Annotated in this window: 105 protein-coding genes (1 of these 105 cut by a window edge); 41 read left to right on the top strand and 64 right to left on the bottom strand. The window is 61.1% G+C overall.

Annotation, left to right across the window (positions count from 1 at the left end; genetic code table 11):
- Nucleotides 1-53: 53 nt before the first annotated feature.
- On the bottom strand, nt 54-314 hold the full coding sequence (locus RHSP_RS05045) for a DUF1344 domain-containing protein (protein ID WP_004110020.1): 261 nt from the start codon (nt 312-314) through the stop codon (nt 54-56).
- A 417-nt stretch (nt 315-731) separates the two neighbouring features.
- On the opposite strand from RHSP_RS05045, the gene aroC reads away from it, so the two are divergent.
- Nucleotides 732-1,829, top strand: a complete 1,098-nt coding sequence (gene aroC, locus RHSP_RS05040; protein ID WP_037149786.1) for a chorismate synthase — start codon at nt 732-734, stop codon at nt 1,827-1,829.
- Between the two features lie 10 nt (nt 1,830-1,839).
- On the top strand, nt 1,840-2,943 hold the full coding sequence (gene ribB, locus RHSP_RS05035) for a 3,4-dihydroxy-2-butanone-4-phosphate synthase (RefSeq protein ID WP_004110015.1): 1,104 nt from the start codon (nt 1,840-1,842) through the stop codon (nt 2,941-2,943).
- Between the two features lie 131 nt (nt 2,944-3,074).
- On the opposite strand, the gene RHSP_RS05030 is transcribed toward ribB, so the two are convergent.
- The gene (locus tag RHSP_RS05030) at nt 3,075-4,265 is read right to left on the bottom strand and encodes a winged helix-turn-helix domain-containing protein (RefSeq protein ID WP_037149784.1); all 1,191 of its coding nucleotides are present in this window, start codon (nt 4,263-4,265) and stop codon (nt 3,075-3,077) included.
- A gap of 210 nt (nt 4,266-4,475) precedes the next feature.
- On the opposite strand from RHSP_RS05030, the gene RHSP_RS05025 reads away from it, so the two are divergent.
- Genes RHSP_RS05025 through RHSP_RS05015 form a run of 3 tightly spaced genes read left to right on the top strand, consistent with a single transcriptional unit; the run spans nt 4,476 to nt 6,341 of the window.
- On the top strand, nt 4,476-5,153 hold the full coding sequence (locus RHSP_RS05025) for an energy-coupling factor ABC transporter ATP-binding protein (protein ID WP_004110011.1): 678 nt from the start codon (nt 4,476-4,478) through the stop codon (nt 5,151-5,153).
- The gene (locus RHSP_RS05020) at nt 5,153-5,755 is read left to right on the top strand and encodes an energy-coupling factor transporter transmembrane component T family protein (protein ID WP_004110009.1); all 603 of its coding nucleotides are present in this window, start codon (nt 5,153-5,155) and stop codon (nt 5,753-5,755) included. The genes RHSP_RS05025 and RHSP_RS05020 overlap by 1 nt, the downstream gene beginning before the upstream one ends.
- 28 nt (nt 5,756-5,783) lie before the next feature.
- Nucleotides 5,784-6,341 carry a biotin transporter BioY gene (locus tag RHSP_RS05015; RefSeq protein WP_004110008.1) on the top strand — a complete coding sequence of 186 codons (558 nt, stop codon included), beginning with the start codon at nt 5,784-5,786 and terminating at the stop codon, nt 6,339-6,341.
- Between the two features lie 6 nt (nt 6,342-6,347).
- On the opposite strand, the gene RHSP_RS05010 is transcribed toward RHSP_RS05015, so the two are convergent.
- On the bottom strand, nt 6,348-6,749 hold the full coding sequence (locus RHSP_RS05010) for an acyl-CoA thioesterase (protein ID WP_037149674.1): 402 nt from the start codon (nt 6,747-6,749) through the stop codon (nt 6,348-6,350).
- Nucleotides 6,750-6,917: 168 nt separating this feature from the next.
- On the opposite strand from RHSP_RS05010, the gene RHSP_RS05005 reads away from it, so the two are divergent.
- From RHSP_RS05005 to dxs, 4 genes are all read left to right on the top strand, one after another.
- A complete protein-coding gene (locus RHSP_RS05005) occupies nt 6,918-7,859 on the top strand; it encodes a histone deacetylase family protein (RefSeq protein WP_004110006.1) in 942 nt (313 codons plus the stop codon).
- Nucleotides 7,860-7,861: 2 nt separating this feature from the next.
- The gene (locus RHSP_RS05000) at nt 7,862-8,113 is read left to right on the top strand and encodes an exodeoxyribonuclease VII small subunit (protein WP_004110005.1); all 252 of its coding nucleotides are present in this window, start codon (nt 7,862-7,864) and stop codon (nt 8,111-8,113) included.
- A gap of 70 nt (nt 8,114-8,183) precedes the next feature.
- Nucleotides 8,184-9,107 carry a pirin family protein gene (locus RHSP_RS04995; protein WP_037149672.1) on the top strand — a complete coding sequence of 308 codons (924 nt, stop codon included), beginning with the start codon at nt 8,184-8,186 and terminating at the stop codon, nt 9,105-9,107.
- A gap of 125 nt (nt 9,108-9,232) precedes the next feature.
- Nucleotides 9,233-11,149, top strand: a complete 1,917-nt coding sequence (gene dxs, locus RHSP_RS04990) for a 1-deoxy-D-xylulose-5-phosphate synthase (protein WP_037149670.1) — start codon at nt 9,233-9,235, stop codon at nt 11,147-11,149.
- Between the two features lie 147 nt (nt 11,150-11,296).
- Here the strand turns inward: dxs and RHSP_RS04985 are convergent, their stop codons facing one another.
- The 4 genes from RHSP_RS04985 to RHSP_RS04970 all read right to left on the bottom strand — a co-directional run bounded on the left by RHSP_RS04985 (nt 11,297) and on the right by RHSP_RS04970 (nt 15,856).
- Entirely contained in the window at nt 11,297-12,325 is a 1,029-nt protein-coding gene (locus RHSP_RS04985) for a sensor domain-containing diguanylate cyclase (RefSeq protein ID WP_004109997.1), read from the bottom strand.
- A gap of 82 nt (nt 12,326-12,407) precedes the next feature.
- Nucleotides 12,408-12,611, bottom strand: coding sequence for a hypothetical protein (locus RHSP_RS04980; protein WP_037149668.1), 204 nt, complete (start codon nt 12,609-12,611; stop codon nt 12,408-12,410).
- Nucleotides 12,612-12,674: 63 nt separating this feature from the next.
- Entirely contained in the window at nt 12,675-14,621 is a 1,947-nt protein-coding gene (locus RHSP_RS04975; RefSeq protein WP_037149666.1) for a methyl-accepting chemotaxis protein, read from the bottom strand.
- A 227-nt stretch (nt 14,622-14,848) separates the two neighbouring features.
- Nucleotides 14,849-15,856, bottom strand: coding sequence for a DUF4424 domain-containing protein (locus RHSP_RS04970; protein ID WP_004109988.1), 1,008 nt, complete (start codon nt 15,854-15,856; stop codon nt 14,849-14,851).
- A 112-nt stretch (nt 15,857-15,968) separates the two neighbouring features.
- Here RHSP_RS04970 and RHSP_RS04965 point away from each other — a divergent pair, with 112 nt between their 5' ends.
- On the top strand, nt 15,969-16,709 hold the full coding sequence (locus tag RHSP_RS04965; protein WP_037149664.1) for a TlyA family RNA methyltransferase: 741 nt from the start codon (nt 15,969-15,971) through the stop codon (nt 16,707-16,709).
- On the top strand, nt 16,706-17,956 hold the full coding sequence (locus RHSP_RS04960; RefSeq protein WP_037149661.1) for a class I SAM-dependent RNA methyltransferase: 1,251 nt from the start codon (nt 16,706-16,708) through the stop codon (nt 17,954-17,956). Before RHSP_RS04965 ends, RHSP_RS04960 begins: the two co-directional genes overlap by 4 nt.
- A 4-nt stretch (nt 17,957-17,960) precedes the next feature.
- On the opposite strand, the gene RHSP_RS04955 is transcribed toward RHSP_RS04960, so the two are convergent.
- Both RHSP_RS04955 and RHSP_RS04950 read right to left on the bottom strand, forming a co-directional pair.
- Nucleotides 17,961-18,713, bottom strand: coding sequence for a crotonase/enoyl-CoA hydratase family protein (locus RHSP_RS04955; RefSeq protein WP_004109979.1), 753 nt, complete (start codon nt 18,711-18,713; stop codon nt 17,961-17,963).
- A gap of 9 nt (nt 18,714-18,722) precedes the next feature.
- Nucleotides 18,723-20,501: an acyl-CoA dehydrogenase family protein gene (locus tag RHSP_RS04950; RefSeq protein WP_004109975.1), complete on the bottom strand. Its 1,779-nt coding sequence runs from the start codon at nt 20,499-20,501 to the stop codon at nt 18,723-18,725.
- A gap of 285 nt (nt 20,502-20,786) precedes the next feature.
- On the opposite strand from RHSP_RS04950, the gene RHSP_RS04945 reads away from it, so the two are divergent.
- Nucleotides 20,787-21,788, top strand: a complete 1,002-nt coding sequence (locus RHSP_RS04945) for a transporter (RefSeq protein ID WP_004109973.1) — start codon at nt 20,787-20,789, stop codon at nt 21,786-21,788.
- 69 nt (nt 21,789-21,857) lie between these two features.
- Here the strand turns inward: RHSP_RS04945 and RHSP_RS04940 are convergent, their stop codons facing one another.
- Nucleotides 21,858-22,322 (bottom strand): BA14K family protein, encoded by a 465-nt coding sequence (locus RHSP_RS04940; protein WP_004109971.1) that lies wholly within the window; start codon nt 22,320-22,322, stop codon nt 21,858-21,860.
- Nucleotides 22,323-22,565: 243 nt separating this feature from the next.
- On the opposite strand from RHSP_RS04940, the gene RHSP_RS04935 reads away from it, so the two are divergent.
- Nucleotides 22,566-23,570 carry a glycoside hydrolase family 25 protein gene (locus RHSP_RS04935; protein ID WP_004109969.1) on the top strand — a complete coding sequence of 335 codons (1,005 nt, stop codon included), beginning with the start codon at nt 22,566-22,568 and terminating at the stop codon, nt 23,568-23,570.
- A gap of 26 nt (nt 23,571-23,596) precedes the next feature.
- Here RHSP_RS04935 and RHSP_RS04930 read toward each other — a convergent pair whose 3' ends face one another.
- The 3 genes from RHSP_RS04930 to RHSP_RS04920 all read right to left on the bottom strand — a co-directional run bounded on the left by RHSP_RS04930 (nt 23,597) and on the right by RHSP_RS04920 (nt 26,756).
- Nucleotides 23,597-24,685, bottom strand: coding sequence for an FAD-binding oxidoreductase (locus RHSP_RS04930; RefSeq protein WP_004109967.1), 1,089 nt, complete (start codon nt 24,683-24,685; stop codon nt 23,597-23,599).
- Nucleotides 24,686-24,687: 2 nt separating this feature from the next.
- Nucleotides 24,688-25,932, bottom strand: a complete 1,245-nt coding sequence (locus RHSP_RS04925; RefSeq protein WP_037149655.1) for an aromatic ring-hydroxylating oxygenase subunit alpha — start codon at nt 25,930-25,932, stop codon at nt 24,688-24,690.
- Nucleotides 25,933-26,342: 410 nt separating this feature from the next.
- A complete protein-coding gene (locus tag RHSP_RS04920; RefSeq protein WP_004109961.1) occupies nt 26,343-26,756 on the bottom strand; it encodes an ACT domain-containing protein in 414 nt (137 codons plus the stop codon).
- 100 nt (nt 26,757-26,856) lie between these two features.
- Between RHSP_RS04920 and RHSP_RS04915 the strand changes: the two genes are divergently transcribed.
- Genes RHSP_RS04915 through RHSP_RS04905 form a run of 3 tightly spaced genes read left to right on the top strand, consistent with a single transcriptional unit; the run spans nt 26,857 to nt 29,970 of the window.
- Nucleotides 26,857-27,474: a DUF6656 family protein gene (locus RHSP_RS04915; RefSeq protein WP_037149652.1), complete on the top strand. Its 618-nt coding sequence runs from the start codon at nt 26,857-26,859 to the stop codon at nt 27,472-27,474.
- A 58-nt stretch (nt 27,475-27,532) separates the two neighbouring features.
- Nucleotides 27,533-28,507 (top strand): L-threonylcarbamoyladenylate synthase, encoded by a 975-nt coding sequence (locus tag RHSP_RS04910; protein WP_004109957.1) that lies wholly within the window; start codon nt 27,533-27,535, stop codon nt 28,505-28,507.
- Between the two features lie 32 nt (nt 28,508-28,539).
- Nucleotides 28,540-29,970: an FAD-binding oxidoreductase gene (locus RHSP_RS04905; protein WP_004109955.1), complete on the top strand. Its 1,431-nt coding sequence runs from the start codon at nt 28,540-28,542 to the stop codon at nt 29,968-29,970.
- A gap of 4 nt (nt 29,971-29,974) precedes the next feature.
- Here RHSP_RS04905 and phnF read toward each other — a convergent pair whose 3' ends face one another.
- The gene (gene phnF, locus RHSP_RS04900) at nt 29,975-30,709 is read right to left on the bottom strand and encodes a phosphonate metabolism transcriptional regulator PhnF (RefSeq protein WP_004109953.1); all 735 of its coding nucleotides are present in this window, start codon (nt 30,707-30,709) and stop codon (nt 29,975-29,977) included.
- A gap of 72 nt (nt 30,710-30,781) precedes the next feature.
- Here phnF and RHSP_RS04895 point away from each other — a divergent pair, with 72 nt between their 5' ends.
- Complete coding sequence (locus RHSP_RS04895) at nt 30,782-31,333, top strand: MOSC domain-containing protein (protein ID WP_004109951.1); 552 nt, start codon at nt 30,782-30,784, stop codon at nt 31,331-31,333.
- Nucleotides 31,334-31,411: 78 nt separating this feature from the next.
- Here the strand turns inward: RHSP_RS04895 and RHSP_RS04890 are convergent, their stop codons facing one another.
- Nucleotides 31,412-34,378 carry a DNA translocase FtsK gene (locus RHSP_RS04890; protein WP_004109949.1) on the bottom strand — a complete coding sequence of 989 codons (2,967 nt, stop codon included), beginning with the start codon at nt 34,376-34,378 and terminating at the stop codon, nt 31,412-31,414.
- A gap of 219 nt (nt 34,379-34,597) precedes the next feature.
- Nucleotides 34,598-37,105, bottom strand: coding sequence for a DUF1217 domain-containing protein (locus RHSP_RS04885; RefSeq protein WP_004109945.1), 2,508 nt, complete (start codon nt 37,103-37,105; stop codon nt 34,598-34,600).
- Between the two features lie 317 nt (nt 37,106-37,422).
- Here RHSP_RS04885 and RHSP_RS04880 point away from each other — a divergent pair, with 317 nt between their 5' ends.
- Complete coding sequence (locus tag RHSP_RS04880; RefSeq protein ID WP_004109942.1) at nt 37,423-37,989, top strand: DUF6101 family protein; 567 nt, start codon at nt 37,423-37,425, stop codon at nt 37,987-37,989.
- A gap of 227 nt (nt 37,990-38,216) precedes the next feature.
- Here RHSP_RS04880 and ubiA read toward each other — a convergent pair whose 3' ends face one another.
- Together ubiA and RHSP_RS04870 are read right to left on the bottom strand one after the other, a co-directional pair.
- Nucleotides 38,217-39,179 carry a 4-hydroxybenzoate octaprenyltransferase gene (ubiA, locus tag RHSP_RS04875; protein WP_004109938.1) on the bottom strand — a complete coding sequence of 321 codons (963 nt, stop codon included), beginning with the start codon at nt 39,177-39,179 and terminating at the stop codon, nt 38,217-38,219.
- A gap of 64 nt (nt 39,180-39,243) precedes the next feature.
- Nucleotides 39,244-40,017, bottom strand: a complete 774-nt coding sequence (locus tag RHSP_RS04870; RefSeq protein ID WP_240535364.1) for a MipA/OmpV family protein — start codon at nt 40,015-40,017, stop codon at nt 39,244-39,246.
- Between the two features lie 304 nt (nt 40,018-40,321).
- On the opposite strand from RHSP_RS04870, the gene RHSP_RS04865 reads away from it, so the two are divergent.
- Nucleotides 40,322-40,753: a hypothetical protein gene (locus RHSP_RS04865; RefSeq protein ID WP_051074041.1), complete on the top strand. Its 432-nt coding sequence runs from the start codon at nt 40,322-40,324 to the stop codon at nt 40,751-40,753.
- 94 nt (nt 40,754-40,847) lie between these two features.
- On the opposite strand, the gene RHSP_RS04860 is transcribed toward RHSP_RS04865, so the two are convergent.
- Entirely contained in the window at nt 40,848-42,107 is a 1,260-nt protein-coding gene (locus RHSP_RS04860; RefSeq protein ID WP_004109930.1) for an SAM-dependent methyltransferase, read from the bottom strand.
- A gap of 144 nt (nt 42,108-42,251) precedes the next feature.
- Entirely contained in the window at nt 42,252-44,561 is a 2,310-nt protein-coding gene (locus tag RHSP_RS04855) for a Tex family protein (RefSeq protein WP_037149646.1), read from the bottom strand.
- A gap of 248 nt (nt 44,562-44,809) precedes the next feature.
- Between RHSP_RS04855 and purD the strand changes: the two genes are divergently transcribed.
- From purD to RHSP_RS04840, 3 genes are all read left to right on the top strand, one after another.
- Nucleotides 44,810-46,078: a phosphoribosylamine--glycine ligase gene (gene purD / locus RHSP_RS04850; protein ID WP_004109923.1), complete on the top strand. Its 1,269-nt coding sequence runs from the start codon at nt 44,810-44,812 to the stop codon at nt 46,076-46,078.
- 113 nt (nt 46,079-46,191) lie between these two features.
- Nucleotides 46,192-46,620, top strand: a complete 429-nt coding sequence (locus RHSP_RS04845) for a plant virulence effector HPE1-like domain-containing protein (protein ID WP_004109920.1) — start codon at nt 46,192-46,194, stop codon at nt 46,618-46,620.
- A gap of 339 nt (nt 46,621-46,959) precedes the next feature.
- A complete protein-coding gene (locus RHSP_RS04840) occupies nt 46,960-48,777 on the top strand; it encodes a methyl-accepting chemotaxis protein (RefSeq protein ID WP_004109917.1) in 1,818 nt (605 codons plus the stop codon).
- A gap of 75 nt (nt 48,778-48,852) precedes the next feature.
- On the opposite strand, the gene RHSP_RS04835 is transcribed toward RHSP_RS04840, so the two are convergent.
- The 7 genes from RHSP_RS04835 to RHSP_RS04805 all read right to left on the bottom strand — a co-directional run bounded on the left by RHSP_RS04835 (nt 48,853) and on the right by RHSP_RS04805 (nt 57,287).
- Nucleotides 48,853-49,347 (bottom strand): 2-thiouracil desulfurase family protein, encoded by a 495-nt coding sequence (locus RHSP_RS04835; protein ID WP_004109914.1) that lies wholly within the window; start codon nt 49,345-49,347, stop codon nt 48,853-48,855.
- A 14-nt stretch (nt 49,348-49,361) separates the two neighbouring features.
- Nucleotides 49,362-51,590, bottom strand: coding sequence for a glycine--tRNA ligase subunit beta (gene glyS, locus RHSP_RS04830; RefSeq protein WP_037149643.1), 2,229 nt, complete (start codon nt 51,588-51,590; stop codon nt 49,362-49,364).
- 1 nt (nt 51,591) lies between these two features.
- On the bottom strand, nt 51,592-52,047 hold the full coding sequence (locus RHSP_RS04825) for an endonuclease domain-containing protein (RefSeq protein WP_240535360.1): 456 nt from the start codon (nt 52,045-52,047) through the stop codon (nt 51,592-51,594).
- A gap of 172 nt (nt 52,048-52,219) precedes the next feature.
- Entirely contained in the window at nt 52,220-54,163 is a 1,944-nt protein-coding gene (locus tag RHSP_RS04820) for a DUF2207 domain-containing protein (RefSeq protein ID WP_037149640.1), read from the bottom strand.
- 93 nt (nt 54,164-54,256) lie between these two features.
- Nucleotides 54,257-55,513, bottom strand: coding sequence for a 3-phosphoshikimate 1-carboxyvinyltransferase (locus RHSP_RS04815; protein ID WP_200863240.1), 1,257 nt, complete (start codon nt 55,511-55,513; stop codon nt 54,257-54,259).
- 87 nt (nt 55,514-55,600) lie between these two features.
- Nucleotides 55,601-56,152, bottom strand: coding sequence for a LemA family protein (locus RHSP_RS04810; protein WP_037149633.1), 552 nt, complete (start codon nt 56,150-56,152; stop codon nt 55,601-55,603).
- A 175-nt stretch (nt 56,153-56,327) separates the two neighbouring features.
- Nucleotides 56,328-57,287, bottom strand: a complete 960-nt coding sequence (locus RHSP_RS04805) for a glycine--tRNA ligase subunit alpha (protein ID WP_004109899.1) — start codon at nt 57,285-57,287, stop codon at nt 56,328-56,330.
- Nucleotides 57,288-57,405: 118 nt separating this feature from the next.
- On the opposite strand from RHSP_RS04805, the gene RHSP_RS04800 reads away from it, so the two are divergent.
- On the top strand, nt 57,406-57,705 hold the full coding sequence (locus RHSP_RS04800) for a hypothetical protein (RefSeq protein WP_004109897.1): 300 nt from the start codon (nt 57,406-57,408) through the stop codon (nt 57,703-57,705).
- Entirely contained in the window at nt 57,695-57,994 is a 300-nt protein-coding gene (locus tag RHSP_RS04795; protein ID WP_004109896.1) for a hypothetical protein, read from the top strand. Before RHSP_RS04800 ends, RHSP_RS04795 begins: the two co-directional genes overlap by 11 nt.
- Before the next feature lie 128 nt (nt 57,995-58,122).
- On the opposite strand, the gene RHSP_RS04790 is transcribed toward RHSP_RS04795, so the two are convergent.
- The 4 genes from RHSP_RS04790 to RHSP_RS04775 form a co-directional block, all read right to left on the bottom strand.
- The gene (locus RHSP_RS04790; RefSeq protein ID WP_037149631.1) at nt 58,123-58,314 is read right to left on the bottom strand and encodes a membrane protein; all 192 of its coding nucleotides are present in this window, start codon (nt 58,312-58,314) and stop codon (nt 58,123-58,125) included.
- Nucleotides 58,315-58,330: 16 nt separating this feature from the next.
- Nucleotides 58,331-59,191, bottom strand: coding sequence for a S49 family peptidase (locus RHSP_RS04785; protein ID WP_004109894.1), 861 nt, complete (start codon nt 59,189-59,191; stop codon nt 58,331-58,333).
- Between the two features lie 107 nt (nt 59,192-59,298).
- Entirely contained in the window at nt 59,299-60,075 is a 777-nt protein-coding gene (locus RHSP_RS04780) for a tRNA1(Val) (adenine(37)-N6)-methyltransferase (protein WP_004109876.1), read from the bottom strand.
- 8 nt (nt 60,076-60,083) lie between these two features.
- Nucleotides 60,084-60,314 carry a putative signal transducing protein gene (locus tag RHSP_RS04775; protein WP_004109874.1) on the bottom strand — a complete coding sequence of 77 codons (231 nt, stop codon included), beginning with the start codon at nt 60,312-60,314 and terminating at the stop codon, nt 60,084-60,086.
- Nucleotides 60,315-60,422: 108 nt separating this feature from the next.
- Here RHSP_RS04775 and RHSP_RS04770 point away from each other — a divergent pair, with 108 nt between their 5' ends.
- The 4 genes from RHSP_RS04770 (at nt 60,423) to moaB (ending at nt 64,893) form a co-directional block, all read left to right on the top strand.
- Complete coding sequence (locus RHSP_RS04770) at nt 60,423-61,439, top strand: polyprenyl synthetase family protein (RefSeq protein WP_004109870.1); 1,017 nt, start codon at nt 60,423-60,425, stop codon at nt 61,437-61,439.
- 123 nt (nt 61,440-61,562) lie between these two features.
- Nucleotides 61,563-63,416 carry a tetratricopeptide repeat protein gene (locus RHSP_RS04765; protein WP_037149773.1) on the top strand — a complete coding sequence of 618 codons (1,854 nt, stop codon included), beginning with the start codon at nt 61,563-61,565 and terminating at the stop codon, nt 63,414-63,416.
- Between the two features lie 8 nt (nt 63,417-63,424).
- Entirely contained in the window at nt 63,425-64,339 is a 915-nt protein-coding gene (locus tag RHSP_RS04760; protein ID WP_004109864.1) for a 4-(cytidine 5'-diphospho)-2-C-methyl-D-erythritol kinase, read from the top strand.
- Nucleotides 64,339-64,893 (top strand): molybdenum cofactor biosynthesis protein B, encoded by a 555-nt coding sequence (moaB, locus tag RHSP_RS04755; protein ID WP_004109860.1) that lies wholly within the window; start codon nt 64,339-64,341, stop codon nt 64,891-64,893. Before RHSP_RS04760 ends, moaB begins: the two co-directional genes overlap by 1 nt.
- A 32-nt stretch (nt 64,894-64,925) precedes the next feature.
- On the opposite strand, the gene RHSP_RS04750 is transcribed toward moaB, so the two are convergent.
- Both RHSP_RS04750 and RHSP_RS04745 read right to left on the bottom strand, forming a co-directional pair.
- Complete coding sequence (locus tag RHSP_RS04750; protein ID WP_004109858.1) at nt 64,926-65,240, bottom strand: hypothetical protein; 315 nt, start codon at nt 65,238-65,240, stop codon at nt 64,926-64,928.
- A 178-nt stretch (nt 65,241-65,418) separates the two neighbouring features.
- Nucleotides 65,419-65,937 (bottom strand): glycosyltransferase family protein, encoded by a 519-nt coding sequence (locus RHSP_RS04745; RefSeq protein ID WP_004109856.1) that lies wholly within the window; start codon nt 65,935-65,937, stop codon nt 65,419-65,421.
- A gap of 234 nt (nt 65,938-66,171) precedes the next feature.
- Between RHSP_RS04745 and RHSP_RS04740 the strand changes: the two genes are divergently transcribed.
- Entirely contained in the window at nt 66,172-67,329 is a 1,158-nt protein-coding gene (locus tag RHSP_RS04740) for a PA0069 family radical SAM protein (RefSeq protein WP_004109854.1), read from the top strand.
- A gap of 119 nt (nt 67,330-67,448) precedes the next feature.
- Nucleotides 67,449-68,108 (top strand): ribonuclease HII, encoded by a 660-nt coding sequence (locus RHSP_RS04735; protein ID WP_037149769.1) that lies wholly within the window; start codon nt 67,449-67,451, stop codon nt 68,106-68,108.
- 9 nt (nt 68,109-68,117) lie between these two features.
- Here the strand turns inward: RHSP_RS04735 and RHSP_RS04730 are convergent, their stop codons facing one another.
- The 12 genes from RHSP_RS04730 to RHSP_RS04675 form a co-directional block, all read right to left on the bottom strand.
- The gene (locus RHSP_RS04730; protein ID WP_004109851.1) at nt 68,118-68,885 is read right to left on the bottom strand and encodes a phosphotransferase enzyme family protein; all 768 of its coding nucleotides are present in this window, start codon (nt 68,883-68,885) and stop codon (nt 68,118-68,120) included.
- 127 nt (nt 68,886-69,012) lie between these two features.
- Nucleotides 69,013-69,504 (bottom strand): F0F1 ATP synthase subunit B, encoded by a 492-nt coding sequence (locus tag RHSP_RS04725; RefSeq protein ID WP_004109849.1) that lies wholly within the window; start codon nt 69,502-69,504, stop codon nt 69,013-69,015.
- A gap of 3 nt (nt 69,505-69,507) precedes the next feature.
- The gene (locus tag RHSP_RS04720) at nt 69,508-70,101 is read right to left on the bottom strand and encodes a F0F1 ATP synthase subunit B (protein ID WP_004109847.1); all 594 of its coding nucleotides are present in this window, start codon (nt 70,099-70,101) and stop codon (nt 69,508-69,510) included.
- Between the two features lie 78 nt (nt 70,102-70,179).
- Complete coding sequence (locus tag RHSP_RS04715; RefSeq protein WP_004109844.1) at nt 70,180-70,407, bottom strand: F0F1 ATP synthase subunit C; 228 nt, start codon at nt 70,405-70,407, stop codon at nt 70,180-70,182.
- 66 nt (nt 70,408-70,473) lie between these two features.
- Nucleotides 70,474-71,226, bottom strand: a complete 753-nt coding sequence (locus RHSP_RS04710) for a F0F1 ATP synthase subunit A (RefSeq protein WP_004109840.1) — start codon at nt 71,224-71,226, stop codon at nt 70,474-70,476.
- A 78-nt stretch (nt 71,227-71,304) separates the two neighbouring features.
- Complete coding sequence (locus RHSP_RS04705; protein WP_004109837.1) at nt 71,305-71,649, bottom strand: AtpZ/AtpI family protein; 345 nt, start codon at nt 71,647-71,649, stop codon at nt 71,305-71,307.
- Nucleotides 71,650-71,957: 308 nt separating this feature from the next.
- Nucleotides 71,958-73,136, bottom strand: coding sequence for a cell wall hydrolase (locus tag RHSP_RS04700; RefSeq protein WP_037149626.1), 1,179 nt, complete (start codon nt 73,134-73,136; stop codon nt 71,958-71,960).
- 168 nt (nt 73,137-73,304) lie between these two features.
- The gene (locus tag RHSP_RS04695) at nt 73,305-75,170 is read right to left on the bottom strand and encodes a potassium transporter Kup (RefSeq protein WP_086005340.1); all 1,866 of its coding nucleotides are present in this window, start codon (nt 75,168-75,170) and stop codon (nt 73,305-73,307) included.
- A gap of 53 nt (nt 75,171-75,223) precedes the next feature.
- Nucleotides 75,224-76,201, bottom strand: a complete 978-nt coding sequence (locus RHSP_RS04690) for a magnesium transporter CorA family protein (RefSeq protein ID WP_004109829.1) — start codon at nt 76,199-76,201, stop codon at nt 75,224-75,226.
- Nucleotides 76,202-76,612: 411 nt separating this feature from the next.
- Nucleotides 76,613-77,764, bottom strand: coding sequence for an iron-sulfur cluster carrier protein ApbC (apbC, locus tag RHSP_RS04685; RefSeq protein WP_037149623.1), 1,152 nt, complete (start codon nt 77,762-77,764; stop codon nt 76,613-76,615).
- A 665-nt stretch (nt 77,765-78,429) separates the two neighbouring features.
- Nucleotides 78,430-79,167: a LuxR family transcriptional regulator gene (locus RHSP_RS04680; protein WP_004109824.1), complete on the bottom strand. Its 738-nt coding sequence runs from the start codon at nt 79,165-79,167 to the stop codon at nt 78,430-78,432.
- A gap of 326 nt (nt 79,168-79,493) precedes the next feature.
- Nucleotides 79,494-80,297: an IclR family transcriptional regulator gene (locus RHSP_RS04675; protein ID WP_037149619.1), complete on the bottom strand. Its 804-nt coding sequence runs from the start codon at nt 80,295-80,297 to the stop codon at nt 79,494-79,496.
- A 131-nt stretch (nt 80,298-80,428) separates the two neighbouring features.
- Here RHSP_RS04675 and RHSP_RS04670 point away from each other — a divergent pair, with 131 nt between their 5' ends.
- The 5 genes from RHSP_RS04670 (at nt 80,429) to RHSP_RS04650 (ending at nt 84,675) form a co-directional block, all read left to right on the top strand.
- Nucleotides 80,429-81,199, top strand: a complete 771-nt coding sequence (locus RHSP_RS04670) for an SDR family NAD(P)-dependent oxidoreductase (protein WP_004109819.1) — start codon at nt 80,429-80,431, stop codon at nt 81,197-81,199.
- Between the two features lie 22 nt (nt 81,200-81,221).
- Nucleotides 81,222-82,154 carry a 2-dehydro-3-deoxygalactonokinase gene (locus RHSP_RS04665; protein WP_004109816.1) on the top strand — a complete coding sequence of 311 codons (933 nt, stop codon included), beginning with the start codon at nt 81,222-81,224 and terminating at the stop codon, nt 82,152-82,154.
- On the top strand, nt 82,154-82,789 hold the full coding sequence (locus RHSP_RS04660; protein WP_004109813.1) for a 2-dehydro-3-deoxy-6-phosphogalactonate aldolase: 636 nt from the start codon (nt 82,154-82,156) through the stop codon (nt 82,787-82,789). Before RHSP_RS04665 ends, RHSP_RS04660 begins: the two co-directional genes overlap by 1 nt.
- Nucleotides 82,790-82,792: 3 nt before the next feature.
- The gene (locus RHSP_RS04655; protein WP_004109811.1) at nt 82,793-83,683 is read left to right on the top strand and encodes an SMP-30/gluconolactonase/LRE family protein; all 891 of its coding nucleotides are present in this window, start codon (nt 82,793-82,795) and stop codon (nt 83,681-83,683) included.
- 347 nt (nt 83,684-84,030) lie between these two features.
- Nucleotides 84,031-84,675, top strand: a complete 645-nt coding sequence (locus RHSP_RS04650; protein ID WP_004109809.1) for a PRC-barrel domain-containing protein — start codon at nt 84,031-84,033, stop codon at nt 84,673-84,675.
- 72 nt (nt 84,676-84,747) lie between these two features.
- Here RHSP_RS04650 and RHSP_RS04645 read toward each other — a convergent pair whose 3' ends face one another.
- Both RHSP_RS04645 and RHSP_RS04640 read right to left on the bottom strand, forming a co-directional pair.
- Nucleotides 84,748-86,103: a putative bifunctional diguanylate cyclase/phosphodiesterase gene (locus tag RHSP_RS04645; protein ID WP_004109806.1), complete on the bottom strand. Its 1,356-nt coding sequence runs from the start codon at nt 86,101-86,103 to the stop codon at nt 84,748-84,750.
- A gap of 126 nt (nt 86,104-86,229) precedes the next feature.
- Nucleotides 86,230-87,963 (bottom strand): response regulator, encoded by a 1,734-nt coding sequence (locus tag RHSP_RS04640; protein WP_037149615.1) that lies wholly within the window; start codon nt 87,961-87,963, stop codon nt 86,230-86,232.
- Between the two features lie 345 nt (nt 87,964-88,308).
- Here RHSP_RS04640 and mutL point away from each other — a divergent pair, with 345 nt between their 5' ends.
- Nucleotides 88,309-90,141 carry a DNA mismatch repair endonuclease MutL gene (gene mutL, locus RHSP_RS04635; protein ID WP_004109800.1) on the top strand — a complete coding sequence of 611 codons (1,833 nt, stop codon included), beginning with the start codon at nt 88,309-88,311 and terminating at the stop codon, nt 90,139-90,141.
- A gap of 140 nt (nt 90,142-90,281) precedes the next feature.
- Nucleotides 90,282-90,512 carry a DUF2093 domain-containing protein gene (locus tag RHSP_RS04630; RefSeq protein ID WP_004109797.1) on the top strand — a complete coding sequence of 77 codons (231 nt, stop codon included), beginning with the start codon at nt 90,282-90,284 and terminating at the stop codon, nt 90,510-90,512.
- 96 nt (nt 90,513-90,608) lie between these two features.
- Here RHSP_RS04630 and lpxK read toward each other — a convergent pair whose 3' ends face one another.
- The 6 genes from lpxK to RHSP_RS04600 form a co-directional block, all read right to left on the bottom strand.
- On the bottom strand, nt 90,609-91,658 hold the full coding sequence (gene lpxK, locus RHSP_RS04625) for a tetraacyldisaccharide 4'-kinase (protein WP_004109795.1): 1,050 nt from the start codon (nt 91,656-91,658) through the stop codon (nt 90,609-90,611).
- Nucleotides 91,659-91,800: 142 nt separating this feature from the next.
- On the bottom strand, nt 91,801-92,523 hold the full coding sequence (locus RHSP_RS04620) for an HAD family hydrolase (RefSeq protein WP_004109793.1): 723 nt from the start codon (nt 92,521-92,523) through the stop codon (nt 91,801-91,803).
- A gap of 12 nt (nt 92,524-92,535) precedes the next feature.
- Nucleotides 92,536-93,855, bottom strand: coding sequence for a lipid IV(A) 3-deoxy-D-manno-octulosonic acid transferase (waaA, locus tag RHSP_RS04615; protein WP_004109792.1), 1,320 nt, complete (start codon nt 93,853-93,855; stop codon nt 92,536-92,538).
- A 179-nt stretch (nt 93,856-94,034) separates the two neighbouring features.
- Complete coding sequence (locus RHSP_RS04610) at nt 94,035-94,280, bottom strand: DUF4170 domain-containing protein (RefSeq protein WP_004109790.1); 246 nt, start codon at nt 94,278-94,280, stop codon at nt 94,035-94,037.
- Between the two features lie 61 nt (nt 94,281-94,341).
- On the bottom strand, nt 94,342-95,151 hold the full coding sequence (locus RHSP_RS04605; protein WP_004109788.1) for a 3'(2'),5'-bisphosphate nucleotidase CysQ: 810 nt from the start codon (nt 95,149-95,151) through the stop codon (nt 94,342-94,344).
- Nucleotides 95,152-95,178: 27 nt separating this feature from the next.
- Nucleotides 95,179-96,531: a TldD/PmbA family protein gene (locus RHSP_RS04600; RefSeq protein WP_004109785.1), complete on the bottom strand. Its 1,353-nt coding sequence runs from the start codon at nt 96,529-96,531 to the stop codon at nt 95,179-95,181.
- 149 nt (nt 96,532-96,680) lie between these two features.
- Between RHSP_RS04600 and RHSP_RS04595 the strand changes: the two genes are divergently transcribed.
- Nucleotides 96,681-98,501: a monovalent cation:proton antiporter-2 (CPA2) family protein gene (locus RHSP_RS04595; RefSeq protein ID WP_004109783.1), complete on the top strand. Its 1,821-nt coding sequence runs from the start codon at nt 96,681-96,683 to the stop codon at nt 98,499-98,501.
- A 122-nt stretch (nt 98,502-98,623) separates the two neighbouring features.
- Here the strand turns inward: RHSP_RS04595 and RHSP_RS04590 are convergent, their stop codons facing one another.
- Genes RHSP_RS04590 through RHSP_RS04580 form a run of 3 tightly spaced genes read right to left on the bottom strand, consistent with a single transcriptional unit; the run spans nt 98,624 to nt 102,100 of the window.
- Entirely contained in the window at nt 98,624-99,490 is an 867-nt protein-coding gene (locus RHSP_RS04590) for a patatin-like phospholipase family protein (RefSeq protein WP_004109781.1), read from the bottom strand.
- Nucleotides 99,491-99,508: 18 nt separating this feature from the next.
- A complete protein-coding gene (rsmD, locus tag RHSP_RS04585) occupies nt 99,509-100,075 on the bottom strand; it encodes a 16S rRNA (guanine(966)-N(2))-methyltransferase RsmD (RefSeq protein ID WP_004109779.1) in 567 nt (188 codons plus the stop codon).
- Between the two features lie 6 nt (nt 100,076-100,081).
- Nucleotides 100,082-102,100 (bottom strand): pseudouridine synthase, encoded by a 2,019-nt coding sequence (locus RHSP_RS04580; protein WP_004109777.1) that lies wholly within the window; start codon nt 102,098-102,100, stop codon nt 100,082-100,084.
- A gap of 72 nt (nt 102,101-102,172) precedes the next feature.
- Here RHSP_RS04580 and RHSP_RS04575 point away from each other — a divergent pair, with 72 nt between their 5' ends.
- Nucleotides 102,173-102,631, top strand: coding sequence for a nucleoside deaminase (locus tag RHSP_RS04575; protein ID WP_004109773.1), 459 nt, complete (start codon nt 102,173-102,175; stop codon nt 102,629-102,631).
- A gap of 75 nt (nt 102,632-102,706) precedes the next feature.
- Here RHSP_RS04575 and RHSP_RS04570 read toward each other — a convergent pair whose 3' ends face one another.
- From RHSP_RS04570 to RHSP_RS04535, 8 genes are all read right to left on the bottom strand, one after another.
- Nucleotides 102,707-103,336, bottom strand: a complete 630-nt coding sequence (locus tag RHSP_RS04570) for a hypothetical protein (protein WP_004109770.1) — start codon at nt 103,334-103,336, stop codon at nt 102,707-102,709.
- Nucleotides 103,337-103,470: 134 nt separating this feature from the next.
- Nucleotides 103,471-106,353, bottom strand: a complete 2,883-nt coding sequence (ileS, locus tag RHSP_RS04565; RefSeq protein WP_037149765.1) for an isoleucine--tRNA ligase — start codon at nt 106,351-106,353, stop codon at nt 103,471-103,473.
- 296 nt (nt 106,354-106,649) lie between these two features.
- Nucleotides 106,650-108,125, bottom strand: a complete 1,476-nt coding sequence (gene mctP / locus RHSP_RS04560) for a monocarboxylate uptake permease MctP (RefSeq protein WP_004109765.1) — start codon at nt 108,123-108,125, stop codon at nt 106,650-106,652.
- Nucleotides 108,115-108,312 (bottom strand): DUF3311 domain-containing protein, encoded by a 198-nt coding sequence (locus RHSP_RS04555; protein WP_037149611.1) that lies wholly within the window; start codon nt 108,310-108,312, stop codon nt 108,115-108,117. The genes mctP and RHSP_RS04555 overlap by 11 nt, the downstream gene beginning before the upstream one ends.
- Nucleotides 108,313-108,579: 267 nt before the next feature.
- Nucleotides 108,580-109,221 carry a two-component system response regulator MctR gene (mctR, locus tag RHSP_RS04550; RefSeq protein WP_004109755.1) on the bottom strand — a complete coding sequence of 214 codons (642 nt, stop codon included), beginning with the start codon at nt 109,219-109,221 and terminating at the stop codon, nt 108,580-108,582.
- Nucleotides 109,218-110,594 (bottom strand): two-component system sensor histidine kinase MctS, encoded by a 1,377-nt coding sequence (gene mctS, locus RHSP_RS04545; protein ID WP_004109753.1) that lies wholly within the window; start codon nt 110,592-110,594, stop codon nt 109,218-109,220. The genes mctR and mctS overlap by 4 nt, the downstream gene beginning before the upstream one ends.
- A gap of 152 nt (nt 110,595-110,746) precedes the next feature.
- Nucleotides 110,747-111,730, bottom strand: a complete 984-nt coding sequence (locus RHSP_RS04540) for a bifunctional riboflavin kinase/FAD synthetase (protein ID WP_037149608.1) — start codon at nt 111,728-111,730, stop codon at nt 110,747-110,749.
- A 16-nt stretch (nt 111,731-111,746) separates the two neighbouring features.
- Nucleotides 111,747-112,595, bottom strand: a complete 849-nt coding sequence (locus RHSP_RS04535; RefSeq protein ID WP_037149605.1) for a TIGR01459 family HAD-type hydrolase — start codon at nt 112,593-112,595, stop codon at nt 111,747-111,749.
- A gap of 425 nt (nt 112,596-113,020) precedes the next feature.
- On the opposite strand from RHSP_RS04535, the gene groES reads away from it, so the two are divergent.
- The gene (groES, locus tag RHSP_RS04530) at nt 113,021-113,317 is read left to right on the top strand and encodes a co-chaperone GroES (RefSeq protein ID WP_004109735.1); all 297 of its coding nucleotides are present in this window, start codon (nt 113,021-113,023) and stop codon (nt 113,315-113,317) included.
- A 73-nt stretch (nt 113,318-113,390) separates the two neighbouring features.
- Nucleotides 113,391-114,239, top strand: partial view of a chaperonin GroEL gene (gene groL / locus RHSP_RS04525; protein ID WP_004109730.1) — the 5' portion only. It continues 789 nt past the right edge of the window; the window shows 849 of its 1,638 coding nt (coding positions 1-849); it begins with the start codon at nt 113,391-113,393; its stop codon lies beyond the right edge, outside the window.

Raw genomic sequence — 114,239 nt, 5'->3', positions numbered from 1 at the left:
TCACTCATCGGCACTGCACCCAAGAGCCGCCACGGCCCGGCGGCAGCAGTATTTTACTGGACGATATCGAGATCGTTGACGACGCGCTTGCCGTCGACTTCCGTGTAGAAGACCACGACCTTGACGCCGGCCTGCAGGCCGTTGAAATCGAAATCCTCGGGGACCTGATAGTTCTTGCCGTCATCCAGCGTGATGCTGAAATTCTTCGTATCGACCTTCTTGATCGTTGCCTCGACATCCGCGCTCTCGGCAAAACCAGCGACGGGAGCAAGCAGGCTTGCCGTTGCCAAAAGCGTCGCTACGAAAAAGCGCATGGTCGTTACCCTTCAGGTCAATTTGCTCTTGATTTCTTATGAGCCGTAGAAAACACGTCGAATATGGCGGAAGTTGCCCCCAATAGTGGCTTCGCCCGCCCAATTGATGAATGTCTCGTCACAATCCACAATTCGGATTAATCTTTGTTTACCATGCCGATGGCCGCTGCAAGATGGGAGCCAAACGCCGGTTCCGCGGCAATGGAAAGAAAGATTTTGTCTTGCCGGCTTTTTGGCCCCGCCGGATGATCGAGGCCAAACGGGCCTCGATCATCCGGCACTGGAATCAAATAAGTAGAGCATGATGTCGCCCGAAAACCGCTTACACTTTTCGGCATCATGCTCTATGAGTGGGCCGCAATCGCAAGAGACAAGACGCGGTCTGTTCGTCGGGCCGCACCAATCCGGTCGTTTTTCATGTCGCACAATACTTTCGGTCACCTCTTCCGCGTCACCACCTGGGGCGAAAGCCACGGCCCGGCACTCGGCTGCGTCGTCGACGGCTGCCCTCCGGGCCTTCGTTTCAAGCTCGAGGACCTTCAGGTCTGGCTCGACAAGCGCAAGCCGGGGCAATCACGCTTCGTCACGCAGCGGCGCGAGGACGATCTCGTCAAGGTACTGTCCGGCGTGATGATGGACGAGGACGGCGAGACGATGATCTCGACGGGCACGCCGATCTCGATGCTGATCGAGAACACCGACCAGCGCTCGAAGGATTATGGCGAGATCGCAAAGCGTTATCGCCCCGGCCATGCCGATTATACCTATGACGTCAAATACGGCATCCGCGACTATCGCGGCGGCGGCCGCTCATCGGCACGCGAAACGGCGGCGCGCGTCGCAGCCGGCGGCATCGCCCGGCTCGTCGTGCCCGGTGTCACGATCCGCGGCGCGCTGGTACAGATCGGCAAGCACAAGATCAACCGCGCCAACTGGGATTGGGCGCAGGTGGACCAGAACCCCTTCTTCGCCCCCGATCCGGAAATCGTGCCGGTGTGGGAAGAATATCTCGACGGCGTCCGCAAGGCCGGTTCCTCGATCGGCGCCGTCGTCGAAATCGTGGCCGAAGGCGTGCCGGCCGGTCTCGGCGCACCGATCTACGGCAAGCTCGACCAGGATATCGCCTCCCTGCTGATGTCGATCAACGCCGTCAAGGGCGTCGAAATCGGCGAAGGCTTTGCCTCTGCCGAGCTGACAGGCGAAGAGAATGCCGACGAGATGCGCATGGGCAATGACGGCAAGCGCATCTTCCTGTCCAATCATGCCGGCGGCATCCTCGGCGGCATTTCCACCGGCGAGCCGGTGATCGCCCGCTTCGCCATCAAGCCGACCTCCTCGATCCTGACCGAACGCCAGTCGATCGATGCCGATGGCCACAATGTCGATGTGCGCACCAAGGGCCGCCACGACCCGTGCGTCGGCATTCGTGCCGTGCCGATCGGCGAAGCGATGGTTGCTTGCGCCGTTGCCGACCATTATCTGAGGGATCGCGGCCAGACGGGCCGGCAGAGATAGGAATTTCGAGATGCCTTACGACCAGAAGCGTGTTGTTGATGCCATCCGGGCTTTCGAGGCTGGCGAAATCGTCGTCGTCATGGACGACAATGACCGCGAGAACGAAGGCGACCTGATCGTCGCCGCCGTTCATTGCACGCCGGAAAAGATGGCCTTCATCGTTCGGCACACCTCGGGCATCGTCTGCACGCCGATGCCGCGCGAGGAAGCCAAGCGGCTGAACCTCAACGCCATGGTGGCGGAAAATGATTCCGCGCACACGACGGCCTTCACCGTCTCCGTCGATTTCAAGCATGGCACCACCACGGGCATTTCCGCCGACGACCGGACGCTGACCGTGCGCAACCTCGCCAATCCGAATGTTGGCCCTACAGATTTCGTCCGCCCCGGCCATATTTTCCCGCTTGTCGCTCGCGAAGGCGGCGTGCTCATGCGCTCGGGCCATACGGAAGCCGCAGTCGACCTCTGCAAGCTTGCCGGCCTGCCGCCGATCGGCGTCATCAGCGAGCTCGTCAATGACGACGGCACGGTGACACGCGGCCAGCAAGTGGTGGAATTCGCCGAACAGAACGGCTTGAAGCTTGTCTCCGTCGCCGACCTCATCGCCTATCGCCAGCGCAAGGAAACGCTGATCGAACTCGGTGCGAGCTTCGACGTCGAGACGCCGTTCGGCAAGGCGCGCGCGCATACCTACTCCCTGCCCTGGGATCCGATGCAGCACCTTGCCGTCGTCTTCGGCGATATCCGCGATGGCATCGACATACCCGTGCGCCTGCATCCGGAAAACGTTGCCGAGGACATTTTCGGCAAGAGCAGCCCGGTCGATTTCTACATGCAGAAGATCGCCGAGGAAGGCCGCGGCATCATCGTGTACCTGCGTGAAGGCTCCGTCGGCGTCGGCCATTTCGACAACGGCCGCAAATCGCGCCAGACCGGCCGCGAAGCCCATGCCGAAGCCCAGACCCGCGAGAGCGAATGGCTGGAAATCGGCCTCGGTGCGCAAATCCTGAAGGATCTCGGCGTCAGCTCGATCAAACTGCTCACCAGTCGCGAGCGGCACTATGTCGGCCTGGAAGGCTTCGGCATCAAAATCGCCAAGACGGAAATCTGCTGATTTTTCACCCTCCCCTGGAGGGGGAGGGTCGGAGCGAAGCTCCGAGGTGGGGTGATTCCGGCCCCCCAGGCAAACTATTGTCACCCCCACCCGCCGCTGCGCGGCGACCTCCCCCCTCAAGGGGGAGGTGATCAGCCGCGCCAGCCTTCTAGAAACACGACTTTCTCGACGCCGGCGAAGCGGGCGACGCGCTCCAGTTCGGCCTCCAGCTTCTCCAGCCGGCCGGCCGAAGCCTTGACGCCGGGCTCCAGCCATAGGCGTTTGACGTCCAGAGTGCCCGACTTGCGATCGGCCTTCATGTCGATCCGTCCGATCAGACGGTCTCCCTCCAGCAGCGGGAAGACATAATAGCCGTATTCGCGCTTCGGTTCCGGCACGAAAATCTCGATGCGATAGAAGAAGCCGAAGAGGCGTTCTGTGCGGTTGCGATCCCGCAATGTCGGGTCGAAAGGGCTGAGAACGCGGATGCGCGCCGGCGCTTCGACATGAGTGTCGAGCGTTTCATGGAAGTCGAGGAAGGCGAAGGAAGGGCGCGGCCTGCCGCCACCGGCGGGCTCGATCAGCACATCGGTCAGTTCGTCGCGATGCGTCTCGACCCAGCTCTTGGCCTCCTGCGGCGTCACAAGATCCCAGAAGGCAGCGATTTCACCCGAGGTGGCGAAGCCAAGCCGCTGCAGTGCGCTGCGGCAAGCCCAATCGACGAATTCGTCGTGTTCCACTTCCGGCTCATGGAAATGCCTCGGCAGCACGCGTTCGACAAGGTCGTAGACCTTCTGGAAATTGGTGCGGCCGGCAATCGCGAATTTGCCGGTGCGCCAGAAATATTCGAGCGCCGTCTTGTTCGGGTGCCAGTTCCACCAGCCGCCGGAGACGTGATCCTCCGCCTTGATCTCGCGGGCGGTGATCGCACCATCCTTCAGTACGCGCTCGTAGGTTTCCTCGAAAGCTGCTTCGAACCCCTCCCCGCGCCATTTGCGCCAGCGTGCGATAATGGCCTCGTCCTCGCGGCGAAAGCGATGCTTCCAATAGACGAAGAAGGCGCTCGGCAGGATGGAAGCATCATGCGTCCAGTTCTCGAAGAGTGCGCCGTCCTTTTCCAGAAGCTCCGTCAGATGTTCGCGCCGATAGGTCTGATTGCGCGAAAACAGGATCTGGTGATGGGCGCGCTCGACGGTGGCGATGCTGTCCACCTGCACGAAGCCGATGTCGTGGATAAGCTGCAGCAACCCCGCCTTGGTCAAGGCGCGATTCGGCGGATTGGCGAGCCCCTGCTTGGCAAGGAACACGCGGCGGGCGTCGCGATTCGAAAGTAGATTCGTCATGGGCGGATCATAGGCATAAATTCCCATGCATTCAAAGAGGCCGCTGATTTGATAAATCGGTGCGATGCGCTATAGCTCCGCGACAGAGCAATTCCAGGAAAAGTGCGCAGCGGTTTTCCGTCCGGAATTGCATCGATAAGAGGAGATAGAGCGGCTCCGAGGTTCCGTGAAGCGCTGAACCGCTCTATCTCATGGGGACAGGGAAGCCGCTTGGATATTCGCTTCGACAATGCCGGCGTCGACTACGGTACGCGCACAGCGCTGTTTCCGCTCAGCCTGACGCTTCAGGAGCGCCGCATCGGGGTGATCGGCCTCAACGGCTCCGGCAAGACGACCTTCGCAAGGCTGATCAACGGGCTCGTCAAACCGACGACCGGACGCATCGTGGTCGATGGATTCGACACGGTCGATGACGCCGGCGAGGTGCTCGGAAAAGTCGGCTATATCTTCCAGTCGCCGCAGAACCAGATCATCCTGCCCATCGTGCGCGACGACATCGCCTTCGGGCTGAAGGCGCGCGGATATACCAAGACGCAGATCGAGGCGGCGGTCGAGAGCATTCTCGACCGGTTCGGCGTCAGCCACCTCGGGGCGCGGCGGGCACACGAGCTTTCCGGCGGGGAACTGCAAATGGCTGCACTCTGCTCGGTACTGGTCACCGGCCCCGACATCCTGATCCTGGACGAACCGACCAACCAGCTCGATCTCAAAAACCGGGCATTGGTGCAGAAGACCATTGCCGAGCTGCCCGAAGCCGTCATCGTCATCAGCCACGACCTGCCGCTGGTCGAGGATTTCGATCGGGTGCTGCTGTTCGATGAAGGCAGGCTGGTGGCCGATGCTCCCGCCGCCGAAGCGATCACTCGCTACAGGGAGCTGGCCGACTGATGCAAACACTTCATGTGGACGCGGATACCTGGATGCACCGGCTTTCGCCGCGCGTGAAACTGCTGGCACTCGCGGCACTTGGTATTGTGCTGTTCCTGACCCAATCCGCCGCCGTGCTTTCCTGCGCGAATCTCATCGGCGCGAGCCTCTATTTTCGCACCGGCCTGGCGTTCGCAGAGGCGCTGAAGCGGTTGCGTCCTATCCTGATCTCGATTGCCGTGCTCGCCGTCTTTGCGGCGCTTTTCGGCCCGCTTCACATCGCAATCGTCACCGCGCTGCGCTTGACGGCGCTCGCGCTGTTTGCGGCTACGATGACCGCGACGACATCGATGGCCGCATTCATCGACGAGATCACTGCCCTTGCCATGCCGCTCGAGAAACTGGGCCTGCTCAAGGCAGCCGATATCGGGCTTGCCATCGGCCTCGTCATCCGTTTCGTGCCAGAAATTCTCGATCGCTACCGCGCAATCCGCGAGGCGCATCAGGCCCGTGGGATCGAGATACGGCTGGCAACCACGCTCGTACCGCTGATCATCCTGACGCTGCGCGATGCGGACAATATTGCCGCGGCAATTGACGCGCGCGGCATTCGGCGGCAATGAACATAGATCTCTTTCGGAAGGAGCCGCCATGAACACCCGCGATCTCGTCCTCTCGGCACTTTTTGCCGCCATCATCGTGGCGCTCGGCCTGCTGCCGCCGATCCCGATCGGCATCATTCCCGTACCGATAACTGCGCAGTCGCTCGGCGTCATGCTGGCGGGCGTGGTGCTCGGAGCGAAGCGCGGCACGATCGCGGTGTTGCTGGTCGTCGTGCTCGTAACGATCGGCCTGCCGGTCTTGTCGGGCGGCCGCGGCGGGCTTGCGGTGTTCGCCGGTCCTACCGCCGGTTTTTTTGTCGGCTGGATATTCGCAGCCTTCGTCACAGGCTATCTTTCCGAGCGATTGGTAAAGCCGGAGCAGAGCAGCCTCGTCCAGGGCGTCGGCTTCTTCATTGCCGCCGTCATCGGCGGCGTGGTGGTGCTTTATGCATTCGGCATCGCATGGCTGGCCGTCAATATCGGCTTCGGCAAGGCATTCATAGGCTCGCTGAGCTTTGTGCCGGGTGACGTCGTCAAGGCGGCCGTGGCAGCCCTTGTCGGCCGTGCCGTCATGGCTGGTTATCCGCTGCTGCCGCAGCGGAGCTAGACCGGCTTAGGCCAGATATTTGTAGAGCCAATCCCGCGTATCTTCGGGCAGCGGTGCGGGGTCATGCTCGTCGCCGCGAACCGCGAGCCAGAGAATTTCCACCTCCGCCGCCAGCTCGTTGCCGGTCTCGACAGCGACGACGAAGCCGATCGACTTTCCGCCGATCTTGTTGACGCTAACCGAAAAGCGAGCAAGATCATCGTAACGAAGGGGCCTGTGCAGCGAACAGGACGCCTTCCTGGCGATATAGATGGGCTCGTCATCGACCAGCGGCCGGGTGCGCCAGAAATTCGAAAGCGCCGTCTCCGCCTGCGAGATGTAGGAGGCGATGAACATGTGGCCGTGCCTGTCTACATCGCGCGGAGGGACCCTGACTTCGATGACATCGGATCGCTCTATACTCATCATCACGCAACAACCCTGGCCGACGCCATACTGACCTTAATGAAAGCTTAACACCGCGCCTCGATATGTAAACGGGCGCTCTTCCAAAGTGGTTAAGATGGATTGTTGACATCGTGGTGACATTGTCCATGTCCTGTAATAGGCGTCACACCTCTTCTATAGATTGGCCCCATGAGCACACGTCTTTACGAACACCCGATCTTTCTTGAACATATTGTTCCACCCGGTCACCCGGAGCGGCCGGATCGGCTGCGGTCGCTGAACATCGCGCTGGAGCATCCGAATTTCGAGCGGTTAGACCGGCGCAAGGCCCCGCCCGCTCCCGAGGATGCGATCCTGCTCGCACATCCCGAAGAGCATCTGGAGTTCGTCCTGCGCTCGATGCCGGACAAGGGCGACGACGGCGAAATCAGCCAGCTCGAGGCGGACACCTACGCCAGCCCGAAGACGCTGCAGGCGATCCTGCACGGCGTCGGCGGCGCCATGGCGGCGGTCGACGATGTTTTCACGGGTGCCGCAGACAATGTCTTCGTCGCCGCCCGCCCGCCGGGCCACCATGCCGAGAAGTCCAAAGCCATGGGCTTCTGCTTCTTCAACAATGCGGCGATCGCAGCCCGCCACGCCCAGAAGGCCCATGGCGCCGAGCGTGTCGCCATCGTCGACTGGGACGTGCACCACGGCAACGGCACCCAGGATATCTTCTGGGACGATCCGTCCGTGCTCTTCTGCTCCACCCATCAGATGCCGCTCTATCCGGGCACGGGCAAGAAGGACGAGCGCGGCGCCCACAACACCATCGTCAATGCGCCGCTTTCACCGAACACCGGCGGCGAACATTTTCGCGAGGCCTTCAAGTCCCGCGTGCTGCCGGCGCTGCATGACTTCCGCCCCGACCTAATCATCATCTCCGCCGGTTTCGACGCGCATCACCGTGATCCGCTGGCGCAATTGAACCTGACGGGCGAGGATTTCGACTGGGCGACGGGACGCCTGCTCGAGGTCGCCGACCGCAGCGCCAAGAACCGGGTCGTCAGCCTGCTCGAAGGCGGCTATGATCTGGAAGGCCTCGCCGAGTCGGCGGGGATGCATATTCTACGCATGATGAAGGGTTGACGATGAGCGAGAGCGCCAAGGTAGATGTTTCGGGCTATTCCTTCGAGAAGGCCGTGGCGGAGCTCGAGAGCATCGTTGCAAGGCTGGAACGCGGCGACGTGGCGCTGGACGAATCCATTTCCATCTATGAGCGCGGCGAAGCGCTGAAGAAACACTGCGAGGCGCTGCTGTCGGCTGCCGAAAACCGCATCGAAAAGATCAGGCTCGACCGTGCCGGAAAGTCGCAGGGCACGGAACCGCTGGACGGCGCGTGAGAGCAGCGAGAAAATTTGAGTTTGCCTGACATTCCCGGTAGGTTGAGCGTCAACCGAAAGGAGAGCCGATATGTCCTTCTTCCCAGGCAACGATCCTCAGGCCGGTGATGCCTTCGCCTGCGACGCGATCGAGAACCTCATCATTCCGCGCACCAGCGACCTTGGCGGTTTTTCGGTGCGGCGCGCGCTTCCGAGCAGCCGGCGGCGGCTGGTGGGGCCGTTCATCTTCTTCGACCGCATGGGGCCTGCGATCCTGCGGCCGGGCGAAGCGCTCGACGTGCGCCCGCATCCGCACATCGGGCTTTCCACCGTCACCTATCTGTTCGACGGCGAAATCCGTCATCTCGACAGCCTCGGCACGGCCAAAGTCATCCGCCCCGGCGACGTCAACCTGATGACGGCCGGGCGCGGCATCGTGCATTCCGAGCGCACCCCGGAAAATCTGCGCGACCATCCGTTTGCCATGTCGGGCCTGCAGACATGGCTGGCACTCCCTGATGACAGGGAAGAAATCGATCCCTCCTTTGCCCACACGGAAAAAGACGACCTGCCCGTCATCGACGATGGCGGTGTGACGGGACGGGTGGTGATCGGCAGCTTCGAAGGCCTCACCTCGCCGGTAAAATCCTTCTCCGATACGCTCTATGTCGATCTTCAGCTGCAGCCAGGCGGGAAGTTTCCTTTTGGAGCAGCGCATGAGGAGCGCGCCGTCTATATCCTTTCCGGCTCGCTCGTCGTCGCCGGCGACCGCTTCGAGCAGGACCAGCTTCTCGTTTTCCGCCCCGGCGACGCCATCACCCTGGAAGCCGCAGAAAAAGGCTGTCATCTCATGCTTTTTGGAGGTGCGGCGCTCAATTCGAAGCGCTATATCTGGTGGAATTTCGTGTCCTCTTCCAAGGAGCGCATCGAAAAGGCCAAGGAAGAATGGCGCACAGGCCGCTTCGACATCGTGCCGGGCGACGAGGAAGAATTCATCCCCCTGCCGGAAGGCTGACGGGTTCATGACAATCCCACATGTTTCGTGTTCGGGATTACCTTGAATTCGGCGCCTTTTGCCGCAATTTGTTTTGACGTAAAGGCGGACAGCCGCCCAAGAATTGCAAGAAAGAGGCTTCCGCCTTGACACAAATGCCACAGACGCCCCTGCTCGATCGAGTCCGGTATCCTTCCGACCTGCGGAAGCTGGAAGATCGGGACCTGCCGCAGCTCGCCCGCGAAGTCCGTGATGAGATGATCGATGCGGTATCGCGCACGGGCGGGCATCTCGGCGCCGGCCTCGGCGTCGTCGAACTCACCATCGCCATCCACAGCGTTTTCGATACGCCGAACGATCGCCTGATCTTCGATGTCGGGCATCAGTGTTATCCGCACAAGATCCTGACCGGGCGGCGCGATCGCATTCGCACGCTGCGTCAGGAAGGCGGGCTTTCCGGCTTCACGCGCCGGGCCGAAAGCGAATACGACCCCTTTGGCGCTGCGCATTCGTCGACATCGATTTCCGCCGGTCTCGGCATGGCTGTTGCCGCCGAACTCGATAAGACCGACCGCCGCGTCATCGCCGTCATCGGTGACGGTGCGATGTCGGCCGGCATGGCCTACGAGGCTCTGAACAATGCCGGCGCGCTCGATGCGCGGCTGATCGTCATCCTCAACGACAACGACATGTCGATCGCCCCGCCGACGGGGGCGATGAGCGCCTATCTCGCCCGCCTCGCCTCCGGCCGCACCTATATGGGCTTCCGGGATTTCGGCAAGAAGCTGACCGCCTATCTCGGCAAGAAGGTCGACCGCGCCATCACGCGGGCGGTCGAGCACGCACGGGGCTATGTCACCGGCGGGACAATGTTCGAGGAGATGGGCTTCTACCATATCGGCCCGATCGACGGTCATTCTTTCGAGCATCTGTTGCCGGTGCTGCGCAATGTGCGCGACAACGCGCAAGGGCCCGTACTGATCCATGTCGTGACGCAGAAAGGCAAAGGCTATCCGCCGGCCGAAGCAGCCGCCGACAAATATCATGGCGTCAACAAGTTCGACGTCATCACCGGCACGCAGACCAAGGTAAAGCCGAACGCGCCGAGCTATACCAGTGTCTTCGCCGATGCCCTGGTGCAGGAAGCGACGCTTGACGAGAAGATCGTCGGCATTACCGCTGCCATGCCGAACGGCACGGGCCTCGACAAGCTGCAGGAATTCTTCCCCAAGCGCTGTTTCGACGTCGGCATCGCCGAGCAGCATGCCGTGACTTTCGCAGCCGGCCTCGCCGCCGAAGGCTACAAGCCCTTTGCCGCTCTCTATTCCACCTTCCTGCAGCGCGCCTACGACCAGGTGGTGCATGACGTGGCGATCCAGGGCCTGCCGGTCCGCTTCCCGATCGACCGCGCCGGTTTCGTCGGCGCCGACGGCCCGACGCATGCGGGCTCCTTCGATACCGCTTTCCTTGCCACTCTGCCCGGTTTCGTCGTCATGGCCGCGGCCGACGAGGCGGAGCTCAAGCACATGGTGCGCACCGCCGCCGCCTACGATCTCGGCCCGATCTCCTTCCGCTATCCGCGCGGCGAAGGCGTCGGCATCGAGCTGCCGGAGCGCGGCCAGATCCTCGAAATCGGCAAGGGCCGCGTGGTGAAGCAGGGTTCGAAAGTGGCATTGCTATCCTTCGGAACGCGCCTGGCAGATAGCCTCGCTGCCGCCGAGGATCTTGATGCTGCCGGCCTGTCGACGACGGTTGCCGATGCGCGTTTCGCCAAGCCGCTCGACCACGACCTCATCCGCCAGTTGGCCGCTCACCACGAAATGCTGATCACCATCGAGGAAGGCTCGGTCGGCGGCTTCGGCAGCCAGGTCATGCAGTTCCTCGCCCGCGAAGGCCTGCTCGACAACGGCCTGAAGATCCGCTCGCTCGTCATGCCCGATATCTGGATGGAACAGGCGAAACCCGAGGCTATGAACGCCATGGCCGGCCTCGACCGCGCCGGCATCGTCCAGACCGTGTTCAGGGCGCTCGGCCACGGCCGGATCGTCGAAGTGGCCGGCTAGTTTGGCCCCGTCGGCTATTCCGCTCCGACTGGCCTCGCTTTAGGAATTAGAGTATTTCCAGGAAAAGTGCGAAGCGGTTTTCCGTCCGGAATGCGAAAAAACAAGAACATAGGGCACTTTCGCGATTCGAAGAAAAGCGGAAGCGCCCTAGGAGCCGAAGACCGCGACGCGATCGCGGCCGGCAGCCTTTGCCTTATAAAGCGCGGCATCGACATTCCTCAGCAGCGATATACGCGTTGCCCCATCCTGCGGCGCAGCAGCGGCGCCGATGCTCAGCCGCGCGAAAATGGATCCGCCATCAACGATGAATGGCGCCCGAAAGGCTGCGAGCAAGCGCTCGGACAGGGAAACAAGCGTGTCCCCTTCGGGCAGGTCGGGAACAAATATCGCAAACTCGTCACCCCCCATGCGCACGACGATGTCATCGATGCGAATGACGGAGCGGATGCGGGCGGCGGCTTCGCATAGCACCTCGTCACCGACATTGTGGCCGAAGCGGTCGTTGATCGCCTTGAAGCCATCCATGTCCAGATAGAGCGCGCCGAAACCCCGGTCGCCGGCGATGGCGGCACTCAGGGCTCCATCGACGATGCCTTCCAGCGCCGATCGGTTGAAGAAACGGGTCAGGGGATCGGTCATGGCGGCGGTACGCAAGCCGCTCTCGGCGATCCCCATCAACAGATTGGTCTTCTGAAGACGCAGAAGCGCGCTCGCGATCTGAGCAAACCGCATGAGGCTCTGCTGCTCGCTCTCCTTAAAGCGTCTCGGCGCCTGATCGAGAATGCAGAAGGCGCCGACGGGCAAGCCATTCTCCAACCTGACCGGTGCGCCTGCATAGAAGCGGAAATACGGGTCTTCGAGAACGAAGGGGGCAGCCTTCAATTCCGAATCCTCGACAAGATCGGGAATAACAAGCAGCTCGTCGTCGAAAACCACTCGCGTGCAGATCGACATATCACGCGAGCATTCGGCGATCTTCAGCCCCGCCTGCCCGGCGATACGCTGCCAATCCTCATCGATGATGTTGATCGCCGCATATGGTGTTTCAAACACGCCTCTTGCCAGCTCCGCAAGGGTCGCAAGCTCAGGCGTCGGGCTGCTGTGTACCGCATTCAGGGAGCGTACGGCCAAAAGCCTCTGTGTTTCGTTGGCCGGAACTCGGACGAGCTGTCCCATTCGAACCTCCCTCGGCGATCATCCTACGATTTATAAAAATGGCGGTTCGCCGCTCAGAGCAACCCTGCCACCGATCAAATATTTAATAAATCTTGACCAAAGGATGATCCGCTAAATTGCCGAACACGAGCATGTAGGCCCGAACAGCCTGCTTCCCAAGGGAAAGAGCGCAGACGACAAAGACAAGGCTGCTCCAAAATAACGCAGGTGTCGGCGAATGATATTTTCGCAAAGCCTGTGAAAAATGGATCGGCCGGCCGCAAAGCGACGGGCCGATGACGTTCATGGAGGTGATTCGTCGCGAGCCGCCCTGCCAGACATCCTCTACAGGGCAGCTGTCACAGGGCGATCAGAACTCTTCCCAATCGTCCTGAGCGGCAACGGCTGCGGCGGCCGTTGCTTTGCCGGCGAAGGCCCTGGCAACGGTGCGTCCCAAGGCCCGTGCCGGAGATGCGGCGGGTTTTGCACGCGCGGTCGCGGCAACCGGCCGGGCGGGTGCAGCCTGCGCGGCGTTGCTCAAGCGGAATTGCCGAAGCAGCTCGTTGAGGGCTGCAGCTTCGCGGGCAAGCGCATGGCTTGCGGCCGTCTGCTCCTCGACCATGGCGGCATTCTTCTGCGTGCCCTGGTCCATGTTGTTGACGGCAGTATTGATCTCCTGCAGGCCGGTCGACTGCTCGCGGGTGGCGGTGACGATCGCGCCGACGTGCCGGTTAATCTCCTGCACTTCCGAAACGATCATTTCCAGAGCCTTGCCGGTTTCGCCGACCAGAGAGACACCGGTATTGACCTGATCGCTCGACGTATTGATCAGCGATTTGATTTCCTTGGCCGCATTGGCCGAGCGCTGGGCAAGCTCGCGCACCTCCTGGGCGACGACGGCAAAGCCCTTGCCGGCATCTCCGGCGCGGGCGGCCTCGACACCGGCATTGAGCGCCAGAAGATTGGTCTGGAAAGCGATATCGTCGATGACGCTGATGATGTTGCTGATCTCGCCCGAGGACTTTTCGATCTGCTGCATGGCCGAGACAGCCCTGCGCACGACCTCGCCGGACTTTTCGGCGCCGACGCGTGCACGCTCGACGAGATGGCCGACATCCTCGGCGCGCTTGGCGGAGTCGCGAACCGTGGTCGTCACCTGCTCCAGCGCCGCAGCGGTCTCTTCGACGGCTGCAGCCTGCTGCTCGGTGCGGTGTGCCAGATCGTCGGCTGCCGAGCGGATCTCGTCGGCGCCGGCATTGATGGCGGCGGCGTTATGACCGACCGACTGCAGGGCCGCTTCCAGCTTTTCGACGGCATTGTTGAAGTCAGCACGAACGCTGTCGAACTGCGGCGCAAAGGCCCGTTCCAGGCGCGCCGCGACATTGCCGGCGGCGAGCGTGGAGAGCCCGCCCGCGAGCGTTTCCATGGCGAAGCGGATTTCACCATCTTCGCGCGCCTTCTGCTCATCGCTCATCTGACGCTGACGTTCTGCATCGTCGCGCATGCGATTGGTTTCGCCGGCAAGGCGCAGCTTCTCGATACCGGCCTGCTTGAAGACGAGGACGGCATCGGCCATGCGGCCGACTTCATCGCCGCGACCGACGGCCGGAACTTCGACGTCATGATCGCCATTCGCCAGACGACCCATTGCCGCCGTCATGCCGACGATGGGGCGCACGATCGCGCGCGACAGAAGCCAGGCGAGCACTGCGGCGGCAAGCGACGCGAAGATGCTGCCCAGAATGAGGGTCAGGCGCAGATCGCCATTGGCATCGTCCTGCGTGGCGGCCAGATCATCGGCCTTGGTACGAGCGGCCTGCTTGATCTTGGCGGCAGCCTCACGGAAGCCATCGAGCTGGCCCTTGGTTTCGTTCTGACCGATCTTGACGATCTGGTCGAGAGGCATCTCGGTTTCCTTGCGGGCCTTGGCCTGCGGCTCGGCGAGCTGGTGGAAATAGAGATCGGCAGCCTTCTGCATGTTGTCGATGGCCTGCAGCAGATCCGGAGAGCCAGCTGCGACCTGCTTGGCCGCAGCGATGCTCTTCAGCATCCGCTCGCGATTGGCGAAAATATCGCCATAGGTGCTGTCGCTGCGCAGCAGCAGGAAGCCGCGCAGATTGACGGCCTGCTCCAGCATGGCCTGCAGGGAGTCATCGATCAGGTTGACGAGCTGGTGCGAACCGGCCTGCTCGGAGGCCGCTTTGGCCGAGACTTCTTCCTTGGAATACACGAATGCGGAAACGCAGGCAAAAATGGCGATCAATACCGTAAACGTGATGGCAAGCTTGCCATTCAAGGAAAATTTTTGTGCAAACATGAATGAGCGCCTCCTGAGCGCCGGTCCTGGCGAGCATCGACGGGCCGCGATTGGGAGGAAACACAGCCAGACGCCCGAAGAATTCAGGGAGAGGCATGATTGGGGCGCAGAAGCGCAAAGCCATCATGGCAGGCGACGAACTCGGAACGGATCATCGCAATCCACCGCATCAGTAGAGGCTACCGCTTTAAAATTATTTAATTTTGCGCAACCGGTTTAAAACGGGCCTAATTCACAGGCGTTGCGGTGAGAATGAGGATATCGAGATCGCGCTCGGGATAGAAATCCTGCGCGGTCATCTGGAAGCTGCTCGGACCGATCTTCTTCACGTCTTTGCCGCAGAAGCTGATGTAGTTATCCGGGCTGCCCTTGTCGACGGTCAGTTCGAAATGCTTGATGGGGCCGGACCAATTGGCACCCGTCGTCAGCACGTAGGAGATCCAGCTTTCCGTATAGGTGCGCCCGCCCTTGTCGGCTGCAGCGGCAAGCTTGGTCGCGGTCTTCAGGAAAGCCTCGTCGAGACAATACCTGCCGCGATAGGCCTGCAGCTGCTGCGTCTGATACTCTTCCTCACCCGCAAAGGTGATGGCCACGGTGCCGCCGACGCTTGGCTTGTAGCGATGCTGGACTGCGATCTTGGCCTTGGCCGGAAACTTGGTGCGCCACCAATAGGTCGTGTGCAGCGTCCACATCGGCGTCGGATGATGCTTCATCCCCTGGCCGTCATTATCGTATTCGTCGTCGGTAATCAGGCCGCGAGCCGTCCAGTCTTCCAGCACGTCGGCGGGCAGCCTGGCGGCAGCATCCATTGCCGCGCTGCTCAGCGGCAATAATGGCACGCCATGCGCCTTCAGCTCATCCGTCATGTCGACCCCGGCGACGGTAACGCTTTGCTGCAGGGTCGGAGTTATCGCCTTCCCGTCCTGCGTCACGGTGAAGCCGAGGAAGTTGTCGGCCTCGACATCGCCGGCATCGACCGTACTATCGACATCGCCCTTGATATCCGGCATCGGGAAAGCGACGATGCTCTCGACCTCCTTGTCGGAGGTATTTTCGAACACATAGTCGACCCGCACTTCGGCGGGCGAAATGAACAGTTTTTCCTGGGCCATGCTGATATCGCCGGAGCGGACATAGGCGAGACCACCCGTCCGCAGTTCTGCCATGGTGTCGTTCGCCAAGGCGGGCGCGGCGAGCATCGCCAATAGCGCCGTATAGCCACCGATTTTTCGCATGATGTTCCCCGGCCGCAGATTTGTTCGATTATGGCCAGCTGCAATCCGCCGTCAACGCCGACATCAGCACAAAAGGCTTGCAACGCATTGCATTGCCCGGCATGGACAGCCTATGTCCGAACCGCAACGCCTCGACCAGCTTCTTGTCACCCTTTCGCTCTTCGCCAGCCGATCCCGGGCGCGCGATGCCATTCAACGCGGCACCGTGACCGTGGATGGCAAGGTCGTGACCAAACCGGGCGCATTGTTTACCGAAGAGGCACAGATCGGTATCGACGATCCCGCCCAGGATTATGTCTCACGCGCGGCGTTGAAACTGGTAGCCGCGCTCGACCATTTCGGCCTTGATCCGCAAGGGCAGCAATGCCTCGATGTCGGTGCATCGACCGGGGGCTTCACCGAAGTGCTGCTGCAACGCGGCGCAGCCCATGTCACCTCCATCGATGTCGGCCATGGCCAGATGCATCCTCGCATCTCGGCCGATCCGCGGGTGACCAATATCGAGGGGCTGAACGCCCGCAACCTGACCCCCGAGGATATCGGCCGACCCATTTCGTTCGTCGTTTCCGACGTCTCCTTCATCTCGCTGAAACTGGCCCTTGCACCGGCGCTCGCGCTTGCCGAACCGGGTGCGCGCGCGGCGCTGCTGGTGAAGCCGCAATTCGAGGCTGGTCGCGATGCGATCGGCAAGAACGGCCTGCTGAAAGACCCCTCCTCCGCTCCATCAGTCGCCGCCGAACTCGAGCGCTGGTTTGCCGAGGATATGGGCTGGCGGAGCCTCGGCCTCATCGACTCGCCGATAGCAGGCGGCGACGGCAACCACGAATTTCTTCTCGCAGGGATCAAGCCATGAGCACTGAAAACGTCACCATCCAGAAGCTCGGCGCTCAGGGCGACGGCATCGCCCAAAGCGCTGATGGCCCGATCTACGTGCCCTTCACGCTGCCGGGCGAAACCGTCGCTATTGCGCGGGTGAAGAGCCAGGGCACGCTGATGTCGATCACGACGGTGTCGCCGGATCGGCAGGAGCCGCACTGTCGCCACTTCGGCCCGCATGGCGTCAATGGCGCCTGCGGCGGCTGCACGCTGCAGCAATATGCCGATGCGCCCTATCGCGCCTTCAAGCGCCAGCTCGTCGTCGATGCGCTGCGCTCGAAAGGCCTGACGCCCGAGGTGGACGATATCGTCGCTGCGCATCCGGGCGAACGACGCAAGGTGGTCTTCGCCGCACGGAAAACCGAAAAGGAAATGCTCATCGGCTTCAACCAAGCCGAAAGCCACCACATCGTCGCCATCGAGGAATGTCCCATTGCGGCCGCCGGCATCATGGCCCGTTTGCCGGCAATCAGGACGATCGCCGCGGCGATAGCCATCAATGCGGAGGCGTTCCGCATCTCGGTTCTGGAAACGCAGACCGGTCTCGATCTCGCCGTCGACGGCATCAAGTCGCTCTCGGACAAGCAGCGCCGCAGCACGATCGAAACCGTGCTGTCGCTTCGCGGCATCGCGCGCCTTTCACTGAACGGTGAAATCCTGGTGGAGCCGGCAAAGCCGATCATCGATTTCGGCGGCGTGCTGGTTGCCCCGCCACCGGGCGCCTTCACGCAGGCGACCAAGCAGGCCGAGGATGCCATGGCAGAATTAGTCACGGCTCATGTCGGCAAGGCAAAGCGCATCGCCGATCTCTTCGCCGGCAGCGGCACCTTCTCGCTTCGCCTGGCGCGGATCGGGCGTGTACACGCGGTTGAAAGCGAGGACAAGCCGCTTGCCGCACTCGATCATGCCGCCCGCAATACACAAGGGTTGAAGCCTGTCACTATCGAACGGCGCGATCTCTTCCGCCGCCCCTTGATGGCACAGGAACTAAAGGTATACGACGCCGTCGTCTTCGACCCGCCGCGCGCTGGCGCGGAGTTCCAGTGCAAGGAGCTCGCCCGATCCCAGGTCAAGAAGATCGTCGCCGTTTCCTGCAATCCGCTGACGCTTGCCCGCGATCTGGCTATTCTGGTCGACGGCGGCTACCGCATTACCCGGGTGACGCCGATCGACCAGTTCCTGTGGACCTCGCATGCCGAGGTGGTCGCGGTGCTGGAGAAGTAAGCCTTCACCGCTTCATGAAGGCCTCGAAGGCCGCGCGGGCTTCGGCGCTTTTCAGCTGCGCGGCGAAATGCTCGGCTTCCCGCTGGATCCGGTCGAGGACCTCTTCCGGTGAGCCGCGCATGAGATTGCGTGCGATGCGCAGCGCTTCCGGCGGCTTGGCGGCGAGTTTTGCAGCCAGCGAGAGCGTCTCGGCTTCCAGCGCGTCCGGTGCGGTCACCTTCCAGATCAGGCCAGCTTCTTTCGCTTCGGCAGCAGTGAAGCCTTCACCAAGCGCAAGCAGGGCAAAGGCGCGCTGATGCCCCATCACGCGCGGGGCAAGCAGGCTCGAAGCGGCTTCCGGAACGAGAGCGAGGTCGACGAAAGGCGTCTTGAACAGGCTGCGGTCGGAGGCAATCGTCAGGTCGCAATGCAGATGGATCGTGGTGCCGATGCCGATCGCCAGGCCATCGACGCCGGAGACAACGGGCTTTCTGGCACTTGCGAGCGCAATGAGGAAGTCAATGACTTCGCGGCCCATGCTGCCGCCCATGGCGAAGGCAAGGAAATCGGCGAGATCATTGCCGGCCGAGAAGCAGCCTTCCGTGCCGAGGAAGACGTGGACGCGGATATCCGGCGCGTCCTCCGCCGCCTTCAGCGCATCGGTCATAGTCAGATACATGCCGCGCGTGATGGCATTCTTCTTTTCCGGCCGATTGAACCGGATAATCTGGATGTGCGGGGCGTTCTCGGAGCGTTCAATGAGGATATGGTCGGTCATGCTGGTTCCCTATGCAAGCGCGATGCGGGCGGCTTCAAGGCTGCCGGCTCCGGCAACGACACGATCGGAAAGAGCTGCAGTCTCAGCCAGAAGATTCTCGGCGGCAAACCGGCAGAGCGCGACACGTTTCGCCCCTTCGCCATCCTCCGCATCCGCAAGGCCACCCTTGGCCAGATAGCTTCCGGTCAGCACGACGCCGAAGAGCCGCTGGTAGGGTGTAGCGCCGGCCAGGGCTTCGGTGACTGCGCCCTCCGCCTGCTTCGACAGGAGCCATTCGCTCGTCTTTTCCAGATCGGCGATGGCTGCCAGCAGCCGCGGCGCCGTCTCGCCGAAACCTACGATATTGGATTTGGCGACGGCATCGGCGATCCCGCGCAATTCGGCAATGAAACCGCGCACGTGATCGCCGTTGGCGATCGTCAGCTTGCGAGTCACGAGGTCGATGGCCTGAATGCCGTTGGTGCCTTCGTAGATCGGTGCGATGCGCGCGTCACGCAGCAGTCGCGCCGCACCGGTCTCTTCAATGAAGCCCATGCCGCCATGGACCTGAATGCCAAGCGAGGCGACATCGACGCCGGCATCGGTGGAGAAAGACTTGGCGATCGGCGTCAGCAGCGCTGCGCGCTCCTGCCAGAAGCCAGCCCTTTGCGGATCGCGATGCGACATGTCGATCGCCTCGGCGCAGGCATAGCAGATGGCGCGCGAGCCCTGCGTTAGCGCTTTCATCGTCAAGAGCATGCGGGCGACGTCGGGATGCTCGATGATGGGGCTCATGCCCGACGCTGTCGTTCCCGGTGCGCGGCCCTGGGTGCGCTCCTTGGCATAAGCTATAGCCTTCTGTGTGGCTGCTTCCGCAATCGCCACGCCCTGGATGCCGACGGCCAGCCGGGCATTGTTCATCATTGTGAACATGCAGGCGAGGCCCTTATTCTCCTCACCCACGAGCCAGCCGACAGCTCCCTTTTCCGCACCGTATTTGCCATCGCCAAAGATGAGTGTACAGGTCGGCGAGCCGTGAATGCCGAGTTTGTGCTCCAGCGAATGCACGAAAAGGTCATTGCGCGCGCCAAGCGAGCCATCCTCATTCACAAGGAATTTCGGCACCAGAAAGAGCGAAATGCCGCGTGTACCGACGGGCGCACCCGGCAGGCGGGCAAGAACGAGATGGATGATGTTTTCCGCCGCCTCATGATCGCCCCACGTGATGAAGATCTTCTGGCCGAAGATGCGATAAGTACCATCATCGCGGCGTTCGGCCCGCGAGCGCAGCGCCCCGACATCGGAGCCGGCATGGGGTTCGGTGAGATTCATGGTGCCGGACCACTCGCCGGAGACGAGCTTCGCCAGATATGTCTTCTTGAGATCCTCGCTGCCATGAGCCCGCAGCGCTTCGGACGCTCCCATGGTCAGCGTCGGCGCAAGGCCAAACGCCATCGAGGCGGAATTCCACATTTCCAGCGTCGCGATATTCAGCATGTGCGGCAGGCCCTGCCCGCCGAATTCTTCCGGCGCGGTCAGCCCGTTCCAGCCGCCGGCGGTCCAATCGCGGTAGAGCTTCTCCCAGCCATCGGGAAGCACGACCTTGCCGTCGACCAGCCTTGCGCCCTGCCTGTCGCCATTCCCGGCAAGCGGCTCCACCTCCTCGCTGGCAAATCGCCCCGCTTCCGATAGGATGGCATCGACGACATCGGCGCTAAGATCGCCGAGAATGCCCTCCTCCATCGCGCGCTCCATGCCCGCGACCCGCTTCAGCGTGAATGCAATTTCTTCGACGGGCGCCTTGTACATGCTGCTTCCTCCGCACTGGTGCTGCCGGCGACCCGCCTCACCCGGGTCGTCGCCGATGTGCAGTATAGCTAGTTTATTTTTACGTAAACGTCAATTTTGTCGAGATACCATTCGTGATGATTTCCATCCCGTCACGAACAGGGTGGTGCATACGCCTTGCACGCGCTTTACGCCTGCGGGATTGATACCGGCACATGAATTATTCCATGAAGGGGCGGGCTTGCATAAACAACCGTCATGAACGAAGACTAAGGCAACTGTTCAGACAATACGAACGATAACGCCATGAACACGCTCACGTCAGCCACCACAATACCCGGTTTCGTTTGGGCCTATCGTCTCCGTCCCGGCTCGAGCAAGCCGGAACGACTGCCTGATGATACCGATCGCTCGACGCTCTTCGGCGAAGAAGGGTTTCTCTGGCTGCATCTCAATCTCGTCGACGCGCGCGTACCGGCCTTCCTCGAGGACGCGCCCGGACTAAACGAAGCCGCTCGCATCGCCCTGACGACGCACGAGAGCCATGCGACGCTCACCGTCGACGATCAGATGCTCTTCGGCACGCTCGTCGACTTCCAGCGGGATTTCGCCCAGGATACGCGCGATATCGGCTGGCTGCACTTCGTCGTGACCGACCGCATGCTCATCACCAGCCGCCTGCAGCCGCTTCGCAGCCTGGACCGGGCGCGCGTGCTGATCGAGAAGAACGCCAGCAGATTTTCCCGGCCACTCGATATTTTCGAGCTACTGGTCGTCGAGTTCCAGCGCACCCTGATTTCCGTCGTCATCGAGATCAGCGAAGAGCTGAACCTGATCGAAGACTTCGTCCATGGGAACACGTCTCGCGACGAACGCACGCGGCTTCCGTCCGTTCGACGGACGATCGTGCGGCTGCACCGCCACTTGCGCACGGTCCTGTCGCTGATGCGCCATGCCGCCGCCTCGGACGATGAGGAGATGCCGCTCGGATTCGAGGATGTGGCCGGGCGCTTGACTGGACGGCTGGAAGCGGTCGATCACGATGTCTTCGCGCTGCAGGAGCGCGCCAGGCTGCTGCACGAAGAAATCGGCGCGAAGCTCTCCTCCGAGATCAATCGTCACCTTTATATCCTGTCGATCATGACCGCGTTTCTGCTGCCGCCGACGCTGGTGACCGGCTTCTTCGGCATGAACACGTCGGGCCTGCCGCTTGCGGGCGGGGCAAGCGGCACCGGCTATGCCGTCGGCTTCATCGTCGCATCCATGCTGCTGGCATGGTGGTTGCTGAAACGGGTCAACATTCTCTGACATCGAGATATAGAGAAGGCCGCCCGGCATATGCGGGGGCGGCCTCAATTGATCATTCCGGGATCATGCTCAATAGAAGGGCGAATAGCACTGCCGGCGTGGGCCGTAGTTCGGCTGGAACGTGTTGTCGTAAGCCCGATACGAACGATAGCGATCGGCGCACCATTCGACGTGGCGCGGATTGATGCCGCCGGACGGAGCCGGAGCAGCATAATAGCGCGGCTGGCTCGCAATCGCACCACCGATGATGGCGCCGGCGCCGAAGGCGGCGAGCGGGAACCAGTAGCCGTCATAATAGCGATAGCCACGACGATAGCGCGGATAACCGCGATAGCCGCCATACCAGCCGCGGCGATAATAGCCGCCGCGATAGTCGCGCCACTGGACCTGTTCGACATTGCCAGCCGAAGCCGACTTATCGACCGGCATGATCGGTGCCGTGGGCATTTGAATGGCGAAGGACGGTGTGAAGCTCGTCAGAGTGACAGCGGCCGTGACAGCTACGGTCGCAATTTTCGCACGGAAACCAAGCATTTTATCTCCATTCCTGGTTCGACTTGTGCTCAAGCCTATCGATTTCATATCGGGAATGCTTCCCGGGCAAGGTTTCGCTGCCTGCTTCGTCGCATATCCGAGTAGACGCCGAGAAACGCAACAACACCTCATTCTGTTCCTTAAATCCCTACCGATTTAAGGAGTTATGCGAGGGCTCCATAATGAACCTATAGTGTTTTTGCCCTTAACCCAAGATTAACCAGGAATCCTTACTATTATTTCATGAAAGGATCCTGGCAGACCCACGCCCTGATTTGCAGCTTCCTAACGGTTCTGACCTTCATGGGGCCGGCTACGAAGCCTTCGGCTGGCGAAAGCCAACCCTGGACGGATCCGAAAAACGCCCTCATCGTCGATGCATACGAGCTGAATACCATCGACTGGAATGCGTTTCTGCAGGACAAGCGCATCGCCGGCTTCATCTCCAAAGCCTCGGACGGCCTGCCCGCGACCTATAATTGCGCTGCCAACCATGGCGGCGATACGCCAGCCCACTGCAAGACGATCTGGCGCAAATATGCCATCAGCCGCGAGCTTTATCAGACGCGCCGCATGCTGGCGAAAACCAATGGCCTATTATGGGGCGCCTATCATCTGGGGCGGCCGGGCAATCCGATCGATCAGGCCAACCATTTTCTCGATTATGCCGATCCGCAGCCGGACGAATTGATGGTGCTCGACATAGACGGCATGGACGCCGCGCAGTTCATGTCGCTCGACGACGCCCAGATCTTCGTTGCGCATATCAAGGTCAGGACCGGGCGCTACCCTATCCTTTACACCAATCACAACACGGCGCGATACATTGCGGATCATCGCGACAGCTATCCGCTGCTATCGCGGCTGCCGCTTTGGTATGCACGCTACAAACCGGATGTGAACGGCACCTTCCCGCTCGGCAATTGGGACAATTACGCCATCTGGCAGTTCGTCTCGTCAGAGAACTGCTCCGACAAGAGCTGCCCTTACCGCGTTCCCGGCACATTGACGGACATCGACGTCAACATTGTGCCAATGACCAAGGTTCAGCTCGCGAAGAGCTGGCCGCAGGGCGACCTTGTGCCCGCCAGGCCGCTCCCGGCACCCGACCTGACGATCGCTCAGGCTGCGACTTGCAACGGGCCGCGACAGACGCTCGTCTCGCTGCTGATCGACCCCGTGGTGACGGCATCGACCGCGCAACCCAAGCCGCTCGAAATCAATGAGCTGAACTATCAGGATTTCTAGGCAATTAGGCGAAGCCGGAGATCGGCTCAGGCTTCGACCTGCACGTCCGTCTTCGGGCGCGAGCAGCAGGCCAGGATATAGCCCTCCTCGATCTCATCCTCGAGGATGCCGCCATTATGGCTCATCTCGACCTCGCCCGAAAGCTTCAGCACACGGCAGGTGCCGCAGAGACCGGATTCGCAGGCCGCACCGATCCTCACACCGGCGCCGCGTGCCGCCTGAAGCACGGTCTGACCGGCCGGGCAGAGGACATCCTTGCCAGCCATGGTGAAGCGAATCGTAGTCGCGGTCTCGGTCGACGCGTCGTCGGCGACCTCGGCGAGCGGTGTTGCCGCATTCGCCGGCTGGAAGCTCTCCTGATGGTAGCGCGACATGTCGAAGCTATGCGCTTCCAGCATGGAGCGAACGGCATCCATGAAGACTTCCGGGCCGCAGCAGAAGATGGTGCGATCCATGAAATCGGGCGCAAGCAGGCCGATCTTGGCCTTGTCGATACGGCCCTTCAGCCCCGACCAGAGATCGGTGCGGCCGCAGCCCTCGACGATCAGGCCGAGATTGAGGTTCGGCATGAAACGGGCGAGATATTCCAGCTCCGAACGGAAGATGATGTCGGCGGGGCTGCGTGCGCAATTGATGAAGCTGATATCAGAGAGCGGCGCGATATCGGACATGTAGCGGGTCATGGACATCATCGGGGTGATGCCGGAACCGGCTGACACGAAGAGATATTTTTCGCCTGGGTGGCGAATATGGCTGAAATCGCCGAGAGGTCCGAAGGCCTTGATGCGCATGCCGGGCTTCAGATTGTCGAACATCCAGCGCGTGCCGATGCTGTCCCTCTGCGCCTTCACCGTCACGGCGACCGAAAAGGGCCGCGACGGCGTCGACGACAGCGTATAGGTGCGCATGACCGGCTCCGGCGTCGTCGGCAGCTCAAGCGTCACGAACTGGCCCGGCAGATAGCGGAACCAGTTATCCTTGTCAGGTCCGAATGTGAAGGTCATCACATCGGGCGCTTCGGGCGTGACCGAGAGGCATTCGAGCAGATGCTGCCTGTCGCTCCAGGGCTGCATCTGATCGAGGTGCCGATGACTTTTGGAGGCGGTCTTGCTCATGCTCAGGCTACCGCCGAGAGCTTGGCCTGATCGCCCTGCAGACGGTCGATCATGAAGTTCGAGTACCATTCGACGAACTGCATGACGCCGCCTTCGTGGATTTCCGAATAAGGGCCGGGCTCATAGGCCGGCGAGTGGATGCCGAAGGCATTTTCCTCGACAATGCGGCGGTCCTGATCGTTGGTTTCGTTCCAGACGTGGGTCAGCTCTTCGATATCGTAGTCGACGCCTTCGACCGCATCCTTATGAACCAGCCATTTGGTGGTGACGGCGGTTTCTTCGGCATTGAGCGGCAGCACGCGGAAGGAAATGGCGTGGTCGCCGAGCAGGTGGTTCCAGGTCGTCGGGTAGTGGAAGAGCAGCATCGTGCCGATGCCGTTCATCGTCACGTCGGAGGCGAGCTGGCGCTTGACGGCCTTCTGGCCCGACATGGTGTAGCTTTCAGCCCCTTCGATCAGCGGCATGCGGGCCGTGCGGAACTGCCCGTCCGGCGAGATCTTGAATTCGCTCGGCAGGCCAGCGGCTTCGCAGCGTGCCCAATGCTCGAGGATGATGGGATCGCTCATCGCGCCCTGAACGCCGGTCACGGTCGGCGCTTCGGGGAAGGTGCGGCAGAGCTCGGGGTGATTGGCGGCGCAGTGGTAGCACTCGCGGTTGTTCTCCCAGACCAGCTTCCAGTTGCCCTTCTCGATGATGGTGCTCTGGAAGGCGACCTTGGCTTCGCTCATGCGATGCGGCGCCATATAGGGCTCGATCGCGGCACGGACCGGGGCGAAATCCGGGGCGTTCTGCGCCAGGCAGATGAAGATATAGCCGGCGACGCTTTCGCAGTGGACTTGCTTCAGCGAATACTGGCTCTTGTCGAAATCCTCGGCCATCTGGCGGGCAAAGAGCAGCGAGCCGTCGAGCTCGTAGGTCCACTGGTGGTAGGGGCAGACGAGCTTGGCCGAGGAGCCGCGTTCGGTCGTGCAGACGCGCGAACCGCGATGGCGACAGCTGTTGTGGAAGGCGCGGATAACCTGGTCGCGGCCGCGAACGATGACGACCGGATATTCGCCGATCTGCACCGTGAAATAGTTGCCGGCGCGCGGTACTTCGCAGTCATGGCCGATGAACAGCCAGTCGCGATAGTAGATCATTTCCATATCGAGCTTGAAGTAATCCTGATCGATGTAGAAGGGCTGCTCCAGGCTGAAGCCCTCGCGGCGGTTCTTCAATTGCCGCAAAACATTGCTTTTGATATCCATTTGCCTATCCTCGCGCAGTACCGGGAACGAGCGAAGGACATGCGCGGCCATCAGGAATGGCCAAAATGTCCGACCGCCCGTCGCGGTCAGTAAATCATATCTGCCCAAGGCTGGTTTCCGGGCTCTGGAACGGCCCTGTTGACAGAACCTCCGTCTCCCGGATGGACGGCACCTTGAGATTGATATCATCATAGCTCTCGGCCCCATCGGCCGCTCCGCTACAATGCGACATCGACTTCGAAATTGGCGACAGACGAAACCATATGTGGGGACGGTTGCTCGCTGTGAAAATATAGAAAGGCAATTCAATCTCTTAAGTATCGCGACGGGACCTGTGGGCAATCGTCTGTCGGCATCTCATCGATGACGCTTTATTCTAATTGCGACAGAATCGGCGGCCGCGGGGGCGTTCAATGTGATGCCTGGGCGGCGGAAAGAGCCTGCAGTGCCGCCATCGCGCGATTGGCGTCGCCCGCTGGGACGAAGATGTGGTCATGATAGTAGGCGGCAACGACATTGGCGCTGATGCCTTCGTTTCCCAAGGCCGTCGCGAAGGCCGCGGTAAGACCGACGGCCTCCAGCGAGGAATGGATATCGAGCGTGATCATCCGCATGGCAGGCATGGCCGGAAGCCCTGCCCGCCGCGCGGTTTCCAAAGGAAGGATCAGGGTCACGCCCTCCCGTTCCCGGAAAAGGCCTATCGGCTCCAGATGCATATGATCCGCAAGAGCAGACGCCGACACGCTGCAATAGACGAACTCGCCGTCGACGAGATTAGGCTTCATGCCGGAGAGCAGCTGCTTGAGATCGGTCACTCCGGTCATGCTTTGTGTCTCCTCGAGAATTTGCGGGCGGCGGCGTTAAGCCCGGCTCAAGCCATGCGCAATATCATGCAGTTTCCAGACCTCTATAGCGAGACCCGGCATGGCCAAACTCAGATATTTCGACACTGGGAAGCCCGCCGACCCCGAGCCGGCCCCAGCGGTATCGACGACGGGGCATAGCGAATTCCTGCGCACCGGCCGCATCAATCGCGACAGGCCAGATTGGCTTGCCGAAGAGCGGCGATACATGACCCATCAAGAGGTGGCCGAACGCACGGCGCAGAAGCTGCTAAGCGCCGGCGAGAAGACCCACGACCGGCTGAACGGCTTTCACAAATCCATCCGCTTCCCCAAGCTCATCTTCCATCACACGCTGAAGGACACGCCGCATCTCGGCTATTGCCACGTCACCGCCGCGCGGACTCAGTTCGCGCGATACGAAGAAGTAAACTGGGCCTTCTATATCGCCAATTTCTTTGCCCGCATCGGCCAGGAAGAGAACTTCTTCGAAGACATCAGCCTCAAATATTCGCGGATGTATTTCGCCGTCGCCGTCCTTGCGGACAGGCAAGCGGAAGACAAGAGGCTGACGATCAATCGCGACATTCGCGGCAACGGCGTGCTGTTTCATACCCACGACCCGCAGATCGCCATCCGCAATGTTCTTTTGCTCGGCGCCCGCAACGAGCAGCTTCGCGACATCATTCGCCAGCTTTGACGATTGATCCGAAAACTCGAAAAGCATAAGAACGGCCTGAACTGCAAGCAGGCAGGCCATGGCACGACACATAGACATTCTCGAACATCCGCAAACGGCGATAGACGTCGCGACGGCAACCCTCGCCGAAGGTCTGCCGATCGGGCTGCCGACGGAGACGGTCTACGGGCTTGCCGCCGATGCCACCAACCCAGCCGCGATTACCCGGATCTATGAAACGAAGGGCCGGCCGCGCTTCAATCCGCTGATCTGCCATATGAGCGATCTTGCCATGGCCGAGCGCTATGCGGTCTTCGATCCGATCTCGCGGAAGCTGGCTGAAGCCTTCTGGCCCGGGCCGCTGACGCTGGTGCTGCCGCTGAGATCCGATAGCGGCATCCATCCGCTGGCGACGGCCGGTCTCGACACGGTCGGCATTCGCGTGCCGCAGGGCTTTGCAGGAGACCTGATCCGCGCCTTCGACCGGCCGCTTGCCGCGCCGAGCGCCAATACATCAGGCAAGATCAGCGCCACCAGCGCCGATCATGTCGATGACGATCTCGGGGAACGAATTACCCTCATCCTCGATGCCGGGGCTTCGGTCGTCGGCGTGGAGTCGACCATCGTCAAGGTCGAGGATGGCGAGATGCGCCTGCTGCGGCCCGGCGGGCTGGCGGCAAGCGAAATCGAGCGGGTGGCCGGCAAGGCGCTGAAGCGCCAAAAGAAGGCTTCTGCCGCCATCGAGGCGCCTGGCATGATGGCTTCGCATTATGCGCCGGGAGCGGCCGTGCGGCTCGATGCGACGGAGATTTCCGAGAACGAGACGCTGATCCGCTTCGGGACGCCAGACATTGCCGGCATCGAAAAGGCCGTTGCCGTGCTGGATCTGAGCGCCGCTGGCGATCTCTCAGAGGCCGCCGCAAATCTCTTCGACTTCATGAAGCGCGCCGATGCTACCGGCGCAGCGACCATCGCCTTCTCGCATATTCCCGACGAGGGCCTCGGCGAGGCCATCAACGACCGGCTGCGCCGCGCAGCCGCTCCCAGAGAATAAATAGGCCGACACCATCAGGCAAAGGACACGCCATGAGCAGCTCCGCCCCCTCTTCCGACCTCCTCGATCGCTTCGCCGCCATCGTCGGCGAGAAACATGCCGTGCGGGATCCTGCAGAAATCGCGCCGCACCTCGTGGAAAATCGCGGGCTCTATCATGGCGCCTCGCCGATGCTGCTGAAGCCCGGCTCGGTAGAGGAGGTCTCTTCGATCCTCAAGCTAGCAAGCGAGACCGGCGCGGCCATCGTTCCCCAGACCGGCAATACCGGCCTTGTTGGCGGGCAGACGCCGCGCGAGGGCGGCTCCGACATCATCCTGTCGCTGGAGCGCATGAACCGCGTGCGCGATGTCGATCCGGTCGGCAATACGATTGTTGTCGACGGCGGCTGCATCCTGGCCGATGTGCATAAGGCAGCGGCCGATCATGGCCGCATGTTTCCGCTCTCACTCGGCTCGGAAGGCTCATGCCGCATCGCCGGCAATCTTTCCACCAACGCAGGCGGCACGGCCGTTCTTGCCTATGGCAACATGCGCCAGCTCTGCCTCGGCCTCGAAGTCGTACTGCCCACGGGCGAAATCTGGAACGGGTTGCGCCGCCTGAAGAAGGACAATACCGGCTATGATCTGCGCGACCTTTTCGTCGGCGCCGAAGGTACGCTCGGCGTCATCACCGGCGCTGTGCTAAAGCTCTTCCCGCAGCCGCTCGGCCATCAGGTCGCCTTTGCCGGACTGCAATCGGTCGATGATGCGCTGACCCTGTTCAAGAATGCCTCAAGTCTCTGCGGTACAGCCCTGACCGGCTTCGAGCTGATGCCACGCATCGGCGTCGAGTTCACCGCCCGACATATTCCAGGCGTGCGCGATCCGCTGGAAACTGCCCATCCCTGGTACGTGCTGATCGACATATCCACCTCCGATTCGGCTGAGACGGCCGAACGGATGATGGCGGCGCTGCTCGAACAGGGCTATGAGGCCGGCCTGATCCAGGATGCGACCATCGCCAGTTCGGAAGCGCAGCGGCAAGCCATCTGGCACATGCGCGAGAGCATGTCGGACGCGCAGAAGCCGGAGGGCGGCTCGATCAAGCACGACGTTTCCGTGCCGGTGGCGCAGATCCCGCAATTCATGGCGGAGGCCGAAAAGGCCGTCGTCGCCGCCATGCCTGGCGCACGCGTCTGTGCCTTCGGCCACATGGGTGACGGCAACATCCACTACAACATCTCGCAGCCCGTCGGCGCCGACAAGGCGGAGTTCATCGGCCGCTGGCGCGAGATGAACAAGATCGTGCACGGCCTGGTTCTGCAGCATGGCGGCTCGATCTCCGCCGAGCACGGCATCGGCCAGCTGAAGCGCGACGAGCTGGCTTCGATCCGCTCCGATATCGAGATCGACCTGATGCGGCGGATCAAAACCGCCTTTGACCCGGCCGGGATCATGAATCCGGGCAAGGTCCTCAAGGTCTGAGATCCTAGACCGTCACGACGACGCGCTCCGACGCGAAGCAGCCGATCTGGCACGAGATGATTGTGCCGTCGGCATCGATGTCTTCGCCGGCATAGGCAAGCACGGGCGTCAGGCGCGATTGCTGCAGGAAGCGCGCTTCGGCTTCGGTCGGCATGCGCGCGGTGATGTCGGTGGAGCGACGCCGATAGTCGGTCACGCCGTAATCCTTCAGCGCCGCCGTAAACGAGCCCATGGCAGCGAACTTCTCTGCCAGGCCGGGAAAGCGTTTTGCCGAGCAGCTGCGCATGACGACCGAGACGGGAAGCGCATCGGCATAGGCGACCACACACACTTCCAGCACCGCCTCGCCCGGCTGCAGATTCAGCCTCGCGGCGATATCGGTATTTGCCGGAACTTCCCTCTCCGAGAAAACCTTACGCGTGAGGCTTGCATCCGTCGCTGTCAGGTCCTTGCTGAAGCGCACCTTGTCGCCCAATTGGAAGCGTACGGGCATGTCTGCGCGGACATAGGCGCCGCTTCCGCGCGCGACGCGCAGTAGTCCCTCCCCTTCGAGTTCTGCGATCGCACGCCGCATCGTCACCCTGGAGACGCCGAATTGTTCGGACAGGGCGCGCTCGCTCGGCAGGCGGCTTCCCGGGACGTGCCTGCCGCTGTCGATGGCGCTTCTGAGTTCCGCGGCAACAGTCGCCCAGCCCCCTGCAGCTTTTACGCCCTCACGCTGCCGATTTTTCTCATCCATCACAAATCTGTCGCCTTGAAATTGGTATATACCAATTTATAACGATCTCGATTGTTTATGGAAGGGTTCGGCATGGGCGACAAGCGCATATATGTGACGGCCGTCAGCAGCAGCGGCGTGCATGGTTTCAGCAAGCAGAACAAAGATCATATCCAACTGCTGACCGGGCTTGGCGTCGAAGGCGACGCGCATATGGGGGTTACGGTGAAACATCGCTCCCGCGTCGCGGTCGATCCGACGCAGCCCAATCTGCGCCAGGTGCATATCATCCACGAAGAGCTGTTCGACGAACTCACCGAAAAGGGTTTCTCCGTCGCGCCGGGCGACATGGGCGAGAATATCGCGACCAGAGGGATCGACCTGCTTTCCCTACCTCAAGGCACGCGCCTGCATATCGGCGAGGAAGCGATCGTCGAGGTGACGGGTTTGCGCAATCCCTGCAAGCAGATCGACGATTTTCAGAAGGGACTGCTGCATGCGGTGCTCGACAAGGATGCCGATGGCGGGCTGGTCCGCAAGGCGGGGATCATGAGCATTGTCGTGCAGGGCGGGCGGGTGCAACCGGACGATGCGATCCGTGTCGAATTGCCGCCGCTGCCGCACATCAAGCTTGAGCGCGTCTGATAAAAGGGAAGCGGCCCTCCAATGGAGAGCCGCTTCCCTTTTCATTCCGGTATCGCGTAGGCTTGGCTGCCTAGGTGATCAATCAAAATCTTCCTGACCCGAATTGCCGCCGCCATTGCGGTTGCCGGTGATGATCTCGCGCTTGCCGACATGGTTGGCGGGGCCGACGAGACCGTCCTTCTCCATGCGCTCGACGAGCGAGGCCGCGCGGTTATAGCCGATGCCGAGGCGGCGCTGGATGTAGGAGGTCGAGCACTTCTTGTCGCGCATGACCACCTTGATCGCCTGCTCGTAGAGATCGTCGCCGTCTTCCGAGGCAATCGCGCCCTTGTCGAAGACGGCCGTATCTTCTTCCTCGTCTTCCTCGTCCTCGTCGGCGGTGACCGTGTCGAGATATTCCGGACGGCCCTGCAGCTTCAGGTGCGCCACGACCTTTTCGACTTCCTCGTCGGAGACGAAGGGGCCATGGACACGGGAGATGCGCCCGCCGCCGGCCATGTGCAGCATGTCGCCCTGGCCGAGCAGCTGCTCCGCACCCTGCTCGCCGAGAATGGTGCGGCTGTCGATCTTCGACGTTACCTGGAAGGAGATGCGCGTCGGGAAGTTCGCTTTGATCGTGCCGGTGATGACATCGACCGAGGGTCGCTGCGTCGCCATGATCAAGTGGATGCCGGCGGCACGCGCCATCTGCGCCAGACGCTGGATCGCGCCTTCGATCTCCTTGCCGGCGACCATCATCAGGTCGGCCATTTCGTCGACGATGACGACGATATAGGGCATCGGCGTCAGATCCATTTCCTGGCTCTCTTCGATCGGGGCACCGGTGCCCTTGTCGAAGCCGGTCTGCACCATGACGTGGATCGTCTCGCCCTTTTCCTTGGCGGAGGCAACGCGGCTGTTGTAGCCGTCGATGTTACGCACGCCGAGGCGCGACATCTTCTTGTAGCGATCCTCCATCTCGCGCACCGCCCACTTCAGCGCCATGACGGCCTTCTTTGGATCGGTCACGACGGGGGTCAGCAGGTGCGGGATGCCGTCATAGACCGACAGCTCCAGCATCTTCGGATCGACCATGATCAGGCGGCACTGCTCCGGCGTCATCCGATAGAGCAGCGACAGGATCATCGTGTTGATGGCGACAGATTTGCCCGAACCGGTGGTGCCGGCAACGAGCAGATGCGGCATCTTGGCGAGTTCCGCGATAACAGGCTCGCCACCGATCGTCTTGCCGAGGCCGAGTGCAAGCTTATAGCCGCTCTTTTCGAAATCGGGCGAATCGATCATCTCGCGGAAATAGACGGTCTCGCGGTTGACGTTCGGCAGTTCGATGCCGATGACGTTGCGGCCGGGAACGACGGCGACGCGAGCCGACAGAGCCGACATCGAGCGCGCGATATCGTCTGCGAGGTTGATGACGCGCGAGGATTTGACGCCAGGTGCCGGCTCGAATTCATAGAGCGTGACAACCGGGCCGGGGCGGACATGAATGATCTCGCCCTTGACGCCGAAGTCCTCCAGCACGCTTTCCAGCAGGCCGGCATTCTGCTCGAGCGTTTCCTGCGTCATGATCACGCCGGAACGCACGGCGGGCTCCTGCAGCAGTTCGCGTGGCGGAAGCTCGTATTCGCCATCAACGCTTAGGGCGATCGGACGCCACTCGGGCGGCGTCAGTGATGCGGGCCGGCGCGGCGTGATTCGCAACGGCGGCGCGTCGATCAGGCGCTGGGCGGCAGCTTCGACGGCCGGAAGTGTCGGGGCGACTTTGGTAACGGGCTCCACCGGCGCAGATGCGGCGACCTTTGTCGGCATCGGTGCCAGGACCATGACCGGCGTCGGACGGATTTCCGCTGCCGGAGCAGCTTCCGCGCCATAGACGGCGGCCACGAAAGCGGGCGGTACGAATGCTTCCGGCGCGGCAGCGACTTGCAGCTCAGCAGAAGCCGGCTCGGCGATCTCGGGCGTCACCTCGATGACAGCGATCTGAACGACGGCTTCCCACGCCGCCAGTTCGTCCATGGCGGGCGTGCTGACAGCTACCGGCGCAAGGACGGGAGCAGCCTCGACCGGGGCGACGATTTCCGCCACAGCCGACAACTCGATAGTTTGCGGGACTTCGGCAACCGCGGCGGGCCGGCGGCATTCGACGACGCGGAACTTCGCAACGATCGATTCGGCTTCGACCTCAAGCTGGGGAACCGCCGGCTGAGCCGACTCGCCCTTGATGGCAGAGACGAATTCGCCGTCGAACGGCATCGCGTCCCAGAAGGCGAAATCGGAAAGATGGGTAAGCCGCGACTCGACCACAGGCGCGACTACGGACTCTGGAACACGTGACTGAACAGGGGAAGCATCCAGCGCGATCGCCGGAGCCTTCGAAAATGCGGTAGCGATAACGGTCATCTCCAATGCGTCCGGCGAGGTCGCCGGGGATTTCTGAATTACTGACGGCATGTAGCCCTCCACCGCGAAAGGCATGTCCTCAAGCGGCGGCAAATGGAATTCGGCGGGCTGCGTGCGCGGAGGGGCGACAGGAGTTGGTGCGGCCGCAATGACCGGTGGCTCCATCAAACGCATCGTTGCGTGCGCGGCAACCGGTCGCGTCGCCTCGACCGGAGGTTCGGCATGAGGCCGGCGGCTGATGATTTCGTTTTCCCGCGTGCGGGTGAACCGAACGTTCGGCCCCATCAGGAATGCGTTCTGCCAGCCGGGCGAGGCAAGATCTTCCGCAGAAATACCTTGCGGCAGAACCGGCATGACCGGAGCGCGCTCCGCGGGCGTCGCCTGCAGGGCCTCGACCACCGGCTTCGGAGCGGCGGTGGTACGCTGCCTTATCTCTTCGGCACGGCGCAGTTCCTCGGCGCGACGCTGCTCCTCCGCCTTGCGCTTGGCTTCGCGGGCGTTGCGAATCTTCTCTTCCAGAAACGCTCGGCGCGCAGCGATCTGCTCGGCCCGGCGCGCCTCTTCGGCTGCCTGTTCGGCTTCGAGTTCGCCCTCCGGCTGGACGCCTTGCGACGCATTTGAAACTGTCGTTCGGGAAAGACGCATGAGACCTGCAACCCAGTCATTGATATTGCCGATGGCTTCCCAAATCGAATAGGGCAAGGATGGTTAATAAGTTCCTTCTTGGCGTCTCCGAAAGCTCTTATTTCCCGCTCGCTGTGCCGCCGCGACAACATCGAAAATCCCAAGGAAACAGGCACACGGAAACGACTTTGCCGCGTTAAAACGCGGCAAAGAGTCCTGTTAAATTTTTTGCGTGGCTCGTTATTTCGCCGAGGACAGTTGCGCGATCGAAAGCAGCGTGTCGGCGCTGATCCCGACGCCGGACGAAGAACCCGAGAGAATCGACAGGGCCGGCGACGTGGATGACGTCGTATTGTTCTGCAGATCATACATCGCCGAGAATCGCTGCAGCATCGCGTCGACCTTGGTCGGGTCCTTGAGGTCGCTGACCTTGACGAAGTTGCCCAACATCTTGGCCTGCGTGTCGACATCCATCGACGACATCGCGCTTGGCAGGCTGTAGGTCGTGGTGATGACGGCATAAAGCGCCGCGTCGCCCATGATGTCGTAGACCGAATTGATATTCGGCGCCTTGCGCTGGAAATACAGAGCCAAGCGTACGCCGGGATTGGTATCGCCCTGCTGATCTTCCAGCGTCTGACGCAGGTAGAGATCGTTGGTCGAGGCCAGCGCTCCCTGGTTTTGCGCCGTACCGAGCTTGCTGTCCGTCAGATTGCCATCCGTGCCGAAGTTGAACGCCTCGACGATGCTCTTGAACTTGGCACCATCAGCCGTGTTGATGAAGCTCTTCGCATCGGATGGATCAGAAGCAAAGGCCTTCTTCAGCGTCGCCGTATCGACTGTTTTCGGATCGATGCCGCTGGCCGTCAGGATGAAATTGGTGAGCTTGCTGTCGGCCAGGAGTTCCGTGACGGTGTTAACCTTGGTGATATTGGTCGCGAAATAGGTGCCGGCGGTCTTGGCGTCGCTGGTGGCCTTGGTCAGCAAGGCGCCTGTGAGCCCGGCGGTGGTATGGCTGGAATATTGAGAGATAAAGCTGTTGATCTGCCCCTGCGACAGGGACTGAACCGGGGCCTTCAGATTGCCCTTGCTGTCGAAGTTGAAGGCTTTTGCGAGATCGGTAAAGCGCGTGTCCTTGAGCGAATTGACGTAGCTCTTCGGATCGTAGGGATCGCTTTCGAGAATCTTCGTCAACTGCGACTTCGTCACCTCGTCCGAGCCGATGCCATAGGCGCGCAACGCCATCTGGTAGAGCTCGGGCGCGCTGTCGTTGGATGAGCTGCTGTCGGCCGTATTGCTCGTGAAGAAATCCTTGATGGTCTTCACGCTGGCGATGCGGTTTTTGTAGTTGTTGACCGCATCCGTCGTCAGGCTCGATTGCGACGTCTTGTAGTTGCTCATGTACGCGGTCGAGGCCGCGTCGATGGCGCTTTGGGATTGTGCCGTCTGGCCGGCAGCAAGCGTCCCGTCCGCCTGGAAATTGAATGCGGCGACCACATTTGTCAGGCCGAAGATGGAGGCGGTCGTCGCGTCGCCGAAAGCATTCTTGAGGACAACGGCAGGCGTGGTCGGATCGATACCGTAGGCGGTCTTGATGAAATTGAAGAGGCGAGGATCCGAGGTCAGCTGATCCACCGACGTGATGGAGCCGATGTGGTCCTTGTAGTACTGATTATTGTCGGTCGCGCCGACGCTCGTAATGAATGACGGCACGGTGGAATTGTAGGCGCCCATCACATCGGCTTCCTGCCCGAGCGTCTGCGGCCCGCCGGTGTAGTTGGTGGTGTAGGCCGCTGTCGTGGCGCTCACTTGAGCCGATGTCTGCGCCTGCGAGCCGGCGGCAACAGTCCCGTCCGACTGGAAATTGAACTGCGCCATGACGCTGGTCAGCCCGTTTGACGTCGCGACGCCGGCATCCCTGGCCGAAGCGTTGAACTGGTCGGCGGTGATATAGGCCGGGATGCTGAGGGCGGTCTTGACGTATTGGAACAGCCGCGGATTGGACGTGAGCTGGTCGACCGAGGTGATCGTCCCGATATTGGCCTGGTAATAGGCGGTGTCGCTGTCGGGCGTCGAGGCCTTGACCGTGCCGTCCGCATTGAAATTGAATTCGGCCGCGAGAGCCTTGTCGGCGGTGCCGCCATTCTGATTGAGATAGCTGTTGGGGTCGCTCGGATCGCTCGTCAGCATCTGCCTCAGATTGGAATTCGATGCATTGGTCGGATCGATGCCGTAGGCCTGCAGCACGTAGTTTCTCAGCCGCGTGTTACCGAGAAGGTCATCGACCGTCTTAACGGAGCCGATGTTCTGGGCGTAGTAGCTTGTTTCGGTGGCCGCGGACGTTTCTTCAGTCGTAAACGATTGCTGATAAAGCCCGATGAGATCGTCTTCCTGGGCGCTCGATTGCGCCGTCTTCGTGCTGCCCGTACCGAAATTGAACGCGGCGGCGAATGCCTTGTAGCGGGAATCGTTGAGCTGATTCGCGAAACTGGTGGAATCGCTCAGGTTGCTGGTCAGCACCTGTTTCATAAAGGCTTTGGCATAGGTCATGTCGGATAGCCCGTAGGCTTCCATGGCATAACTGTATAGCTGATAGTCATTCAGGAAGTCATCGACGTTGGTTACTTTGCCTATATTGGCTTTGTAATAGTCGATCAGGCGCTTGCTTTGCGACTGCGACGCCACCTGATTGAGCGAGGTCGCCATATCTCTGGTTGCGATCTTATAACCAAGATAGGTGGAAATCATCGGCAAAATCCCAATAGATCTTCAATATAGGCAGCGAATCCGGTCATTATTATTGCATGCAAACCTTACCCGAGACTTACATGACTTCACCCTATACGTGTATTATATTGAGACGGCCGCCTTTCCGTGTGTTCACCATATGGAAACCCTGATGCATTCGACTTTGCTAACCATTTGAGGACGCAAAGTTTTCTTAACCTCGATTTTTAAGCTGTCCGGAAGGGACGGCGCCTAATCTGCCCAACAACGAGAGGACAAAAGTTCTCCGAGAGAAGGCCGGGAAACGGGCTCTCAGGTAAAGCAAGGGTAGAAAATCGATGACAAATACCGTCCTAAAGCCCGATTGGGCTGGAACCACACTGCGGCTCGATCCGGCGCGCTTTCCGCAACAGGTCAGCTATGCCATGCGCGGTGCCGAGGGTGACGTCACCATCACGATCGACGAGCGCGGCGCCGTGCTGCGCAAGATCCTGCCCTCCAGTGGGCTGCCGCTATCCGTCGCCCTGCCGAAACGCGCCTTCAAGGGTGTCGCCGCACGGGCTATCGACCATGGCGACGGCGAAGTCACCGTCACTCTGGAACTGCATCATTCCGATCCGGATCTGTGCATCCCCCTTCTCGTCGCTCACGACCTGAGCGACATCGCCGCCGACTGGCGCTCCTGGTCGGAAGCCTTCCGCATTCCGATGCTGATGATCGAAGCCGACGGCGTTGCCCGCCCGCTGGAAGAGCATCTCGGCGGCGTCCGCTCGCAGGACAGCCAGCCACGTCGTCGCCACTCCTACTTCGCCGATCGCCGCCCGCGCTTCCTCGTGCGCCGCTCCACCGGAAAGCTCGGCGTCAAGATGAAGATCGAAGGCCGCGAGATCATCGCAAGACACTGAGCCGCACGCGCTCGAAAACTGAATATTGGAAAAGATCGGCCGCGGGACACCAAGTCCCGCGGCCGAAATCGTTGCGACTTCAGCGGGAAGCTCTGCCCGCGACCTTGCTAGAGCATCTCCAGGAAAAGCGCGCAGCGGTTTTCCGTCCGAAATGCGTTAAAGAAACAAGAAGATAGAGCGCTTTCGCGATTCGAAGAAAAGCGGAAAGGCTCTGAAGCGCTTCGCCGTCAGGGAATGAGCAGCAGAAACGACAGGAAAAGACCTGCGAAGATGATCAGGCCGACCCGGTTGTTGGATTTGAACAAAGCAAGGCACTGCTCGCCGTCATTGATGTCGAGCACGGCAATCTGATAGGCGAACATGCCGCCGGCGGCCAACAGGCCGAGATAAGCGAGCCAGCTTGTTCCGGCCAATGCGAAAGCGATCAGCATCAGAAGCAGCGTCGCCCCATAGAGACCGACCAGCCAAAGGCGCGTCTGGTCGCCGAAAAGCCGCGCGGTCGAGCGCACGCCGATCAGTTCATCGTCTTCCTTGTCCTGATGCGCATAGATCGTGTCGTAGCCGATCGTCCAAAGGATGGCGGCCATGTAAAGGATGATCGAGGCAAGCGACAGCTTGCCGAAAATGCCGGCCCACCCCATCAGGGCACCCCAGGAAAAGGCCAGGCCGAGGAAGAATTGCGGCCAGTCGGTGAAGCGCTTGGCGAAGGGATAGAGCGCAACGATGCCGAGCGACAGCAGGCCGAGAATGACGGCAAACCAGTTGAACTGCAGCAGCACGAAAAGACCGACCAGAGCCTGCAGGGTAATGAAGACCTTCGCCTGGAGCCGCGTCACGCGGCCCGACGGTAGCGGCCGTGAACGGGTACGCGCCACCGACATATCTATCTCATGGTCGACCAGGTCATTATAGGCGCAGCCGGCGCCGCGCATGGCGACAGCGCCGACGAAATAGAGCGCAAGATGGTAGATCACCACGAAGCCCGGCGAGCCTCGCCCCATGGAAATCGACGCATTGGCGGCAAGCGCGACCGACCAGAAGCACGGCCACATCAAGAGCTGCCAGCCGATGGGCCTGTCCCAGCGCGCAAGCTGCGCATAGGGCCAGAGCCCTGGGGGCAGAACGCGGTACACCCAGTTGCCGGATGGCGCGTCAGCGACGCGCCCGTTGATGTCGCCTGTCTTTTGCATGAGCGAGTAGTAGTGACATCTGGCGCTCAAGGTCAAGCGGCGGGGCCGCAGCCCCACCCATTTCTCAGTTCGCGGTGAAGTTGAACTTGTAGCTGGCGGACATGCCGATCAGAAGCTGGTTTCGATCGCCGCGCTCCCGTACGAGGCTGCTGTCTGCGGCGGGGCCGGTCAAGCGGGTGTATTCCACGAACGTGCTGGTGGTCCAGTTTTCCGTTGCCTTCCAGGTCAGCGCGCCGCCAACGCCAACGGACTTGATGCCGCCGCCCGGATTGTACTGACTGAGGCCCGACGCCGCCGCCTCGCGTGCGTTGACGCCGTAATAGGTGTTGAAATAGTCGTTGGTGGCAAGCGTCATCCGCGGACCGCCGGAGAGGCGCAGTTCCGGGGTAATGTCGGTGAAGGCATCGACGGCGGCATCGGCAACCAGGCCGCTATGGGCACGAATGCCTTGTCGCACCTCGACGCGGGCGCGCAACCAGTCCGTCGGGTAGGCCTCGACGAAGCCACCGGCCTCGACTCCCCACTTCACCTTTTTCAGGCCCTTGAGCTCCTTGCCGTCACTGCTGTCGCGGCTGCGCACGAACTTGCCGACGATACCGACCCGAAAGGCGTCACTTTCGATGAGAGCGAAAGACGGATTGTCGTTGCGCGAGGAGAAACGCGGCCCCGGCCCCTGCCGGCCAACCGAAACCAGCGGCTGCCATTGCAGCCTGTTGTGCTTGCCGCCTTCGAATTTCGGCGCCGAGAAACCGGCCGCGCCGACGCTTAGATACCAATTGCCTGACCAGAAATGCTGGCCGTCTCCGGCAAAAGCCGCGGAAGCGGAGGCGACAAACAAACCAAAGCTGGCGAAAAGACGCGCTTTTACAAACACAATGCAACTCCATGATACGCAATACAAAGGGCCATACACGCGGCCCTAGAGTTGCTTCAAATTATTCGGATCGCGTTACCGGCCTCTTAACCAAAAGCAGCTGAATCGACAGGGAGATCGAATTTAAGTTGAGGTTGACACCTTCCGGCCTGTGCCGATCTGTCGCGGTGATTTAATTAAGCTATAGACTACTCAATCATAAGTAATTACCAGCTATCTTCTGTGGTACATGGCCATTCACAGCCCCAGGTCCCTAAAAGAGAAACAAATGAAGACCACATCCCTGATTTCCCTAGGCCTATTCCTCAGCATTAGCGTCGTACTATCAGGTTGCGTCAGCGCACCGATCGGCGGCGCCAAGCAGGATCAATATTCGCACAGAGTCATTTCCGGCAAGAAGACGGCGCTCGGAATGGCTTCGTCGGTGAAGCGGGACTGCACATTCAACTCCTACCCCTATACAGGGGTGGTCAAGCAGCCCAGCCATGGCAAAGTAACATTCGAACATGGCACGGTTCACGTCAAATACGACAAGGATAGCGACGCCTATATCTGCAGCGGCAAGCCCGTTGAAGGCACTACGATATATTACACGTCCGATCCTGGTTTTGTCGGCACCGATCAATTCACCCTGCGGGTGACCGTGTTGTACGGAAGTAAGGTCAGCGACGAGAATCTGACCATCAAAGTGGTCAAATAGTACTCTTATCCTGACTACCTGGCAGGACTGAGCGCAAAACGCCGGACCATGGAAACCCATAGTCCGGCGCGATGACGTATTGATACGCGAAGGTTCAGAACGTCACCTTTTCCAGAGGCGCACGCGTCGCCTCGAATTCCTTCAGCTTCGCCTCGCGCTCCCCGATGTAATTACGGTTATCAGGCACGGCGAACTGGTTCTTGGCGATCTGCATCTGCATGATGAAAAGCTCATCCCAGCGGAAGCCCATTTCGGAGCCTGCCAGATAGAACTCCCACATGCGGAAGAACTTCTCGTCATAGAGCGCGACGGCATCGGCCTTGCGCGCGACAAAGTTATTGCGCCAATGCCTGAGCGTATAGGCATAGTGCATCGGCAGGGTTTCGACGTCCCTGGTGAGCAGCCCGGCCTTTTCAAGCGGCGGCGTGGTTTCGCCGATCGACGGGATGTATCCGCCTGGGAAAATATACTTCTCGATGAAGGCGTTGGTGGCGAAACTCGGCTTCGGCCGGGCGATGGAGTGCAGCAGCATGACGCCATTGTCATCCAGCAGCTCCGCAACCTTGCGGAAGAACTTGCCATAGTCGCCGATGCCGACATGTTCGAACATGCCGACGGAGACGATGCGATCGAACTTCTTGCCGGCCATGTAGCGATAGTCCTGCAGCTCGAAGCGGACGCGATCGGACAGGCCGCGCTTGGCCGCCCGCTCGCGCGATACCTTCAGCTGCTCTTCGCTGAGCGTGATGCCGGTGACGTCGAGACCTGGATAGGCTTCGGCGAGGTACATCGCCATGCCGCCCCAGCCGGAACCAATTTCCAACACTTTCTGACCTGGCTCGACCAAAAGCTTGGCAGCGATGTGGCGCTTCTTGGCCACCTGCGCTTCGTAGAGGCTGATGCCGGGCGGATTGAAATAGGCGCAGGAATATTGCCAATCCTCATCGAGGAAGAGATCGAAGAGCTTGGCCGACAGATCGTAATGATGCGCAACATTGTATTTGTTGCGGTTGATCGGCGAGCGGCTCTTGATCTGCTGCAAAGCGATGCGGCCGAGCAGCAGTGCCGCCATGCGGAAGTCGAAAATCTCATTGGTGGTATTCTGCTTCACCAGCGATAGGAACTCGTAGATGTTCCCCTGCTCGATGATGAAACGGCCCTCCATGTACATTTCACCGAGCTTGAGCGTCGGATCGCGAGCAATAGCGTCTTCCGCCTGCTGATCGGCAAAGCGGACGACCACCGTTTCACCGCTTCCGTCGCCGACCATATGGGTCTCGCCGGAAGCGAGCATAAGCTTGAGGGAGCCTTTATGGATAAGTTTCTTGACGAGAGAGAAAAGTACCGACGCCATGGACGCCTCGAATGTTATGACATGACATTGAGGCAACTTTAGCGCCTCGCAGCCTTGTGGCAAGCGCAGCTTTTCGCACACGTTGGCACTCTGGCAACAACTCTGCCAGAGTGTGACATTCTTGCATGATCTCCCGCTAAGTCCTTATTTTCGTTTAAGTGCATCCGCCAAAGCGGCGCCAAAACTACCCTGTTCCTCGCTCTTCGGACGGGTATTGCTCCTAACGCCAGCGTTGCGAACGCCGCCTTGCTCGCGCGACTCGCGTCCGGACGGGGCTGCCACAGTGCCGCCATCTTTGCGCATCGAGAGAGCGATTCGCTTCCGCTTCACGTCGACTTCGACAACCCGCACCTTCACCACGTCGCCGGCTTTGACGACCTCGTGCGGATCCTTGACGAAGCGGTCGGCCAATTGCGAGACATGCACCAAACCGTCCTGATGGACGCCAATATCGACGAAGGCGCCAAAGGCTGCGACATTGGTGACCGTGCCCTCCAGCAGCATGCCGAGCTTGAGGTCGCTGATCTCGTTGACGCCTTCGGCGAAGGTCGCGGTCTTGAAGCTCGGACGCGGGTCGCGGCCGGGCTTTTCCAGCTCGGCGATGATGTCGCGCACGGTCGGCAGACCGAACTTGTCATCGATGAACTGCCTGATGTCGACGGCCTTCAGCGTCGCCGTATCGCCCATCAGCGTGCGCAGATCGCGGCCGCAGGCGGCGACGATCTTCTTGGCGACGCCGTAGGCTTCCGGGTGCACGGAGGAAGCGTCCAGCGGCTCCTTGCCATTCGGGATGCGCAGGAAGCCGGCGCATTGTTCGAAGGTGCGCTGACCGAGGCGCGCGACCTTCAACAGATCGCGACGGGTTTCGAATGCGCCTTCGCCATCGCGATGCTTGACGATCGCCTCGGCGATCGAGGGGCCAAGGCCCGAGACGCGGGCCAGCAGCGGCGCCGAGGCCGTGTTCAGATCGACGCCGACGGCATTGACAGCGTCTTCGACGACCGCATCCAGCGAGCGGGACAGTTTCTGCTGGTCGACGTCATGCTGATACTGGCCGACGCCGATCGACTTCGGCTCGATCTTCACCAGTTCGGCCAGCGGGTCCTGCAAGCGGCGGGCGATGGAGACGGCGCCGCGCAGCGAGACGTCGAGGCCAGGGAATTCAAGCGCTGCCGTTTCCGAGGCGGAATAGACAGAGGCGCCGGCTTCCGAAACTATGACCTTGGTCGGCTTCGGTGCCGGCAATTCGGCGAGCATATCGGCCACCAGCTTCTCCGTCTCGCGGCTGCCGGTGCCGTTGCCGATGGAGATCAGCTCGACCTTATGCTTGCGGACAAGGGCCGCCAGGGTCGCCTGCGTACCGCGCACGTCGTTCTTCGGCGGGAAAGGATAGACCGTCGTCGTCTCCAGGAGCTTGCCGGTGCCATCGACGACAGCCACCTTGACGCCGGTGCGGATGCCCGGGTCGAGCCCCATGGTGGCGCGCGAGCCGGCAGGAGCCGCCAATAGCAGATCCTTCAGATTGCGGGCGAAGACATGGATCGCCTCTTCCTCGGCGCGCTCGCGCAGTTCGCGCATCAGGTCGAGCGACAGCGACATGGAGAGTTTTACGCGCCATGTCCAGCTCGCAACGTCCATCAGCCAGCGGTCGCCCGGCCGGTTCGGGCCGATCTCGTAGGTGGTGGCGATCATCCGCTCGACCGGCTTGTTCGGCGAGACGGCGTCCACATCCACATCGATCGTCAGCGTCAGGACCTCTTCGTTCCATCCGCGCAGCATCGCGAGCGCACGATGGCCAGGCGCCGTTGCCCAGCGCTCCTGATGAGCGAAGTAATCGGAAAACTTCGCGCCGGCCTCCTGCTTGCCGTCGACGACAACGGCCTTCAAGGTGGCGTTCGTTTTCATATGGCCGCGCAGCTTGCCGAGGAGGTCGGCATTTTCGGCAATGCCTTCGGCGATGATGTCGCGTGCGCCTTCCAGCGCCGTCTTCACGTCGGCCACTTCGGCCGTGATGAAGCCCTCGGCGAGAACGGCGGGTTCTTTCGAGCGGTCGGCGAGAATGGTGTCCGCGAGCGGGCCGAGGCCGCGCTCCCTGGCGATCTCGGCGCGGGTGCGGCGCTTCGGCTTGTAGGGCAGATAGAGATCTTCCAGTTCGGCCTTGGTGGCGACGGTTGCGACCTTGCGCATAAGCTCGTCGGTCATCTTGCCCTGGCCGGTGATGGATTCGATGATGGCGGCGCGGCGGGCTTCCAGTTCGCGCAGATAGACGAGCCGCTCGGCCAGCGTGCGGAGCTGTGTGTCGTCGAGGCCGCCGGTGACTTCCTTGCGGTATCGGGCGATGAACGGCACGGTCGCGCCTTCGTCGAGAAGCTCGATGGCTGATTTGGCCTGATCCGGGCGGGCGTTGATCTCGGCGGCAATGGTTGCGGCAAGGGAACGAATATCGGCGGCCATATGACTCTCTGAACTGGACAATCGTGAAGGGGACCATAAGCACGATCCCGCTGGCATGAGAAACAGTTTTCGACGCAGATCATGCCTATCCCGCAGGGAAGAGGCGATCTCGCGTCCAAACCATGCCCCGCTTTAGCGATAGAAAAAGGCGTGGCAATGTTGGTGGCGAAACCTCCACAGGATTTGACGCTTGACCTTTGGCCCAAGCCCGCTTAACCGCGCAAAGGGATGCAACGAAAGGGCAAGCCATGAGAGTTCTGTTGATCGGATCGGGCGGACGCGAGCACGCACTGGCCTGGAAACTGGCGCAATCGCCTCTCATGACGGAGTTCTATGCCGCGCCGGGCAATCCGGGCATTGCCGACCATGCAACGTTGGTCGCTCTCGATGTCGACAATCATGACGCCGTGGTCGCCTTCTGCAAGGAAAAGGCGATCGACTTCGTGGTCGTCGGGCCGGAGGCGCCCTTGGTCGCCGGCATCGCCGATAGGCTGCGCGCCGCCGGCATCGCCGTATTCGGCCCTTCCGCGGCAGCGGCGCAGCTCGAGGGCTCAAAAGGTTTCACCAAGGACATTTGCGCCCGCTACAACATCCCGACGGGCGCCTATCAGCGCTTCAACAATGCGCCGAAGGCAAAAGCCTATGTCCGTGCGCAGGGCGCTCCGATCGTCGTCAAGGCCGACGGGCTTGCCGCCGGCAAGGGCGTTACCGTCGCGATGACGGTCGACGAGGCGCTTGCCGCGATCGACGACTGCTTCGAAGGCGCATTCGGCGAGGCCGGCGCGGAAGTCGTCATCGAAGCCTTTCTGGATGGCGAGGAGGCAAGCTTCTTCTGCCTCTGTGACGGCAAGCATGCGCTGGCGCTGGCAACGGCCCAGGACCACAAGCGCGTCGGCGACGGCGACACAGGCCCGAACACGGGCGGCATGGGCGCCTATTCCCCTGCCCCGGTCATGACACCGGACATGGTCGAGCGCACGATGAAAGAAATCATCGAGCCGACGATGCGCGGCATGGCGGAAAGCGGCCATCCCTTCTCCGGCGTCTTCTTCGCGGGATTGATGATCACCGCCAAGGGGCCTGAGCTGATCGAATACAATGTCCGCTTCGGCGATCCCGAATGCCAGGTGTTGATGATGCGCCTGAAGAGCGATCTGCTGCCGCTGCTCTTTGCATGCGCCAACGGCACGCTCGATCAAGTGGGCGCTGAGTGGAGCGACGACCCGGCGCTGACCGTCGTCATGGCTTCTAAAGGCTATCCCGGTTCCTACGCAAAGAACACGCCGATTACGGCACTACCGGCCGACAGTGACGGCGCCAAGGTGTTTCATGCCGGAACAGCCTTGAAAGATGGCACGCTGGTCGCGACCGGCGGCCGCGTTCTCAACGTGACTGCGACCGGCAAGACTGTTAGCGAAGCGCAGAAGCGCGCCTACGCCCTTGCCGGCGAGGTGGAGTGGGAAAACGGCTTTTATCGCAACGATATCGGCTGGCGCGCAGTCGAGCGCGAAGCGTAAACAAAAGCTCCGATCCGGCGATCGGCAGTCCATTAAATCTTTACCTAATCTCCTGACGGTATGGAAACAAAGCTTCGCTAATGTCTCCATCAACCTAGATGGAGTTGTTTGCGATGCGTACCCTCTTCCTGACCTTGGCATGCGTGCTGGCCGGCAGTTCAGCCATGGCCTCGTCCATCCAGTCTGTCGAAGGCACGATGCGCAGTGGGACGAGCAGCATCGTCGCCAAGAGCTGCGCCGATTGCCCTGCCCTCAAGCCGCAGATGGTGGAAAAGGAATATAATGTTCCGACACTGGCACCCGGCACGCAAACGGTTGTCATCCGCAATATCGACGGCGAAAAAAGGGTCGTGCGCACCGAAGCCTGGATGGGCGGCTCTCCGGTCATGTTCGTCAGCAAGCCTACTCCGGAAGCCCTGGCTGCAGCCGGCGTCTCCTCCGACGGCATCGACGTGACGGCAAAGACCGCATCCTTGAAGGAAGTGGCCACAGCTCCCGAACCTGCTCCGCTCGATCTTTCGGCCTTCCAGCTTCGCCAATAATCCTGGAGCCTGCACCGACGGATCAGCCGTCGCGCGGCAATATTTAAAGTTGCACTCACTAATATTCAAATTATCGAAAATACAATAGATCCGCGCGCAATATTCACAGATCTAACGATGTATTACGGACACCAGCGAGAGCATATCCCTGGTTTCATCTCTCGCGAAATACAATCATGTCTCTGCAATTAAAGCTTTTTTAGACATAAACAGCGATTTTGTTGTCCACCGGACAGCAGCATGTCATTTGAAGCAGCGGCAAGCGTATTGAGATTCTCTCAGGCGATCGCACAGGCGGTAGGATACCGCACCGGTATTTAGTTACCTGTGGAGGCACTATTGAAGAATCTCAAGATCGCACATCAATTATTCGCCCTGCTCGGCCTTCTGATGGCTGCCTTCGCGGTGGCAACCTATTTCCAGATCAGATCGCAGGCCGATTCCATCTATGACGACCGCTTCGACATGCTGCGCACTCAGGTCGAATCCGGCATCTCCGTTATGAATCAGTATTATCAGCGCGAAAAATCCGGTGAGATGACGCATGAGGCGGCCCAGGCCGAGGCCTTCAAGGTGCTGTCGCATGTCAGCTTCGCGCCGGCAGGCTACTTCTTCGGCTTCGACTACAATGTGGTGCAGCGCATTCACCCGAGCCCGGTCAATATCGGCAAGGACATGTCCTCGCAGGTCGACAAGAACGGCACCCATTTCAGCAAGGAAATGGTGGAAAAGGCCATCAAGGGTGGCGGCCGCACAATCTACTACTGGAACAAGCCTGGCCATCCCAACAGCGACTTCTTCCTGAAGGGCAGTTATTCGGCAGCTTTCGACCCCTGGCAGATCGTGCTGGGCTGCGGCGTCTACATGGATGACCTGCAGGAGCAGATCAACGCGACGATGTGGCGTGCCCTGCTCATCTGCGGCATCGTTTTCGCAGTCGGCATCGGAGCCGCCCTCTACTTCATCCGCGGAATCACCAAGCCACTCGCCGACGTCCATGCCGCACTGAAGGCAGTGGCTGACGAGGATATGAAGATCGTCATCCCGCATACAGAGATGCGCAACGAGATCGGCATGATGGCGAAGGCAACGCAGGCTCTGCAGGAAAAGGTCCGCGAACGCCATATGCTGGCCGAACGCCAGGCGGCGCAGGAGCTCGAAATCAGCAGCGAGCGCGAACAGAATCTGCGCCAGCAGCAGGACGAGGCTCGCGAACAGACGCGAGTCGTCTCCGTGATCGGCAAGGCGCTCGAAGATCTCGCCCGCGGCGATCTGATGGTGCGTTGCGGCGATCTCGGCGCCAGCTATGCCGGCCTTCGCAACAACTTCAACGAGGCGCTGTCGCATCTGGAAGCCGCGATGGGACGCGTCAACGCCAAGGGCAACGATATCGGCCTTAGCAAGGAAGAAATCCGTCGCGCCTCCAACGAACTGTCGCAGCGCACCGAGCGCCAGGCCGCCAGCCTGGAGGAGACCTCGGCAGCACTCGACGAACTCACCGTTGCCGTGCGCCAAACGGCGGAAGGCGCCGACGAAGCCAGCAAGCGCGTTCATGCCGTCAGCACCGAAGCGTCGCGCAGCGATGCCGTGGTTGCCCAGGCCATCGAAGCGATGAGCGGCATCGAGAAGTCCTCGGCGGAAATCGGCAAGATCATCGGCGTCATCGACGAGATCGCCTTCCAGACCAACCTTCTGGCGCTCAATGCCGGCGTCGAGGCCGCCCGCGCGGGCGAATCCGGCAAGGGCTTTGCCGTCGTCGCCCAGGAAGTACGGGAACTCGCCCAGCGCTCCGCGGCAGCCGCCAAGGAGATCAAGGACCAGATCGCCCGCTCTTCCGGCCAGGTCGACCAAGGCGTGCGCCTCGTTGGCGAGGCAGGCGAAGCGCTGAAGCGCATCTCCGATCAGATCAAGGCCGCCAACGAAATCGTCTCGAAGATCGCTCACAGCGCCTCCGAGCAGGATACGACGCTGCGCTCGATCTCCTCTTCGATGAACCAGCTCGATGCGGCGACGCAGCAGAACGCCGCGATGGCAGAGGAAACAACCGCATCGGCCGAGACGCTCGCCGCCGATACGGAAGACCTGCTCGCGCTCATCCGCGGCTTCCGCGTCAACGATGGCCATCCGGCCATGGATCATCGTCGCCGGGCCGCCTGAGCGCTGGACACAGCGAGCAAAACGAAACCGCCGGGCTTACCTCCGGCGGTTTTTTATTTGACTGCGATGGTTGTATCAGTCCGCAGCTGCCAGCCGCTCGACCAGTCTGTCGATCTCGCGATCGGAATAGACCTCGATCCCGGCCTGCTTGAGCAATGCCGCCGTGACGCCCAGGCCATTCTGCCGGCCGCCGGAAAATGTGCCGTCATAGATGAAGCCCGAACCGCAGGATGGGCTACCGTCGATCAGGAGAGCGTAGCGACAGCCGGTTTCCGTTGCGAGCGCCAGCGCATTTTCGGCCGCCTGGCGAAATTCGACCGTGACATCGCCGCCGGTGATCTCCATCACCTTTGCAGCGCCGGCAAGCACGTCCTCGCCGGTGGCGCCGCCTGCAATCTCGGCCGGCGGCCTCGGAACCGCCATGCCGGCGGACATTTCCGGACAGATCATCACCAGCCGGCCCTCCTCGCGCCAGCGATCAATCGCCGGATGGGCGAGCGGCTTGGAGCGGCCGTCATAGCGGACGGCGTGGCCCATGAGGCAGGCGCTGACGAGGATCTTTCCGGTCATCGCGCCTCCATGCCTTATCCGACGATCTTCGAGAAGTCGGCGACGGTGCCCGTTGCCTCGCGGATCAGGCGCAGCAGCGCCAGGCGATTGGCGCGGATGGCAGCGTCTTCGTCGTTGACGAGCACGTCTTCGAAGAAGCGGTCGACCGGCGCGCGCAGCTTGGAAAGAGCTGCCATGGCCGAGCGGAAATCCTCCTTGGCGATGGCATCGGATGCCTCTCCGGAGGCGGCGTTGACGGCGGCAAAGAGATCCTTTTCCGCATCGAGCTTCAGCAAGGCTTCCGAAACGCCATCGGCAACGACGGTGCCCTTCTTCTCCTCGGCTGCCAGAAGCTGCGTGGCGCGCTTGGTGCCGGCCAAGAGGTTCTTGCCGTCCTCGGAGGTGATGAAGGCCGTCAGCGCCTCGACTCGACGCGCGACCATCAGGAGATCATCGGCATCAGGCGTCAGCACGGCGTCAATGAGATCATGGCGGGCGCCGAGATCGCGCAGATAGACCTTGAGGCGATCGTGGAAGAAGGCGAGCAGATCGGCATCCTTGGTGGTGGCGAGCAGCGGCAGGCGCACACCGCGCTCCAGGAGGATGCGGACAACGCCAAGCGCGGCACGGCGCAGCGCATAGGGGTCCTTCGAGCCTGTCGGCTTTTCGTCGATCGCCCAGAAGCCGACGAGCGTATCCAGCTTGTCGGCAAGCGCGACCGTGATCGCAACCTTGTCTTCGGGGACGCGGTCGGAGGGACCTTGCGGCTTGTAGTGATCTTCGATCGCCGTTGCCACGGAAGTGTTCTCGCCCTGCAGCGAGGCGTACTTGCGGCCCATGACGCCCTGCAGCTCGGGGAATTCGCCGACAGCCTCGGTGCGCAGGTCGGCCTTGGCGAGCACGACGGCGCGGTCGACCGGAGCGGCATCGGCACCGGTGATCTTGGCGAGGTCAGCGGCCAGCGCACGAATGCGGGCAACACGCTCGCCCTGGCTGCCGAGCTTGGCATGGAAGGTGACGTTCAGCGCGTCGAGCTTGGCCATGCGCTGATCGAGCGGCTTCTTCAGATCGAGGCCGAATTTCGCGGCGGAGGCTTCCAGCGTTTCGAGATCGGGCAGATCGCCCTGGTCGCGCTTCCAGAAATGTAGCGCGTCGGACAGGCGAGCGCGTACGACCTTGCCGTTACCGTGGATGATCTCCTTGCCGCCATCCGTCGCCTGGATATTAGCGATGAGGATGAAGCGGTTGGATAGAGCACCCTCCCCTTGAGGGGGAGGGTCGGCACGCAGTGCCGGGGTGGGGTGATCTTGTTGGAACAAGGGGTCACCCCCACCCGCAGCTTCGCTGCGACCTCCCCCCTCAAGGGGGAGGTGAGAGCCTTGCGGGCGCGTGACGAAGCACTTCTGGTTGGTCTTGATGGTGAGGCGGATGATTTCCGACGGGATCGACAGATAGTCTTCCTCGAAGGAGCCCATCAGCACCTGCGGCCACTCGACGAGACCGGATACTTCCTCCAGCAGGCCTTCGTCCTCGACCAGTTCCAGGCCGTTGGCGAAAGCGACATCGCGGGCATCATGCAGGATGATGTCCTTGCGGCGCTCGGCATCGAGAACGACGTAGGCCTTTTCCAGGCTCGAGGCATAGTCCTCGAAACGCTTGACCGTGATCGGGCCGGGCGCGTGGAAGCGATGGCCGTAGGTCACGTTCGAGGCGACGATGCCGTCGATCTCGAAGGGGATGACGACGGTCTCTTCATGTTCGGTGCCGAAGGTGCAGACGATCGACTGCAGCGGGCGCACCCAGCGCAGCGAGCCGGGCTTCACCGATGCCTTGCCCCAGCGCATGGACTTCGGCCATGGGAAGTTTCTTATGATGTCGGGCATGACCGCAGCAACGATTTCCTCCGCGGCACGGCCCGGCTTGGAAATGATCGCAACGTAGAAATCGCCCTTCTTCGGGTCACTCTGGACTTGCGCCTCGGAGACGGAGGAGAGGCCGGCGCCTCGCAGGAAGCCTTCGATCGCCTTCTCGTTGGCATCGGTGCGCGGACCCTTGCGCTCTTCGCGCACATCGGCCGAGCGTGCGGTCAGGCCGCGAATATCGAGCGTGAGGCGCCGCGGCGTCCAATATTCCCTGGCCCCCTCATAGGAAAGACCCGCTTCGACCAGGGCATCGGTCACCAGCTTCTTCAGGTCGCCGGCAGCCTTGCGCTGCATACGGGCAGGAATTTCCTCGGAGCGAAGTTCGAGAAGGAGATCGGGCATGTCAAGGTTCCTCACCCTCCCCTTGAGAGAGAGGGTCGGCACGGCGTGCCGGAGTGGGGTGAAAACGGTCGGCCTCTGCTAGCAAAATTTGCCGCTGCTGCACAATGGCAAATATCGTATTCAGAACGGCCTCGACTTCATCCATGACCTCGGCATTCCAGAATCGGACGACATGATAGCCTTGGCTTTCCAGAAAGGCCGTGCGCTGGGCATCGTAACGTCTTGCCGCATCCTCCGCATGCTGGCTGCCGTCAAGCTCGATGATCAAGCCGATCTGATGACAGGCGAAATCGGCGAAATAGCGCCCGATCGGGACCTGTCGACGAAAGTGCGTACCTTCGATCGGGATGCGCCACAAATGCTTCCAGAGCTTGGCTTCAGCATCGGTCGAACCGGCGCGCAGGCGGCGGCTGTTGGCGATTTTGAAGCGGTCGAGTTTGGAGGGCTTTTTGGGCATCGAAGATCTACACCTCTTACAATCGTAAAGTCGCCGCCAACACCCTCCCCTTGAGGGGGAGGGTCGGCCAAAGGCCGGGGTGGGGTGATCGCGGCAACCTTCGCAGCCAAACAATCGTCACCCCCACCCGCCGCTACGCGGCGACCTCCCCCCTCAAGGGGAGGGTGTCCGCTCACCATCCGCCGCCGCCGCCTCCACCGCCGCCGCCGCCGGAGAATCCGCCGCCACCGCCACCTCCCCCACTACCGAAAGCGGAGGACGAGCTGGAGACGGGCGCGGGAATGGTCGAGGCGATGGTCGACGCCATGGAGGAAGAGAAGTCGCCGATCGTTCCGCCTATATTGCCCGGGCGAAAATCACCGGAATACCAGATCGGCGCATAGGCCGCCGCCGCGGTTGCTCCCGCTGCCGTGGCAAGCCAGGTCTCAAAGGCACTGGACCAGGGCTTTTCGACACCGAGCGCAACTGCAAAGGGCAGCAGCTTCTCGAAATGCTGCGGCGACATCTGCGGTGCGCCCTGCATGTTCATCCGGTCGCGTTCCGCGAGCGTCAGGTATTGCCTTAGACCGGCGATGCCATCCATCATCTTGCGCCCAAGTGGCGTCGGCGCGCCCATCAGGAAATAGAAGACGACGTTGAGCGCGAAAATGCCGACGATACCCACCACCAGCGGCAGCAGGCCCGCTTCCCATAGCGGCACGACCGCGGCGGCAAAGCCGCTGACTGCAATCGAGACGAAGACGAAGCCGAAGAAGGCGAAGATCAGCACGGAAACAATGCGCTGGGCAAGGCTGGCGCTGTGCCTGCGGAACCTGCGGCCAATCGAGCTTGCGAAAATCGTGACGAATATCGACAGAAATCCAGGCACGATGATCAGCGGCAACGCATTCTCGTGCAGACGGCCGAAGATGACGATAGAGACCAGGATAAGAAACGATAGCGCGATGCCTGTCATGACGTAGAGCGAATTGGCTTTGTAATATTCGCCGCGATGATCGTGCTCGATGGCGCTGCGGAACTTCGAGCCGAGTTGCTGCACCGCCTCGCCGTTTTCCCTGTCGATGACAAGCGGCGTGAATGGGCCGACAGCCTGCATCAGCACCTTGTCGCCGCCGCCGAGATCGCTGCCCGCCTTGCCCGTGGGTCTTATGACCACCTTTCCCTTCAGGTCGTCGAGAATGACATAGCCGCGCACGGCAAGATCGATCGCAGTCGCCGAGAATGCCGTCCAGCTGGAACTGGCAAAGCCCTTGTTGTCGATGTAGTTGACCAGCGCCGGGGAGATACCTTCCGGCGGGTCCCAGCGCGGAACCATGACGCCGGGCGGAGGATCGCGGCCGACGGCGATCCAGCTTCGCAGGTAATAGACGAACAGTACGATCAACCCGCCGATGGCGATGGTCGTGTCGAGATGGTCCTTAAGAAACCAACTCCATTGCTGGCTGCCGCTGGGCGGCGCAATCGCCCCCTTCGCAAGCTTGATGGCGATCGTCAGACCTTCGGCACGATCAAGCGGTCGGGTTGTGACGAAGGTGGCCGTATTACCTTGAGTGCTGGCGTTGGCATTCTTATCTTTCGCGCCGAGTGGGCCGGTGAAGAAGGCAAGCTGCTGCGGCTGCACACCATCGGGCAATGTGACCACAGCCTTGGCATTCATAATCGGGAACAGCCAGCCGTTGCCTGTCACGTTCCAGTAAAGCTCGCCATGATCGTCGAAATAGCGCATCTGACGATTGGTGTCGTAAGTGATGCGGAAGGTATGCGGGCCGGGGCTCAGCACCCGATCGGCGTTGCCGATATAGATGCGCTCGCCGCCGTTGATGCGCTCGGTGCGCCAATCCTCCGGCTGGCCGTCGCGCTCGACGGAGACGACCTTGAAATCCACCTGAATCTCACGGCCGTTGGCATCGGTCATTGTCAGCGGAAAATCGCGGAAGATGCCGCGGCGGATATCAAGTCCCTCGGCATTGGCGGCGATCGTCTCGACGACCCGCATGGAGCCGTCGCGATGCAGGGCGATCTCTTGATCGAATTTGGTGATGAGTTCGGCCGCCGTGACGGCCGTCGCGCAAAGCAGCAGGCACAAAGCCAGGAAGAACCCGCAAAGCCGTGTCATCACTCCCCCAAAAGGATGGCAGCGACGCCGTTATAGGCGCCGCTTCGCGTCAGAAATACATCCGCGCTCAACCTCGGCTGGAATGGCAGAGCGTCAGTCTTCGTAGGTGACCCCCAGCGAGGCCAGTACGTTCCAGTAGGACGGGAAGGTCTTGGCGACGCAATCGGGGTCGAGAATGGTGATGCCGCCGATCTTCAGGCCCGCGAGCGCAAAGCTCATGGCGATGCGGTGATCGGCGAAACTGTCGATCTCCGCCGGCAGCACTTTGCCGGCAAGACTCGGATCGGATGCGACGATCAGATCGTCGCCCTCTTCCGTGCCGAGGTTCGGAACGATGCGCGACAGGCCGCTCGACAGCGCGCGGATACGGTCGCATTCCTTGACGCGTAGATTTTCGATGCCGACGAAGCGCACCGGCGTTTCGTTGAATGCGGCGAGAACGGCGAGCGTCGGGATGGCGTCCTGCATCTGCGAGCCGTCGATGACGGCAGGCAGATGCGGAAACTTCGAGATCAGATCATAGGCTTTCGCATCCGGCTGCGAGAACTGTTCCGCCGGGGTGCCAAGATCGATACTGCCGCCGCTCAGCACTTCGGCAGCCCAGAGATAGGTCGCGGCAGAGGCATCCGGCTCGATCAGGAAATCGGCGGCATGGTAGCCGGTGGGTTCGACGCGCCAGGCGACCGGGCTCACGCGATCGACCTTGGCGCCGAAAGCGCGCATTGCCGCAACCGTCAAGTCGATATAGCCGAGGGCGCCGATATGCTCGCCGAGCAGCTCGACATCGACGGCGCGATCGCCGCCGGCGGCCATCATCAACAGCGCCGAGACATACTGGCTGGAAAGGCCGCCATCGATCTGCACGCGGCTTGCCTCGAAGCGGCCGGTGCCATTGATGGTGACGGGCGGGCAGCCGGTTTCCGTCGAGGCATCGACACCGAGCGAGCGGAGCGCGTCGACGAGCGGGCCGATCGGCCGCTTGCGCATATGGGCATCGCCGTCGACGACGACCTTGCCGTCAACCAGCGCGGCGGCGGCGGTCAAAAAGCGCGTCGCGGTGCCGGCGTTGCCGAGAAAAAGCGGGGCTGCCGGCGCCTGCAGTTTGCCGCTGCCGGTGACAATGAAGGTCGTGTCGTCAGGCTCATCGATCGTGACGCCCATGGCGCGCAGCGCTTCGGCCATATAGCGGGTATCGTCGCTCTTCAGCGCGCCGGTCAGCCGGCTCGTGCCCTTGGCAAGGCCTGCCAGCAGCAGGGCGCGGTTGGTGATCGATTTCGATCCCGGCGGCATGGCGCGCCCGGTCAGAGGCTTGCCCGGCGGGATAATCGTGAGTTTGGCTCTACCCATCATCATTCTCTTTGGTCAGTCAGGAAGGCGGCCGATGGCCGGCGGTCGGCATCCTTTACCGCCTTGCATGAAAAACCGATAGCGGAAATCTCAGAACTTTACCGTGGGAACGGCGCGATCTGCTTCGTTGGCGATCTCGAAATAGGCCTTCTTGACGAAGCCGAAGGGGCCGGCGATGAGATTGTTCGGGAAAGTCTCGACCTTGACGTTCAGATCGCGCGCTGCACCGTTGTAATAGCGGCGCGACATCTGGATCTCGTTTTCCGTCGTCTCCAGCGACTGCTGCAGCTCGACGAAGCCCGTATTGGCCTTCAGGTCGGGATAGGCTTCGGAAACGGCCATCAGGCGGCCAAGCGCCTGGCTGAGGATGCCTTCGGCTGCGGCACGGCCGGCGACATCGCCTGCAGGCACGGCCTGGGCCGCATTGCGCGCCTGGGTGACTTCGACCAGCGTCTTGTTCTCATGGCCGGCATAGCCTTTGACCGTCTCGACCAGATTGGGAATGAGATCGGCGCGGCGCTTCAGCTGCACGTCGATGCCGGACCATGCTTCCTCCGCAATCTGGCGCGCGCGAACGAGCCCATTGTAGATGAAGACGACATAGAGTGCGGCCAGCACTATGATTGCGAGAAAAATGAACATCTGAAATCCCCGGGGCGACTGCAACCACGGGGACACTAGGCAGATTTTTCGGCAATGTCACCCGGCTTTAGCGGCGATGCAGACTGGAGAACCGCCGCAAGGCGCGATCTCGGGGATACTCGCCTTCGGATTGTTCCGGGGAGCGCGCATCTTACGCGCTCCGGCCTTATTCAGCTCAGGCGGCCTGCTGGTTCCAGTTGGCGCCGCCGGCATCCGTCAACAGGAAAGCCTCGCCGCAGGCCTTGGCCAGTGTGCGCACGCGCAGGATGTAGCTCTGGCGCTCCGTCACCGAGATGACGCCGCGGGCATCGAGCAGGTTGAAGACGTGGCTCGCCTTGATGCACTGGTCGTAGGCCGGGAAAACGCACTTGTGCAGGCGCTGGTTTTCGCTGTCGCCAGGCGCGCCGGCCGCCAGCAATGCCTGGCATTCCTTCTCGGCATCGATGAAATGGCGGTGCAGCATTTCCGTATTGGCATATTCGAAATTATGCCTGGAATATTCCTGCTCGGCCTGAAGGAAGACATCGCCGTAGGTGATCTTGTCTTCGCCTTCGAGGCCGTTGAAGTTCAGTTCATAGACGCTGTCGACGCCCTGAACATAGGTGGCAAGGCGCTCCAGACCATAGGTCAGCTCGCCGGCGACCGGTGCGCATTCGATGCCGCAAACCTGCTGGAAATAGGTGAACTGCGAAACTTCCATGCCGTCGCACCAGCATTCCCAGCCAAGACCCCATGCACCAAGCGTCGGGCTTTCCCAGTCGTCTTCGACGAAACGGATGTCATGCAGAAGCGGATCGAGGCCGATCGCCTTCAGCGAGCCGAGATAAAGCTCCTGCAGGTTCGGCGGATTGGGCTTCAGGATGACCTGATACTGATAATAGTGCTGCAGGCGGTTGGGGTTCTCGCCGTAGCGACCGTCGGACGGGCGGCGGGACGGCTGCACATAGGCGGCCCGCCAAGGCTTCGGGCCTAGCGCGCGCAGCGTGGTCGCCGGATGGAACGTGCCGGCGCCGACTTCCATGTCGTAGGGCTGCAGAACCGCGCAACCCTTGTCGGCCCAGTAATTGTGCAACGTCAGGATCAGCGCCTGAAAGGAGCGCTTCGGGTTCATGTGGTCGGGCACGTTGGCAGTCATGGGATCAGCTACTATCTGCTTAGTGTAGGGTGGCGCGACAGGTGCCACGATAGGAGACAAGGGTCAAGACATGACGTATAGATAGCGCTATGCTTCTCCACGCTGCCTGGAGAAGATAATGAACATCAAAACCGAAATCACATTGTCTGAACATCATCTTCGCCTCGCTGAAAAGATGGTGGAGGAAGGTGCGTTTCCATCGATTTCCAGCCTTGTTGAAGCTGCGATCGAGCACGTCGATCAAATAAGGCATCATCATGAAGCACCGGCCGATGCCGTTTTCGGCATGGCGGATGAAATTCGCCGCCGGATGGAACTGCCTGAAGATCAATGGATACCGCTAAAGGGTGATACTTTGTTTGACGACGTCCGTGCACTCATCCGAAAAAAAATGGATAAGAGGCAGAATGACGTATGAGGTTAGTCGTCATCCCCTCGTTCGCGACGACCTTTTTAATATCACGATACTGATTGGCGAATATGCCGATTATGCCATAGCCGAAAGTAAAATCGAGCAAATCGAAACGACATTGAACGCGCTGACCGATTTTCCGTATATCCGAACCACGCGCGACGACATTTATCCCGGGTTACGCGCCATTCCTGCGGCGGAAAAGCAGTCGTCTGCTTCACAGTCAACGAACAGACCGCGACCGTTCACATCATCTGCATCAGCTACGCAGGCGCGGATTGGGCAAGCCGGGTAAAGGAACGACGCTAGCGTTTTCATCAAACCGTGCGTTGGCCTCTTCACGGCTGAACGTCCAATCATCCGGTAGCTTCAGTTTAAGATTCCTGAGCTCCTTCAACCGTTCCTTATCATTGATCGCCACGGCTATTCATCCTCGCGCTTCACATGATACTCGCCGGTCTTCGGATCCTTGACGAGCGTTCCCATGGCGCCGGTGCGGCGTTCCGTTTCGGCGCGGCGGGATTTTTCGGCGAGCTTCTGGGCATCGCGCACGAAGCGCCGATAGAGCAGCCAAATGCCGCCGACGGCGATGATGAAGAAGATGATCTGGGGCATCACCTTACGCTCCCGGTTACAATCCGTATCGGCCCCACAATGCCTTTTCCTCTGCCGCTTCCGCAAGCCCGGACGCAATGCCGGCACCGAGGCCATCCATGCCGCCAAGCGAAATACCTGGAGCCTTGCGGCCGAAAAGGCTGCGCGGCGTGGTGACCAGCGCAAGCTTCACCTTGTCGCCGAAACGCTTCCTCAATTCCTGACGCATGTCGCCGAGGCCGTCAATCAAGCCAAGCTCCAGCGCGCGACCGCCCGTCCAGAACAGGCCGGAGAACACCGTTTCGTCCGCCGAGAGCTTTCCAGTCCGCCGTTCAAGCACCATGTCGATGAAGACCTTATGGATTTCGAGCTGCAGGCTCTTCAGATATTCGATGTCCTTTTCCTTCTCCGGCTGGAAGGGATCGAGGATCACTTTGTTTTCGCCGGCGGTGTAGACGCGGCGTTCGACGCCGAGCTTCTTCAGCAATTCCGGAAAACCGAAGCCGCCGGAGACGACGCCGATCGAGCCGACAATGGAGGTGGCGTCGGCTATGATCTCGTCACCCGCCAGCGCGATCATATAGCCTCCGGACGCCGCAACATCCTCGACGAAGACCAGCACCTTTTTCTTTTTATCAGCCGCCAGATCGCGGATGCGATTGTAGATCATGCGCGACTGCACCGGAGAGCCGCCCGGCGAATTGACGATGATGGCGACGGCTGGCGCTGCCTTTATGTCGAAGGCCTTTTCAAGCGCCAGCGATACACTCGCCAGATTAAGGGATTGCCGCAGCGGGCCGCCACCGGATGAGATGACGCCGCTCAGGCGAACGACGGGCACGATCACCCGCTCCTTGCGGAAGCGCTTCGGAAGCATGCGTCTCAAGAACCCAACCATTCGTCATCCCTGAATCATGATATTTGCTGCCCCGTGATGTATGCATGGAAACGGCAAACGCAACATTGCCGATCGCATTTCACGCCAGGATTTACGCGGGCGAGACCCTATCGGCGCGGATATGGAGCGCGGCCATTGTTCATGTCGTCAACGAAATCGGTGAATTTGTGCGTTCCCTGGCGATGCATGATCAGCGGCGCGCGCAGCGCCAGCCTCGCCCGAGATCCCTTGATCGCTGTCACCAGAATGCGCACCGCATTTTCGCCGTCACGCGGATGGATTGGCGTGATCTCGATGCCGCCGAAGCGACGGCCGCAGGCTGCAACGATCTCGCCGATCGATTCCGGGCGCGCAATCAGAGAAAGCTGACCGCCGGGGATCATGATGGCGCCCGCCGTGCGTATCCATTTCTCGAACAGCCCATCCGTCATGGCATGCGCCTCAGCCTTCAGCGCATCGGGCGTCAGTCGGTCGCTGGCGTCGTTGAAGGGCGGGTTCATGATGACGTGGTGGAAGCTGTCGTCGACGAGCCCCGCTTCGTTGCGGTCCTTGCCGGTCAGCGTCACGTCGGCTTCGATCACCGAGACACGGTCGGCAAAACGGCTATTTCCCGGCAGAAGCAGGCTCTTGCGGGCGAACTCGGCCATGTCGGGCGAGCGCTCAAACAGCACGACCTCAGCCCGATCGAGCCTGGACGCCACGGCCATTCCAGCCGCGCCTGCACCCGCACCAAGATCGGCGACCCTGATCGCTCGCTCGTCCGCCACAAGCGCTGCCAGCAGCATGGCATCCATGCCCGAACGATGCCCCCTGCCCTTCGGCTGGACGACATGGAAGGCGCCGCGATGGAAGGCATCTATCGTTTCGGAGGGGCTGCCGGCCATGGCGGATCTCAGGTCTTTGCCGGGCGCAGCTCGTCGCCGAGGCCGGCATCAATCAGGATGCGCCGCGCCTGATCGGCGCGCGCTTCTTCCACCAGAAAACGGCGCGGCAGCATGCCGAGCGAGCCCTCTAAAATGCTCATGGCCTGATCCGCAATGAAGCAATGAATTCCGGCATCCTTCATCAGACTCTCCGCAAATGAGAGGAGGACCGGGTCGTTGGTGCGGATCAGCTCGTGCATAAGCCTTAGAATTCCTGTCAAATTTATGCGACGAGACATTTCGCCTCTTGCCGCGTGTTTCGCCCCTTCTTATTGTGCTTTGCAGAAAATGAACAGGAGTCCGGATCGTTGGGCGTCGTGATACCGCTGGAAGAAAGCAAGAATAAACTGGCATCCATCAAGCCATTGGTGGATCTGACCAAGGCGGACATGGAACGCGTCAATCAGCTCATCCTGTCGAAGGCCGGCTCCGATGTGCAGATGATCCCCGAGGTTGCGGAGCATCTCATCTCCTCCGGCGGCAAGCGCCTGCGGCCGATGCTGACCATCGCTTCCGCCGCACTTTACAGCTATCAGGGCGACAATCACATCAAGCTTGCGACCTCGGTCGAATTCCTGCACACGGCCACGCTGCTGCATGACGATGTAGTCGATGAAAGCGACCTGCGCCGCGGCAGATCCACCGCCCGCATGATCTGGGGCAACCAGGCGAGCGTGCTGGTCGGCGACTTCCTGCTTGGTCAGGCTTTCCGCATGATGGTCGAGGTCGGCTCGCTCGAAGCGCTCGACGTCTTGTCGTCGGCCGCCTGCGTCATCGCCGAGGGCGAAGTGCTGCAACTCTCCGTTTCCAAGAACATGGAAACGACCGAGGACGATTATCTCTCGGTCATCCGCGCCAAGACTGCCGCGCTTTTTGCCGCTGCGGCCGAAGTCGGCCCGATCGTCGCCAATGCGGGCAAGGCGGAGCGCAATGCGCTGAAGTCCTACGGCACCAATCTCGGTCTCGCTTTCCAGCTCGTCGATGACGCGCTGGATTACGGCGGCAAGGCTGCCGATCTCGGCAAGAATGTCGGCGACGATTTCCGCGAAGGCAAGATCACGCTTCCCGTCATCCTCGCCTATCGCCGCGGCACCGAGAAGGAGCGCGCCTTCTGGCGCGATGCCATCGAAACCGGCAACAACAGCGACGAGAATCTCGAAAAGGCCCTGGGCTTGATCACGAAATACGGCGCGCTGGCCGACACAATTGCTCGTGCCATCCACTATGGCACCATCGCCCGCGACGCCCTGGCGCCATTGCCGGAAACGCCCTGGAAATCGGCACTTCTGGAAGTGATCGATTTCTGCATCGAACGCGTTAATTGATAGCGGCGGCCCGAATTTGTTGCAGCGCCGCTTCAAAAAAGCCATCCTGTTGTGAATCAGTTGACACGAATGCGTTATGCCGCCGGCGACTTCGCTGGCCGTCCCTCGATGAAAGGCTTTCTAATGCGGCAAAGACTTGCCATCCGTTTCCTCTCGGGCGTGGCCTTGGCGGCGGTCCTTTCGGTGTCCGCCCTGAGTGTCGCGCGGGCTGAGGACAAGCCGGCAAAGCCGGAGGTCAGCGCCCCCGTCGCCTTCGATCCGGATAGTGTCGATACTTTCGCAGGTGCTTTCCTGGCTGCCCGCACGGCCGATGTCGATCACGACTACGATACCGCCATCGCGCTTTACAAGAAGGCGCTGATGATCGACCCGGGCAATCCGGAAATTCGCCAACGGCTGATGATCTCGCTGCTTTTGAACGGCAATCTCGAAGAGGGCGTCAAATACGCCAACGAGCTGAAGAGCGACCCATCCGTCGAGCGCGTCACCACGATCGTGCGCGGCATGGATGCCATCCGCCGCCACGAATACCGGGCAGCGCAGGACATCCTGAAATATAACGGTCCGAACGATCTCGACCGGATGATGACCAACCTGCTTTCGGCCTGGGCCCGCGCCGGCGCCGGCCGCGGCAAGGAAGCGATCTCGATGGTCGACAAGATGAAGGGCCCTGACTGGTTCAACATCTTCAAGAACTATCATGCCGCCGCCATCGCCCTGACGATTGGCGATGTCAAATCGGCGCGCTCGCACCTGAACGACGCGGTCCTTGATAAGACCGGCGGCGCCACCGCTCCGGACACCTTCATGCGCGCCGTCATGGCGCTTGCACGCCTTGAAGCCAAGGCCGGTGACAAGCAGAAGGCCCTCGACGCGATTTCGGTCGGCGACAATCTCGTCAGCAACTACGCGCCGCTCAACGCGCTCCGCGCGAGCATCAGCAAGGGCGATACGCCCGACCAGCAGGTGACCAACGCCAGCGAAGGGGCAGCCGCAGTGCTCTTTAGCATCGGCGCGGCGCTGAACCGCGACGGCGCCGAAGATGTCGTCTCGCTCTATCTGCAGATCGCCAATTCGCTGGACCCGAAGGCTGCCGATACGCTGGTTCTGCTCGGCGGGCTGGCCGAAAAGCAGGAACAGACCGATCGCGCCATCGCCTTCTACAAGAAAGTGCCGGACAATTCGCCTATGGCCCGCATCTCCGAGCTTCAGCTCGGCCTTGCGCTCGCTCAATCCGGCAAGATCGACGATGCGCGCAAGCATCTGAAGGCGCTGATCGATTCCGATCCCAATGATGTCCGCAGCTATCTCGCCTATGGCAGCGTCCTTTCCGATGCCAAGGACTTCCAGGCCATGGCCGAGAACTACGACAAGGCCGTGCAGATCATCGGCCCCGTGCCGAAGCGCAGCGACTGGGCCGTGTTCTTCCAGCGCGGTATCGCTTATGAGCGGCTGAAGAAATGGCCGGAAGCCGAGCCGAACTTCAAGAAGGCCCTCGAGCTCAATCCTGATCAGCCGCAGGTGCTCAACTATCTCGGCTATTCCTGGGTCGACATGAACATGAACCTCGACCAGGGTCTCGACATGATCCGCAAGGCCGTCGAACTGAAGCCGGATGACGGCTACATCGTCGATTCGCTCGGCTGGGCCTATTTCCGCCTCAACCGCTTCGACGATGCGGTGAACGAGTTGGAGCGGGCAGCACAACTCAAGGCCGGCGATCCCACGATCAACGATCATCTCGGCGATGCCTATTGGCGCGTCAACCGCAAGCTGGAAGCCGTCTACCAGTGGAATCGGGCACTGGCTTCGAAGCCGGAAGAGGCCGAAATTCCGAAGATCAAGGAAAAGATCGAGAAGGGCCTGCCTGCGCTCGACGCCGACTCGAAGACGGTCGACAAGACCAAGCAGCCCGATCCGGCACCGGCTCCCTCGCCTGATTCGAAAGCGCCGGCTCCGGTCGACAAGAAGTCCTAAGACTTGTCATGAACGCGGTCTTGGCAACGGGCGAATTCGACCTCACGGAGGAAGCGCCCGCGAAGATCAACCTTGCGCTGCATGTCACCGGTCGCCGCGCCGACGGCTATCATCTGCTCGACATGCTGGTGAGCTTTAGCCGCCATGGCGATCGCCTCGGTTTTCGCGCGAGCGAGCATGACCAATTCAGTCTTTCCGGACGCTTCGGCCCGCTTCTTTCCGCCGATGCCGAGGCGGGCGGCAATCTCGTGCTCAAGGCGCGCGATTTGCTGCGCCAGGCGGCGCATGCAGCGGGTTTCGATGCGCCTGCTGTCCATATCCATCTGGAAAAAAACTTGCCGATCGCCTCGGGCATCGGCGGCGGCTCGGCGGATGCTGCCGCGACGCTGCGCGGGCTGATGCGGCTATGGCGCCTCGTCTTGCCGGAAGAAAAGATCAGCGCCATCGCCTTGAAGCTTGGCGCCGATGTGCCGATGTGCCTTGCCAGTAAGCCGCTGGTGGCGCGCGGGATCGGCGAGGCGATCGAGTTGCTGCCGGCATTTCCCGCCTTTCCCATTATCCTCGGCAATCCGCTCGTCGGCGTCTCCACGCCAGAGGTCTTCCGCCAGCTGGCCCGCAAGGATAATCCGCCATTGCTGTTTCCGTCGCAGATGCCGCAGGGACATGGCGAATGGATCGACACGATCCGAAATCTACGCAACGACCTCGAACCATCGGCCCGCTCGATCTGCGGCGATATTTCGGTGCTTTCCGGCCTGATCGAAAACCAGTCCGCGATCGTAACGCGCATGTCCGGCTCCGGCGCGACGTGTTTCGGCATCTTCGCTGATATTGAACAGGCGAAGGAAGCGGCCGCTTCGCTTCGCAGACAAAAGCCGGACTGGTATTTCCAGGTGACGGAGACGATTGCGGGAGACGCATGATGGCAGGTTCAGTCAGCGAAAGACCCTTCATTCCCGTCGGCATCGCCGTGCTGACCGTTTCCGACACGCGCACGCTCGCCGACGACAAATCCGGCGACACGCTGGTTGCACGCATCACGGACGCCGGCCACAGGCTTGCTGCTCGCGCCATCGTTCCCGACGACAAGGAGCGCATCCGCGCACAGGTGGAAGCCTGGACGAAGAACGATGCGATCGACGTCGTGATCACCACGGGCGGCACGGGCTTCACCGGCCGCGATGTCACGCCCGAGGCGCTGGAGTCCCTGTTCGAAAAACGCATGGACGGCTTTTCCGAGGTTTTTCATCGCATCTCCTACGACAAGATCGGCACGGCGACGATCCAGTCGCGGGCAACCGGCGGTGTCGCCAACGCCACCTTCATCTTCGTGCTGCCCGGCTCCCCCGGCGCCTGCAAGGATGCCTGGGACGGCATACTCAAGGCTCAGCTCGACTACCGCCACATGCCCTGCAATTTTGTGGAGATCATGCCGCGTCTCGACGAACATCTGAAGCGCGGCGCCGGCTCCAAGTAAGCTCTGCTGGTTCGCAACGCTTCGCCGGGACGCTATGCTTTCTGCCCAGGCAAAACAGGAATTGATTCCCAGCTCTCGCCGCTGAGGATGATGCAGCTGCGGCCGGAGGCGTCGCTCAGCATCAGCGTCCAGTTGCCGCTATCGGCAGCATAGATTTCAACGATCGTGTTGGGATCCAGCTTGCCGACGGCCGAAAGCCTTTCGGAGAGGTGGTCTCTGAGGAAGACGACGATATCGACGCGCTTGGCGCAGGCGAGTATCGCCTGGGAAGCGGCTACGCCGGGATAAAGGATTGCTGCTGCCACAAGGGCCATTGCCGCGAGGCGTGTTAGCATCGTGCGTTTCATGACGCACCTCCTTTCGCCGATTTCCCGGCGGGCAAGGAGTATTCTGCTGACCTATTCCGCCGCATATCGGCATTTCATGGTCGGCCGCCCGACGCGACACGCGAGAGGTGCCGCCACAAAAGAATTATCGCAGCTATTTGCAGCTTTTCAAATGAAATCTCGGATTGGGCAATGCGCTCTATCGCGCTGCGCGCGCTACCCAGGAGGGAATGAGCTCGCTTGAAAGTCGCCGCCCCTTCTGGCCCTTGGCGAATTCGGTCAGCCGCATGCCTGTTCTGGCAACGGAAATCGCGTGATGTTTAGAAAGCAGCAGGCCCAGCTCCAGCGGCGAAGTGGCGCGGCCAATTCTCTGCAGAAATGGCCGCCGATAGCCCCGCGAAGCGGTAAAACGGGCCGGAACCCTGTTTAGAGAGACATATTCGGCGATCTCATCGATCCAGCCCGCCTGCGGCCGCGCGCCCGGCTCGACAAGCAGCAGCCATTCGCCGCGCACCGAACGCAATATGTCCTTGATATCCCACTGCGAATAAAAGCGGCAGCCGGCTGCATCCGCAACCTGTGGTGTGCCGTCGCTGCTGTCGTGATCGAGCACGACCACATCGCTGACCAGCCCCTCAACCGCGCCCGCCACCAATACCGCCAATGTCTGCGCCAGCTCGGGTTCGTGATCCTGGCATTCGATGATTACCGTCAACATTGCCCATTTATAGAGCGGCGCACAATTTATTGCCAGCGCTTAAGCCGCAACCTCGGTTGTTTGAGCAAGGGTTTATGCATGGATGTGACCGGCTCCCCATAAGGTCGGGGAGATATTGCACGACTGCCGTGCGTGTTCGATATTTTTTGTTCTTGCAATGTTCTCATTTGTTGGATAGGAATTTAATCATCTTAGAAGCGGCCTGCTATGGCATGAACCGCGCTGGAGCTACCGATGAACGAGCAGTCCCTCGCAGGGCAGGCCGCTTTCGCGCCTTCCAATACGGCAGACGTTGCCAATGCTTTGATCGCCGATGCCGGTCTCAGGGTCGACGCCGAACGCCGGCGCGGGCGCGGTGCCGGATTGAATCCGAGCGGCCGGTTCGAACCGCAGCAGCGCGAGGCCTTCGACGACGGCTGGCAAAGCTGGGAGGAGCTCCCGCCCTTCAAGACCGAGGTGCAGGTAGAAAAGCCGCGCACCGCGATCACCCGCAACGAATCGCCCGATATTCCCTTCGATCGCTCCATCAATCCGTATCGCGGCTGTGAACATGGCTGCATCTACTGTTTCGCGCGGCCGACCCATGCCTATATGGGCCTATCGGCGGGTCTGGATTTCGAATCGAAGCTGTTTGCCAAGCCGGATGCGGCAAAGCTGCTTGAACGCGAGCTGGCAAGGCCCGGCTACAAGCCGCGTGTCATCGCCATCGGCACCAATACCGATCCCTATCAGCCGATCGAGAAGGAATGGCGGATCATGCGCCAGATCCTCGAAGTGCTGAACAGGGCGAACCATCCCGTTGCCATCGTCACGAAATCGGCGCTGGTCATGCGCGATATCGACATTCTCAGGGACATGGCCGCCAAGAACCTGGTGCGAGTGGCCTTGTCGGTGACGACGCTCGACCGCAAGCTGGCACGCGCCATGGAGCCGCGGGCCGCAACGCCGCCGCGGCGGCTGGAGGCAATCCAGGCCTTGAACGAGGCCGGCATTCGCACCTCGATCATGGTGGCGCCGATCATTCCGGCTCTCAACGACCACGAGATCGAGCGTATCCTCGATGCCGGCAAGGCCGCCGGCGCGCAGGAGGCAAGCTATGTGATCCTGCGGCTGCCGCTCGAGGTCAGCCCGCTGTTTCGCGACTGGCTGCTGCAGCACTATCCCGACCGCTATCGCCACGTCATGGCGCTGATCCGCTCGATGCGAGGCGGCAAGGATTACGACGCCGAATTCGGCAAACGCATGAAGGGCGCCGGTCCCTATGCCTGGCAGATCAGCCGGCGCTTCGAAATGGCGACGCGGCGGCTTGAGCTTATCCGGCGCAACATCGCATTGCGCGACGACATCTTCGTGCCGCCGGACGGCAGCGGCGTCCAGCTGTCGCTGCTCTGACCTTTCTATTCTGGCCTTCCTCGCGGGTTTTCCCTGTACCCGCCGGAAAAGCCCCCTGGTTCGCCGCTCTGATCCACCGGGGGCTTGCAGGAGATCGGGTGGTGTGCGAGCTTCGCCGCATGCCACGCCGCACATCACCCGATTCTCCCATGCTCTTCGACGAGGGGCCGATCGTTCCGACCTTCGAGCTGGAGCTGATCGCCCGACGCGCTGGTCATTGGCCGGTTGCCGGCGCCGACGAGGCTGGCCGCGGGCCGCTCGCAGGGCCAGTCGTGGCAGCGGCGGTTATTCTCGATCCCGACCGTATTCCGCAGGGATTGAACGATTCGAAGCAGCTGACCGCCGCCAAGCGAGAGGCGCTGTTTGCCGAAATCCTCGCAACGGCGACGGTTTCCATCGCCTCCTCAAGCGCTACCAGCATCGATAGGACTGACATCCGCAAGGCAAGCCTCGATGCGATGCGCCGTGCTATTTGCGGCCTGGCGACGCCGGCAAGCTATGTGCTGACCGATGGCCTCGATGTGCCCTCGGGTCTCGCCTGCCCCGGAAAGGCCGTGGTAAAGGGCGATGCGCGCTCCTTTTCGATCGCCGCAGCCTCGATCGTTGCCAAGGTCACGCGTGACCGGATGATGGCGCGCGCGGGCATTGTGTTTCCCGCCTATGGCTTTGCCGCCCATGCAGGATACGGCACGGCGCAACACCGCGCGGGCATCGAACAGCATGGCCCGTGCTCTCTGCACCGCATGAGCTTTCGGCCTCTGAAGAAGGAAGCTGTCTAAGGCAGCGCCTCATTCGCAGAGCCCAGCAATGATCTCTGACGACCATTTCGATACATAGGCGATGTCGAGACGGTAGATGCGATCGTGCCCATCCTGCAAGTTACGGCGGTATCTCTCGACGCCGCGGGCCGCCTCCTGCTCCATGAAGGTCAGCAATGCTTGCAGTCGCGCAATAATAGTGCTCGGTATCAGGGCGCGTTCGGCGAGGGGCAAGCCGTAGGCATCCACAAAGACGCGGGCGCGCCGGATTTGATCACTCAGCCCGCTCAGACCCGCCACACGGATCTCCGAAGACAATGGTGCCCAGCGATAGATGGCATAGGCCAGATCCCAGCATCGTGAGCCGGGATGAGCCGTCTCGAAATCGATGATGCCCGTCACCTCGCCATCGTTCAAAACGACGTTGTAGGGGGCGAAATCCCCGTGGCAGATGACCTCCTCTCCCGACGCGCGGGTTGGCAACTGCCATATGCCATCCGCTGCGAGTTCACGGAGAAATAGCGTAGTACAATCATGATAGCGCCGAAGGAGTGACGCTGCGGATCGCAACGCCCGTTCGGAGCGCATCACTTCATCGCCGTCGAGGTCGCCGGTCGTCCCGGGCAGATAGGCTACCCTCTCCCAGCCCGCATCAACCCCCAAAGGTAGCGGCGCGGCAGCAAATCCATGTCGCCGCAGAGCGTCCAACAAGGCATGAATGCTCGCTGTCCATGGGCGAACCGGTCGAAAGACAATGTCGCCCTCGCGAAATGGTCCCTGATCGTTCGATGCGTGCATCTGCTGCCCCCCGAGCCCCATGACGGGATCTAGGCGCGCGAACCTCTTTCGTCAAACACCAAAAAAGCAGCAATTAAACAAAAAACCCCGCCGAGGCGGGGCTTTCAAAGCATGATTTCTCACACGCTTAGTTCAGGCGGGTCTTCACTTCGTTGACTGCGTCGTTGAAGAGACCGGATTGAACGTTTCCGTCGGCCTTTTTCGCGAGCACGGTTTCAGCAGCGGCGATCGCCAAATCGACGGCGGCGGACCGAACCGCCTTCATCGCATCGGCTTCTGCCTGCTTGATCTTCTGCTCGGACAGAGCCGTACGGTTGGCGACGAATTCCTCCGTCTTCTTGCGGGCTTCCGTCGTCAGCATCTCGGCTTCGCGCTCGGCAGCGGCAACGATATTTGCTGCCTCAGCCTCGGCTTCCTTACGCTTGCGCTGATATTCGGCCAGCAGGTGCTGGGCTTCTTCGCGCAGGCGCTTTGCTTCTGCCAGTTCGTTGCGGATCTGGTCGGCGCGGTCGTCCAGCGACTTTGCCATCATGCCCGGAACCTTCAGATAGACGATCAGGCCGAGGAAGATGATGAGAGCGACAAAAGCGAAGAAAGTTTCGTCAAGACCGAATGTCATGGATCAACCCTCCTGCTTTGCGGATACTGCAGCGACGGCCGATGCGACATCGGCCTTGCCGGCGACGTTGCCAACGAGCTGCTCGACGACGGCAGAAGCCGTCTCTTCCGCAATCGCGCCGACATCGCCAAAGGCCTTCGCCTTGATCTCGGCGATGCGAGCCTCAGCGGCCTTGAGCTTTTCGGAAAGGCTTGCTTCGATCGTCTTGCGATCTTCCTCAGCCTTTGCCTTGGCGGCATCGCGGGCGGTCGCGCCGATAGAATTTGCCTTGGTGCGCGCAGCAGCCAATTCGCTTTCGTAGGTCGCTACGGCAGCGTCGGCCTCGGCCTTCAGACGCGAGGCTTCCTCTATATCCTGGGCGATACGGTCATGCCGGCTCTCCAGAATATTGCCAACGCGCGGAATGACGATCTTCTGCATGGCCACGTAGAAGATAACGAAGGTGATCACCAGCCAAAGCAGCTGTGACGGATACGTCGTATGGTCGAACGGCGGGAAAACGCCGGCGTGATGGCCTTCATTCGGCGCACCCGTTGCCGTGTGCACCGCACCGGCGGCCGGCGGTGCTTCGTCAGCATATGCCGGGGTCACAAACATGCTCACCTCCAGGTGGTCTGCAAATACAAAGAATCACGGCTCGCTGCCCGCGAACCGTGATCTATGACGCCGCTGATATCAGACGGCGAAGAGCAGGAGGAGAGCGATGAGCAGCGAGAAGATGCCCAGAGCTTCCGTAACGGCGAAGCCGAATACCAGACGGCCGAACTGGCTGTCAGCGGCAGACGGATTGCGCAGTGCGCCGGACAGGTAGCTGCCGAAGATATTGCCGAGGCCGAGAGCCGTGCCGGCCATACCAAAGCAAGCCAAACCTGCGCCGATGAACTTTGCTGCTTCCGCGTCCATGTTGAACTCCTTTGAAATGGTTGTGCGGTGAATGACTGACGCCCTTAGACGCCAATGTCTTTATCCTTAGTGGCCACCCGGGTGAACTGCGTCGTTGAGGTACATGCAAGTCAGTACCGCGAAGACGTAGGCCTGGAGGAAGGCGACAAGGAACTCGAGACCGGTTAGGGCGACGGTCATGATGAGGGGAAGGATTGCACCACCGATGCCGAGCGCGCCGAGGGCTCCAAGCGAGGCGACGAAGCCTGCGAACACCTTCAGCGTGATATGACCAGCCAGCATGTTGGCGAAAAGACGAACGGAGAGCGAAATCGGCCGGGACAGGAAGGAGATGATTTCGATCACCACCACCAGCGGCAGGAGAATGCCCGGAACACCATGCGGCACGAACAACTTGAGGAAGCCAAAGCCGTGCTTGATGAAGCCGTAGAGAATGACCGTCAGGATAACCAGCAGCGCCAGCGCGAAGGTGACGATGATCTGGCTGGTGACGGTATAGAAATAGGGAACCATGCCGAGCAGGTTTGCCGTCAGCACGAACATGAAAAGCGAGAAAACCAGCGGGAAGAACTTCATGCCCTTCGTCCCCGCCCCTTCCTTCAGCATCGAGGCGATGAACTCATAGGCCATTTCCGCAACGGACTGAGCGCGGCTCGGGATAACGCTGCGCGCAGCGCTGGCATAATAGAGAAAGCCGGCAGAGATCACTGCGGAGGCAACCATGAACAGGGAAGCATTGGTGAACGAAAAATCAATTCCGCCGATATCGATCGGGATAATCTTGAAGATCAGGAACTGATGGGTAGGTCCGTTTGCCACCGCTTGTTCTCTTTCATTTTTCCGCTCGAGCGAGCGGATGCCTCTCACCTGGAAACAGCGCCGCAGCGTTGCTCCCGCTCATTTCTTGTCCGGCCGACGCTCTTCGAGCACTGGTGTCGCCACCTTGCCTGCGGAGCGCAGCACATTCAGTACACCGGCACAGAATCCGAGAAGCAGCAAGATAATCATGCCCCACGGCGCCGTGCCGACAAAACGGTCTAAAACGTAGCCCAGAACGGCACCCACGATGATGGCGGCAATGAATTCACTGGAAAGCTTCATCGCCTGAGCGTAGCCTTTACGGCCTTCCTCGACGCGAACCTCCCTGCCTTCATCCTCTCTCATCGCAGAGCGCTTGCTTGCCAATTCGGCATCCAACTGCGCTCGACGCTGTTCCAGACCCTCGTCGCGGTCATCCGTCATGATGATGCCCTCCCTTTCCGTCGCGCGCTATCCCAATCCCCGGTCAACGCGCAAACGAACAGCAGGTTTCGCCACCTTTCGGCCCGTTTTGAAGTCGCGCGCAACATAGTTTTAGGAAAAAGCATAGTCAAGGCGTAGACAGCATCTGTCCAGCCATAAATTAGCCCAATTAAATCATGACCTTAAACTGAAAGGACCGTCATTAGCGAAAACTGAGCCGAAGAATCCTCTTCAGCCCAGGCTTTGCTGCGGCTTTTTCGCCAGCCATGCGAACGCTCAATGGGCGGCAATTCGCAGCTCCGGCCGCCTCAGCTCCAGCCGCCGCCATAGGTCCGATAGAAGATGTGCATGCCTATGCGGCCGACCTTTACCATTTCGGCTGCCCATTTCGGCCTGACGTAGACGGCATGATAATGGGTGGCGGATCCAACTTCGGGCAACCAGATCTTGCCGGCGGTGACCGCCATGGCAACCTGGCGGGCGATATGCCAGTGCTCCGGCGAATTGACCCGCTTCTTGATGTTGTCGCAGGCAAACGAGAACTGGCAGGCATTGTGCCAATCCTCATTCTGATAGACAACGCCGCAGATGGTCTTGGGATAGGCCGGGTTGCGGACGCGATTGAGAATGACCTGGGCGACGGCTGCCTGTCCCTTCACCGCTTCCCCGCGCGCCTCAAAATAGATGCCTGTCGCAAGACATTGCTGTTCGTCCGAGGAGAACACCGAGGGCGGCAGGACATTGGCGGCCCAGGAATGATCCTTCGGTCCGATCTGCGGCACGAAACGACCCTGGCCATCCTGATCCTTGGCAAGGATGGAATCAAAGGGAGAGGTGCGGGCATAATCCGGCGCCGGCGACGCATAGGCGGCCGCGAGAATATCGGCATTCTGATTGGTGACCAGATTGGCCAGGTAGGTCGGCACGCTGTCATCCGGCTTCGGCGGCTGCTTCTTGTAGAAGGCAGTAGCGATCTGGATTTCCTTGCCGCCGAGCTTCGGTTTCAGGAAAGCGGTGCGCCCGCCGGTCTCGGACGCGGGACGGAGCAGCATGCTGTCACGCTGCAGCACGGAGCCGGCGGAAAAATCCTTCGGCGGCTGCATCGGCGCGACGGCAACCACCCGGCCCTTCTTTGCCTGACGGTTGATGCGCTCCTCGTCCGGCCTGGGGTCGCTGCCCTTCCGCTCGGACTGGAAAGCGACGCGGCTTCCATCCGGCAGTGTGAGGCCGCCATCGCCGATGGCTGCGGCCGCACTTGCATCACCAAAGGCGAGTTCCGCCTGATGGGTGGAACCGGCCGGTGAATTGGTCATCACCATGCGCCAGTTGGCCCCTTCCCTGTCTATGCCCGCAAGCAAACCGGCAAGATCGCCGTAGGCGGCCGGAGATGGAAAGATCAGCCAGGCGCAAAGCCCGAAAACGGCTGGAGATATCCAATTCTCGGGCAGGAACCGCAATTTTCGGCTGACATAACGCGAACGAGACAACACCGGACTCCAAACGGCACTCGAAACCAGGAGCCGGAATAATCTCCCATTAACCTTGATGGATGGTTAATTCGGGCAGGGATGTGTCACGAACGTGGCGGGCGTAAACCAGGAAAAGGCCCGGCGGATGTCCGCCAGGCCTTTCAGCAAGCAACGATAGCGTCCGTATCAGATGATGACGTGCGAGCCCAGTTCCACCACGCGGTTGGCCGGCAGGCGGAAGTAGTCGGAGGGATCGGTCGCGGCATTGGCGAGCGCGATGTAGAGCCGGTCCTGCCAATGCGGCATGCCCGATTTCGCATCCGGCACCAGCTTGCGGCGGCCCAGATAGAAAGAGGTCGACATGATGTCGAACTTCAGGCCCGTCTTGCGTAGCATTGCCAACGCCTGCGAGACGTTCTGCGATTCCATGAAGCCGAAGCGCAGCTCGACGCGCGAGAACCGTTCGGAAACCTTTTCGACCGAATAACGATCTTCTTGGGCGACGCGCGGCTTGTTGGTGGTGCGGATCGTCAGGATGACGTTCTTGTCGTGCAGAACGTGGTTGTGCTTCAGATTGTGCAGCAGCGCGGCCGGCGCCGATTCCGGATCGCTGGTCAGGAAGATCGCCGTACCCGGCACATATGCCGGCGAGTGATCACTCTTGCGCTCGATCGAGCTGACGAAGGACGACAGCGGGATGTCGGTGTGGCGCGTCTTTTCCATCAGGATCGAGGTGCCGCGGCGCCAGGTCCACATGATGACGGTAAAGGCCGTTGCGATCGTCACCGGAACGTAGCCGCCGTCGTGGATCTTCAGCAGGTTGGCGCCGAGGAAGACGAATTCCAGCAATACCAGCGGCGTCAGCACGGCGGCAGCCATCGGCAGCGACCAGTTCCAGCGAACCCGGACGAATTCGAAGGCCATGATCGAGGTGACGACCATCGCGCCGGTGACCGAAATGCCATAAGCCGTCGCCAGCGCATCCGACGTCTTGAAGCTCAGCACCAGGAAGATGACGCCGAAGAACAGGACGGTGTTGACCGACGGCAGGAAGATCTGGCCGGTATTGGTCTCGGAGGTAAACAGGATTTCCATGCGCGGCAGGAAGCCGAGATGGATGGCCTGCCGCGTGAGCGAGAAAGCACCCGTGATGACCGCCTGGCTGGCGATGATCGTCGCGAGCGTGGCGAGAATGACCACCGGCAGGATCGCCCAATGCGGATACATCAGGAAGAACGGATCGGACATGGCTTCGGGCTGGCGCAGCACCAGGGCGCCTTGGCCGAAATAGTTCAGGGTCAGCGACGGGAACACCAGCACGAACCAGGCCCACTGGATCGGGCGGCGGCCGAAATGACCGAGGTCGGCATAAAGCGCTTCCGCACCCGTCACGGTCAGGAACACCGCGCCCAGCACCACGATGCCGAGAAAGCCCTCGCGCAGAAGAAAGCTGATCGCGTACCAGGGATTGAGCGCTGCCAGAATGCTGTAGTCATCGGAAATGTGCATGATGCCGGCAAGGCCCATGACGATGAACCAGAGAGCCGTGATCGGGCCGAAGAAGCGGGCGACCGCGCCGGTGCCGTGCGACTGGATCGCGAAAAGCAGCGCCATGATCGCGACCGATATCGGCACGATATAGTCCGACAGCTGCGGCGTGACGAGTTTTAGACCTTCGACCGCCGAAAGAACCGAAAGCGCCGGCGTGATCATGGCGTCGCCGAGGAACAGCGCCGCGCCCAACAGGCCCAACAGCATCAGAATGGCGGTATGGCCATTCGCCGTCTTCATCAGGAGGGCCAGCAGCGACAGCGTGCCGCCTTCGCCGTCATTGTCTGCACGGAGCAGAAAAAGGACATATTTGATCGTGACGATGATGGTCAGCGTCCAGAACATCAGCGAGATGACGCTGATGACTTCGCCGCGGGTCAGCCCGTCGGCGGCCACCGGCTTCAGCGCTTCGCGAAAGGCATAGAGGGGGCTTGTGCCGATATCGCCATACACTACACCGATCGAACCGAGGGCCAGGTAGGCAAGCTTACGAGCGTTCATCGTCCCGTCGGGAGAATGATTGGTTTCGTTAGACATTCAGGATCACTAGACTCTCAGAGCCAGCCTTTCCAGCGAAAAAAGAAAAACGGGACGATGGCGGATACGACCATCAGCGTCAACGAAGCCGGGTAGCCGTAGGCGAAGTGCAGTTCGGGCATACGCTCGAAATTCATGCCATAAACGGACGCCACGAGCGTTGGCGGCAGAAACACCACGGATGCGATCGAGAAGATCTTGATGATGGCGTTCTGCTCGATATTGATCAGTCCGAGCGATGCATCCAGCAGGAAAGTGATGTTGCCTGCGACGAAAGAGGCATGCTCCGACAGAGACTGAACATCCCGCGACACATTGCGGCAGAGTTCTCTGGCTTCAGAGTCCTGCTGCATTGCGGGGATGGTAGAAAGGAAGGTCAGCAGCCGGGACAGGGAACTCAGGCTGTCACGTACTTTGCTGATCGTACGGTGATAGCTAGCGATGTCCTTGAGCTTTTCTTCCAGATAATTCGACGGGCGGCGGATCTTCTTCAAGCGATCGCCGAAGACGTGCACCGACAATATATCGATACCGGCCGCTGCCTGTTCAAGCACCTCGGCCGTACGGTCGACGATCGTTTCCAAAAGCTTGGCAAGGAGCGCCACGCCCGTGCGCCGCTCCTGCGGAATTCGCTGCAGCGCCGCGATGAACAATGCGAAGGATTTCGGCCGTGCGTAGCGAATGGTGACCAGCCGGTCTCCCGTCAAAATGAAAGCGACATCGGTCAGCATCGGCAGATTGGTGTCGGCCTTCCACAGCAGCGATCCGGTCAGGAAAACCGAGCTGTTCTCGATATAGAGGCGGCTCGACGGCTCAATATCCTTCATGTCTTCGCGCGTCGGCACTTCGAGCCCAAGCAGGCGCTCGATGTTGGCTTCCTCCTCTCGCGAGGGCTCGACCATGTCGATCCAGACGGCATTGTCGGGCAACCGGGCCGCGACCGAGAGATCGGGAAGCTCAAGCGGCCTGGAATCTGAGCAATAGGCAGTAATCAACTGCGTGCTCCTGCAGCGGAGACGGAGCTACGTTCAAAGCGCGTTGCGCACGCCTGCCGCGATCCCAACAATGGCCAACGAAAAAAGCTCATAAAACCCCGGTCTTATCCCGCCGGGCCGGCCGGGAATCCCTGTCCACGTTCCACTGCGCTGCTATACCAATCCGCCGTCCGCCTTGGCGAAGCCGCCTGACCGGACGAAACGGAACCACCATTCGGCGGAGGGCAATCATCGGAAATAACCGACCATCTCCACGCCGGCGGCGCATATGCAGCAAAGCTCGCAAAGAATCAAGTCACAACCCCTTCACTGTGCGCTTTCACCGCAGATTTCAGAAATCGGCGAAGTCATAGCACAGGATACAGGCAAGACAATCCGTCGCTATACAGAAAGCAGACAAGGTGCTGTGAATTATTCAAACACGATCGAGGGGGCAGAACGCAGCGGCGTGTCGGCTATTTGCTTCCAGACCTTGGCGGCAATCTCGCGATAGATTCCGGCGACCACGCCGTTCGGTTCGGCTGCGACCAGCGGCGTTCCGGCATCCGAGCTCTCGCGAATGCCCATGGTCAACGGCACTTCGCCGAGGAAGGGAACGCCGAGCCGCTCGGCCTCCTTGCGCGCACCGCCATGGCCGAAAATATCGTAGCGGGCGCCGGTGTCCGGAGCGATGAAATAGCTCATGTTCTCGACGATGCCGAGGACGGGAACCTCGACCTTGCGGAACATGTTCAGGCCCTTGCGCGCATCGATGAGCGCAAGATCCTGCGGCGTCGAAACGATGACTGCGCCCGCAAGCGGCACCTGCTGCGCCATGGTGAGCTGCACGTCGCCGGTGCCGGGCGGCATGTCGACGACGAGCACGTCAAGCTCGCCCCAGGCGACTTCACGCAACATCTGCAGCAGCGCTGATTGCACCATCGGCCCGCGCCAGATCATCGCGGTTTCCTCTTCGACGAGGAAGCCCATCGACATGACCTTCAAGCCGTAGTTCTGCATGGGGTTGATGATGCGGCCATCGATCTGGGTCGGGCGCCCTGAGATCTTGAGCAGGCGCGGCATCGACGGACCGTAGATGTCTGCGTCGAGAATACCGACGCGCAGGCCATTGGCCGCCAGGCCGAGCGCAAGATTGACCGCCGTCGTCGACTTGCCGACACCGCCCTTGCCCGAAGCGACGGCGATGATGGCGCCGACGCCAGGAACGCCGATCTTGGCGGCGCGCGGCTGTTGCGGCTGGCCGTGCGGATGAGCATGAGCATGGGGAGCGGCCTGTTGCGGGGGAGCCGGACGCGGTGCCGGGCTGCCGGCTTTCCTGTCGGCAGTCAGAGCAACCATGGCGCCTTTGACACCGGGCATGTCCTTGACGACACGCTCGGCTGCGAGCCGCATCGGTTCGAGATCCTTGGCCCGCTCGGCAGGAACGGTAATGGAAAAATACACCTTGCCGTCCGAGATGAAGACATCCGACACCATGCCGAGCTCGACAATATTGTGCTCTAGGTCCGGGCCGCGAACCGTCTTCAACGTTTCCAGCACCTGTTCCTTGGTGATGTCTGCCATGCCATCCTCACTGCGCGCGCTGCATCGAGAGCCCGGCATCGGCCGCGATCTCTCTCAATCCCTATGGCTTAGATAGTGGAGTGGCAGGACTTCGCCAAACGAAATTCGGCACCGACGTAAAAAAGGCGTCTTGGTTGCGGCCGGCAGGTCCGCCGGGTCTATGACCCTACCAGCCGCAACACTCTCCCAAACGGGAAGGACGTTTTCGCGGGCGGACATAGGGCAGGCAGCCGAGAGGAATAAGGCAAGAATGCGAAAATCGCCCAATGAACGTCACTGATCTCGGCCAGCGTGCCAAATAGGCAACAACCGCCGCCGATGCTTTTCGCCGAAAAGAGCTTCGGCAAGGGTATCGGCGGCGGTCATTTGATCCGCGCACGTTGTTCGGCGCTGTTATCAAAGTCCCCTCTGGACTTCCGCAATTTAACAAGCAGGAAGCGTGCCACTTTTCAAAAGGCAGCGAAATGTAACGTATTCCAAGCATCTGGCGGCAGTCGACCCAATCGACCGCTCAGCCGCAGAGCGGCGCTTCTGCATATTTTGTGCGCAACGTGCAAGATTCGAGCAGCCTTCTGCTCGAATCTCGATCACCGAGCCGCGCTGGCAAAAGGAGCGCGTCTCCAGGCGGACCGTGACATTAACGAGATTGCCGAGTGGAACGACCGCTACTTGATCAGCCCCACCCGCAAGGCCTTGGCGACGGCTTGCGTGCGGTTAACAGTGTCGAGTTTCTTGGTTGCCCGATTCAGGTAGTGATTGACGGTGTGTTCCGAGAGCGCCAGGATTTCGGCGATCTCGGCACTGGTCTTGCCCGCCGCCGTCCAGTTCAGGCAATCGATCTCGCGGTCCGTGAGCGCATCGACGACGCGCACATCCATGCTGCGGATTTCCGCAAGCCGGTCAAAGACGTGGATCGCAATGTAGCACAGATCCTTGATCTCTTCCGGCGAAAAGGGCTCGCGATCGCCAGCCAGGGTTACCGCGCCGCGAATGCCGGAAGCATCATGGGTGGGCAGGCAGAGGAAACGCGTCATGCGAAATTTTTCGAACAAAGCGACGACGAGTTGGGATCTGCTTTCGTCGCGGTTCGAGGCCGGCGCGACGTCATGGACAAAGGGCAGCGTCGTGCGGCGCAGACGTTGCAGCACGGGGCTGGTTGGCAGCAATCCCTCCTGATCGTAGGCCGAGAGAAGCTCTGCCGGCCAATTGTTGATCACCGAATTGCTCTGCAATTCGAAGGAGGTGATCGGCGGCAAATTGGTGACCATGAAGGCCCGGCAACGATAGGCTTCGGTCAACCCCTTCATGAAACGAAACACATCAAACTGTGTCTTCAGCCTGCCAATTTCCTCAATAAAATCTTCGCCTCGAGGAGACGCTCCCGCCTGCATCAATGCTGTCATTTTTAGTCTTCTTTATGTAAAAGAGGAAAAACAGGGAATTTCTGTCGGCTTTTCTCTCGACGCCATCGTACCGGCGCCGCATAACCAGCGTTTATGCAAATATAAGATTTACAGGATTCCGACCGCTTCAATGGTCATTACTATGATGTCCGCCCACCATTCCGCCAAATCCTTTGTGATCTCGGCAATCGTGCGAGGATAATGGCAGTTCTTACGCACATCTCAATAATCAAATTTAAGTTAAATACGCAATTTTGCCAGGGTTCGGCGCGAACTGAGATAAATCGTCGAATTTCGCGCGATGGCTGCGGCAAACGGGCACAGGGCTATCGCTTCGGACCCATCCGATTGCGCATGTCGGTCATGATCGAATCGGCTGCTGCCAATACCAAAGGTGCCCATTCCTGCAGCTTCCCCGATGTGACGCGATAGGCAGGGCCGGTTACCGAGACACCGGCCAGCATGTGATCGCCATCGGAGCGGATCGGCGCGGCAACGCAGCATATGCCGCTCTCGTGCTCCTCCCGATCGAATGCATAGCCCCGCGCCCTGATGTCGAGTATATCCGCAAGCAATTCGGCGGCGCTCCGCAGCGTGTGCTCGGTATAGGGGCGAAATTCGAAGCCGGCGATCCGCTCGGCAAGTTCGGCATCATCGAGCGCGGAAAGGGCCGCCTTGCCGACACCCGTACAATAGGCAGGAGAGGCGTTGCCGATCTGGGAGTACATGCGCACGGACTGCCGCCCCTCGACCTTGTCGAGATAGATGACTTCCGAGCCCCGCAGGACGCCGAGATGCACGGTTTCGCCGGTTAACTCCTGCAAGCGGCGCAGATGCGGCTCGGCGATAGCGCGAAACTCGTTGCGCGCCCAGCTGCGCGAGGCCAGCTTCAAAAGCCTGATGCCGATAAGATAGCGTCCGTCACGGTCGACCTCCAGAAGTCCCTCCTCGACGAGATGCGACAATTGGCGATGGAGCGTCCCTCGGGGCTGATCGGATAACGAAAGGATATCCGTGAACCGCATCGGGCCGTCTGCCAATGCAACGAGATCGAGCAGCGCAACGAGCTTTCCAAGCGTGCCGGTCTCCCGGTCGCGACGGCGATCCGCCTTTTCGCTATCCGAATTCAGCTCCGTACCCTTTCATTTATCGCTCGCACAGCGACGCTATCCTTGACACGACGGAAGGGTAATCCGATAATTCCACATAGTCAAATTTTGTTCCAAATAATGGAACATTTTATCAAGCGGGAGGAGAAACCTTGGCTGAGACACAGGCGCAATTTCCCGATCTGAAGGACCGCACCGTGCTAATCACCGGCGGCGGTTCCGGCATCGGCGCGGCACTCGTGGAAGGCTTCGCCCGGCAAGGTGCAAAAGTCGCCTTCATCGACATCGCGGAAGAGCCGAGCAGGGCGCTCGCGGCGAGGCTCTCGTCGCAGTCGGCGCACCCTGTTTCCTTCTACCACGCCGATCTGCGCGATGTCGGCGAGATCAAGAGCACGGTCGCGGCTGTCGAATCCGATCTTGGTGCGATCCGCGTCCTCGTCAACAACGCCGCCTGGGACGACCGGCACGATATCGACACGACGACCGAGGAATATTGGGACAACAACCAGTCGATCAATCTCAAGCAGGTCTTCTTCGTATCGCAGGCGGCAGCGCCCGGCATGCGGGCCGCCGGCGGCGGAGCGATCGTCAATTTCTCCTCGATCGTCTTCAAGATGAACCCGCCGGCGCTATCCTCCTATGCCGCCGCGAAATCAGGCATTATCGGACTGACGAAGAGTTTTGCCGGCCGCTTCGGCCCGGAGAACATCCGCGTCAACGCCGTCTTGCCTGGGATGATCGTGACGGAGCGACAGCTCGAACTCTGGCTGACGGCGGATGGCATGGCCAAAACCGTCGACCGGCAATGCCTCAAGCGGGTGCTGAAGGCAGAGGATCTCGTAGGCCCCGTACTTTTCCTTGCATCCGATTGCTCGGGCGCGATGACGGGACAATCGGTCATCGTCGACGGCGGCATTTTCTAGTGAAAGATTTGGAGCATTTCCTATGACAAAACCCGCATTCATCGCGGTGGATTGGGGCACCAGCAGTTTCCGGCTGTGGCTGATCGGCGAAGACGGCAGCATTCTGGCGGAGCGCCGAAGCGGCGAAGGCATGACGACGGCCGCCCAGACCGGCTTTGCCGAGATCCTGCAGGCGCATCTGGACGCCATCTCTGCGCCCTTGGATCTTCCCGTCATCGTCTGTGGCATGGCGGGCGCACGCCAGGGCTGGGTCGAAGCCGGCTATATCGACACGCCGACATCGCTGGCCGCCATTCTTACGGGCGCAGTCGTTGTTCCCGGGCAGCCGCGCGACGTGCGCATTTTGCCGGGCCTGGCGCAGCGAGCCAAGGACGCTCCGGACGTCATGCGCGGCGAAGAAACGCAATTGCTCGGCGCGATTGCCGCCGATGCCAAGGGCGAGCAGATCGTCTGCATGCCAGGAACACATTCGAAATGGGTGCGCGTGGTCGACGGCCGGGTAACGGGCTTCTCCACCTTCATGACCGGGGAACTCTTCGACGTCATCACCAAGCACAGCATCCTGTCGCATGCCGTTGCCGGCGCCGCCGACATGCCCGCCGACGCCACGGCCTTCGAAGCGGCCCTCAAGGCTGCATTCGAGAAACCGCAGCTCGCCACCAATCTGCTGTTCACCGCTCGCTCAGGCCAGCTCCTCCACGGCACGACGGCAGCCGGCGCGCTGGCGCTGATCTCGGGCACGCTGATCGGTGCCGAGATTGCGGGCGCCCTGTCTTCCGCCGGGCAAGGTGCCGCCATCACGCTCGTTGCCTCAGGCCGCCTGCAGGCGCTCTATGAAGAGGCGTTCCGCAGCCTGTCCCTCTCCTACCAGACCATCGACGCCGACGCCGCCGTTCGCCGCGGGCTTTCCGCAGCGGCCGCAGCGATCTGGCTCAGACAAGAAAGCAAAAACTGATGACCACCCGTATCCCCTTCCCGCCCATGAAGCGCCCGCTCATTGCCATTCTTCGCGGCATCAAGCCAGAGGAAACCGCAGACATCGTCGGCGCGCTGATCGAGACCGGCTTTCGCGCCATCGAAATTCCGCTGAATTCGCCAGAACCTTTCCGCTCGATCGAGATCGCCGCCAAGATGGCGCCTGCCGATTGCCTGATCGGCGCCGGCACGGTCCTGACCGTGGAAGACGTGGACAGGCTGGATGGCGCCGGCGGCAAGCTGCTGGTCACGCCGAATGTCGAGCCCGCGGTGATCAGCCGCGCCCGCGACAAGGGCATGGTGACGATGCCCGGCGTCTTCACAGCAACCGAGGCGCTTTCGGCGGCCCGCGCCGGCGCCACCGGCCTGAAATTCTTCCCCGCCGGCGTGCTCGGCGCGTCCGGCATCACAGCCATCCGCGCCGTTCTGCCGCCAGAGCTTGTCATCGCGGCAGTCGGCGGCGTTTCGGACAAGAATTTCGCCGATTACACCAAGGCCGGTATCCTGGCTTTCGGGCTCGGAACCAGCCTCTACAAGCCGGGAATGACGACCGCTGAGGTTGCCGAACGCGCCAAGGCCACCATTTACGCCTATGACGCCGCCATAGGAGCCTGATCCATGACCGATATTCATGATTTTCAGGGCAATATTCTCTGCAACACCTCGTCCGTGCTCGGAGAAGGCCCGACCTACGACCCCGATACGGACACCGTCTGGTGGTTCAACATTCTCGGCAAGGAGCTGCATGAGCTGCACTTGCCGACAGGCAAGAAGAAGGTCCATGAGCTGCCGATGATGGCGAGCGTGCTGGCCCGCGTCGATGCCGAGCGGCAGATGATCGCCACCGAAGAAGGCCTGTTCCTTCGCGACATCGCGAGCGGCGAGTTAAGCTTCTATGCGGCGATCGAGACCGATAAGCCGGGGAACCGCTCCAATGACGGCCGCACGCATATTTCCGGTTCGCTCTGGATCGGCACCATGGGCAAGCGCGCCGAAATGCAGGCCGGTGCCATCTATCATGTCGCGGCCGGCGGCAAGGTCACCAAGATCTTCGACCAAATCAGCATCCCGAATTCGATCTGCTTTTCGCCCGATGGCACCATCGGATACTTCACAGATACCCGCGTCAGCCAGCTCATGCGCGTGCTCGTCGATCCCGAGACGGGGCTTCCGGCAGGAGAGCCGATCGTCATGGTCGACAGTATGGAAGATCCCGGCGGTCTCGATGGCTCGGTCTGCGACGCCGACGGCTATATCTGGAATGCCCGCTGGGGTTCCGGCTTCGTCGACAAATACAGCCCGGACGGCCTGCGCATCGAACGCTATCGCGTACCGGCCATGCAGCCCTCCTGCCCCGCCTTCATCGGCAAGAATGCCGACCGGCTGGCAGTGACGACCGCCTGGGAAGGGCTCGATGACGAGGCGCGCTCCATGCAGCCGCAGGCCGGTGCGCTTCTGGAACTCGGCCCGACCGTCCGTGGCGTCTTCGATCCACCCTACAAGCTTTGATTGACCTTCGCCTTCGCGCTCGGGTGCGAAGGCGATTTCCGCTATGCGGACGGCGCCGACGCGATCAAGTTATATATCGCAAAAATAGGCGCGGCCATATTTCGGCGCAGCTGCCGCGTTTAAACTTCCGGACCGCATTGGTAGATCAACGTATTGTTTTTTCATAATATTACGCCCATTTACAACCCTGAGACACCGACCTCCTGCAACTTTTGACGGAACCAAAGCTTCCCTGAGCCATTTGCCTTACGACCGGTACGATGTTGGTCAGTAATCCAGAAATCCACTCGCACCGGTATGCATGCGTTTCACCAGGCATGCCCATCAGAATGAAAGGTAGGTTCACGATGACTGGGAAACTCTTCACCTCCGTCGCTGCAGGCGCAATCTTTGCCGCTGCATCCGTGCTCTCGCCAATGGCTTTCGCACAGACACAGCAGCCGTCGAACGGCGGTACAGGTAACAGCGGCAATGCGCCGTTGACGCAATCCGCTCCGGCAACGCCCGGCGCCGCAAAGCCGGATAGTCCGGCGCCGCAAACCAAGGCTCAGGCCCCCGCTCCGACAAAGACGCCGGGCGCAACGGGCACCGAGCAGGCCGGCGGCTACCTGACCACGCAGTCTGCGGATCAGATCAGTGCCAGGACCTATATGGGCCAGTCGGTCTATAATGGTCAGAATGAGAGCATCGGCAGCATCAACGACCTGATCCTGCAGAAGCAGGGCGGTGTTATCGCAGCCGTGGTCGGCGTCGGCGGCTTCCTCGGCCTCGGCCAGAAGAATGTCGCCGTGCCGTTCACCAAGATCAACGCCACCCAGAATGCACAGGATGGCACAATCAAGCTGACGACAACCGAAACGGCCGCCACGCTGAAATCGGCGCCCGAGTTCAAGACGCTTATGATGCAGGCTTCGGAAAAGGCGGCACGTTTGGAAGGAACGACAACCATGCCGGCGACCGACAGCATGACGACGTCGTCGACCAGCAAGTAACAGGATCAGCCTGATCAAAAAGAAAGCGGCGACCCTTTCCGGCCGCCGCCTTCTTCGGGCATGCTTACTGCCTCAAGCAATCTCGCGCTCGCTGCCGAGTTCGAAATAATGCGTTTGCAGATAGCGAAGCGTCGCAGCGCTATCGGCCGGCTTGCCGAAATAGTAGCCCTGCCCCATGGCGCAGCCGAGCGCCCTCAGCTTCGCGGCTTCCGAATTTTCTTCGATGCCTTCAGCAACCACGCGCAGCTCCAGCCCTTCGCACATGGCAAGAACTGCCTTGATGATGTGTTCGGAGGCTCTGTCGGAATTCATGCGGGAGACGAAGGCGCGATCGATCTTCACCTTGTCGAAGATGAACTCGCGCAGGCGCCCGAGGCTCGATTGACCGGTGCCGAAGTCGTCAAGGGAAATACGCACGCCGGCAGCCCGGAGATCGGCGATGATACGGTGCGCCGTGTCGGCCGAGCTCATCACGGCGGTTTCGGTGATTTCGAGCTCCAGGCGATGCGGATCGAGGCCGACGCGAGCGAGAATGGCAAGGACGCTGCTGCTGGTGCCGGGGTCCATCAGCTGCGCCGAAGACAGGTTGAAGGACAGGAAAAGCTCGCGCGGCCAGGAGAGTGCCGCCTCCGCCGCCTTGCGCAGAAGCGTTTCGGACAGCGCGTCGATGAAACCCCGTTCCTCGGCGAGCGGCACGAAGACGGCAGGGGAAACGAAGCCAAGATCGGGATCGTTCCACCGGGCAAGAGCCTCGAAGCCGAGCACCATATTGTTGGCAAGCGAAACGATCGGCTGGAAATGCACGTCGATGGCATCGGAAATGATGGCGTTTCGCAAGGCCTGCTCAAGCTGCGTTGCCCGCTTCATTTCCTGCGCAATCTCGCGGGAATAGACGGTAATCTGGCCGCGGCCACGGCGCTTGGAGCGATAGAGAGCCGTTTCCGCGTTCTTCAGGAGATCGTCGAATTCCTCGCCTCCAAAAGGATGGATCGCAAAGCCGAAAGAGGCGGACAGCCGGACATTGCGATCGCCAAGATCGTAGGGCGCCGACAGCACCTCGCGGATCATCTGTCCGAATTTCTCGGCGCCGACGCGCTCGAAAACCAGAGGCAGGACAAAGGCGAATTCATCGCCATCGTGACGGGTCACGGCTGCGCCATCCGGAATGCACGCCTTGAGGCGATGCGCAACCTGACAAAGGATTTCGTCGCCGGCTTCCACGCCGAATAGATCATTGATCGGCTTGAAGGAGTCGAGATTGACGATGCCGATTGTGAAGGGCGCAGGATCGCTGGCGCGCTCAAGCGAAAGCTGGCGCGTGCGTTCGCGCATGCGGTGGCGATTGCCCAATCCCGTCAGCGGATCGGTATAAGCGAAAGCCTGCGATTCCTGACTGACTGGCCCAAGCAGCATTTCAGCCGATTTCATATTCGGTTCCGATGTTTTCTCCACCCTGGAAAAAGCATGAAGACGAAGTCTTAACAAAGGATGGCAAAACGACAGTTATTCGACGCCCGCAACAACTCGCCGTCGAGTATGGAATCATCGTAATATTTACCTGCTCTGCGCTTTGCGGATATTGCGCATGTATTTCTGGAATACAGTCTCGATAATGTCCGGGCTGACCGGCTTCAGGATGACGTCGTCCATGCCGGCATCGGCGCATTCGTTGCGGTCGCGCTCAAAGGCCTGAGTGAGCACGCCGATGATCGGCGTATGCGATCCGCTGCCCTTCTCCGCCCCGCGGATCAATCGTGCCGCCTCGAAGCCGTTCAGGCCCGGCAACGAGATATCCATCAGGACGAGTTCGGGGCGATGTTCCTGCCATAGCCGCACGGCCTCATCGCCGCTGGCGGCAATCACATGGCTGTATCCGAGACCTTCGAGGATCTGCGCGAAGACGATCTGATTTATGTCGTTGTCTTCGGCGACCACAACCTGCACGCGGCGATCTTCGCCGGCGCCATGTCGCCATTCCTGCGCAGGCCCCGCTCCTTTGACATCTCCCAGCTCGCCGCGGATGTTGCGGTTGAAATGGCGAGCGATCAGGAACGGCAATTCCGTGGTGAGCTGCGAACCATCCAGAGACAGGACGGGCACGTTTTGCCGCTCCGCCAGCTCGACACCGCGCTTGCCCAGCTGATTGTCAACGATGACGAGATCGATCTTGACGCCGTGGGCGCTCGCCACATCCAGAAACGCCGCCTCCTCGTTCTCGTCGTGAACGACGCAGGCTTCGAAATCATACGCGCCGAGCGTCTTGAGAGCGGCCGTCTCGGCGGCAAAATCTGACGTGACGACGAGAATCTTGCGGCCGCTGAAATTTTCCGGCGCGAAGGTCTCCATGGCGGCGGGACGACGTGAAATGGTCTGCAGGGCAGCCATTGGAACATAGGCACGCCGATAGGATCGGTCGCCATTTTCCTTGATGTGCGACGCCAGCGCAAACTCGTCGAAATCGGCTCCGTCCTTCGGCAGATCCTGCATGGTGCCGACCAGGAAATAGCGGCCGGGTTTGCCGATGCGATGTTTGCGCGTGACGATATCGCGCTCAACGCCGTCACGGGCGATCTGGCGCTGACGCGAAATCGACATCTCTCCGGTCTCGATGACGTGCCGGTCGCTTTCGTCGAAACGATGGGCAAGGTCGGTGGAAAACAGATCGACGCCCTTGCGGCCGCGAACCTCGTCTGCTGCAGTCTGGTATTTCTCGCAGAATGCCCTGTTGACCGCGACGTAGACCATGTTCTGGTCCTTGACGAAAAGCGGGAAAGGCAGGTTGTCGAGAATGTCTTCCGTGAGCTGCACGCGCTCCATGTCGATGCGCCACTGCTCTTCGCGCTTCTTCACTTCGGAGACGTCGGAGAGGATGCAGAAGCCGATCCCGGACGACAGTCGTCGATTGATAACGCGGACGCGACGATCATCGATGAAATGTTCGGTCATCTCGAAGCGCTCGCGCCAATGCGAGGCGATGCGTTGCGAGATCCAGCCGTCACGGTTGGTCGAGGATTTGCCCTGATTTCCCTGGCTCAGCACGCCGCTGTCGAAGACCGCGCCCAGGAAGTCGCGCAATCGCGTCGAGGAATGCAGGAACTCGGGCTGGATCGGAAAGAAGTTCAGAACCTGCCGGCTGGCAAACAGCAGGAGATCGTTCTTGTCGTAGGCGAAGAAGGCGCTGGAAAGTCCGTCGCAGAGAGCGTCGAAGAACATCGGGTGCAGATTGCCGCCGGAAGGCAGATCTTCCGTCATCATTGCCAAAGCTGCCTTCTCAATCTCGGCAGTCATTCGTTCGATTCCTACACTCAACCAGTTTCACGGCATGGCAAATCGACAGGGCGGCGCTCGCTCTGCAGGGTAAATTTATAAGAGTATCATGCTGGCCTGGGTACTTGAAGCAGATGGAACCTGGCTCATGGAAGTTGATGGCCACCAACCTGCCATCAAGAGCCCTCAGCGTGCACGAGGCGCGCCATCTGCAGTCATTTCAAGTTCATTGCCTCCCAACCTGTCATCATTCCCTTAAACATTGATTAAATTTCTTAACAAAGCTCCGAATGGAAACGGGTGGATGAGAAGAGGCGGATCGCCTTTCCTCTTCCCACGCCGCCGCGAATCCACGAGAATGAAACCATGGCCATCAAGCAACTTTCCGAAACACTGATCAACCAGATCGCCGCCGGCGAAGTCATCGAGCGTCCGGCGAGCGCCGCCAAGGAATTGATCGAAAACGCGCTGGATGCCGGCGCGACGCGCATCGAAATCGCGACGGCCGGCGGCGGCAAGGCGCTGCTGCGGGTGAGCGACAACGGCGCCGGCATGGACGAGGCGGACCTCGAGCTCGCGGTCCGGCGCCACTGCACCTCGAAGATTTCCGACACGCTGGAGGATATCCGCACGCTCGGTTTCCGCGGCGAGGCCTTGCCCTCCATCGCTTCCGTGGCGAAGCTGTCGATCGTCAGCCGCAGAGTGGATGCTACGGGCGGCGCCGAGATCGCGGTTGCCGGCGGCAAGGTGCTGCATCTGCGCCCGGCGGCGGCCAATCCCGGCACGATCGTCGAGGTGCGCGACCTGTTCTTCGCCACGCCGGCCCGCCTGAAGTTTCTGAAGACGGAGAAAGCGGAAGCGGCCGCCATCACCGAGGTCGTCAAGCGCATGGCAATCGCCTTTCCGCGGGTGCGCTTCGTGCTCTCAGGCAGCGATCGCTCGACGCTCGAATTTTCCGCAACCGGTGACGACCATCTCGCCCGTATGGCGCAGGTGCTCGGCAAGGAATTCAAGGACAACGCGATTGCGCTCGATGCCGTGCGCGAGGATGTCAGTCTCACCGGCTTTGCCGGAGTGCCGACCTTCAATCGCGGCAACTCGGCGCATCAATATGCCTTCGTCAACGGCAGGCCGGTGCAAGACAAGCAGATCCTGTCGGCCATCCGCGGCGCGTATGCCGAGACCATTCCCGCCGGCCGCTATCCGGTCGCCGTCCTCTCCCTGACGCTCGACCCGGCGCTGGTCGACGTCAATGTGCATCCAGCGAAATCTGACGTACGCTTCCGCGATCCCGGCCTCGTGCGTGGCCTGATCGTCGGCGCTGTGCGCGAGGCATTGGCGCGGGAGGGCGATCGCGCCGCGACCACGGGCTCAGATGGTATGCTGCGCGCCTTCAATGTCGGTCGCTCCGGCTTTCAGCCGGGGTGGCGTCCAACGCCCTCGGCTGCACCCTGGACGCCGCAGACTTCGCCATTCCGCCCTTATGAGAGGCCTGCACCGGCGGGCGAATATGGTTTTGCAGAAAAGCCTCAAGCTGCCTTTGAGGGACTTGTCACGCCCACCGCACGCGCTGAAGCCCCACCGCCGATGGAACAGGTGCGGATAGAGGAGCCGTCCCGTTTTCCGCTGGGTGCCGCTCGCGCGCAGTTGCACGAAAACTATATCGTCGCGCAGACGGAGAATGGCCTCGTCATCGTCGATCAGCACGCCGCACATGAGCGACTGGTCTTCGAAGCGATGCGCAAGGCCCTGCACTCGAAACGGCTGTCTTCGCAGGTCCTGCTGATTCCGGAGATCGTCGACCTGCCGGAGGAGGATTGCGACCGATTGATGGTATTTGCCGAGGAGCTTGGCGAACTCGGCCTTGCCATCGAGCGTTTCGGCCCCGGAGCGATTGCCGTGCGCGAGACGCCGGCCATGCTCGGCGAGGTCGACGCGCCGGGGCTGATCCGGCAGTTGGCCGACGAGATCGCAGAATGGGACACAGCCTCCGGGCTTGCCGCCAAGCTCGAATATGTCGCGGCGACCATGGCGTGCCACGGTTCCGTGCGCTCGGGGCGTCGGCTGCGGCCGGAGGAGATGAACGCTCTGTTGCGCCAGATGGAAGCAACGCCGGGTTCGGGCCAGTGCAATCACGGCCGACCTACCTATATAGAGCTGAAGCTTACGGACATCGAGCGGCTCTTCGGACGCAGCTGAAGACAGCCGGTCTCGAAGGGAGTAGAGTCTTCCACGCATTCCAGGGAAAGCCGCTTCGCACTTTTCCTGGAAATGCTCTGGAAAAGTCCCGTCCAGCGCTGTATGGCAAACAGGTGACAGTGATCAAGGACGGGCAGCATATGAATCTTTTCGAGGGACATGGGAACCGCGAGGCGAAAATTCGCTATCTCGACGGCGATTTCCAGATCCTGATGCCCGGCTCCTATGTCGTTTGCGCCATGACGGGCAAGCACATCGCTCTCGATGAGCTGCGCTACTGGAGCGTTGCCCGGCAGGAGCCTTATACCGACGTGATCTCCTCACTCGAGGCCGAAAAGCGAGCCGGCGCCCTTCCCAATCAGAAGCGCTGATTTCCCTTTCCGCATCGCGCGGCAATAGTCCTAGCGTTTCCGCTTTTCTTACGCATTCCGGACGGAAAGCCGCTGCGCATTTTTCCTGGAAATGCCCTAGCCGGCCCTTGCATTGCTTCCTTCCCGCAAACGCCGCTCGCGAGCGGATGCGATCGCCCCGTCGATGATCCGGCCCGGCGCTTGCGGATCCTCGAAGACCATGTCGATCTCGATCACCCTGCAACGCTGCAACAACTCGTCGGCGCGGCCGTGATGGCCGATCAGGCGAACATAGTCCTTCGATGTCGTAACGATCTCCAGACCTTCGCGGGAGGCGAGGTCGAGAATATCCGAGACTTCGTCCTCGCCCGGATGCTCGTGGTCTCCGAAAGCACGGCGGACCGCAATATTTGCCCCGAGCGCCTCGACCGTGTGGAAGAACTTGCTGGGATCGGCGATGCCGGCAAAGGCCAGGACGTTTCGGCCGCGCAGATCCTCTTGGCCACGGACCTTGACCGAGGCGGTGAAGAAGGGCTTTCCGGCCCGCGCTGCCTGCCGCACGACCCGATCGGCCGCGATGCCCTCGCCGACTTTCAATATGCCGGAGGCATAGAGAAGCTGCGTGCGCAGCGGCGCTCGCACCGGGCCGGCGGGAACGAGATAGCCGTTACCAATGCCGCGGCCGGCATCGATCACCACGAGGGCATAGTCGATGGCGAGATGCGCGCTCTGGAAACCATCATCCATGATGATGAGATCGGCGCCCTCGCGCACGAGCCGTTCGGCCCCTTCGGCGCGGCGACGGGCGATGACGGTCAGTGCCTCACGGGCAAGCAGCAGCGGCTCATCGCCGACCGCCGTTGCGTGGTGATGTGCCGGATCGACGATCGTGGTGACATCGAGCGAGCCGCCGTAACCGCGGCTGAGAAAGCCCGGCGTCAGGCCCTTGGCTTTCGCAGCCTGGGCGATAGTGAGCGCCGTCGGCGTCTTGCCTGCTCCGCCGACGGTGAAATTACCGATGCAAATGACCGGCACCCGCACGGAGGCGCGGCGGGCATGCGCCATGCGATGTCCGGCAATGCGACCATAGAGGAAGGAGAAGGGCGATAGCCCCCAGGCACGCCAATCCGGTCTTCGCCACCAGAAGGGTGGTGCTTCCGATACCATATTCTAACCCCGCCTCGCGCCTGCGACTTCAGCAAGGTGGCAAAAAAGGGCAGATCGCGTGAAAAAGCAAGCCTTTGCCAAGATTACGCCGGCTAGAGCCGGATGCCGTGCGAAAACCACTCACCCTTTTCGGCATCATCCTCTAGGCGACCGGCATGAGCAGGCTTTCCAGCTCGGTGATATCGTTGAGGCAATAGTCGGAGGCGGCAGTCAGCGTCTCACGCGACCCGGTGCCCGTCAGCACGCCGACGGTCAGGCCGACGCCGGCATTGCGCCCCATGTGAAGATCGTGATTGTTGTCGCCGACGACGGCGACCTGTGCCGGGGAAAGGCCGGTTGCCGCATAGAAGCCAAGCACCATGCCTGGCTCCGGCTTGGTGCCGAAACCGCTGTCGTAGCCGGCGATATAATCGAGATAGTCGATGAAGCCGAAGCGGCGTGCGGTCTGGCGGATGGAGCGTTCGTTGTCGCTCGAGGCCACACCGAGCTTGTAGCCCCGCTGATGCAGTCTCTGAAAGAGGGCCGCAAGGTCGGTAACAGGCGAGGAAAAATCCGCGGCATGCGCAAAGAGCGCGTCCAGCTTCTCGACCAGTTCCGCCACGGCCACTTTCGAGCCGGCGGCAACGAGGCCCTCGGAAATTTGCCGGGTATTGCCGGCCGCAAGCAGGCTGTCGGGGACGATATGGCCGGTGATAGGGTCCATGCCGCAAGCAGAAAGCAGATGGTCCGCCAGAATGGGATCGTCCTGTGCGGCAATTCTGGCCAGTTCGCGGTTAACAGGCAACCAGCTCGCATCATAGTCAAGCAGCGTGCCATCCTTGTCGAAAAGAATGCCCGCAATCGCTCCCAGCTTGACCGCTGCCATGCCTTTTCCTTCTTAACCGTTCGCCATCGTCTTCGGCATCAGCCGCGCCTTTACCGACAGCGGATTGATGTAGGGCTCAAGCCCCTTGACGGTTGCCGCCAATGCACCGCGCATATCATGCACGGCGACGAAGCCGGCATCGATCATTGTGCGCCGCGCCGTGTCGTTGGTCAGCAGATAATGCACGCCGCGCGCTAGCATCTCGGTATCGCGCACCATGCGGGCGCTGCCGCGGCGGGCGAGCACCTGATAGGCATCGCGGAAATTCTGGACATGGCCGCCGGTCAGGATCGCGCAACCGAGCATGGCCGGTTCCAGCGGATTCTGGCCGCCCTCGTTGAACAGCGACTTGCCCATGAAGGCGACCTCGGTCATGCGCAGATAAAGTCCCATCTCGCCGATCGTATCGCCGAGGAAAACATCCACATCCGCCGACAGAATATCGTTGCGGGTGCGGCGGGCCACCTTGAGGCCCTGCTCCACGAGCATCGCCTCGATCGCATCGCAGCGTTCCGGATGGCGCGGCACGATGATGGTAAGCTGACTGTTATGCTCCTTGAGCAGGGCGTGGACGGAAGCGGCAGCCCCCTCCTCGCCCTCGAAGGTCGAGACCGCAGCCCAGGTCTTGCGATTGCCGATCTGCTTCATATAGCCGGCAAGCGTCGGCGCGTCATAAGACGGCGCGTCGGTATCCACTTTGAGGTTGCCCGACTTGAGTACCTGCACGGCGCCGAGATCGCGGAAACGCTCGGCATCGAGATCGGATTGGGCGACGACCAAAGCAAGATTTTCGAACAGCGCCTCGGCAAGCGACGGATGCTTGCTCCAGCGAGCAAAAGAGCGATCCGACATGCGGGCATTGACGAGAATTTGCGGGATGCGACGGCGGCCGAGCTCGGTGATCGTCGTCGGCCAGATCTCGGATTCGGCGAAGATGGCGCAATCGGGCTGCCAATACTCCAGGAAGCGCTTGATGGCTGGCTTGAGGTCGAGCGGCACGTATTGATGGATAACCTCTTCGCCTAGGCGCTCATGCGCCACCTTGGCGGAGGTGATCGTGCCCGTCGTCAGGATGACGTGAATGTCGCGGCGGCGGATTTCCCGGATCAGCGGAATGACAGCCGACGTCTCGCCGACGCTTGCGGCATGGAACCAGATCAACGGTCCTTGCGGGCGGTTGGCGCTTGCATAGCCGGAACGTTCCAGCTTACGCGCGCCATCTTCCTTGCCCTTCGCCGCCCGGACGGCGAGATACGGCCCGATAAACGGATAAAGGGCGATGCCACCAAGACGATAGGCGCTCAAGGCAAGACGCGCCCTGAGGCTGCTCATCTCGATCGACTCCTATCCCAGCTGATCATCATCGATGCCAAATCCCGATTATCAAACGGCCGAATAAACGGCCGAGTTTTCGTTTTTATTGTGTCAAAGATACTGCTTCATATCCGGTTTTAAAGCGAGAACGCCTCTCCGGACGAGAATATCAAACGCTAATTTCGGTGTTAGGCAGCTCAGGACGCCGCTTTTTCCGTCGGATCGAGCAAACGATGCAAGTGAACGATGAAATAACGCATGTGGGCGTTGTCAACGGTTTGCTGCGCCTTGGACTTCCAGGCCGTCAGTGCACTCGCGTAATCGGGATACATGCCGACGATATCGAGTTCGCTGAGGTTGCGGAACTGGACATCTTCGAGGCTTTCCAGTTCGCCGCCGAAGACAAGATGCAGGAGTTGCTTTTTGCCGCTGGTGTCTGTCATTTTCGTCTCTTTCTACTGTCGTCCCCCTCCGCCCCTCATCTGAGGGATTTTGACCGAAAGGTCAACCGTCTCGTCTGTGGGCAAGCTGGCGGAGAAATTCGGGAAGCTGCGATGATGGCGCGCCGCAAAGTTCTTCATGCGAGACTTCCGGCCGATTATAAAGCAAGGCATTGCCCGAGAGATCCACGAGCGCTCCGCCTGCCCGCTCCAAAATGAGATCGGCGGCAGCCAGATCCCAGTCGTGCGAGTTGCGCTTGACGAGCGTCGCCTCCAGCCGGCCATCCGCGACCATGGCCAAGCGATAGGCAAGCGAGGGAATGTGCTTGACCCGCTCGACCGTCTTGCGGAAGTCCGGATCGATCCCCTTGAGCATGTCTTCGCCGGTCGCCAGCCGTTGAGGATCGTCGCCAAGCCTTTCCGAAACGTTGATGGGCTTGCCGTTCTTCAGCGCTTGGCCGCCGGCGGTGGCAACGAAAAGCTCATCCAGCGCAGGCGCATAAAGGACCCCCGCCACCGGCCGCCCGTCGGTTACGACAGCGACGCTGACGCACCACAAATCCGATCCCGAGAGGAAGCCCCTGGTGCCGTCTATCGGATCGACGACGAAGACGGTCGCGTGCGACAGCCGTGCGGCATCATCATCGGTTTCCTCGGAAAGCCAGCCATAGTCGGGCCGTGCCGAACGCAAAGTGGCGGCAAGGCTTTCATTGGCGGCAAAATCGGCAGCGCTCACCGGAGACTGACCGTTGTTCTTCCACCAGACCTCCGGCGACTGCCGGAAGAAACCGAGAGCGATCCTGCCTGCCTCGAGTGCGGCCTCGACAATCAGGTCCACATCGCTCGGCCGGCCGGCCTTTGGGCTATCGCTCATTCACAACGTCCAATCTAAGCTCGTTCCTCAACGTCCGGCCAGCGTCATGCCTTCAATGGCGAGCGTCGGGGCGGCAACGCCGAAATCGCGGTCGATATCGTTGGCCGGCGTCACGCGCATGAACATCTCCTTCAGGTTGGAGGCAATCGTCACCTCCGAAACCGGGAAGGTCAATTCGCCGTTCTCGATCCAGAAGCCGGTCGCGCCGCGGCTGTATTCGCCGGTGATCATGTTGACGCCTTGGCCGATCAGCTCGGTGACGTAGAAGCCGGTTCCGACGCTGCGGATCAGTTCTTCCGGGGATATATCGCCGGGCTCCAGCGCCAGATTGGTGGAGGACGGCGATACGGCCGTGCCGCCGCGCACGCCGCGGCCGTTGGTCTTAAGGCCGCCGCCGATCTCGCGCGCCGCCGAAGTGGAGAGGAACCATGATTTCAGCACACCGTCCTCGATCATGACGAGGCGCTTGCCCGACACGCCTTCGCCGTCGAAGGGGCGCGAAGCCGGACCGCGCACGACCAGCGGATCGTCGGTGATCGAAAGCCCGGCCTTCAACACCTGCTGGCCCATCTTGTCGCGCAGGAAGCTTGTTTTGCGGGCGACGGAAGCGCCGTTGATCGCGCCGGCAATATGGCCGACAAAGCCGCGCGCGACGCGCGGATCGAAAACGACGGTGACATTCCTGTTTGTCGGAACCTGGCGCGGATTGATGCGCTTGACCACACGCTCGCCGGCGCGGCGCCCGATCTCCTCGGCCGTATCCAGATCGGCGAAATAGAGGCGGCTGTCGAAATCGTAGTCGCGCTCCATGCCGGTGCCTTCGCCGGCAATCACGCTGACGGAGCGCCCGAAGCGCGAGCCCATATAGTGACCGGCAAAGCCATGCGATGTCACAAGCACGAGGCCGCCCATGCCGGCCGAAGCGCCGGCGCCGGAAGAATTGGTGACGCCGGAAACGGCAAGGGCTGCCGCTTCGGTCGCGAGAGCCGCTTCGCGAAGCTGCTCCGTGGAAACCTCGGTCGGGTCGAACAATTCGAGATCGGGGTAGCTCTTGGCCAGGTCCGTCTCGTCGGCAAGGCAGGCAAAGGGATCCTCCGGTGAAACCTTGGCCATGGCGACGGCACGTTCGGCAAGGGCGTTCAGATCGAAGCCGGGATTGGCCGAAACGCTGGCAACACGATTGCCGACGAAGACTCTCAGGGAGAAATCATCGCTTTCGGAGGATTCAGTGCCCTCGACCTTGCCGAGGCGCACGCTGACCGAGTGAGCGCGCGATCGCACGACGACGGCATCGGCCGCGTCCGCCCCGGCCTTCCGGGCGAGATCGATCAACTGGCTGGCGCGGGAAAGCAGAGTGGCGGAATCGATTTTTGAGGTCATGATTTGGCCTTTCCTTCGCGTTCCATTTATTGTGCACTACATGAAGCATCAAGGGCGGCAAAGCCGATTCTTGTTCTAATCCCTTCACGCCTGGTTGTTTACGATGGCCGCGTGTCGCAATAGCGCCTGCCCACGGAAAGAAACTGACGATGTCCGCCCCCAATACGCTCTTCACCGAGACCCTGCTACTGCTCGGAGGTGCCGTCGTTACGGCGCCGATCTTCAAGAAATTGGGGCTTGGCACAGTGCTTGGCTATCTGGCCGCCGGCGTGGTGATCGGCCCGATCCTCCATAGCATCGGCGACAGCGAGGCCGTGCTTGCCGTGGCCGAACTCGGCGTCGTCTTCCTGTTGTTCATCATCGGTCTGGAGTTGAAACCCTCCCGCCTCTGGCAGATGCGGCGCGATATTTTCGGCCTCGGCACGGCGCAGGTGGTCCTCAGCGGATTGGCGCTGATGGTCGCTTCCTATTTCGGCGGCATTGCCGGCTGGAAGGGCAGCATCATCATAGGCTTCGGCCTGGCGCTGTCCTCGACGGCGTTCGCGATGCAGATTCTCGAACAGCAGGGCGACGTCAATACGAAGTACGGCCAGCGCTCCTTCTCCATGCTGCTGCTTCAAGATCTCGCCATCGTGCCCTTGCTGGCGCTGATTACCGTTCTCGACGGAGCGAAGGAAACCGCCAATCCGCTGCCGAGCCTTGCGATTGCCCTCGGTGCCGTGGCAGCGATGATCATCGCCGGCCGCTATCTGCTGACACCGCTGTTCCAGGTGATTGCCCGCACCGGCGCGCGCGAGGCGATGATCGCGGCCGCCCTCTTTGTCGTCATGGGGTCAGCGACCCTGATGCAGCTTGCCGGTCTCTCCATGGCGATGGGTGCCTTTCTCTCCGGTGTGATGCTGGCGGAATCCTCCTATCGGCACGAGCTGGAAGCGGATATCGAGCCCTTCCGCGGCGTACTGCTGGCCATCTTCTTCATCGCGGTCGGCCTGTCGCTGAAACTCGAAGTGATCCTCGACAATTGGCTGCTGATCCTGCTTGCCGTTCCGGTGATGATGATCATCAAGGCGGTCCTGATCTATGCGCTCTGCCGAGTCGCGGGCTCACCGCATAACGATGCCGTGCGTATTGCCGGCCTCCTGCCGCAAGGAGGCGAATTCGGCTTCGTGCTGTTCAGCGCCGCCAGTGCCAATGGCGGGCTCTTCTCCGCCAATACCGCATCGACGCTGATCGCCATCGTCACGCTGTCGATGGCGCTGACGCCGCTGACATCGGCGCTTGCGAAGCGGCTGGTCAAGGGCGACACGCAGGAGGAACTGGACGAGGATTTCGAGGGTGCAGGCTCCGATGTCTTGATGATCGGCTTTTCGCGTTTCGGCCAGATCGCGGCGCAGATCCTGCTTGCCAGCGGCCGGGACGTGACCGTCATCGATTTCTCCGCCGACCGTATCCGCCAGGCATCGAGCTTCGGCTTCCGCATCTATTTCGGCGATGGCACCCGCAAGGACGTGCTGCGCTCCGCCGGCATCGATCGAGCCAAGATCGTCGTCGTCAGCACGCATCAGCGCGAAGTGACCAACAAGATCGTCGAGCTCGTGCAGACGGATTATCCCCATGCGCGCATCTTCGTCCGCTCCTACGACCGCGTCCATTCGATCGACTTGCGCCGCAAGGGCGTCGATTACGAGCTGCGCGAGACGCTGGAATCCGGTCTCCTCTTCGGTCGCCGTACCTTGGAGGAGTTGGGCGTCAGCGAAGCTGAAGCCTATGAGATCGGCGAGGATATCCGCAAGCGCGACGAGCAACGGCTGGTGCTGCAGGTCAGCGAGGGGCTGCAGGCAGGAAGCGACATGCTCTATTCACGTCCGGTCAAGCCGGAGCCGCTGGTCAAGCCGAAGCGCACGGCCGAAACCTACAGCGATGCCGACGATCTCGTGGCGCTGCCGCAGGAAGAGCCGGAACGAGCCTAGACCATTCCAGGAAAAGTGCGCAGCAATTTTCCTGGAATGCGTAAAAAAAACAAGAAGATAGAGCATTTCGGCAGCGCAACGCCAGAGCGAAGATCTCACGGTGTTGCGCCTGTAGAATGTTCTTAGTTCTTTGCCGTGATAACGCGGTCGAGGGCGAATTTCAGCTCGTCCTTGACGCCGGCCGACATGGCGAGAATATCGCGCGCCTTCAAGAAGTCGAGAACGCCGGTGCGGCCGACGGCCGGGCGCAGGAAGATTTGCGGCGCCTGCAGGCGCAGCTTCAGCGCGATGTTCGACTGCATGGTTAGCTGACCGGCGCCGAACAGGCTTTCGATGCGATTGGGAATATGCCGGCCACCGCCCTCGGGACCGCCAACGACATCGATGCCGATGATGATATCGGCAAGTCCGGCGAGATGCTCATAAGGGACCGGGTTCATGATGCCGCCGTCGATCATCACGCGCTCGCCGAGCCTGACCGGCATGAACACAGCAGGAATGGCGGCGGAGGCGGCAAGCACCGGAAAGAGCTCGCCCTTTTCGATCACAACCTCGGCCTGATCGTAATAATCCGTGGTCACCACCTTCAGCGGTATGTGCAATTCCGAAAAATTCTCAGGAAATGTGGTCGGCAGGAAAGTGCGCAGGATGCGTTCGAGATTGAACTGACCGAAGCGGATGCTGCGCATGCTGACCGGCCGCAAGCTCCAGATCTTGTTGAGCACGGCCGGGCGATTGCCGACGGTTGCAAGCGTATGATCGCGGATTTCGGCGCCGCTCATGCCGGCCGCCATGGCCGCCCCCATGATCGAACCGATGGAGGCGCCAGCGATCGCGACTGGACGGATGCCGAGTTCATCGAGCGCTTCTATGATATGGATATGGGCAAGACCGCGGGCGCCGCCGCAGCCGAAAGCGACCGCGACGCTCGGCGTGCTGGAGGCGGCAAGCGGATAGTCGCTGCCGACGAAATCAGCATAATCGCCCATAGCCTTCTCCTTCCACCGCTACGCCGTTTGCGGCTGATAACGGAAGAAATGCATCTTGCTGTCGCCGAAGGTGCGCACTTCGAGAAACAGGAAATCCGACGGCACGGAAACAGTCACGTCGGCACGCTCTTCGAGGATCGCCAGAGCGCCCGGCACCAGCCAGCCTCCGGCGGCGGCAGCCGCAAAAGCCTTTTCGCCCAGACCTTTGCCATAGGGCGGATCGGCGAATAGAAACTCGAAAGGCTCAAGGTTGCCGACGCTGCCGAGATCAGTCGCGTCCCGCCGCAACATGCGCGTGCGGCCGTGCAGGCCGAGCGCATCGATGTTTTCCCAGAGAAGGCCCCTGCCTTCGACGCTGCTTTCGACGAAAAGCACATGACGGCAGCCGCGCGAGGCCGCTTCCAGCCCAACCGCGCCGGTGCCGGCGAACACGTCCATCATCCGGGTGCCGTCGATCGCTTCCGGATAGGCATGGTTCAGGATATTGAAGAGGCTTTCGCGCGTGCGGTCCGCCGTCGGCCGAATGTCGTTCGACTTCGGCGCTGCCAGCGAACGACCGCGAAACTCACCGCCGACGATCCTCACAGCGCGTTAACCCCTTCCGCCCTTGGGACCGCCTCTGCCGGTGCCACCGCGGCCGGGACCACCGCGGCCCGGGCCTCCGGACGGACGGCCTGCGCCATCCGGCTTGCCGCCAAAGCCGCGCGAGCCGCCGGGCTTACCACCGGGCTTGCCGCCAAAGGATTTGCCACCGCCCGGCTTTTTGCCGAATGGCTTGCCCGCCGGCCGGTCGCCGAAAGAGCGCTCGCCTTGCGGACGATCACCAAAGGGCCGGTCACCACGGGGCGGACGATCCCCAAACGGGCGGTCGCGCGCCGGACGATCCCCCTGCGGGCGATCGCCGCGAGGACGTTCGGAGCGCTGCTCGCCGCCGAAAGACTTGCTGCGGGGACGCTCGTCTCCCTCGGCACGCGGACGCCGGTCGCCACGGGGCTTGTCTCCAAACGGACGATCACCGCGCGGTTTGTCGCCGAAAGGCCGATCGCCGCGCGACGGGCGATCCCCGAATGAGCGTTCCGAACGGGCTTCACCCTGGAAGGACTTCGCGCGAGGGCGATCACCACCCTCGGGACGCGAACCGCGTTCGCCACGCGGACGATCGCTAAACGCTCGATCGCCGCGGGAACGGTCGCCAGACGGACGATCCCCACGAGCAGGCCGGTCGCCTTGGGGGCGATCGCCGCGGGAGCGCTTGCGATCGAAGCCCTCGTCATCGCCACGCGATCTGCGCGGGGCTTCTTCGCTCGAACGGATCCATTCGCCATCGCCTTCGTCGACGCGATTGATGCGAACGCGAGGGCCTTCGTCCGGGCGATCGAAGCCGCTGCGCTGCGGGCGTTCCGGCTCGCCGCGCTTTGCGGCGGTCCTTGCATTCTTGGCCGCCTTTGCAGCTGCCTTTTCGCCGAGCGGACGGGCGCCGGGCGCCATCCAGACGTTGGCGCTGCGGCGGGGGCCAGCCGGCTGATGCTTCGGCCGATCATCATCCTTGCGGCCGCCTTCGCGGCGCCCCTCATCTCGACGGTCGTCGCGCTTGGTGTCCAGGCGGCTCAGGGCGCGCTCGCGCTTGTCTTCGGGACGCTCGCGACGCAGGCGCTCCTCCTTGGCCGCGCGCACAGGCTTAGCCTCCGCCTCTTCTGCATCGGCGACAGCCGGAGCATTATAGAGCGGTGCTTCAAAATTCGCCTTGGCATCTTCGACCAGGCGCGGACCGAGCTGATCGCGCAGCGTGCGGCCGCGCACCTCGAGCACACGGCCTTCCGGCAGCTCGCCGAGCTGGAACGGGCCGTAGGAAATGCGGATCAGGCGGTTGACCTCAAGGCCAAGCGCGCCGAGCACATTCTTGATTTCACGGTTCTTACCTTCGCGCAGGCCCATGGTGATCCAGACGTTGGACCCTTGCGTGCGGTCGAGCGTCGCTTCGATCGAGCCGTAGAGCACGCCGTCGACGGCAATGCCTTCCTTCAGCTTGTCGAGCGCTTCCTGATCGATCTCGCCATGGGCACGGACGCGATAGCGGCGCAGCCAGCCGGTCGTCGGCAATTCGAGAACGCGTGCCAGGCCACCGTCATTGGTCAGCAGCAGCAGACCTTCGGTATTGATGTCGAGGCGGCCGATCGACATGACACGCGGCAGGTCTTCCGGCAGATTGTCGAAAACGGTCGGGCGCCCTTCCGGATCGGCATTGGTGGTCACCAGACCGGCCGGCTTGTGATAGAGCCACAGACGCGTGCGTTCGATGCCGCGGATCGGCACGCCATCGACCTCAATCTTGTCGGAAAGGGTCACGTTGACCACGGGCGTATCAAGCAGCACGCCGTTCAGCGTGACGCGTCCGTCCATGATCATGCGCTCGATGTCGCGGCGCGAAGCCACGCCGGCGCGTGCCATCACCTTGGAAATGCGCTCGGCCTTTCCATCTCCGGCCGCCGCTTCAGCCGCCACACCGGCGGCAGAGGCCTTTGCCGGTTTCGCGCCATCGCGCTTTATCGTCTTCTTGTCGCCGCTAAAGGGTTTCGACCCAGGCCGCTTGGGCTTGTCATTCATTGTCATTTGTTGTTTGCCTGAATTTTTAAGGCGTGTTCCTATCAGGTCGCGCCCCTGCGGTTAAGTGGAAAATCTTGAATGGCGGCTACAAATCTTTTCATGGAGCTTGCTTTGGCCGAAGCGCGCAGCGCCGGCGAGCGTGGCGAAGTGCCGATCGGCGCTGTTCTCGTGCTTGACAACACCATCATCGCCAAGGCCGGCAACCGCACTCGCGAGCTCAACGACGTCACCGCCCATGCCGAAATCGTCGCCATCCGCCTGGCCTGCGAGGAACTGGGGCAAGAGCGACTTACCGGCGCCGATCTCTACGTTACGCTGGAGCCTTGCACCATGTGCGCTGGCGCCATTTCGTTTGCGCGCATCCGCCGCCTCTATTACGGCGCCGAGGACCCAAAGGGCGGCGCTGTCGACAATGGCGTGCGATTTTACAATCAAACGACCTGCCATCATGCACCGGAAGTCTACTCAGGCATCGGGGAAACGGCGTCCGCCGACATCCTCAGAGATTTCTTTCAATCGAAACGCTCCGAAGACTGAAAAGCGGCGGCTTGCAGCGTTACGAGTCTTTCAAGACGCGTTAAGGACGCTGTAAGCCGCCGCTCTGCTAATTGCTTACTGGAAGGGCTTCCACCAACTGCTGTTGTTGGTCTGCTGCGCGGCCTCCGCATCCTTCTTGCGCTTCTTTTCCTTCTTCGATTCTGGCTCGCCGACATCGTTGAGGGCGGCAGGGTCGGAAACCTGGCGATATTGTTGCGGCGGGTCGATCAGATAGCGGCGCCGGTCGATGTAGGTGCCTGCCTGATCCTGGCGCGCGGCGCGATAGGCCGCCGTCTGCTGCGCTTCGGTCATCTGGCTCTTGGCGCTGTCGGCCTGAGCCAGCGGCGAGCGATAGTTGACGTCGTTTTTCTTCTGGTCGGCTTCTTCGGCAAGACGCTTGCGGGCGTCTTCAGGCGATTCCAGCCAAGCCGGATTGTCCTTGCTTGCCAGCGACTGCTGCGGCGCGGCCAGATTGTCCTTATCGCCAGCCACAACCAAGCCGGGGCGATTCGGATACTTTACACCCTTGTCCTTGGCCGTTGCGGCCGAGATGGAAGCCATGTCCCCGATATCGTCCAGAAGCTGCGTGCCAGCCGTCTTGTCGGTGCCGTAAGTCGGGCTGCTGAGGCAACCGGACATCACGCCACAGCCAATCACAAGTGCCGCCAGGCTGACGCCGACACGAACGCTATGCATCGCTCTCATGAAAACCCTTCCCAGCCATGCCGGAATAAACTTAACAGGACCCCATTCGACGGCAACTGCCGTAAAAATCAGGCCATTTTCAGGCAGCTTTTACCGGATGAGTGCCGCAAAGGCAATTCACCCGGTAATATTCTTCAGTTTACAGCCGCGAGTTCGCGCAGCGCCGCAGCGTCGCGCGCCGACACATCCGGGTATGCCGGGTCCGAGCCGACATCCATCGTGATGCGCCAGGAGCGAGCGCATTTGCGGCCCTCGGCAAGCTTCGGCAACACGCTGACCTTGGCGGCATCGTCGAGACGGAATGCATCCGCCGGGCCTTCGCCAGCCTCGATGGTGATGCCCGAGGTGATGCAGATTTCCGAGAAATCCTGTCCTTCGAGCACCTTCAGCAACTCCGGATCGGCAACGTAGACGACCGGGGCGGCCTCCAGCGAGGAGCCGATGCGCTTATCCTTACGCTCGATCTCCAGAGCACCGGTGACGACGCTGCGCACGGCGCGGATCTTCTTCCACGTCTCCGCCAGCGCTTCGTTCTTCCATTCGGCTGATACGGCAACGAACTGCTCGAGATGAACCGAGGTCGCCGACGGATTGCGCGACAGCCACGCTTCTTCGGTGGTGAACGGCAGCATCGGCGCCAGCCACGTCACCATGCAATCGAAGATCGTGCGGATGACGGCGAGCGAAGCGCGGCGGCGCAGGCTCGACGGGGCATCGCAGTAGAGCGCATCCTTGCGAACGTCGAAGTAGAAGGCCGAAAGCTCGACATTGGCGAAATCGATCAAGGCGCGGGCAATGCGCTTGAAATCGAAAGCGTCGTAGCTTTCGCGCACCAGCTCGTCGAGTTCGGCGAGACGGTGCAGCATCAGCCGCTCCAGCTCCGGCATGTCTGCATAGGCGATGATTTCGCCCTTGTCGTGCGCCAGCGTGCCGAGCATCCAGCGGACGGTGTTGCGCAGCTTGCGATAGGCATCGACATTGGTCTGGATGATGGCCTTGCCGAGGCGCTGGTCTTCCCAATAGTCCGTGGTCATGACCCAGAGGCGCAGAATATCGGCGCCGGCGTCCTTCATCACGTCCTGCGGCGCGACGACGTTGCCGAGCGACTTCGACTGCTTGCGGCCCTGCTCGTCCATGGTGAAGCCGTGCGTGACGACCGTGTCGTACGGCGCGCGGCCACGGGTCGCCGCACTTTCCAGCAGCGACGAATGGAACCAGCCGCGATGCTGGTCGGAGCCTTCGAGATAGACGTCCGCCGGCCATTTCAGGTCCGGGCGGTCTTCCAGCGTGAAGGTGTGGGTCGAGCCCGAGTCGAACCACACGTCGAGGATATCCATGACCTGCGTCCAGGGTTCCTTGGCCTTTTCGCCGAGGAAGCGCTCGCGCGCACCTTCCGCGAACCAGGCATCGGCGCCTTCCTGCTCAAAGGCTTCGAGGATGCGGGCGTCAACACCATCATCCTGCAGGATGTTGCCGTGCTCGTCGACGAAGATCGCGATCGGCACGCCCCAGGCGCGCTGGCGCGAGAGCACCCAATCCGGGCGCTGCTCGATCATGGCGCGCAGGCGGTTCTGGCCGGCGGCCGGCACGAAACGAGTGTCGTCGATGGCCTTCAAGGCGCGCGAACGCAGCGTCGAGCCATCCGCAAAGTCCTTGTCCATATGGACGAACCATTGCGGCGTGTTGCGGAAGATGACCGGCTTCTTCGACCGCCAGGAATGCGGGTAGGAATGCTTCAGCCTGCCGCGCGCAAACAGCATGTTCGCTTCGATCAAGGCCTTGATGACCAGCTCGTTAGCGTTGCCCTTCTTGCCGTTGTCGTCCATGACGCGGCCACCCTCCAAGCCGGGCGCATCCGCGGTGTAGAAGCCGGCGTCATCGACCGGGAACGGGATGGTGGACGAGATGCCGCGCGCTTCGATGGCCCGGGAATGCGACATCCAGGCATCGAAGTCCTCGCGACCGTGGCTGGGTGCGGTATGCACGAAGCCAGTGCCGGCATCGTCGGTCACGTGATCGCCGTCGAGCAGCGGCACCTTGAAGCCATAGCCAAGCGCTGCCAGCGGATGGGCGCAGATGAGAGCCGCCAGATCGGCGGCAGTGACGTCGGCCACGCGCTTGTACTGCAGCTTAGCCTTGGCGAAGGCTTCCTCGGCGAGCTTGTCGGCGAAGATCAGCTTCTCGCCGGGACGCGGACCGAAGTCGTTGGCGGCGTCCGTGACTTCGTAAAGCCCATAGGATACGCGCGAGGAATAGGCGATCGCGCGGTTGCCGGGGATGGTCCAGGGGGTCGTCGTCCAGATAACGACAAAGGCGCCGGCAAGATGTGCAGAGCCTTCGGCCACCGGGAACTTCACCCAGATCATGTCGCTCTCGACGTCGGCATATTCGACTTCGGCTTCGGCGAGCGCCGTGCGCTCGACCACCGACCACATGACCGGCTTCGAACCACGATAGAGCTGGCCGGTACGAGCGATCTTCAGAAGTTCGCCGGCGATGCGGGATTCGGCATGGAAGTTCATGGTGAGATAGGGATTGTCGAAATCACCGACGATACCGAGGCGCTTGAACTCCTCGGACTGGATCTTGATCCAGCCGGCGGCAAAGTCGCGGCATTCCTGGCGAAACTCGTTCACCGGAACCTCGTCCTTGTTCTTGCCCTTTTCGCGGTACTTTTCCTCGATCTTCCACTCGATCGGCAGGCCGTGGCAATCCCAGCCCGGAACATAGTTGCTGTCATAGCCGCGCATCTGGAACGAGCGGGTGATGACGTCCTTCAGGATCTTGTTCAGCGCATGGCCGATATGGATGTGGCCGTTGGCATAGGGCGGGCCGTCATGCAGGACGAATTTTTCGCGGCCGGCGGCGGAAGCACGCAGCTTCTTGTAGAGATTCATCTCCTCCCAGCGCTTCACCAGCTCCGGCTCTTTCTGGGGCAGCCCGGCGCGCATCGGAAAATCGGTTTCCGGCAGGTAAAGGGTCTTGGAGTAATCCATCTTTTCAGCGGTATCGGTCATAGTCGTGACAATTGCCTCGGTGTCTCGGGCGTCTTGCGCCTCATCTGGCGCAGCCATATGGGGATTTTCGGCGGCGGAAGCGCCCTGGGAGCGGGCGCCGGAAACCCGGACCTTCCGGCAGCTCAAAGCGCGCGGAAGGCCGGGCCAATAATTCGTATCGATAGGCTCAGCCGAAATTGGGTCATGATCGCCGGTTCATAGGCGTTTTTTCCACGAAAAGGAAGAGGAAACCGTCGCAACTGCCCACAGAAAAGCCGCAGGCGTTTCCGCCTGCGGCCGGTCGAAGGTCGATCCGATCAGGCCCGTGCTGCCGCCCGTGCCGGCATGACTGCGTTGATGATGACGGATACGACGACGTTGGCGAGAAGCGCGATCAACCCCGTATAGACGGTGAAGCCGGCTTCACCGAGGGGAACCATATGCAGCGGCTTCCAGCCGGCATCCCAGACGAGATAGGTGCCGCCAAAGAAGCCGACTGCCCAGCCGGCAAGCAGCGCGGGCGCGCGGAACCATCTGGTATAGAGGCCGAAGACCAGAGCCGGCAGCGTCTGCAAGATCCAGATTCCGCCCAGAAGCTGGAGATCGAGCGCGAATTGTGTCGGCAGGAAAATGATGACGAGAAGCGCGCCGATCTTGACGATGAGCGAGGTCATCTTGGCGACCTTTGCCTCTCCGGCATCGGAAACCTGCGGATCGATGTAGGCCTTCCAGAAGTTGCGGGTGAAGAGGTTGGCGGCACCAATGCTCATCACGGCAGCGGGAACGAGGGCGCCGATGGCGATGGCTGCGAAAGCGAAGCCCGCAAACCAGCTCGAGAACAACGTCTGGAACAGCGCCGGAACGACATCATTGGCGCTTTCCAGCTTCAGATTTGCAGCGTGGCCCATATAGCCAAGCAGGGCCAGCAGGCCGAGCAGCAGCGTATAGGCAGGCAGCAGCACGGCATTCTTGCGAATGGTGTTGCCGCTGTTGGACGCGAAGATGCCGGTCAGCGTGTGCGGATACATGAAGGCCGCAAGCGCCGAGCCGAGCGCCAGCGTCGCATAGGCGACGTACTGGTTGCCGCCGAGCAGCAGGCTACCCGCCCCCTTGGCTTTGAAATCCGCATCGGCCGCGGCAAAGACATTGGCGTAGCCGCCAAGCTTGGCCGGGATGAGCGCGATGGCGGCGATCACCACGATGTAGATCATGATATCCTTGACGAAGGCGATCAGCGCCGGGGCACGAAGGCCCGCCGAATAGGTATAGAGCGCCAGAATGATGAAGGCCACTGCCAACGGCAGTTCGCCATGAAGCCCGAGCGCCTTGAACACCGCGGTCATGCCGACCAGCTGCAACGCGATGTAGGGCATGGTGGCGATGACGCCGGTGAGCGCAACCGCCAATTCGAGTGCACGCGAGCCGTATTGGCCGTGCACCACGTCGCCCGCCGTGACATAGCCATGATCCTTCGCGCGCTTCCAGAGAAGCGGCATGACCATGAAGACAAAGGGATAAACGACGATCGTATAGGGCAGCGCGAAGAAGCCGTAGGCACCGACCGTATAGACCAAAGCCGGGACGGCGATCACGGTGTAGGCCGTGTAGAAATCTCCGCCGACGAGGAACCAGGTGATCCAGGTGCCGAAGGTGCGTCCGCCAAGGCCCCATTCGTCGATATGGGCAAGGGTCTTCGGTCTGCGCCAACGGGCGGCGACAAAGCCCATGACCGTGACGAGCGCCAAAAAGAAGATGAAGACGGCGAGTGCGGTCGTATCGATCTCAGTCGTCATTGCGCATGCTCCGATAGGCAATCCACGTCAGGGTGGCGGTGATCGGCACCCAGGCCAGCTGATACCAGTAGAAGAAGGGGAACCCGAGCAGAACCGGATCATGGCTGTTGTAGAAGGGAACCCAAAGCAAGCCTATGTAGGGAATGACGAGCAGCCAGCAGGCCGCCGTCCCAAAGCGTTTGTCCATATCCGATACCTCTCACGCGGTGTCTGCGCGCCACCTTGTTGCAGTTGTCAGAGTGGAAGGGGTGCGTCAGCCTGCGATTGCAATATGCGCTCGAGGGCCGAAGCCGAGGAGCTTTGGATATGCAGAGCCAGACCAACGAATGTGAATTCCTCCCAACGGCTCGCCTGAGGCCAGCCGCTGGTAAAGTCCTACGGCGAGTCCGCCGCCTGAACAAGATATTAGCTGATGCGAAATCTTCGAACCTACCCAGAAGTGGGTAGACGGGCGTTACAATGCTGTCGTTGCGATGCCATGATCAAGAGCATAGCGGATCAGGCTGGCCGTCGTTGCGATGCCGAGCTTCTTCTTCAAATTCTTGCGATGCGTTTCCGCCGTCGCAGGGGTGATCTCAAGCTCTTCGGCAATCTCGCGATTGCTCCTGCCTGCAACGATCAAGCCCAGAATGCGACGCTCACGCGGCGTCAGAGGGTCGGCCTCTTTTTGTACCTTGTCCGCCACCAATATGTCGTGAACGCCGGACGAAAAATAAGTTCCGCCGGCCGCCACGGTTTCGATGGCGCAGACGACTTCGTCGGTCGAAACGTCCTTGAGGATATATCCGACCGCACCGCGCATGATCGACGAGGAGATGTATTCGCGGCTATCATGCATGGACAGCATCACGATCCGCGTCTCCGGAAGCTCCCGGCGGAAGAGCTCGATCGCATCAATGCCGCTGAGCTTCGGCATGTTGATATCCATCAGGGTCACTTGCGGCAGCGTCCGCCGACCGACCTCCAAGCCGATTTGCGCAAGGCTTGCCGTCCCAACCACTTCTATGTGGTCGAAAGTCTCCAGCACGGCTTTCAGTCCGTCGAGCACCACGGGATGATTGTCGATCAGTAGAACGCTGATCCTGTCTCTTTTCATGCCGCATCCACCTTTGCCCTTGGCGAAGCATTGGCCGATTTCGGCAGCATCGCAATGAGCGTCGTGCCGTCGGCCGTACTTTGAACGAGAAGCAGGCCGCGAAAATGCGCCATTCGTTCCTGCATATTCCTGAGCCCGAGCCCGCCCTTGCCGTCTCCGGCACCCTCGAAACCAACGCCGTTGTCCGAAATTCTCAAGCGTGCACTCCCCCGATCGCTCCAAAGTTTGATCGCAAGAGCTGTCGCGCCGGAATGACGTTCCACGTTGCTCAAGGCCTCCTGCGCGACACGGTAGAGCGCGGTATTGGCTTCTGGCTTCAGCATACTGGTGAAGCCCGAGGCCTCGATCTCGGTTGCGATCCCGGTCCGTTCGGCGAAATTGTTCGCGAGTGCGGTAAGCGCGGCCGTCAAGCCGAGATCATCGAGCACACGGGGGCGAAGATCATGCGAGAGCCGCCTGATGTCCTTGATCGCGCTGTTGAGCGCTTCAACACCCTTTTCGATCGTCGTGGCGGCATCATCGACCTGGTTTCGCACCTTGCGGTTGGCAAGGTCCATGACGTAGCGCACGCCGAGGAGATTCTGCGACACGCCGTCATGCAATTCGCGGGCAAGCCGGGCGCGCTCCTCCTCCTGCGTATCGATCACCCTTTGCGTCAGCTCCTTGAGCCGGCCGTCGGCCATGCGTCGCTCACGGAACGTCAGCAGCATACAGGTCGTGAAGACGACCAGAACGGCAGGAACGGCTATCAAAGTGACGACGATGAAGGTTCTTTTGATGTTTGCCCGCATGGCGGCATTGGCGGCCGCAGTCTGGGTGAAAATATCGTCCAGATAGACACCGGTTCCGACAACCCAGTGCCATTTATCCAGGCCGACCACAAATGAGAGCTTATCGGCGATGCGGCCGGTAGAGGGCTTCTCCCATTTGTATTGGTGCAGACCTCCGCCGCCCTTTGCCGTCTTGATGAGTTCTGCTATGACCCTGTCACCGTCCGGATCGGTCAAATCGAGCCAATTACGCCCGTTACGAAATCCCTCACGTGGATGAACGATGTTGTTCCCATCATAGTCGTAGACAAAAAAGTATCCGTCCGGGCCGTATTCAAGTGACGTGAGGATCGCTGCCACCTTGTCCTTTGCGGCCTGGTCGTCTGGCGCTGCGTCCCGATAGATCGCCTGAATGGCCGACACGGCGAGGTCCGTCAAATTGACGATTTCCGTTTCCTTCGCCTTCAGCATGTTCTGTTCGAAGGTCTCGATATTGCTCTTGGTGAGGTTGGTCGACTGCCAGGTAATGAAGGCGGTAATTGCCAGGATCGAAACAACGAGAGGCACGAGCGCGAGCGCAATAATCTGATTGCGTAATGTCAACGATTGCTCCTCCCAAGAACCGGCGCGGAACAATGGCCCTTGTCGGACGCGAATTCAACAGCTTGTCGGCGGTGTCGATGCACACCCGCAATCGGAGAGCTTCCCTCGAAACGGCAAGGTGCCGTATTCGAACAGCATCCACTTTGGAAATATCAGTCGAACGCGATGACCCGATCGAGGTCGCTGAGCGGGCGGGCGCCGGCCAGCAAGGTGCGCGCCTCTTCCTCATCCTTGCGGATCTGCGCGACCAGCGGATCCAGGCCGTCGAACTTCAGTTCGGGACGAAGATAGCCGAAGAAGGAAACCGAACAGTTTTGGCCATAGAGATCGCCGCTGAAATCGAAGACGAAGGTCTCGAGCAGCGGCGCACCGTTGTCGGTCACCGTCGGACGGCGGCCGTAGCTCGCAACGGCGTCGCGGATGACGCCATCGGCTGCGCGGAACTTGACGGCATAGATGCCGGCCTTCAGCGATGTTTCCGGCGGAAGCTGCATGTTGGCGGTCGGGAAGCCCAGCGTGCGGCCAAGCTTCTCGCCACCGATGATGGGCGCTTCAACGGTATAGCGATAGCCCAGCAAACCGGCGACCTGGGCCACCTCCCCTTCGGCCAAAAGCGTGCGAATACGACTCGAGGAGATGACCTCGGTATTTTCGTCGCGGAACGCGTCGATCAGGGTCACGCCAAAACCGTTGTGGCTGCCGGCATTCATCAGGAAGGCGGGGCCGCCCTGACGGTCGTGGCCGAAATGGAAATCGAAACCGGTGACGACTTCGGAGGCGTGCAGCCAATCGATGAGGATCGAGTGAACGAACTCATCCGCGGAGCGCTGGGAAAAGGCGCGATCGAACGGATATTCGATGACGGCGTTGAAGCCGAGAGCTTCCAGCAGGCGGGCCTTCAGCGGCGCCGGCGTCAGGCGGAAGACCGGATGATCCGGCTTGAACACGGTGCGCGGATGCGGCTCGAAGGTCAGCACGAGGGCCGGAACACCGCGTTCCCGCGCAATCTCCAGCGCGCGACTGAGCACCGACTGATGACCGCGATGTACGCCGTCAAAATTGCCGATGGCGACGACCCCGCCCTTGAGAGCGTCTGGAAGCGGTTCGCGCGTCTCATTGCGATGGAAAACGGTCATCGTCTACCAAATCCCCTCAGACAAGGCGCGGCATCCACCACTTCGGCGAAGCCTGTTCGCGCGCCAGGAAGGCGCCAAGTGCAGCTTCGTCCGTATGCCCTTCGACGACATATTCGCGGGCATGGATGCCATGGCTGATATAAAGGAGATCGAGGCCGTAATCGAGCGCGCCACGCACGTCGGTCGGCATGCCGTCGCCGATGGCAACGACGCGCGACAGCGGGAATTCGCTCTTCACCTCGCGGGCAGCGGCGAGCGCTGCCTCGTAGATCGGCTGGTGCGGCTTGCCGGCGATCCGAGTCCGGCCGCCGAGGCGCTCATAATAGGCGGCCATGGCGCCGGCGCAGGGGATCATCCGATGGCCGCGTTCGACAACGAGATCCGGGTTGGCGCAGATGAGCGGCACATTGCGGGCCGACCAGGCCATCAGCATATCGGTATAGTCGTCGGGCGTTTCGGTCTCATCATCGAAGAAACCGGTGCAGACGATGCTTTCGGCCTCGCCGGCGTCGACACGTTCGACGTCCAGCCCTTCAAGGATGCCGATATCCCGCTCGGGACCGAGGAGGAATACCTTCTTCGGGCCTTCGGCGATCAGCTTGCGCGTCACGTCGCCCGAGGTGATGATGCGATCGTAAACGCTGTCGGGTACGCCGATCGCACGCAGTTGCTCGACGACCTTCGGAGCAACGCGCGGAGAGTTGGTGATCAGGACCACGGTCAGCCCTTCGGCGCGGGCAGCTTCGAGCGCGACCGAGGCTTCCTTGTAGGCGGTGACGCCGTTGTGAAGCACGCCCCAGACATCGCAGAGCGCAACGTCATAAAGTCCGCCGATATCGCGAAAGCTTTCGATCCGTTTGCCCATGCCGTCCTCGCATCAAATAAATCACGGGCTGACATCGCAAACCGGCCGGCAAATTACAAGAGCGACGCACGAGGTTTTTGCGCCGCACAAGGCTCGGAGGGCGAACGAAAGCCGCAGCGGTGAGCGGCAGAAAGATGTGGCGGAGACCTCGGCGGAATGAGCGAGAAAGGGCGTTGCGAAGGCCTTCCGTACGGGATCAAAATGAGGGAACCGCTGCAACGACATGCTACCCGCGAGGGCCATCGCCGTTAATCATCCTCGGAATGAGCCGAACGGCGCCGTAAAAATTTCACAGTGCTGTTCTTGACTCGCCCTGTAGGCACCCCTAAATCACCGTCGCTAGCACTCGCCAATGCTGAGTGCTAACAAAGTCCATACGGATCCCCCGCTGATCCGTGAATGTCATTTGATCGAGGGATTAGACAATGGCAAGCACCAATTTCCGCCCCCTTCATGACCGTGTCGTCGTTCGTCGCGTCGAGTCGGAAGAAAAGACCAAGGGTGGCATCATCATTCCCGATACCGCCAAGGAAAAGCCGCAGGAAGGCGAAATCGTCGCCGTCGGTTCCGGCGCTCGCGATGAATCCGGCAAGGTCGTAGCACTCGACGTCAAGGTTGGCGATCGCGTTCTGTTCGGCAAGTGGTCGGGCACCGAAGTAAAGCTCAACGGCGAAGACCTTCTGATCATGAAGGAAGCCGACATCATGGGCATCATCGGCTAATCCGGCCGGTTCCCTTTTCCGATAAAGCTGACGGGCCGCAGGCCCGGAAAACGCGAATTCAGGAGTTTCAAACATGGCAGCTAAAGAAGTAAAATTCGGCCGCAGCGCCCGCGAAAAGATGCTTCGTGGCGTCGATATCCTCGCTGACGCAGTGAAGGTCACGCTCGGCCCGAAGGGTCGTAACGTCGTTATCGACAAGTCCTTCGGCGCACCGCGCATCACCAAGGACGGCGTCACCGTCGCCAAGGAAATCGAACTCGAAGACAAGTTCGAAAACATGGGCGCCCAGATGGTCCGCGAAGTTGCTTCGAAGACCAACGACATCGCCGGCGACGGCACCACGACCGCAACCGTTCTCGCCCAGGCCATCGTTCGCGAAGGCGCCAAGGCAGTTGCAGCCGGCATGAACCCGATGGACCTGAAGCGCGGCATCGATCTCGCCGTTGCTGAAGTCGTCAAGGATCTCCAGGCCAAGGCCAAGAAGATCAACACGTCGGAAGAAGTCGCACAGGTCGGCACGATCTCGGCAAACGGCGAAAAGCAGATCGGTCTCGATATTGCTGAAGCCATGCAGAAGGTCGGCAACGAAGGCGTCATCACGGTTGAAGAAGCCAAGACCGCCGAAACCGAACTCGAAGTCGTCGAAGGCATGCAGTTCGACCGCGGCTACCTCAGCCCCTACTTCGTCACCAACCCGGAAAAGATGATCGCTGACCTCGAAGACGCGTTCATCCTGCTCCACGAGAAGAAGCTCTCGAACCTGCAGGCCATGCTCCCGGTTCTCGAAGCTGTCGTTCAGACCGGCAAGCCGCTCCTCATCATCGCTGAAGACGTCGAAGGCGAAGCTCTTGCTACGCTCGTCGTCAACAAGCTGCGCGGTGGCCTGAAGATCGCTGCCGTCAAGGCTCCTGGCTTCGGCGAT

It is taken from the genome of Rhizobium freirei PRF 81 (genome assembly GCF_000359745.1).
Taxonomy (GTDB): domain Bacteria; phylum Pseudomonadota; class Alphaproteobacteria; order Rhizobiales; family Rhizobiaceae; genus Rhizobium; species Rhizobium freirei.
This window is presented reverse-complemented; position numbering and strand designations above follow the sequence as displayed.

Coding starts and splice junctions, on each gene's coding strand:
- RHSP_RS05045 (WP_004110020.1), bottom strand. CDS start 314: ATGCGCTTTTTCGTAGCGACGCTTTTGGCAACGGCAAGCCTGCTTGCT.
- aroC (WP_037149786.1), top strand. CDS start 732: ATGTCGCACAATACTTTCGGTCACCTCTTCCGCGTCACCACCTGGGGC.
- ribB (WP_004110015.1), top strand. CDS start 1,840: ATGCCTTACGACCAGAAGCGTGTTGTTGATGCCATCCGGGCTTTCGAG.
- RHSP_RS05030 (WP_037149784.1), bottom strand. CDS start 4,265: ATGACGAATCTACTTTCGAATCGCGACGCCCGCCGCGTGTTCCTTGCC.
- RHSP_RS05020 (WP_004110009.1), top strand. CDS start 5,153: ATGCAAACACTTCATGTGGACGCGGATACCTGGATGCACCGGCTTTCG.
- RHSP_RS05015 (WP_004110008.1), top strand. CDS start 5,784: ATGAACACCCGCGATCTCGTCCTCTCGGCACTTTTTGCCGCCATCATC.
- RHSP_RS05010 (WP_037149674.1), bottom strand. CDS start 6,749: ATGATGAGTATAGAGCGATCCGATGTCATCGAAGTCAGGGTCCCTCCG.
- RHSP_RS05005 (WP_004110006.1), top strand. CDS start 6,918: ATGAGCACACGTCTTTACGAACACCCGATCTTTCTTGAACATATTGTT.
- RHSP_RS05000 (WP_004110005.1), top strand. CDS start 7,862: ATGAGCGAGAGCGCCAAGGTAGATGTTTCGGGCTATTCCTTCGAGAAG.
- RHSP_RS04995 (WP_037149672.1), top strand. CDS start 8,184: ATGTCCTTCTTCCCAGGCAACGATCCTCAGGCCGGTGATGCCTTCGCC.
- RHSP_RS04985 (WP_004109997.1), bottom strand. CDS start 12,325: ATGGGACAGCTCGTCCGAGTTCCGGCCAACGAAACACAGAGGCTTTTG.
- RHSP_RS04980 (WP_037149668.1), bottom strand. CDS start 12,611: ATGAACGTCATCGGCCCGTCGCTTTGCGGCCGGCCGATCCATTTTTCA.
- RHSP_RS04975 (WP_037149666.1), bottom strand. CDS start 14,621: ATGTTTGCACAAAAATTTTCCTTGAATGGCAAGCTTGCCATCACGTTT.
- RHSP_RS04970 (WP_004109988.1), bottom strand. CDS start 15,856: ATGCGAAAAATCGGTGGCTATACGGCGCTATTGGCGATGCTCGCCGCG.
- RHSP_RS04965 (WP_037149664.1), top strand. CDS start 15,969: ATGTCCGAACCGCAACGCCTCGACCAGCTTCTTGTCACCCTTTCGCTC.
- RHSP_RS04960 (WP_037149661.1), top strand. CDS start 16,706: ATGAGCACTGAAAACGTCACCATCCAGAAGCTCGGCGCTCAGGGCGAC.
- RHSP_RS04955 (WP_004109979.1), bottom strand. CDS start 18,713: ATGACCGACCATATCCTCATTGAACGCTCCGAGAACGCCCCGCACATC.
- RHSP_RS04950 (WP_004109975.1), bottom strand. CDS start 20,501: ATGTACAAGGCGCCCGTCGAAGAAATTGCATTCACGCTGAAGCGGGTC.
- RHSP_RS04945 (WP_004109973.1), top strand. CDS start 20,787: ATGAACACGCTCACGTCAGCCACCACAATACCCGGTTTCGTTTGGGCC.
- RHSP_RS04940 (WP_004109971.1), bottom strand. CDS start 22,322: ATGCTTGGTTTCCGTGCGAAAATTGCGACCGTAGCTGTCACGGCCGCT.
- RHSP_RS04935 (WP_004109969.1), top strand. CDS start 22,566: ATGAAAGGATCCTGGCAGACCCACGCCCTGATTTGCAGCTTCCTAACG.
- RHSP_RS04930 (WP_004109967.1), bottom strand. CDS start 24,685: ATGAGCAAGACCGCCTCCAAAAGTCATCGGCACCTCGATCAGATGCAG.
- RHSP_RS04925 (WP_037149655.1), bottom strand. CDS start 25,932: ATGGATATCAAAAGCAATGTTTTGCGGCAATTGAAGAACCGCCGCGAG.
- RHSP_RS04920 (WP_004109961.1), bottom strand. CDS start 26,756: ATGACCGGAGTGACCGATCTCAAGCAGCTGCTCTCCGGCATGAAGCCT.
- RHSP_RS04915 (WP_037149652.1), top strand. CDS start 26,857: ATGGCCAAACTCAGATATTTCGACACTGGGAAGCCCGCCGACCCCGAG.
- RHSP_RS04910 (WP_004109957.1), top strand. CDS start 27,533: ATGGCACGACACATAGACATTCTCGAACATCCGCAAACGGCGATAGAC.
- RHSP_RS04905 (WP_004109955.1), top strand. CDS start 28,540: ATGAGCAGCTCCGCCCCCTCTTCCGACCTCCTCGATCGCTTCGCCGCC.
- phnF (WP_004109953.1), bottom strand. CDS start 30,709: ATGGATGAGAAAAATCGGCAGCGTGAGGGCGTAAAAGCTGCAGGGGGC.
- RHSP_RS04895 (WP_004109951.1), top strand. CDS start 30,782: ATGGGCGACAAGCGCATATATGTGACGGCCGTCAGCAGCAGCGGCGTG.
- RHSP_RS04890 (WP_004109949.1), bottom strand. CDS start 34,378: ATGCGTCTTTCCCGAACGACAGTTTCAAATGCGTCGCAAGGCGTCCAG.
- RHSP_RS04885 (WP_004109945.1), bottom strand. CDS start 37,105: ATGATTTCCACCTATCTTGGTTATAAGATCGCAACCAGAGATATGGCG.
- RHSP_RS04880 (WP_004109942.1), top strand. CDS start 37,423: ATGACAAATACCGTCCTAAAGCCCGATTGGGCTGGAACCACACTGCGG.
- ubiA (WP_004109938.1), bottom strand. CDS start 39,179: ATGCAAAAGACAGGCGACATCAACGGGCGCGTCGCTGACGCGCCATCC.
- RHSP_RS04865 (WP_051074041.1), top strand. CDS start 40,322: ATGAAGACCACATCCCTGATTTCCCTAGGCCTATTCCTCAGCATTAGC.
- RHSP_RS04860 (WP_004109930.1), bottom strand. CDS start 42,107: ATGGCGTCGGTACTTTTCTCTCTCGTCAAGAAACTTATCCATAAAGGC.
- RHSP_RS04855 (WP_037149646.1), bottom strand. CDS start 44,561: ATGGCCGCCGATATTCGTTCCCTTGCCGCAACCATTGCCGCCGAGATC.
- purD (WP_004109923.1), top strand. CDS start 44,810: ATGAGAGTTCTGTTGATCGGATCGGGCGGACGCGAGCACGCACTGGCC.
- RHSP_RS04845 (WP_004109920.1), top strand. CDS start 46,192: ATGCGTACCCTCTTCCTGACCTTGGCATGCGTGCTGGCCGGCAGTTCA.
- RHSP_RS04835 (WP_004109914.1), bottom strand. CDS start 49,347: ATGACCGGAAAGATCCTCGTCAGCGCCTGCCTCATGGGCCACGCCGTC.
- glyS (WP_037149643.1), bottom strand. CDS start 51,590: ATGCCCGATCTCCTTCTCGAACTTCGCTCCGAGGAAATTCCTGCCCGT.
- RHSP_RS04825 (WP_240535360.1), bottom strand. CDS start 52,047: ATGCCCAAAAAGCCCTCCAAACTCGACCGCTTCAAAATCGCCAACAGC.
- RHSP_RS04820 (WP_037149640.1), bottom strand. CDS start 54,163: ATGACACGGCTTTGCGGGTTCTTCCTGGCTTTGTGCCTGCTGCTTTGC.
- RHSP_RS04815 (WP_200863240.1), bottom strand. CDS start 55,513: ATGATGGGTAGAGCCAAACTCACGATTATCCCGCCGGGCAAGCCTCTG.
- RHSP_RS04810 (WP_037149633.1), bottom strand. CDS start 56,152: ATGTTCATTTTTCTCGCAATCATAGTGCTGGCCGCACTCTATGTCGTC.
- RHSP_RS04805 (WP_004109899.1), bottom strand. CDS start 57,287: ATGACTGCCAACGTGCCCGACCACATGAACCCGAAGCGCTCCTTTCAG.
- RHSP_RS04800 (WP_004109897.1), top strand. CDS start 57,406: ATGAACATCAAAACCGAAATCACATTGTCTGAACATCATCTTCGCCTC.
- RHSP_RS04795 (WP_004109896.1), top strand. CDS start 57,695: ATGACGTATGAGGTTAGTCGTCATCCCCTCGTTCGCGACGACCTTTTT.
- RHSP_RS04790 (WP_037149631.1), bottom strand. CDS start 58,314: ATGCCCCAGATCATCTTCTTCATCATCGCCGTCGGCGGCATTTGGCTG.
- RHSP_RS04785 (WP_004109894.1), bottom strand. CDS start 59,191: ATGGTTGGGTTCTTGAGACGCATGCTTCCGAAGCGCTTCCGCAAGGAG.
- RHSP_RS04780 (WP_004109876.1), bottom strand. CDS start 60,075: ATGGCCGGCAGCCCCTCCGAAACGATAGATGCCTTCCATCGCGGCGCC.
- RHSP_RS04775 (WP_004109874.1), bottom strand. CDS start 60,314: ATGCACGAGCTGATCCGCACCAACGACCCGGTCCTCCTCTCATTTGCG.
- RHSP_RS04765 (WP_037149773.1), top strand. CDS start 61,563: ATGCGGCAAAGACTTGCCATCCGTTTCCTCTCGGGCGTGGCCTTGGCG.
- RHSP_RS04760 (WP_004109864.1), top strand. CDS start 63,425: ATGAACGCGGTCTTGGCAACGGGCGAATTCGACCTCACGGAGGAAGCG.
- moaB (WP_004109860.1), top strand. CDS start 64,339: ATGGCAGGTTCAGTCAGCGAAAGACCCTTCATTCCCGTCGGCATCGCC.
- RHSP_RS04750 (WP_004109858.1), bottom strand. CDS start 65,240: ATGAAACGCACGATGCTAACACGCCTCGCGGCAATGGCCCTTGTGGCA.
- RHSP_RS04745 (WP_004109856.1), bottom strand. CDS start 65,937: ATGTTGACGGTAATCATCGAATGCCAGGATCACGAACCCGAGCTGGCG.
- RHSP_RS04740 (WP_004109854.1), top strand. CDS start 66,172: ATGAACGAGCAGTCCCTCGCAGGGCAGGCCGCTTTCGCGCCTTCCAAT.
- RHSP_RS04735 (WP_037149769.1), top strand. CDS start 67,449: ATGCCACGCCGCACATCACCCGATTCTCCCATGCTCTTCGACGAGGGG.
- RHSP_RS04730 (WP_004109851.1), bottom strand. CDS start 68,885: ATGCACGCATCGAACGATCAGGGACCATTTCGCGAGGGCGACATTGTC.
- RHSP_RS04725 (WP_004109849.1), bottom strand. CDS start 69,504: ATGACATTCGGTCTTGACGAAACTTTCTTCGCTTTTGTCGCTCTCATC.
- RHSP_RS04720 (WP_004109847.1), bottom strand. CDS start 70,101: ATGTTTGTGACCCCGGCATATGCTGACGAAGCACCGCCGGCCGCCGGT.
- RHSP_RS04715 (WP_004109844.1), bottom strand. CDS start 70,407: ATGGACGCGGAAGCAGCAAAGTTCATCGGCGCAGGTTTGGCTTGCTTT.
- RHSP_RS04705 (WP_004109837.1), bottom strand. CDS start 71,649: ATGACGGATGACCGCGACGAGGGTCTGGAACAGCGTCGAGCGCAGTTG.
- RHSP_RS04695 (WP_086005340.1), bottom strand. CDS start 75,170: ATGAACGCTCGTAAGCTTGCCTACCTGGCCCTCGGTTCGATCGGTGTA.
- apbC (WP_037149623.1), bottom strand. CDS start 77,764: ATGGCAGACATCACCAAGGAACAGGTGCTGGAAACGTTGAAGACGGTT.
- RHSP_RS04680 (WP_004109824.1), bottom strand. CDS start 79,167: ATGACAGCATTGATGCAGGCGGGAGCGTCTCCTCGAGGCGAAGATTTT.
- RHSP_RS04665 (WP_004109816.1), top strand. CDS start 81,222: ATGACAAAACCCGCATTCATCGCGGTGGATTGGGGCACCAGCAGTTTC.
- RHSP_RS04660 (WP_004109813.1), top strand. CDS start 82,154: ATGACCACCCGTATCCCCTTCCCGCCCATGAAGCGCCCGCTCATTGCC.
- RHSP_RS04655 (WP_004109811.1), top strand. CDS start 82,793: ATGACCGATATTCATGATTTTCAGGGCAATATTCTCTGCAACACCTCG.
- RHSP_RS04650 (WP_004109809.1), top strand. CDS start 84,031: ATGACTGGGAAACTCTTCACCTCCGTCGCTGCAGGCGCAATCTTTGCC.
- RHSP_RS04645 (WP_004109806.1), bottom strand. CDS start 86,103: ATGAAATCGGCTGAAATGCTGCTTGGGCCAGTCAGTCAGGAATCGCAG.
- RHSP_RS04640 (WP_037149615.1), bottom strand. CDS start 87,963: ATGACTGCCGAGATTGAGAAGGCAGCTTTGGCAATGATGACGGAAGAT.
- mutL (WP_004109800.1), top strand. CDS start 88,309: ATGGCCATCAAGCAACTTTCCGAAACACTGATCAACCAGATCGCCGCC.
- RHSP_RS04630 (WP_004109797.1), top strand. CDS start 90,282: ATGAATCTTTTCGAGGGACATGGGAACCGCGAGGCGAAAATTCGCTAT.
- lpxK (WP_004109795.1), bottom strand. CDS start 91,658: ATGGTATCGGAAGCACCACCCTTCTGGTGGCGAAGACCGGATTGGCGT.
- RHSP_RS04620 (WP_004109793.1), bottom strand. CDS start 92,523: ATGGCAGCGGTCAAGCTGGGAGCGATTGCGGGCATTCTTTTCGACAAG.
- waaA (WP_004109792.1), bottom strand. CDS start 93,855: ATGAGCAGCCTCAGGGCGCGTCTTGCCTTGAGCGCCTATCGTCTTGGT.
- RHSP_RS04610 (WP_004109790.1), bottom strand. CDS start 94,280: ATGACAGACACCAGCGGCAAAAAGCAACTCCTGCATCTTGTCTTCGGC.
- RHSP_RS04605 (WP_004109788.1), bottom strand. CDS start 95,151: ATGAGCGATAGCCCAAAGGCCGGCCGGCCGAGCGATGTGGACCTGATT.
- RHSP_RS04600 (WP_004109785.1), bottom strand. CDS start 96,531: ATGACCTCAAAAATCGATTCCGCCACTCTGCTTTCCCGCGCCAGCCAG.
- RHSP_RS04595 (WP_004109783.1), top strand. CDS start 96,681: ATGTCCGCCCCCAATACGCTCTTCACCGAGACCCTGCTACTGCTCGGA.
- RHSP_RS04590 (WP_004109781.1), bottom strand. CDS start 99,490: ATGGGCGATTATGCTGATTTCGTCGGCAGCGACTATCCGCTTGCCGCC.
- RHSP_RS04580 (WP_004109777.1), bottom strand. CDS start 102,100: ATGACAATGAATGACAAGCCCAAGCGGCCTGGGTCGAAACCCTTTAGC.
- RHSP_RS04575 (WP_004109773.1), top strand. CDS start 102,173: ATGGCGGCTACAAATCTTTTCATGGAGCTTGCTTTGGCCGAAGCGCGC.
- RHSP_RS04570 (WP_004109770.1), bottom strand. CDS start 103,336: ATGAGAGCGATGCATAGCGTTCGTGTCGGCGTCAGCCTGGCGGCACTT.
- ileS (WP_037149765.1), bottom strand. CDS start 106,353: ATGACCGATACCGCTGAAAAGATGGATTACTCCAAGACCCTTTACCTG.
- mctP (WP_004109765.1), bottom strand. CDS start 108,125: ATGACGACTGAGATCGATACGACCGCACTCGCCGTCTTCATCTTCTTT.
- RHSP_RS04555 (WP_037149611.1), bottom strand. CDS start 108,312: ATGGACAAACGCTTTGGGACGGCGGCCTGCTGGCTGCTCGTCATTCCC.
- mctR (WP_004109755.1), bottom strand. CDS start 109,221: ATGAAAAGAGACAGGATCAGCGTTCTACTGATCGACAATCATCCCGTG.
- RHSP_RS04540 (WP_037149608.1), bottom strand. CDS start 111,730: ATGACCGTTTTCCATCGCAATGAGACGCGCGAACCGCTTCCAGACGCT.
- RHSP_RS04535 (WP_037149605.1), bottom strand. CDS start 112,595: ATGGGCAAACGGATCGAAAGCTTTCGCGATATCGGCGGACTTTATGAC.
- groES (WP_004109735.1), top strand. CDS start 113,021: ATGGCAAGCACCAATTTCCGCCCCCTTCATGACCGTGTCGTCGTTCGT.